This window comes from Paraburkholderia sp. RL17-347-BIC-D (genome assembly GCF_046027915.1).
Classification (GTDB): domain Bacteria; phylum Pseudomonadota; class Gammaproteobacteria; order Burkholderiales; family Burkholderiaceae; genus Paraburkholderia.
Genome location: NZ_JARESS010000028.1, coordinates 1 through 113696 on the forward strand (window position 1 = coordinate 1; position 113696 = coordinate 113696).

Annotated in this window: 101 protein-coding genes, 4 tRNA genes, 1 other RNA gene and 1 pseudogene (1 of these 107 running past the window's edge); 63 read left to right on the forward strand and 44 right to left on the reverse strand. The window is 63.4% G+C overall.

Features of this window, described 5'->3' with window-relative positions; genetic code table 11:
• Positions 1-254: 254 nt before the first annotated feature.
• Together P0D96_RS30175 and P0D96_RS30180 are read left to right on the forward strand one after the other, a co-directional pair.
• The gene (locus P0D96_RS30175) at positions 255-1058 is read left to right on the forward strand and encodes a lipid II flippase Amj family protein (protein WP_408317092.1); all 804 of its coding nucleotides are present in this window, start codon (positions 255-257) and stop codon (positions 1056-1058) included.
• Positions 1059-1330: 272 nt separating this feature from the next.
• Entirely contained in the window at positions 1331-2953 is a 1623-nt protein-coding gene (locus tag P0D96_RS30180) for a tetratricopeptide repeat protein (RefSeq protein WP_408317094.1), read from the forward strand.
• Between the two features lie 172 nt (positions 2954-3125).
• Here the strand turns inward: P0D96_RS30180 and P0D96_RS30185 are convergent, their stop codons facing one another.
• From P0D96_RS30185 to rph, 5 genes are all read right to left on the reverse strand, one after another.
• Entirely contained in the window at positions 3126-3887 is a 762-nt protein-coding gene (locus P0D96_RS30185; protein ID WP_408317178.1) for a tyrosine-type recombinase/integrase, read from the reverse strand.
• Between the two features lie 157 nt (positions 3888-4044).
• Positions 4045-4134: transfer RNA gene (locus P0D96_RS30190), tRNA-Ser, on the reverse strand.
• A gap of 55 nt (positions 4135-4189) precedes the next feature.
• Positions 4190-5419: a radical SAM family heme chaperone HemW gene (hemW, locus tag P0D96_RS30195; RefSeq protein WP_132373442.1), complete on the reverse strand. Its 1230-nt coding sequence runs from the start codon at positions 5417-5419 to the stop codon at positions 4190-4192.
• Positions 5416-6063: an RdgB/HAM1 family non-canonical purine NTP pyrophosphatase gene (gene rdgB, locus P0D96_RS30200; protein WP_408182432.1), complete on the reverse strand. Its 648-nt coding sequence runs from the start codon at positions 6061-6063 to the stop codon at positions 5416-5418. Before rdgB ends, hemW begins: the two co-directional genes overlap by 4 nt.
• Entirely contained in the window at positions 6060-6797 is a 738-nt protein-coding gene (gene rph / locus P0D96_RS30205) for a ribonuclease PH (RefSeq protein ID WP_408182431.1), read from the reverse strand. Before rph ends, rdgB begins: the two co-directional genes overlap by 4 nt.
• A gap of 226 nt (positions 6798-7023) precedes the next feature.
• On the opposite strand from rph, the gene P0D96_RS30210 reads away from it, so the two are divergent.
• The 5 genes from P0D96_RS30210 (at position 7024) to P0D96_RS30230 (ending at position 12017) form a co-directional block, all read left to right on the forward strand.
• Complete coding sequence (locus P0D96_RS30210; protein WP_132373445.1) at positions 7024-7947, forward strand: YicC/YloC family endoribonuclease; 924 nt, start codon at positions 7024-7026, stop codon at positions 7945-7947.
• Between the two features lie 18 nt (positions 7948-7965).
• Positions 7966-8646: a guanylate kinase gene (gene gmk, locus P0D96_RS30215; RefSeq protein WP_408317096.1), complete on the forward strand. Its 681-nt coding sequence runs from the start codon at positions 7966-7968 to the stop codon at positions 8644-8646.
• Between the two features lie 60 nt (positions 8647-8706).
• Positions 8707-8910, forward strand: coding sequence for a DNA-directed RNA polymerase subunit omega (gene rpoZ, locus P0D96_RS30220; RefSeq protein WP_006025620.1), 204 nt, complete (start codon positions 8707-8709; stop codon positions 8908-8910).
• Between the two features lie 134 nt (positions 8911-9044).
• A complete protein-coding gene (locus tag P0D96_RS30225; RefSeq protein ID WP_132373447.1) occupies positions 9045-11402 on the forward strand; it encodes a RelA/SpoT family protein in 2358 nt (785 codons plus the stop codon).
• A 108-nt stretch (positions 11403-11510) separates the two neighbouring features.
• Positions 11511-12017, forward strand: coding sequence for a phage protein NinX family protein (locus tag P0D96_RS30230; protein WP_408317098.1), 507 nt, complete (start codon positions 11511-11513; stop codon positions 12015-12017).
• Positions 12018-12126: 109 nt separating this feature from the next.
• Here P0D96_RS30230 and P0D96_RS30235 read toward each other — a convergent pair.
• Together P0D96_RS30235 and P0D96_RS30240 are read right to left on the reverse strand one after the other, a co-directional pair.
• Positions 12127-12203 (reverse strand) — tRNA-Arg (locus tag P0D96_RS30235).
• 78 nt (positions 12204-12281) lie between these two features.
• A tRNA-Arg gene (locus P0D96_RS30240) sits at positions 12282-12358 on the reverse strand.
• A 120-nt stretch (positions 12359-12478) separates the two neighbouring features.
• Here P0D96_RS30240 and greB point away from each other — a divergent pair.
• Positions 12479-13048: a transcription elongation factor GreB gene (greB, locus tag P0D96_RS30245; protein WP_408317100.1), complete on the forward strand. Its 570-nt coding sequence runs from the start codon at positions 12479-12481 to the stop codon at positions 13046-13048.
• 118 nt (positions 13049-13166) lie between these two features.
• Here the strand turns inward: greB and P0D96_RS30250 are convergent, their stop codons facing one another.
• Together P0D96_RS30250 and P0D96_RS30255 are read right to left on the reverse strand one after the other, a co-directional pair.
• The gene (locus P0D96_RS30250) at positions 13167-14312 is read right to left on the reverse strand and encodes a porin (RefSeq protein ID WP_408182428.1); all 1146 of its coding nucleotides are present in this window, start codon (positions 14310-14312) and stop codon (positions 13167-13169) included.
• Between the two features lie 530 nt (positions 14313-14842).
• Positions 14843-15091, reverse strand: coding sequence for a hypothetical protein (locus P0D96_RS30255; protein ID WP_408286875.1), 249 nt, complete (start codon positions 15089-15091; stop codon positions 14843-14845).
• A 415-nt stretch (positions 15092-15506) separates the two neighbouring features.
• On the opposite strand from P0D96_RS30255, the gene P0D96_RS30260 reads away from it, so the two are divergent.
• The gene (locus tag P0D96_RS30260) at positions 15507-15710 is read left to right on the forward strand and encodes a cold-shock protein (protein ID WP_064268598.1); all 204 of its coding nucleotides are present in this window, start codon (positions 15507-15509) and stop codon (positions 15708-15710) included.
• Positions 15711-16059: 349 nt separating this feature from the next.
• Complete coding sequence (locus P0D96_RS30265) at positions 16060-17211, forward strand: exonuclease domain-containing protein (protein ID WP_408317102.1); 1152 nt, start codon at positions 16060-16062, stop codon at positions 17209-17211.
• A gap of 150 nt (positions 17212-17361) precedes the next feature.
• Here P0D96_RS30265 and P0D96_RS30270 read toward each other — a convergent pair whose 3' ends face one another.
• From P0D96_RS30270 to P0D96_RS30280, 3 genes are all read right to left on the reverse strand, one after another.
• A complete protein-coding gene (locus P0D96_RS30270; protein WP_408317104.1) occupies positions 17362-17958 on the reverse strand; it encodes a chorismate mutase in 597 nt (198 codons plus the stop codon).
• Positions 17959-18229: 271 nt separating this feature from the next.
• Complete coding sequence (locus tag P0D96_RS30275) at positions 18230-18379, reverse strand: hypothetical protein (protein WP_007180815.1); 150 nt, start codon at positions 18377-18379, stop codon at positions 18230-18232.
• A 515-nt stretch (positions 18380-18894) separates the two neighbouring features.
• Positions 18895-20010, reverse strand: coding sequence for an aldo/keto reductase (locus P0D96_RS30280; RefSeq protein ID WP_408317106.1), 1116 nt, complete (start codon positions 20008-20010; stop codon positions 18895-18897).
• A gap of 127 nt (positions 20011-20137) precedes the next feature.
• On the opposite strand from P0D96_RS30280, the gene P0D96_RS30285 reads away from it, so the two are divergent.
• Positions 20138-21049 (forward strand): LysR family transcriptional regulator, encoded by a 912-nt coding sequence (locus tag P0D96_RS30285; protein WP_408317108.1) that lies wholly within the window; start codon positions 20138-20140, stop codon positions 21047-21049.
• Between the two features lie 20 nt (positions 21050-21069).
• Here the strand turns inward: P0D96_RS30285 and P0D96_RS30290 are convergent, their stop codons facing one another.
• Positions 21070-23757 (reverse strand): excinuclease ABC subunit UvrA, encoded by a 2688-nt coding sequence (locus P0D96_RS30290; protein WP_408317180.1) that lies wholly within the window; start codon positions 23755-23757, stop codon positions 21070-21072.
• A gap of 237 nt (positions 23758-23994) precedes the next feature.
• On the opposite strand from P0D96_RS30290, the gene P0D96_RS30295 reads away from it, so the two are divergent.
• Positions 23995-24195, forward strand: coding sequence for a hypothetical protein (locus tag P0D96_RS30295; RefSeq protein ID WP_132373455.1), 201 nt, complete (start codon positions 23995-23997; stop codon positions 24193-24195).
• An 85-nt stretch (positions 24196-24280) separates the two neighbouring features.
• Here the strand turns inward: P0D96_RS30295 and P0D96_RS30300 are convergent.
• The 5 genes and pseudogenes from P0D96_RS30300 to pepN all read right to left on the reverse strand — a co-directional run bounded on the left by P0D96_RS30300 (position 24281) and on the right by pepN (position 29194).
• A tRNA-Thr gene (locus P0D96_RS30300) sits at positions 24281-24356 on the reverse strand.
• Between the two features lie 55 nt (positions 24357-24411).
• Positions 24412-25428, reverse strand: coding sequence for a class 1 fructose-bisphosphatase (locus P0D96_RS30305; protein ID WP_132373456.1), 1017 nt, complete (start codon positions 25426-25428; stop codon positions 24412-24414).
• Between the two features lie 120 nt (positions 25429-25548).
• On the reverse strand, positions 25549-26004 hold the full coding sequence (locus P0D96_RS30310; RefSeq protein WP_408286901.1) for a HigA family addiction module antitoxin: 456 nt from the start codon (positions 26002-26004) through the stop codon (positions 25549-25551).
• Between the two features lie 16 nt (positions 26005-26020).
• Positions 26021-26301 (reverse strand): annotated as a pseudogene (locus tag P0D96_RS30315) (type II toxin-antitoxin system RelE/ParE family toxin).
• A 196-nt stretch (positions 26302-26497) separates the two neighbouring features.
• The gene (gene pepN / locus P0D96_RS30320; RefSeq protein ID WP_132373459.1) at positions 26498-29194 is read right to left on the reverse strand and encodes an aminopeptidase N; all 2697 of its coding nucleotides are present in this window, start codon (positions 29192-29194) and stop codon (positions 26498-26500) included.
• Positions 29195-29421: 227 nt separating this feature from the next.
• Between pepN and P0D96_RS30325 the strand changes: the two genes are divergently transcribed.
• Positions 29422-30126: a DUF4136 domain-containing protein gene (locus tag P0D96_RS30325; RefSeq protein WP_408317110.1), complete on the forward strand. Its 705-nt coding sequence runs from the start codon at positions 29422-29424 to the stop codon at positions 30124-30126.
• A gap of 89 nt (positions 30127-30215) precedes the next feature.
• On the opposite strand, the gene P0D96_RS30330 is transcribed toward P0D96_RS30325, so the two are convergent.
• The gene (locus P0D96_RS30330; protein WP_408180560.1) at positions 30216-30506 is read right to left on the reverse strand and encodes a hypothetical protein; all 291 of its coding nucleotides are present in this window, start codon (positions 30504-30506) and stop codon (positions 30216-30218) included.
• 312 nt (positions 30507-30818) lie between these two features.
• On the opposite strand from P0D96_RS30330, the gene P0D96_RS30335 reads away from it, so the two are divergent.
• From P0D96_RS30335 to P0D96_RS30420, 18 genes are read left to right on the forward strand one after another with little or no spacing between them, the layout of a single operon-like run.
• Positions 30819-31544, forward strand: coding sequence for a beta-ketoacyl synthase chain length factor (locus tag P0D96_RS30335; RefSeq protein WP_408317113.1), 726 nt, complete (start codon positions 30819-30821; stop codon positions 31542-31544).
• Positions 31528-32322: a lysophospholipid acyltransferase family protein gene (locus P0D96_RS30340; RefSeq protein ID WP_342960349.1), complete on the forward strand. Its 795-nt coding sequence runs from the start codon at positions 31528-31530 to the stop codon at positions 32320-32322. Before P0D96_RS30335 ends, P0D96_RS30340 begins: the two co-directional genes overlap by 17 nt.
• A complete protein-coding gene (locus P0D96_RS30345; RefSeq protein ID WP_106283313.1) occupies positions 32297-32596 on the forward strand; it encodes a phosphopantetheine-binding protein in 300 nt (99 codons plus the stop codon). Before P0D96_RS30340 ends, P0D96_RS30345 begins: the two co-directional genes overlap by 26 nt.
• A 3-nt stretch (positions 32597-32599) precedes the next feature.
• Positions 32600-32851 (forward strand): acyl carrier protein, encoded by a 252-nt coding sequence (locus P0D96_RS30350; protein ID WP_408317115.1) that lies wholly within the window; start codon positions 32600-32602, stop codon positions 32849-32851.
• Entirely contained in the window at positions 32851-33513 is a 663-nt protein-coding gene (locus P0D96_RS30355) for a COG4648 family protein (RefSeq protein ID WP_408216193.1), read from the forward strand. Before P0D96_RS30350 ends, P0D96_RS30355 begins: the two co-directional genes overlap by 1 nt.
• Entirely contained in the window at positions 33510-35228 is a 1719-nt protein-coding gene (locus P0D96_RS30360; RefSeq protein WP_408317117.1) for an ApeI family dehydratase, read from the forward strand. The genes P0D96_RS30355 and P0D96_RS30360 overlap by 4 nt, the downstream gene beginning before the upstream one ends.
• A complete protein-coding gene (locus P0D96_RS30365; RefSeq protein WP_408317119.1) occupies positions 35228-36952 on the forward strand; it encodes a glycosyltransferase family 2 protein in 1725 nt (574 codons plus the stop codon). The genes P0D96_RS30360 and P0D96_RS30365 overlap by 1 nt, the downstream gene beginning before the upstream one ends.
• Complete coding sequence (locus P0D96_RS30370; RefSeq protein ID WP_408317120.1) at positions 36939-38534, forward strand: HAL/PAL/TAL family ammonia-lyase; 1596 nt, start codon at positions 36939-36941, stop codon at positions 38532-38534. The genes P0D96_RS30365 and P0D96_RS30370 overlap by 14 nt, the downstream gene beginning before the upstream one ends.
• Complete coding sequence (locus P0D96_RS30375; RefSeq protein ID WP_408317122.1) at positions 38531-38962, forward strand: acyl-CoA thioesterase; 432 nt, start codon at positions 38531-38533, stop codon at positions 38960-38962. The genes P0D96_RS30370 and P0D96_RS30375 overlap by 4 nt, the downstream gene beginning before the upstream one ends.
• Positions 38950-39639, forward strand: coding sequence for an outer membrane lipoprotein carrier protein LolA (locus tag P0D96_RS30380; protein WP_408317124.1), 690 nt, complete (start codon positions 38950-38952; stop codon positions 39637-39639). The genes P0D96_RS30375 and P0D96_RS30380 overlap by 13 nt, the downstream gene beginning before the upstream one ends.
• Positions 39639-42047, forward strand: coding sequence for an MMPL family transporter (locus P0D96_RS30385; RefSeq protein WP_408317126.1), 2409 nt, complete (start codon positions 39639-39641; stop codon positions 42045-42047). Before P0D96_RS30380 ends, P0D96_RS30385 begins: the two co-directional genes overlap by 1 nt.
• Entirely contained in the window at positions 42044-43225 is a 1182-nt protein-coding gene (locus P0D96_RS30390; protein WP_408317128.1) for a beta-ketoacyl-[acyl-carrier-protein] synthase family protein, read from the forward strand. The genes P0D96_RS30385 and P0D96_RS30390 overlap by 4 nt, the downstream gene beginning before the upstream one ends.
• A gap of 32 nt (positions 43226-43257) precedes the next feature.
• Complete coding sequence (locus tag P0D96_RS30395) at positions 43258-43743, forward strand: hotdog family protein (RefSeq protein ID WP_132376818.1); 486 nt, start codon at positions 43258-43260, stop codon at positions 43741-43743.
• Positions 43740-44465, forward strand: coding sequence for a 3-ketoacyl-ACP reductase FabG2 (locus P0D96_RS30400; protein WP_408317130.1), 726 nt, complete (start codon positions 43740-43742; stop codon positions 44463-44465). Before P0D96_RS30395 ends, P0D96_RS30400 begins: the two co-directional genes overlap by 4 nt.
• The gene (locus tag P0D96_RS30405; RefSeq protein WP_408317132.1) at positions 44465-45691 is read left to right on the forward strand and encodes a beta-ketoacyl-ACP synthase; all 1227 of its coding nucleotides are present in this window, start codon (positions 44465-44467) and stop codon (positions 45689-45691) included. The genes P0D96_RS30400 and P0D96_RS30405 overlap by 1 nt, the downstream gene beginning before the upstream one ends.
• Positions 45688-46929, forward strand: coding sequence for a beta-ketoacyl-[acyl-carrier-protein] synthase family protein (locus P0D96_RS30410; RefSeq protein WP_408317134.1), 1242 nt, complete (start codon positions 45688-45690; stop codon positions 46927-46929). Before P0D96_RS30405 ends, P0D96_RS30410 begins: the two co-directional genes overlap by 4 nt.
• A gap of 39 nt (positions 46930-46968) precedes the next feature.
• The gene (locus tag P0D96_RS30415; RefSeq protein ID WP_408180570.1) at positions 46969-47391 is read left to right on the forward strand and encodes a signal peptidase; all 423 of its coding nucleotides are present in this window, start codon (positions 46969-46971) and stop codon (positions 47389-47391) included.
• 60 nt (positions 47392-47451) lie between these two features.
• Positions 47452-47895, forward strand: a complete 444-nt coding sequence (locus P0D96_RS30420) for an excinuclease ABC subunit A (RefSeq protein WP_408180571.1) — start codon at positions 47452-47454, stop codon at positions 47893-47895.
• A gap of 118 nt (positions 47896-48013) precedes the next feature.
• Here the strand turns inward: P0D96_RS30420 and P0D96_RS30425 are convergent, their stop codons facing one another.
• Positions 48014-48742, reverse strand: a complete 729-nt coding sequence (locus P0D96_RS30425; RefSeq protein WP_408317136.1) for a class I SAM-dependent methyltransferase — start codon at positions 48740-48742, stop codon at positions 48014-48016.
• Positions 48743-48877: 135 nt separating this feature from the next.
• Between P0D96_RS30425 and P0D96_RS30430 the strand changes: the two genes are divergently transcribed.
• Entirely contained in the window at positions 48878-50122 is a 1245-nt protein-coding gene (locus P0D96_RS30430; RefSeq protein ID WP_408290222.1) for an NAD(P)/FAD-dependent oxidoreductase, read from the forward strand.
• Positions 50123-50204: 82 nt separating this feature from the next.
• Here P0D96_RS30430 and guaD read toward each other — a convergent pair whose 3' ends face one another.
• From guaD to P0D96_RS30480, 10 genes are all read right to left on the reverse strand, one after another.
• Positions 50205-51569 (reverse strand): guanine deaminase, encoded by a 1365-nt coding sequence (gene guaD, locus P0D96_RS30435; RefSeq protein ID WP_408317138.1) that lies wholly within the window; start codon positions 51567-51569, stop codon positions 50205-50207.
• Positions 51570-51673: 104 nt separating this feature from the next.
• Positions 51674-52726 carry an adenosine deaminase gene (locus P0D96_RS30440; protein ID WP_408290219.1) on the reverse strand — a complete coding sequence of 351 codons (1053 nt, stop codon included), beginning with the start codon at positions 52724-52726 and terminating at the stop codon, positions 51674-51676.
• A 68-nt stretch (positions 52727-52794) separates the two neighbouring features.
• Positions 52795-53811, reverse strand: coding sequence for a xanthine dehydrogenase accessory protein XdhC (gene xdhC, locus P0D96_RS30445; RefSeq protein WP_408317139.1), 1017 nt, complete (start codon positions 53809-53811; stop codon positions 52795-52797).
• 95 nt (positions 53812-53906) lie between these two features.
• Positions 53907-56312 (reverse strand): xanthine dehydrogenase molybdopterin binding subunit, encoded by a 2406-nt coding sequence (gene xdhB / locus P0D96_RS30450; protein ID WP_408317141.1) that lies wholly within the window; start codon positions 56310-56312, stop codon positions 53907-53909.
• Entirely contained in the window at positions 56312-57859 is a 1548-nt protein-coding gene (gene xdhA, locus P0D96_RS30455; protein ID WP_408317143.1) for a xanthine dehydrogenase small subunit, read from the reverse strand. The genes xdhB and xdhA overlap by 1 nt, the downstream gene beginning before the upstream one ends.
• A 376-nt stretch (positions 57860-58235) precedes the next feature.
• Positions 58236-58745 carry a disulfide bond formation protein B gene (locus P0D96_RS30460; protein WP_132373482.1) on the reverse strand — a complete coding sequence of 170 codons (510 nt, stop codon included), beginning with the start codon at positions 58743-58745 and terminating at the stop codon, positions 58236-58238.
• Between the two features lie 100 nt (positions 58746-58845).
• A complete protein-coding gene (locus tag P0D96_RS30465) occupies positions 58846-60225 on the reverse strand; it encodes an amidase (RefSeq protein WP_408317182.1) in 1380 nt (459 codons plus the stop codon).
• Between the two features lie 88 nt (positions 60226-60313).
• Positions 60314-60994 (reverse strand): GntR family transcriptional regulator, encoded by a 681-nt coding sequence (locus tag P0D96_RS30470; RefSeq protein WP_132373483.1) that lies wholly within the window; start codon positions 60992-60994, stop codon positions 60314-60316.
• 67 nt (positions 60995-61061) lie between these two features.
• Complete coding sequence (locus P0D96_RS30475) at positions 61062-62411, reverse strand: MFS transporter (RefSeq protein ID WP_408317145.1); 1350 nt, start codon at positions 62409-62411, stop codon at positions 61062-61064.
• A gap of 7 nt (positions 62412-62418) precedes the next feature.
• Positions 62419-63105, reverse strand: a complete 687-nt coding sequence (locus P0D96_RS30480; protein WP_408317147.1) for a DUF2848 domain-containing protein — start codon at positions 63103-63105, stop codon at positions 62419-62421.
• A gap of 205 nt (positions 63106-63310) precedes the next feature.
• Here P0D96_RS30480 and P0D96_RS30485 point away from each other — a divergent pair, with 205 nt between their 5' ends.
• From P0D96_RS30485 to P0D96_RS30495, 3 genes are all read left to right on the forward strand, one after another.
• A complete protein-coding gene (locus tag P0D96_RS30485; RefSeq protein WP_132373486.1) occupies positions 63311-65068 on the forward strand; it encodes a cation:proton antiporter in 1758 nt (585 codons plus the stop codon).
• A 148-nt stretch (positions 65069-65216) separates the two neighbouring features.
• Complete coding sequence (locus P0D96_RS30490; RefSeq protein ID WP_408317149.1) at positions 65217-66716, forward strand: gamma-glutamyl-gamma-aminobutyrate hydrolase family protein; 1500 nt, start codon at positions 65217-65219, stop codon at positions 66714-66716.
• A 529-nt stretch (positions 66717-67245) separates the two neighbouring features.
• On the forward strand, positions 67246-67971 hold the full coding sequence (locus P0D96_RS30495; protein WP_408317150.1) for a DUF2968 domain-containing protein: 726 nt from the start codon (positions 67246-67248) through the stop codon (positions 67969-67971).
• Between the two features lie 104 nt (positions 67972-68075).
• Here P0D96_RS30495 and P0D96_RS30500 read toward each other — a convergent pair whose 3' ends face one another.
• Both P0D96_RS30500 and P0D96_RS30505 read right to left on the reverse strand, forming a co-directional pair.
• Positions 68076-69188, reverse strand: a complete 1113-nt coding sequence (locus P0D96_RS30500) for a hypothetical protein (RefSeq protein ID WP_408317152.1) — start codon at positions 69186-69188, stop codon at positions 68076-68078.
• Between the two features lie 304 nt (positions 69189-69492).
• Positions 69493-70017 (reverse strand): GNAT family N-acetyltransferase, encoded by a 525-nt coding sequence (locus P0D96_RS30505; RefSeq protein ID WP_408290201.1) that lies wholly within the window; start codon positions 70015-70017, stop codon positions 69493-69495.
• A gap of 303 nt (positions 70018-70320) precedes the next feature.
• Here P0D96_RS30505 and P0D96_RS30510 point away from each other — a divergent pair, with 303 nt between their 5' ends.
• Positions 70321-71622: an MFS transporter gene (locus tag P0D96_RS30510; RefSeq protein ID WP_132373491.1), complete on the forward strand. Its 1302-nt coding sequence runs from the start codon at positions 70321-70323 to the stop codon at positions 71620-71622.
• 119 nt (positions 71623-71741) lie between these two features.
• Here the strand turns inward: P0D96_RS30510 and P0D96_RS30515 are convergent, their stop codons facing one another.
• A complete protein-coding gene (locus P0D96_RS30515) occupies positions 71742-73589 on the reverse strand; it encodes a tetratricopeptide repeat protein (RefSeq protein ID WP_408317154.1) in 1848 nt (615 codons plus the stop codon).
• Positions 73590-73693: 104 nt separating this feature from the next.
• On the opposite strand from P0D96_RS30515, the gene P0D96_RS30520 reads away from it, so the two are divergent.
• The 3 genes from P0D96_RS30520 to P0D96_RS30530 all read left to right on the forward strand — a co-directional run bounded on the left by P0D96_RS30520 (position 73694) and on the right by P0D96_RS30530 (position 76962).
• Complete coding sequence (locus P0D96_RS30520; RefSeq protein WP_408317156.1) at positions 73694-74095, forward strand: ArsR/SmtB family transcription factor; 402 nt, start codon at positions 73694-73696, stop codon at positions 74093-74095.
• Positions 74092-75090 carry a cation diffusion facilitator family transporter gene (locus P0D96_RS30525; RefSeq protein ID WP_408317158.1) on the forward strand — a complete coding sequence of 333 codons (999 nt, stop codon included), beginning with the start codon at positions 74092-74094 and terminating at the stop codon, positions 75088-75090. Before P0D96_RS30520 ends, P0D96_RS30525 begins: the two co-directional genes overlap by 4 nt.
• 147 nt (positions 75091-75237) lie before the next feature.
• Positions 75238-76962, forward strand: coding sequence for an FAD-dependent monooxygenase (locus P0D96_RS30530; RefSeq protein ID WP_408180587.1), 1725 nt, complete (start codon positions 75238-75240; stop codon positions 76960-76962).
• A 50-nt stretch (positions 76963-77012) separates the two neighbouring features.
• On the opposite strand, the gene P0D96_RS30535 is transcribed toward P0D96_RS30530, so the two are convergent.
• Genes P0D96_RS30535 through P0D96_RS30550 form a run of 4 tightly spaced genes read right to left on the reverse strand, consistent with a single transcriptional unit; the run spans position 77013 to position 82278 of the window.
• The gene (locus P0D96_RS30535) at positions 77013-77264 is read right to left on the reverse strand and encodes a formate dehydrogenase subunit delta (protein ID WP_408180588.1); all 252 of its coding nucleotides are present in this window, start codon (positions 77262-77264) and stop codon (positions 77013-77015) included.
• A gap of 8 nt (positions 77265-77272) precedes the next feature.
• Positions 77273-80218, reverse strand: coding sequence for a formate dehydrogenase subunit alpha (gene fdhF / locus P0D96_RS30540; RefSeq protein WP_408180589.1), 2946 nt, complete (start codon positions 80216-80218; stop codon positions 77273-77275).
• Between the two features lie 15 nt (positions 80219-80233).
• The gene (locus P0D96_RS30545) at positions 80234-81796 is read right to left on the reverse strand and encodes a formate dehydrogenase beta subunit (RefSeq protein WP_408317161.1); all 1563 of its coding nucleotides are present in this window, start codon (positions 81794-81796) and stop codon (positions 80234-80236) included.
• A complete protein-coding gene (locus P0D96_RS30550) occupies positions 81793-82278 on the reverse strand; it encodes an NAD(P)H-dependent oxidoreductase subunit E (RefSeq protein WP_132373497.1) in 486 nt (161 codons plus the stop codon). Before P0D96_RS30550 ends, P0D96_RS30545 begins: the two co-directional genes overlap by 4 nt.
• Before the next feature lie 134 nt (positions 82279-82412).
• Here P0D96_RS30550 and P0D96_RS30555 point away from each other — a divergent pair, with 134 nt between their 5' ends.
• The gene (locus P0D96_RS30555; RefSeq protein WP_408180592.1) at positions 82413-83492 is read left to right on the forward strand and encodes a substrate-binding domain-containing protein; all 1080 of its coding nucleotides are present in this window, start codon (positions 82413-82415) and stop codon (positions 83490-83492) included.
• A gap of 108 nt (positions 83493-83600) precedes the next feature.
• Positions 83601-83867, forward strand: coding sequence for a hypothetical protein (locus P0D96_RS30560; RefSeq protein WP_132373499.1), 267 nt, complete (start codon positions 83601-83603; stop codon positions 83865-83867).
• 101 nt (positions 83868-83968) lie between these two features.
• Here the strand turns inward: P0D96_RS30560 and P0D96_RS30565 are convergent, their stop codons facing one another.
• The 5 genes from P0D96_RS30565 to ompA all read right to left on the reverse strand — a co-directional run bounded on the left by P0D96_RS30565 (position 83969) and on the right by ompA (position 87372).
• On the reverse strand, positions 83969-84328 hold the full coding sequence (locus tag P0D96_RS30565; RefSeq protein ID WP_132373500.1) for a COG4315 family predicted lipoprotein: 360 nt from the start codon (positions 84326-84328) through the stop codon (positions 83969-83971).
• A 275-nt stretch (positions 84329-84603) separates the two neighbouring features.
• Positions 84604-84973, reverse strand: a transfer-messenger RNA (tmRNA) gene (ssrA, locus tag P0D96_RS30570).
• Positions 84974-85089: 116 nt separating this feature from the next.
• Complete coding sequence (gene gph, locus P0D96_RS30575) at positions 85090-85803, reverse strand: phosphoglycolate phosphatase (RefSeq protein ID WP_132373501.1); 714 nt, start codon at positions 85801-85803, stop codon at positions 85090-85092.
• 31 nt (positions 85804-85834) lie between these two features.
• Positions 85835-86533, reverse strand: a complete 699-nt coding sequence (gene ubiG / locus P0D96_RS30580) for a bifunctional 2-polyprenyl-6-hydroxyphenol methylase/3-demethylubiquinol 3-O-methyltransferase UbiG (RefSeq protein ID WP_132373502.1) — start codon at positions 86531-86533, stop codon at positions 85835-85837.
• 191 nt (positions 86534-86724) lie between these two features.
• Positions 86725-87372, reverse strand: coding sequence for an outer membrane protein OmpA (gene ompA / locus P0D96_RS30585; protein ID WP_028200089.1), 648 nt, complete (start codon positions 87370-87372; stop codon positions 86725-86727).
• 486 nt (positions 87373-87858) lie between these two features.
• Here ompA and gyrA point away from each other — a divergent pair, with 486 nt between their 5' ends.
• The 17 genes from gyrA to cysM all read left to right on the forward strand — a co-directional run bounded on the left by gyrA (position 87859) and on the right by cysM (position 107446).
• Positions 87859-90495, forward strand: coding sequence for a DNA gyrase subunit A (gene gyrA, locus P0D96_RS30590; protein ID WP_408248358.1), 2637 nt, complete (start codon positions 87859-87861; stop codon positions 90493-90495).
• 123 nt (positions 90496-90618) lie between these two features.
• Entirely contained in the window at positions 90619-91221 is a 603-nt protein-coding gene (locus P0D96_RS30595) for a DUF2059 domain-containing protein (protein ID WP_011489486.1), read from the forward strand.
• A gap of 295 nt (positions 91222-91516) precedes the next feature.
• Complete coding sequence (serC, locus tag P0D96_RS30600; protein WP_408317163.1) at positions 91517-92599, forward strand: 3-phosphoserine/phosphohydroxythreonine transaminase; 1083 nt, start codon at positions 91517-91519, stop codon at positions 92597-92599.
• Between the two features lie 78 nt (positions 92600-92677).
• Complete coding sequence (gene pheA / locus P0D96_RS30605) at positions 92678-93760, forward strand: prephenate dehydratase (RefSeq protein WP_012433979.1); 1083 nt, start codon at positions 92678-92680, stop codon at positions 93758-93760.
• 78 nt (positions 93761-93838) lie between these two features.
• Positions 93839-94951, forward strand: a complete 1113-nt coding sequence (gene hisC, locus P0D96_RS30610; protein WP_408317165.1) for a histidinol-phosphate transaminase — start codon at positions 93839-93841, stop codon at positions 94949-94951.
• Between the two features lie 52 nt (positions 94952-95003).
• Entirely contained in the window at positions 95004-95945 is a 942-nt protein-coding gene (locus P0D96_RS30615) for a prephenate dehydrogenase (RefSeq protein WP_408317167.1), read from the forward strand.
• A gap of 19 nt (positions 95946-95964) precedes the next feature.
• Positions 95965-97269: a 3-phosphoshikimate 1-carboxyvinyltransferase gene (gene aroA / locus P0D96_RS30620; RefSeq protein WP_408180597.1), complete on the forward strand. Its 1305-nt coding sequence runs from the start codon at positions 95965-95967 to the stop codon at positions 97267-97269.
• 35 nt (positions 97270-97304) lie between these two features.
• The gene (gene cmk / locus P0D96_RS30625) at positions 97305-97991 is read left to right on the forward strand and encodes a (d)CMP kinase (protein ID WP_408290173.1); all 687 of its coding nucleotides are present in this window, start codon (positions 97305-97307) and stop codon (positions 97989-97991) included.
• A gap of 164 nt (positions 97992-98155) precedes the next feature.
• The gene (gene rpsA / locus P0D96_RS30630; protein WP_091800091.1) at positions 98156-99889 is read left to right on the forward strand and encodes a 30S ribosomal protein S1; all 1734 of its coding nucleotides are present in this window, start codon (positions 98156-98158) and stop codon (positions 99887-99889) included.
• A gap of 21 nt (positions 99890-99910) precedes the next feature.
• Positions 99911-100234 carry an integration host factor subunit beta gene (locus tag P0D96_RS30635; protein ID WP_012433973.1) on the forward strand — a complete coding sequence of 108 codons (324 nt, stop codon included), beginning with the start codon at positions 99911-99913 and terminating at the stop codon, positions 100232-100234.
• Between the two features lie 396 nt (positions 100235-100630).
• On the forward strand, positions 100631-100924 hold the full coding sequence (locus P0D96_RS30640) for a LapA family protein (protein ID WP_095418546.1): 294 nt from the start codon (positions 100631-100633) through the stop codon (positions 100922-100924).
• 68 nt (positions 100925-100992) lie between these two features.
• Complete coding sequence (gene lapB / locus P0D96_RS30645) at positions 100993-102168, forward strand: lipopolysaccharide assembly protein LapB (RefSeq protein ID WP_106313802.1); 1176 nt, start codon at positions 100993-100995, stop codon at positions 102166-102168.
• A 147-nt stretch (positions 102169-102315) separates the two neighbouring features.
• Positions 102316-103719: a UDP-glucose dehydrogenase family protein gene (locus P0D96_RS30650; protein ID WP_408180599.1), complete on the forward strand. Its 1404-nt coding sequence runs from the start codon at positions 102316-102318 to the stop codon at positions 103717-103719.
• Positions 103685-104692: a D-glycero-beta-D-manno-heptose-7-phosphate kinase gene (rfaE1, locus tag P0D96_RS30655; protein ID WP_408317169.1), complete on the forward strand. Its 1008-nt coding sequence runs from the start codon at positions 103685-103687 to the stop codon at positions 104690-104692. The genes P0D96_RS30650 and rfaE1 overlap by 35 nt, the downstream gene beginning before the upstream one ends.
• 141 nt (positions 104693-104833) lie before the next feature.
• Positions 104834-105826, forward strand: coding sequence for an ADP-glyceromanno-heptose 6-epimerase (gene rfaD, locus P0D96_RS30660; RefSeq protein ID WP_106283259.1), 993 nt, complete (start codon positions 104834-104836; stop codon positions 105824-105826).
• Between the two features lie 77 nt (positions 105827-105903).
• Complete coding sequence (locus P0D96_RS30665; RefSeq protein ID WP_408290164.1) at positions 105904-106269, forward strand: ComEA family DNA-binding protein; 366 nt, start codon at positions 105904-105906, stop codon at positions 106267-106269.
• Between the two features lie 274 nt (positions 106270-106543).
• Complete coding sequence (cysM, locus tag P0D96_RS30670; protein ID WP_408317171.1) at positions 106544-107446, forward strand: cysteine synthase CysM; 903 nt, start codon at positions 106544-106546, stop codon at positions 107444-107446.
• 107 nt (positions 107447-107553) lie between these two features.
• On the opposite strand, the gene mltB is transcribed toward cysM, so the two are convergent.
• Positions 107554-108705, reverse strand: coding sequence for a lytic murein transglycosylase B (mltB, locus tag P0D96_RS30675; protein WP_408317173.1), 1152 nt, complete (start codon positions 108703-108705; stop codon positions 107554-107556).
• 295 nt (positions 108706-109000) lie between these two features.
• Here mltB and P0D96_RS30680 point away from each other — a divergent pair, with 295 nt between their 5' ends.
• Both P0D96_RS30680 and P0D96_RS30685 read left to right on the forward strand, forming a co-directional pair.
• Positions 109001-109924, forward strand: a complete 924-nt coding sequence (locus P0D96_RS30680) for a histone deacetylase family protein (protein ID WP_408290162.1) — start codon at positions 109001-109003, stop codon at positions 109922-109924.
• Positions 109925-109990: 66 nt separating this feature from the next.
• Complete coding sequence (locus tag P0D96_RS30685) at positions 109991-110803, forward strand: enoyl-CoA hydratase (protein WP_408180603.1); 813 nt, start codon at positions 109991-109993, stop codon at positions 110801-110803.
• An 11-nt stretch (positions 110804-110814) separates the two neighbouring features.
• Here the strand turns inward: P0D96_RS30685 and P0D96_RS30690 are convergent, their stop codons facing one another.
• Positions 110815-111720: an alpha/beta hydrolase gene (locus P0D96_RS30690; RefSeq protein WP_408317175.1), complete on the reverse strand. Its 906-nt coding sequence runs from the start codon at positions 111718-111720 to the stop codon at positions 110815-110817.
• Positions 111721-111961: 241 nt separating this feature from the next.
• On the opposite strand from P0D96_RS30690, the gene P0D96_RS30695 reads away from it, so the two are divergent.
• The 3 genes in view from P0D96_RS30695 to P0D96_RS30705 are tightly spaced (at most 34 nt apart) and all read left to right on the forward strand, a layout consistent with a single transcriptional unit that may run on beyond the window.
• Positions 111962-112996, forward strand: a complete 1035-nt coding sequence (locus P0D96_RS30695; protein WP_132373516.1) for a methionine ABC transporter ATP-binding protein — start codon at positions 111962-111964, stop codon at positions 112994-112996.
• Entirely contained in the window at positions 112986-113639 is a 654-nt protein-coding gene (locus tag P0D96_RS30700) for a methionine ABC transporter permease (protein WP_132373517.1), read from the forward strand. The genes P0D96_RS30695 and P0D96_RS30700 overlap by 11 nt, the downstream gene beginning before the upstream one ends.
• Before the next feature lie 34 nt (positions 113640-113673).
• Positions 113674-113696, forward strand: partial view of a MetQ/NlpA family ABC transporter substrate-binding protein gene (locus P0D96_RS30705; protein ID WP_132373518.1) — the 5' end (the start) only. Its footprint extends 775 nt past the window's final position; the window shows 23 of its 798 coding nt (coding positions 1-23); it begins with the start codon at positions 113674-113676; its stop codon lies beyond the right edge, outside the window.

Here is a 113696-nt window from a genome sequence, read left to right on the forward strand (position 1 = left end):
CTGGGAGCGGCTCCTAACCATCCTGTCTGGGGCTGGCAGCGCCGAACGGAGAATGTGCCAGTGCGACCCGGCTACGGAGGTTCGACGAAGCGGTGCGATCGGCGGTCGCTTGCAGTGGCCGGACTTCCGGATTCGGCCAGAACCGGTCGTCCGCCAATACTGGCTGGATCATCGACAATCCCTGCCTTTTAGGTGGCTCGGGGCGAGCAGGTCCTCCGGTAGACTACGTTCGTGCCAAAACTCGCCGTCACAACATGGACACTCAGCTTTGGATCATTTGCACCCTGACATTCGTCATTCATGTCATCGCGACACTGGCTTACGCCGTGCGAATCGCAGGTGTACGCACACGACGTATCGCCGTGTCGTTTTCTCTTTTTGGGATCATCGCCCTCGTTTCACGCACGGCAAATTCGTTTCAGGGGCCATTCATAGCGAAGCGGGTCGAGCTTGATATTGCGCGGCACACCGAGAGTGGTTTGCTCGGTGACTTTCGCCTTTTCCTGCTAACCGCCACTGTGGCGAGCATCGTCGGGGCGTTTCTGATCCCGACGTTCCAACGTTACTTCAGCCAAGCGGTCGATCACTTTCAGGCCAACCGCTCCGTTCCTCGTCTGCTGCTGCATATCTTCAGTCGCGGCGGCGTCAACTACATCCGCGATGGAGCGCGGTTTCCGTCGCGCCAGAACGTCACCCAACTGACGACTGGCGCCGGCGTTTCCTGGAAAGTTATAGGGCTGAACGTTTTTGCGATGGCGATATGGACGGTCGGCGTTTTTGCGTCGCTTTACGCTGGTTACCTAAAGCCGGATTCGCGCGTTACATGTGCGAATCTGTCGTCGGTTATCAACGGCTTCGCGACGGTGGTATTGGCGGTCGTCATCGACCCGCAGGTGTCGGTGATGACCGACGACGTTATCGAAGGTCGAGTTTCGGAAAACAACTTCAGGCGGGCTATTACAACTCTCGCGGGCGCGCGTGTCTTAGGAACGTTGTGCGCACAGGTGGCGCTCGTGCCAGCAGCCTTTATTATCGTTCGCATCGCCGAGCTAATCTAGTGCGCCAGCGGCGTTGCCCACCTCAGATCGGCCGCTAGTGCTCGAGGCCATGAGACACAGATCGGCCAGAACCAGCCACCGAAACTTAATCTACGACCGTCCGTTTCCGATTCAGCTTAAGACGGCCGCTGAGGCTTACCTATCTTGCGTAGCAATCGAAACCGCTGATTAAACAGCTCGACGCTGGCGGGAACACTTTGGTGTTTGCATATGCAGGTAACCGACGCTGCCATCGCTTCGCTCTGGAGACTCGCTATACGCGGTCCCGTACAATGAGTCGTTTCGAATCCCGCGACAGATCGCACTTTGCTCCAGCCTCCAGCGCCATGAATCACGATATTGAACACGCTCTCGCCGCCGCGCAGGAGAACCTCATGGCCGGTCGGCTCGACGATGCCGCAGGTCTGCTGCTCGGCATTCTGGCGAGCGTCCCCGACCACGGCGAAGCTCTTGCAGGTCTCGGTTATATCGCCGCCAACCAGGGCGATCATGCATGCGCAGCGGAGTACCTGATGCAGGCATCGGCGCACATGTCAATGTCTATGGATCAACTGAACTTCGCCGCGCAGGTGTGTCAGTTGGCGCAGCGTCACGATGCTGCGATAGCGCTGTTCGAGCGCTGCCTGACCCAGTTTCCGAACCATGCCGCCTCGTTGTACGGTGTCGCAATGTCGCTGATACAGCTTGGCGAATCGCAGCGGGCGCTTGAGCTGTTGGTGCATCTGTGCAAGATCCAGCCACAATCAGCCGAAGCGCATTACAACCGTGGAACGCTGCTCGGTACGATGGCACGCTATGAGGACGAACTGGATGCCTACCGGCAGGCGATCACGCTCAAGCCGCGTTTCGTACGCGCATACGTTAATCTCGGGGTCGCGTTGCGAGATCTCCGGCGCTTTGATGAGGCATTGCTTCAATTCAAGAAGGCGCTTTCGATCGATCCGAACGACGCCGGCGCGCGCACCAATCGAGCTCAGACGAATTTGCTGCTCGGCGAATTCGAACACGGCTGGCGCGAATACGAATGGCGTTGGCGCGATGGCACCTGCAGCCACGGTTTTTCGCAGAACACCCTATGGACTGGCACCCAACCGATAGACGGCAGGACAGTGCTCGTTCATCATGAGCAGGGGTTCGGCGACACGCTGCAATTCGTGCGTTTTGTGGATCGGCTCAGTGCAGCTGGCGCTCACGTCGTGTTGCGTGTTCAGGATGCCCTGTTGCCGCTCCTCCAAAATTATCGGGGTGCGGCCGAAGTCATCGGTGAGACAGGGCAAGTGCCACATTTCGACTATCACATTCCAACCCTGAGTCTGCCGTTTGCGCTCAAGGTTCGTGCACCCGATCTCGCGCTATCCGGTGCATATGTGCAGGCAGACGGTGCGCTTGTCCCTCAATGGGACGATTTTTTTACAGGCTCCATTCGACGGCCGAGCATTGGGATCGTGTGGTCGGGAAGCCGTACGCATCTGAATGATCACAATCGGTCCATTTCGCTTGAGCAACTGAAGCCGGTGTTCGATGCGGACGCGGATTTCTTCGCGTTGCAACCGGATGTACGCGACAGTGATCGCGCGTGCCTCGCGGAACTTGAGCAGCGCGGGGTGCTGCGCGATGTTTCCGGGCGGCTCACCACGTTCGCTGAGACTGCTGCGCTGATCGCTCGCCTCGACCTCGTCGTCAGCGTCGACACAGCTGTGGCGCATTTGGCGGGGGCGCTTGGGAAACCCGTATGGATTGCTTTGCCGTTCATGCCGGACTGGAGATGGCAACTCGACCGAAGCGATAGTCCGTGGTACCCAAAGGCGCGGTTGTTTCGACAAACGACGCGAGGCGATTGGACTGGCGTAGTTGCAGCGCTTCGCGCAGAGATCGACGCATTGCGGGGCGCCTGAATGGCGAGCCGCCCGACAGAGAGCGCCCCATCCACTGCTCGCCGCAGGTTCGGGGCGCAAATTTGGTCGCGCCTGTTCCGTCGTGCCGCTTGCCCGCTTTGAGCGACTAAGGCGCGTCGGATTGCCGGGTCCAGACAACGGGGAATACTTGCCGTCGATCGAGTGTCCAATTTCAAGCCCTCTTACGGACATTCGTCACGGTGATTCGACAGGCGGTTGCGGGTCGGTAGACCCGCAGTTCGCGGAAGAATGGGCCGATCTCGGCGTAGGGAAGCGCGGCGTGGTGGCCGTCTTTCTGTACCTTCGACGGCGAGGCCAGCAACTGATCCAAGTGACCGTTCCAGCGAGCTGGATTCTCGCCGGTACGCAGGCCGCTCACCTTGGCCCAGTCCATGATGTTCTCAATCCGGCCGCGCAGGCGCGATGCGGTCTCATTCTTCGTGAGCCAGATCGGTTGCAGGACTCGCATGACCAGGTCAGTGTCAACGTCGGCCGGCCGAAGTGTGCCAATGAACGGATACGCATACGTCGCAAGCGTGTTCTCCCACTGCTGGGTGTGCTTTGGATTTGCCCACTCGGCTCGACGGGCTTTAATGTATGCCTCTGCGCATTGTTTGAATGTCAGGGATCGGGCCGCTTCGACCTTGCGACGAACCTTCTCCTGCTTTCGTAGCGTGGCAGGATCGTCGCCACGCGAAACAGCCGCGCGGTGTTCATTGCGAGCCCCACGCGCTTGCTCTAGTGTGACGCGCGGATACGGGCCGATCTGAACCAGTCCTTCCCGACCGTCAGGCTTCGTGTATCGAAACTGCCAGTACTTCAATCCGGTGGGCTTGACTTGCAAAGCAAGGCCGCCACCGTCGTTGAGACGATACGTGCTGGCACGTGGCTTAGCTGAGCGGCATTGCAAATCGCGTAGAAGGCTCTCAGGCATCGTCGTCAAACCCGCGTCAAAAAGTACCCGAAAAAGTACCCGGGAAATTGCGGAATTTTACGACTTTTCTTGGATGCTTGTGGAGGTATCGAATCGCCGCAAAGCCTTATACGTCTTGGCTTTGCGGGACTTTCTGGAAACTTCTGAATGTTAATCCTGGCGGAGGCGGTGAGATTCGAACTCACGGAAAGATTGCTCCTTCGCCGGTTTTCAAGACCGGTGCCTTAAACCACTCGGCCACACCTCCAAGCCCTAAATTGTAACCTGAAAAAACCTCGCTGCGGCACCCGGTCGATCCGCAATCACTGCGGATCTTTCAGAAACAGCTCTTGCAAATCGTTCAGGAACGCCTGGCCGAGCGGCGTCGGTGCAATCTTTTCGTGGTCGCGCGTGATCAGCTTGCGCCGTTCGGCTTCCTGCAAGGCCGGTTCGATCGACGTCATCGACATCCCCGTCCGCTCGATAAACCGATGCACCGGAAACCCTTCCACCAGCCGCAGCGCGTTCAGCATGAACTCGAACGGCAGATCGCGCGGCCCGACTTCGTGCTCTTCCTGCACCGCCGTGCCGGCCTTCGCCTGCTCGATGAAGGTGGTCGGATGCTTGTAGCGCGCCTGCCGCAGCACGCGATTCGGAAACGACAGCTTCGTATGCGCGCCCGCGCCGATGCCGAGATAGTCGCCGAAGCGCCAGTAGTTCAGATTGTGCTTGCTCTGCCGATGCGGCTGCGCATACGCCGACACCTCATAGCGCTCGTAACCGGCAGCGGAGGTGCGCTCGTGAATCCAGTCCTGCATGTCGGCGGATGCATCGTCGTCGGGCAGGGCGGGCGGAAACTTCGCGAACAGCGTGTTCGGTTCGAGCGTCAGGTGATACAGCGACAAATGAGGCGGCGCGAACGACAACGCTGTCTCGACATCGGCCTGGCATTCGGCGAGCGTCTGCCCCGGCAGCGCGAACATCAGGTCGAGATTGAAGTTATCAAACGTGGTCGAGGCCACTTCGACGGCATGGCGCGCTTGCGCCGAGTCGTGAATGCGGCCGAGCGCCTTCAGATGAGCCTCGTTAAAACTCTGGATGCCCACCGAGAGCCGGTTCACGCCGCTCGCGCGAAACTGCGCGAACTTGGCGGCTTCGAAGGTGCCGGGATTGGCTTCGAGCGTGATCTCCGCGTCGGCGTCGAGCGGTAGCAGCGCGCGCACATCGGACAGCATGCGGTCGAGCCCGGCCGCCGAAAGGAGGCTGGGCGTGCCGCCGCCGATGAACACCGTATGCACCTGGCGGCCCCAGACCAGCGGCAGCGCCATCTCGAGATCGGCGCGCAACGCGTCGAGATATTCGTTCTCGGGGAACGTGTCGCCTTTCCACTCGTGCGAGTTGAAATCGCAATACGGACACTTGCGCACGCACCACGGAAAATGCACGTACAACGCCAGCGGCGGTAGCGACGTCAGCCGGATGCTGCCCGGCGACGTGAAGGCCTTGATGACGCCGTTGCCGATGTCGGCGGGCGCCGGTTTGATCGGAATCACGCTTCCTCCGTCAGACGCGCGAGCAGTTGCCGCAACGCAATCGCGCGATGGCTGCTGGCGTTCTTCACCGCCGGTTCGAGTTCGGCGGCGCTCGCATTCAGCGACGGCAGGAAGAAGTACGGGTCGTAGCCGAATCCATGTGCGCCGCGCGGTGCGTCCAGCATTTCGCCATGCCAGCGGCCTTCGGCGATCAGCGGCTCGGGATCGTCCGCGTGACGCACCAAAGCCAGCACGCAGAAATAGTAGGCGCGGCGATCGGTCTCGCCTTGCAACGCCGAGACGAGGCGCGCGTTATTCGCCGCGTCGCTCTTTTCGCCGCCGGCAAGTTGCGCGTACCGCGCCGAATAGACGCCCGGCGCGCCGCGCAGCGCGCGCACACAAAGGCCCGAGTCGTCGGCGAGCGCGGGCAGGCCGGTCAGTTTCGACGCATGGCGCGCCTTGGTCAGCGCGTTCTCGACGAAGGTCGGATGCGGCTCTTCGGCTTCCGGCACGTTCAACTCGCCTTGCGGAATCAGTTCGATGCCGGCCGCGCCGAGCAACGCCGCGAACTCGCGCAGCTTGCCGGCGTTGTTCGACGCCAGCACGACTCTCGTCAACGGCGAAGCGGACACGGCCGCGCCATTGTTTTGACTCACTTCATTCACCCTTTTTGCTCCAGCGCTGCTTTCTGCTTCGCGATCAGCGTATTGATGCCGTCGCTGGCCAGATCCAGCAGCGCGTTCATTTCGTCGCGCGAGAAGGCCACACCTTCAGCGGTGCCCTGAATTTCAACGAACCCGCCCGCGCCCGTCATCACGACGTTCATATCGGTGTCGCATTGCGAGTCTTCGTCGTAGTCGAGATCCAGCACCGGCAGGCCGTCGTACACGCCCACCGAAATCGCCGCGACATAATCAGCAATCGGCGAGCTTTCGATGCGGCCCGTGGCCAGCAGTTTGGCCACCGCATCGTGTGCCGCCACGAACGCGCCGGTGATGCTGGCCGTGCGCGTGCCGCCGTCGGCCTGGATCACGTCGCAATCGATATGCAGCGTGCGCGCGCCGAGCTTCTCCAGATCGAACACCGAGCGCAGCGCGCGGCCGATCAGCCGCTGGATTTCCTGGGTGCGGCCGGTCTGTTTGCCGCGTGCGGCTTCGCGGTCGCTGCGCGTGTGCGTGGCGCGCGGCAACATGCCGTATTCGGCGGTGAGCCAGCCCTGGCCTCGGTCGCGCAGAAACGACGGCACGCTCTCGGCAATGCTCGCGGTGCAGATCACTTTCGTATCGCCGAATTCGACCAGCACCGAGCCCTCCGCGTGCTTCGTGTAGTGGCGCGTGATGCGCACGTCGCGCAGCTGATTGGCCTTGCGGCCGCTGGGGCGTTGGGTGTCGTTGGTCATGTTGGGATCGGTCAGGAAGAAAAGCAGGAGGGAAAGCGCGATTTTACAGCCGATCGGCCGGGGCGGCTGCCCGCATGTGCGTTGGCTCTTCAAGGGGCGCCATCGCGGGGCGGCCTTTCCGCCAAAAATGGGATAATGCCGTTTCCCCGCCCCGCGTCTCGTACACGCCGGGCGATTCGACTCTCAGGCCATCGTCGAGCGCATGGCCACAATCGCGAGAAATACGATGATCTACAGCATGACTGGCTATGCGAGCGCCACGCGCGAACTCGTCGCGGCCTCGGGCACAGGTGGCGTGAGCGTATCGGTCGAACTGCGCACCGTGAACTCGCGCTTTCTCGATCTGAACTTCCGCATGCCGGAAGACGTGCGCGTGTGCGAACCCACGTTGCGCGAGATGCTGATGAACAAGCTGTCGCGCGGCAAGGTCGATATCCGCATCAACCTGCAACGCAGCGAACAGTCCGCCAACGCGGGTTCGATCAACCACGACGCGCTCACGCAACTCGCGCTGCTCGAACGCACGGTGCTCTCGACGTTTCCGGAAGCAGAGCGGCTGCGCACGGGCGAGATTCTGCGCTGGCCGGGCATTCTGGCCGAAAGCGGCGTAGCGCCTGAAGTGCTACGCGACGCCGTGCTCGCCTGCGGCAAGCAGGCCATCACGGACCTGATCGACGTGCGCGCCCGCGAAGGCGCGCAACTGGCGACCATGCTGATCGCCAACGTCACCGAAATGGAAACGATCGTCACGAAGATCACGCCGCTCGTGCCGGAACTGATCGCCAAGCATCAACAGAAGATTGTCGAACGCTTGCAGGAAGCGCTCGGCATCGCCGCGCCGGATACCGCCGCGACGATCGTCTCGCGTGAAGAGATCAACGAGCGGATTCGCCAGGAAGTGACGATGTACGGCATTCGTATCGATATCGCCGAAGAATTGTCGCGTCTCACGGCTCACCTGAACGAAACGCGTCACGTGATCCAGAAGGGCGGCAAGGTCGGCAAGCGCCTCGACTTCATGATGCAGGAGCTCAACCGCGAAGCGAACACGCTCGGTTCGAAGGCCGCCGCGAAGGAACTGGCGGATTCGTCGATGACCCTGAAGCTGCTCATCGAACAGATGCGCGAGCAAGTACAGAATCTGGAATAAGGCTGGAGCGCCACCGACATGACCGATCATCACCACACACGCGAAACGCCGCGCAATCCGTACGCCGGTGCTTACCCCGGCAACCTGTTCATGGTCGTCGCGCCTTCGGGCGCGGGCAAGTCGACGCTCGTGAACGCGCTGCTCGCCGGCGACGACGCGATCCGCCTGTCGATCTCGTACACGACGCGTCCGCCGCGTCCGAAGGAGCAGGACGGCGAGCACTACCACTTCACCACCGTCGACGAATTCATGAAGCGTCACGATGCCGGCGAGTTTCTGGAAAGCGCGGAAGTGCACGGCAACTACTACGGCACCTCGCGCGTGTGGATCGAGGACCAGATGAAAAGCGGCCATGACGTGCTGCTCGAAATCGACTGGCAGGGTGCGCAGCAGGTGAAAAAGCAGTTTCACAACGCGGTCGAAATTTTCATTTTGCCGCCGTCGCTCGAAGCGCTCGAAGAGCGTCTGAAGAAGCGCGGCCAGGACGAGCCGAACGTGATCACACGCCGGCTGCTCGCGGCCGGCAGCGAGATGGCGCACGCGGCCGAAGCGGAGTATGTGGTGATCAACGAGAAATTCGAACGCGCGCTCAGCGAACTGCAATGCCTCGTGGCCGCGACGCGTTCGCGCTTCGCCTCTCAATACGCACGCCACACGCAGCTTTTCGTGCAGCTCGGCATTCACCTGCCACACGCGTAAGCGCGGCGGTGTACCGAGCACATAAGGTAGAATAAGCAACATACTGAGAAGGAACCCAACATGGCCCGCATTACCGTCGAAGACTGCCTCAAACAGATCCCGAACCGTTTCGAACTCGCGCTTGCCGCAACCTATCGCGCGCGTCAGCTCGCTCAAGGCCACACGCCGAAGATCGAAAGCCGCGACAAGCCCACCGTCGTCGCACTGCGCGAAATCGCAGCCGGCCAGGTTGGCGTCGAAATGCTGAAGAAGGTGCCTGTTTAAGTAAGGCGCACTGCTCCGGTTTCGACTACGCGTTTGCCATACCTGTTTGCGACACGCTTTTGCAACACCTTTGCCGCACGTAAGTGCATCAACGTGCAGACCGGCGTCCAACCCTAACCGCTACGGAGGCGAACATGAGTGCTACCCCGCCCACCGCCACGGAAGTGGAACACGACGCTGACTCGCCCTCGTCTGCACGGAAGTACATCGACGCGGTCCTCGAACAGTCGTTTCGCCATCTGTTCGGGCCGACCGCCACGCCGGAGCAACCGCGCCGGCATGACGTCGTCTCCATCGCCAAACTGACGTCCGCCTTGTCCGGCTATCTGCAGCCGGAAGAGATCAAGGACATCAAGTCGGCCTTCCATTTCAGCGACGAAGCCCACCTCGGCCAGTACCGCCAGAGCGGCGAGCCGTACATCACGCATCCTGTCGCCGTCGCGGAAATCTGCGCCGGCTGGAACCTCGACGCCCAGGCGCTCATGGCGGCGCTGCTGCACGACGTGATGGAAGACCAGGGCGTGACCAAGGCCGAACTCGCCGAGCGTTTCGGCGCGAAGGTCGCGGAACTGGTCGACGGCTTGTCGAAGTTGGACAAGATGGAGTTTCGCAACCGCGAGGAAGCGCAGGCGGAAAACTTCCGCAAGATGCTGCTCGCGATGGCGCGCGACGTCCGCGTGATTCTGGTCAAGCTCGCCGACCGGCTGCACAACATGCGCACGCTGGGCGCGGTGCCGCCGGAAAAGCGCCGCCGCGTGGCGCGCGAGACGCTGGATATCTACGCGCCGATCGCTCACCGGCTCGGCCTGAACAATACTTATCGCGAGCTGCAGGACCTGAGCTTCGCGAACTTCAACCCGCATCGGTACGCCACGCTCGAAAAAGCCGTCAAGGCGGCGCGCGGCAATCGGCGCGAAGTGGTCGGCAAGATTCTCGAATCGGTGCAGCGCGCAATTGCCGACGCGAAGCTCGACGCCGAAGTCACCGGCCGCGAGAAAACCATCTTCAGTATCTACAAGAAGATGCGCGACAAGCAGTTGTCGTTCTCGCAAGTGCTCGATGTGTACGGGTTCCGCGTCGTGGTGGACAGCGCGTTGGAGTGCTATACCTGCATCGGCGCGCTGCATGCGCTGTACAAGCCCGTGCCGGGCAAGTTCAAGGATTACATCGCGATCCCGAAGGTGAACGGCTATCAGTCGCTGCACACCACGCTGGTCGGCCCGTTCGGCGCGCCGATCGAGTTTCAGGTGCGCACGCGCAAGATGCACGAGATCGCCGAGGCGGGCGTGGCCGCGCACTGGCTGTACAAGAACGGCGGCGCGGACCTGAACGACGTGCAGAAGCGCGCGCATCAGTGGCTCAAGTCGCTGCTCGATATTCAGAGCGAAGCGGGCGACTCGAGCGAATTCCTCGAACACGTCAAGATCGACCTGTTCCCGGACGCGGTCTACGTGTTTACGCCCAAGTCGAAGATCATGGCGCTGCCGCGCGGCGCCACGGCGCTCGACTTCGCGTATTCGATCCACAGCGACCTGGGCAACCAGTGCGTCGCGGTGAAGATCAACAACGAACTGTTGCCGCTGCGCACCGAGTTGAAGAGCGGCGACATCGTCGAAGTCATCACTGCGCCGTATTCGAAGCCGAATCCGGCGTGGCTCGGCTTCGTGCGTACCGGCAAGGCGCGCTCGGCGATCCGCCATTATCTGAAGACGATGCGGCTGAACGAGTCCGTTCAACTCGGCGAGCGTCTGGTCGACCAGGCGTTGAAGGGTTATGGGCTGGCGCTCTCGGATGTGACGCCGGAAGCGTGGGAAAAGCTCGTGCAATGGACGGGCAACAAGAACCGTCAGGAAATTTTCGCGGACATCGGTCTCGGCCGGCGTGTCGCAGCGGTCATGGCCAAGCGCATCGAAGTGCTGATGAGCGGCCGCGACGCCGACGACGACGGCTCGCGCTCCCACTCCGATTTGCCGCATGCGCCGCCGGTCGTCATTACCGGCACCGAGGGCATGTCGGTGCAACTGTCCGCGTGCTGCCGTCCGATTCCGGGCGACGACATCATGGGCTATATCGGCATCGGCCTCGGCATGGCGATCCACACCACGGATTGCCGCGTCGCGCAACGAATCCACCGGCGCGATCCGGGCCGCTGGATCGACGTCGCCTGGGCACCGCAACCGGGGCGTCTGTTCGACGTCGCCGTGAAGGTGCTGGTCAAGAACACCAAGGGCGTGTTCGCCCGCGTGGCCGCGGATATCACCTCGGCGGATGCCAACATCGTCCACATTGCAATGGACGAAGACCTGTCGCAGGAATCCACGGTGTTGCGCTTCGTGATCCAGGTCAGCGATCGTGTCCATCTGGCCAACGTCATGCGCCGGGTGCGCACGAACCCGGACGTCATGCGCATCGCGCGCGAACGACCGAGCGAGGAAGGCCATCACCGTCACGACGGCGGAATGCGCATCGACCGCGAGCGAGCGGATTACTGACCTTTCGTTTGACGCCTTGGGGTGGCCTCAGGGCGCTTCATTTCCCTCTTCAAATCTGAACGCACCGGCTACGCGCGTAGTCTCATCTGAAACTCAGGGAGAATGTTCGTGAACGTATCCGACCTCAACGGCCTGACACTCGACTACTGGGTCGCCCGCAGCCTGCACGACTTCGTGCGCGAAATCTACTTTACCGACAGCGGCGAAACCGTGGCGGTTCGCGGCAACGACCGCGGACGTCCCTGGGATGGCCGTTTTACGCCTTCTACGTCATGGGAGGCTGCGGCGGCCGTGCTGGAGCGCGCGCAGCGGCTCGAAGTGCGTGAGCGCAGCCACCAGGGCGCGGCTCACTGCATCGCGGAATTCGAAGGCGGCCACCGAACCGTGGAAGGGCGGGGCGACTCGCTGCGGATCGCGCTGCTGCGGGCATTCGTCGAGAGCCGTTATGGCGAAACCGTGGAGAATGTGCTGCATGAAGCACAGGCTCTGGCCGGCGATCAGGCGCAACCAATCGGTGAGCGGGAAATTAGCGGCGAGCAGGCGATGGCGGCTTCGTTCGGCGATGTGCCGAACCCGGATGGGCAAATTGGAGATATTCAGTCGGCGCCGCGATAAAGGGGCGTGTTTGGTTGCCGCCAAGGCCTTCGGGTGCAGCGGAACCCAAGCGAGGCCGGAACCGACGGACAAAAACAAAGGGCCTTCCGATCGGAAGGCCCTTTATAGGTGGTGCGGCTGGCAGGATTCGAACCCACGACCCCTTGGTTCGTAGCCAAGTACTCTATCCAACTGAGCTACAGCCGCACGCTAAACGGTGATGCTTACTGCACTGAAACTGGGGCAAAACGTAAGGGCCTCCCCAGAGGGAGGCCCTCGAATAAGTGGTGCGGCTGGCAGGATTCGAACCCACGACCCCTTGGTTCGTAGCCAAGTACTCTATCCAACTGAGCTACAGCCGCACGCAGAAACGAGATTATAGCAAAGGTTTCGAAAAAGGGAAGCATGTAACTGCAATTTGTCTCATAGTCGTGATCGTGTACCCTTGATAGGCAGTCGTTTGCTGCAGTTACCGGACCATCATGAACAAGGCCTTTGTCAAAGAGTCGAGCGAAGAGAATGACGACGATCTCGACGTCGCCCAGCCGGACGTTCCCGCTGGAACGAAAAACTACATCACGCCCGCCGGCTACCGGCGCATGCGCGATGAACTACTGCATCTGATCGACGTCGATCGGCCGGAAGTGGTCAAACTGGTGTCGTGGGCGGCCTCGAACGGCGATCGCTCCGAAAATGGCGATTACATCTATGGCAAGCGCCGGTTGCGCGAAATCGATCGGCGCATCCGTTTTCTGACCAAACGGCTGGATCTCGCTGAAGTCGTCGACAGCAGCAAGCAGGAGAACGTCGACCAGGTTTTCTTCGGCGCGGCTGTCGAGTATGCGACGGAGGACGGCGAGGAGCATATCGTGACGATCGTCGGCATCGACGAGGTCGATCTGGATATCGGCCACGTGAGCTGGATCTCGCCGATTGCGCGCGCGCTGCTCAAGGCGAAAGTCGGCGATACGGTCACGTTGTACACACCGGCCGGCCAGCAGCCGATCGACATACTCGACGTCAAATATCCGCCGCCTGATACGGGTGGTTAAGTCACGGCGGACAGGCTTCGTCTCGTTCTCGCCGATCATCTCCCGCCTTAGGCATAAAAAGGCACAAAAAAAGGCGCCGCGAACGGCGCCTTCGAGACCACGGGTGTAACCCGCAGCTTTAGAAGCGGTGACGCAGACCTGCGGTCACAGCGACTTGCTTGTTGTTGCCCGAAGCGGCCAGACCGTTGATATCGGCATCCACGACTGCGTTTTCGTTGACTTGCTGATACTCGCCTTGCAGGTACACGTCGGTACGCTTGGACAGCGCGTACGCGGTTTGCAGGTTGAACTGGTTCCAGTGCGGACGCGTGCCAGCCAGGCTCGCGCGGGTGTACGTGTACGAACCGGCAATGCTGACCGCCGGCGTCAGCGCATAGCGAGCGTTCGCTTCAAAGTTCTGGAAGTGAGCGCTGTTGTTGCCGAAGGCGATGCCGTTGGTTTGACCCGATGCGCCAGCGCCGATACCGGCCAGGCTCGACAGGTTCGTTTGCGAATACACAAGGCCGACTGTTGCCGGGCCGAACGCGTAGTTAGCACCCGCGCCCCACGTTTGCTGGCGGCCCGCGAAGAACGTGTTGTCGCTCGACACCGCGCCACCCGAATTGAATGCAGCAGCCGCGCCGGTCGCGCCGTTGCTGTTCAGTTGCAGGTAAGCGGCGGCGACGTTCAGGCCACCCCAGTTGTACGACGCACCCGCGCTATAAGCGCGGTTGTTCGCGAAGCCGTCGGCCTGGTTCGAGAAGCCATACAACGCGCCGAACTTGAAGCCGCCGTAGTTGGCGCTCTGGTACTTGACCGAGTTGTTGACGCGGAACGAGTTGTTCAGGTTGTCGTTGTCGAACGGATGCGCGAACTGCGTGCCGCCGTATTGCGTGCCGGTCAATGCCAGCGGGGCGACGTAGTCGACCATGCTGTCGTATTGACGGCCCAAGGTGACGGCGCCGAACTGATCGCTCGTCAAACCCACGAAGGCTTGACGGCCGAATTCGCGGCCGCCTTGCTTGAGCGTGCCGTCATTGATGCCGAAGCCGTTTTCCAACGTGAATATGGCCTTGAGACCACCGCCCAGATCTTCAGATCCACGCAGGCCCCAGCGGCTGCCGTTCACCGAACCGCTCGTTTCCTGCCAGTTGCTGTGACCGTGCTGGTTATTGGTATAGGTGATGCCGGCGTCGATCAAGCCGTACAACGTCACGCTGCTTTGCGCATGCGCGGCCGTTGCGAAGACGCCCGTGAGGGCGGCGACCATGAGTGTCTTTTTCATCTTGTAACTCCGAGAGCGAGAGTGGGCGTTGAACCCAGGCTTAGGGAGACCTTTCACGCGGGCGCTGCGAGAGGCGTAATCCGAGTGAGTTGCGCGCTCAACAAAATCGCGCTGGTTTCCGGTTAGGCAGAGTGTAGAGAGACACTTCGCGCAATGGACGTTCCGATTTCCGCAATAAAGTATTACGCGTTCGGAAACGATATGTGAATGCCGGTTAAGCCTTATAAATAAAGGCTTCCAGCGATTTTCAAGAGAGGGGAGCGATGCGAGGAGGGAGTTGCGTTGCTGATTCGCGACACTAATCGATGCAAAAAAACAACGTAATAAAACGTAAAATGAGATTGTTGTTGTTACTGAAATAGATGATTGTTGTTTATGTGAATAATAGAAATGGAGTCGAGCCGGTATACTGAAATTTCTGCTTTCCGAAGCGGACTTTTTCGTTGACGAAAAAGATCTCCAAACCTTTGTCGGCGCGACTTCCCAGTCGCGCTTTTTTTTCGCCTGTGTTCCGCCGATTGACGACGCGGTCAGTGGGCAGGCGCTGCGCCGTCCACTTCGTTCCGGTCGTCCGCTACCGGGACGCTCCAGTCTTCCATCACGTAGCGCCGCGCATCCATGGGGGACGACAGCAGGTTCTGCCAATGATCTCCGTGCCACATGGGATCGATTTCGAAGATAGACGGCGTGTCCGCGACCGGTGCGGATTGTTCGGAAGCCGTGTTTGCGTGCGAGTGGGTCAGCCAGATAAAGAGGCGGCTGATTTGGTTGAACAGCATGGCAATCTCCCTAATGCGCGTTGCTACCACTACTAAATTCGATCATCCTGCCGTGAACGCGGTGCAGCAAGTCGGACAAACACTTACGGAAAACATCTTTTGTTACATATTTTCGGCAATGTGCTGAAAATATTCCCGCTCTTGCGCATTTCCGTAGTCAGGTGGGTAATATTGACTTGGTCTGATTATTCGGATCGCAGTGAATCTATGCGCTCGGGATTTTTAAACCAATAAGCGCAGGCTTATCGCATAGCGTGATAAGCGCATATCCAGAATTCGCTTGACGACAATTCTTCATTCCCCGTATAACGGCAATGCTGAATTTTGACCGCCAGATTTGATTGCGTGGCGCGGCCGTGATATTCGGCTTGAGGGCAATGCCCGATATTGATAAATCCTCGAGGGAAACTGGAAAATGGAAACTGGTATCGTCAAATGGTTCAACGATGCTAAGGGCTTTGGCTTCATCACGTCGGATTCGGGCGGCGAAGATCTCTTCGCGCACTTTTCGGAGATTCGCGCGGAAGGGTTCAAGTCGCTGAAGGAAAACCAGCGCGTCTCGTTCGACGTCAAGGCCGGCCCGAAGGGCAAGCAGGCGGCGAATATCCAGCCGCTGTAAGCCTGTCAACGTGACCCGCCGCTTGGCCGGGCGGTCGAACGAACGAAAGCCTTTGCAAAACGCGAGGGCTTTTTTATGTCGAATTGTTGTTGGCCGCGCAATCGCTTTTAACCATCTGGTTCGGAATGTTTTGAACGGCCGGCCAAAATCTCCCGAATGGCTTCTCTGTCATTTCCCGGTGTCCGCCGTGAAAACATAATGATTTCTGCTTTGCGGGAGGCTTGCCGCTCACGCCAAAACAGGAACATTGCGCCTGAAGTCAGTTGACGTAATGCGATGCTATCCGGGTACTCGGCCGCCAACTGGTGCATACTTGCCGCAAAGCCACGCGTCCAAAGTCTCCTTTTCCATGTCTGAACAGTTTTTGCCGGAACCGGCCCTGGATGGTCCGATCGTCTTCGTCGACCTTGAAACCACTGGCGGCTCGACTGCCGAGCATCGCATCACCGAAGTCGGTGTGGTCGAAATAGGGCCTGCCGGCGTGTCGCGCTGGAGCAGTCTGGTCGACCCTCAGCAGCCGATTCCCTCATTCATCCAGCAGCTCACCGGCATCACGAATGCAATGGTGCGGGGCGCGCCGACCTTCGACGCGATCGCGCCGGCTCTCTTCGAGCGTCTGAACGGCAAACTGTTCGTCGCGCATAACGCCAGTTTCGATCGCGGTTTTCTGCGCGGCGAGTTTCGCCGGGTGGGGCTGGCGTTCGATCCGGACGTACTGTGCACCGTGCGCCTGTCGCGCGCGCTGTTTCCGGCGGAAAAGCGTCACGGCCTCGATGCTTTGGTCGAGCGTCATGCGCTCGTGCCGTCCGATCGCCACCGCGCGCTCGCCGACGCCGATCTGATCTGGCAGTTCTGGCAGCGTCTGCACGGCCTCGTGCCGCTCGACGTATTGCGCACGCAGATCGAGCGCACTACGCGGCGCTACCGGCTCGCGGGCGACATCACGGAAGATCTGCTCGACACGGCGCCGGCGGGTTGCGGCATCTACGCGTTCTATGGAGAAGAGGATTTGCCGCTGTATGTCGGGCGAAGCGTGCGCGTGCGCCAGCGGCTGCGTTCACATTTGACCGGCGAGCGGCGCTCGTCCAAGGATATCCGGCTTGCGCAGCAGGTGCGGCGCGTCGAGTGGCGCGCAACCGGCGGCGAATTGGGCGCCATGCTCGCGGAGGCGCAGTGGATCGCGACGTTGCGGCCCGGCCATAACCGGCTACCGCGTGTCGCCAAGAGCGATCCGGCGGACGCGCCCTGGCCGTTCGAGGGGCCGATCGTGTTCGAGGAACGTGAGGAGGCGTCGCAGGCGCGTGCGTTTCATGTCGTCGACCGTTGGTGTTACGTGGGCCATGCGGCGTCGCTCGCGCAGGCGGCGGAGTTGCATGCGTCGAGCGCAGCGGGATCGTTCGAGCTGTCGACGTATCGCATCTTGCAGAGCCATCTTGCCCGCGGTTTGCGTGTGATGCCCTTGAGCGTGTCGAGCGGAACGGCGCTGGCGAGTCTTGCCTGACGGCGTTCGTCGGCTCGGCTTTCAGCGGCTTCGTTTTCAGCGGTTTGATGTTCAACCGATGGCTTTCCGTTCAAAGCGGATTCAAGCGCGCGCGCCAACACCGCGGCCAATAATCCCAGCCTGAAACCGTGCGCTTTACCCCACTCCGAACTAACCCGTCGCGCCCACACCGCCCGTTTCGCACACGTGCCCAAGCGCGCGAGTCAACGCAATTGAATGAGCCGAGTCGTAGCGAGTCAGCGATTTCCAGTTAGCCAGCGATTGCGCGACGCGCGACGGACAATCCTGCGCCGCACGCAACGGCTGCACGCGTGCAAGGCCGGCCACGAGCGATTGCGTCAGTCGGTCCAACTGCGGTCTCGTGCTGGTCGCCAGATCGGGAGCGGGTCCTTGCGGCGCCTGGCCGCCGCGCCATGTGGCGAACAGCGCGTTTTGCACCTCCTTGCTGGCGTCGATCTGATCCTGAAAGAAAGCACGGGCGAACGCCGGGTCGACGTTTGCGGCGACGGCGCGCTTTTCGACATCGGCGAGGAGGGCGTTCTCGCGCGGCGTGTCGGTAATGTCCTGGTGATTGACCCATTTCCAGCGCGCCACGGGTTCCGCGAGCGCGAGGCGTTGGGAGGCCAGCGCGATCAGATTGGTGAGCGCGGTATCGTCACCATCCGCGATGGCGGGAGCGGGCGCCAATGCAAGAGCAGCCAAAAGCGCGAGCGCGCATGACGCGCCGAAGCGGTACGAACGGTTCATGGAAGATGACAGTGGCCGAGCGGCCGCAGGGGAAAAACCAGAAGAATAGACGATGCGCCGAACGTGCGTCTGCGTTCCGGCGGAAATCTTCGGAAGGACGCTTGAATAGGCGAGCAAAAACACACGCCGGGCCGCACGGCCAGGCGTCGTCCGAATCAGACGGACTCACCCCGCGTCACGAATCGAGCCGAACACGAGCGGTCAGACGTGTGCATACAACCGCCGCGCGCCGGACGCGCGGACGTCGATGCTGCATCGCGCCACTGCCCCGTTACTTCGAGTCGCACGACTTGCGTTGTTCGTCGAAAAAGGCGCGAACGTGCTCCGGCAGTTCTGCACCCAAAAACTCGACGCCAGCGGGTTCCGGATCCGGGCAAAAAACTTTATCCGGGGTCGGAACTTTCGGTGGTTTGGCATCCATGATCTTTCTCCTTTACAAACCGATTATCGGCCTCGGTCCCCGTTTTGCACCAGCGCCTGATGCGGGCCACATGTTGTGTGTTGCTTTAACGGCACAGCCCGACAATGGAACGGAATGTTTGAATAGAATTTATCGGTTGACTGCTAATGCGCTGATTTCGCTTTCACCGGTCCCAGTCAGTCCGATACTTCCCGCTATTCCCTTCCTATCTTTGTCCCACGGGCTGTTCAGCAACCCGCCCTCGCTTTTGCGCACTCCACATTCATATTGGCCGATATGAATCCAATTGCCGTGGATTTTTGTGCACTGCCGCATCGGCAGGATTTTCTTCTTAAGTGGCCGAACGTTCGTTAATTACCGTTTCGTTCAGTACGCGCCATTCGGCCCCCTAATCTTTTGTAAACGAACCATTCTCGAATTTCGTTGACGGCTAAAAACATTTTTTAAGATTTTTTGCCTGAATAAGAAAACCTAACGTTCGGCAGCGAACGCTGGGCATTCGTCAGACGCTATTTCTACGCTGTCGGCACCGGGATTTTCACCGACGCGGAGTAAGCAGCCGGTTTATCAGTCACTTCGACCTGTCCGTGAATCCGCGCTTGATGACCGTCCGCAAACATGTAGTACGGGAATGGACGGGCCGGTTCCGACACGGCGTCGAGCCGCGCGATCAGTTCCGGCGCCAGCGTGAAGTCGAGCGAGCCGAGCGACTCCTGCAACTGCTCCGGCCGCGTCGCGCCGACGATGATGCTGGACACGCCGCGCTTCTGATGCAGCCAGTTCAGCGCGACTTGCGCCATCGGCCGGCCGGCGAGATTGGCGATGGACTCCAGTTCCGCCACGATGCGAAAGTTGCGTTCGGTCAGTTTGTCAAATCCCGGCGGCGGCGCGCTGGCCATGCTGGCGAGACGGCCGTCGCCGGAAAAACCGCCTGTCGCGCCGCTTTGCGAAGGCCGGTACTTGCCGGACAGCACGCCCATGCCGAGCGGACTCCACGGCACGAGCCCCATGCCGAGATTGGCGGCGAGATCGGCGAACTCATTTTCGGCATTGCGTTCGATCATCGAGTATTCGAGCTGCATGGCCGCGACCGGTTCGAAGCCGCGCCAGTCGGCGAGCGTTTGCGCGCGTCCGGCGAACCAGGCGGGCGTGTCCGACAAGCCGACATAACGGATCTTGCCGGCGCGCACGGCGTCGTCCATTGCGCGCATGACTTCGTCCACCGGCGTGATGCGATCCCACGTGTGGAGGTAGTACAAGTCGATGTAGTCCGTGCCGAGCCGCTTGAGCGAGCCGTCCAGCGCGCGCAGCAGGTTCTTGCGATGGTTGCCGCCCGCGTTCGGGTTGCCGGTCTCGGCGTTGTAGCCGTACTTGGTCGCGATCACGAGCCGCTCGCGCAGGCCGCGCGCCGCGACGAACTTGCCCAGCCATTTCTCGCTCGTGCCTTCCGTGTAGAGGTCCGCGGTGTCGATGAAATTGCCGCCGGCATCCACGTACAGATCGAACAGCCGTTGCGCGGACTTTTCCTCGGCACCCCAGCCCCATTCGGTGCCGAAAGTCATCGTGCCGAGCGCGATCGGGCTGACGCGCAAGCCTGAGCGGCCGAGCAGGGTATAGCGATTCATCGTCATGTCAGTCTCCTTGAGCGGTGTCGTAGGAAAAATTGAATCCATGGCCTATCGTGCGCCGATTCTTTTCGTGGAAAAATGCCGCTTGTCTGCAAGGATTGTGAAGTTCGGCTTAACAATGGAGGCGACGATGGATCCTGCGCAATTGCCGGCGTTGATGGCGTTCGTGAGCGTGGCGCGTCACGGCAGCTTCACGCACGCGGCCGCCGAGACCGGCGTGACGGCGTCGGTGCTGTCGCAAAGCATCCGCTCGCTCGAAACGCAATTGAATGTGCGTCTGTTCAACCGGACGACCCGGCGCGTGGCGCTGACCGAAGCCGGCGCGCAGTTTCTTGGTCGCGTGCGACCGGCGCTGGGCGAACTCGAGGCCGCCTTCGAAGCGCTCGACGAAACCCGCGACCAGCCCGCCGGCAATTTGCGCATCAATTTGCCGCGGGTCGCGAGCGAACTGCTGGTGCTGCCGCATCTCGCGGAATTCACGCGCCGCTATCCGCAGATCCGTCTCGACATGACGCTGGACGACGGCATGGCCGATGTCGTCGGCGAAGGCTTCGATGCGGGCATCCGGCTTGGCGAACGGGTCGCGCAGGACATGGTGGCGGTGCCGTTGAGCGGCGAGATTCGCATTGCGGTGGCGGGCTCGCCGGCCTATTTCGAGCGCTATGCACCGCCCGCGACGCCAGCCGATCTCGCCGCGCATGACTGCCTGCGCTACCGTTTTGCGTCGAGCGGCGGCATCTATCGATGGGAGTTCGCGCCGCCCGATGATCCGGCGCGCGTGTTCGAAGTCGAGACGCGCGGCGCGCTCGTCACCAATGACCTGCGCACGATGGTGCAAGCGGCCGAGCAGGGCGTGGGTCTGCTGCACGTCATCGAGGACTACGTACGCGAGCAACTCGACGATGGCCGCCTAGTGCGCGTGCTCGACGCATGGTGTCCGAGCTTCCCCGGTTTCTATCTCTACACGGCGAGCCGCGCGCAGATGCCGCTCAAACTGCGCGCGCTGATCGATTTCCTGAAGGAGAAGCGCGGCGCTCGCTAGCGCGCACGCTTATTTCGCCTTCACGCTGCGAGTTGTTGCTGCAGATACTCTGCGGTGCGGCTTTCCTTCACGCGCACGATCTCGGCCGGTGTGCCGTTCGCCACGATCTTGCCGCCGGCGTCGCCGGCGCCCGGTCCGACGTCGATGACCCAGTCGCTTTGCGCCGCCACCCGCATGTCGTGTTCGACCACCACCACGGTATTGCCGGCATCCACGAGTCCCTGGAGTTGCACCATGAGGCGGTCGACGTCGGCGGGATGCAGACCGGTGGTCGGCTCGTCGAGGATATAGAGCGTGTCGCCGCGTTGCGCGCGTTGCAATTCGGTGGCGAGTTTGATGCGTTGGGCTTCGCCGCCGGACAATTCGGTGGCGGGCTGACCGAGCCGCAGATAGCCGAGGCCGATGTCGCGCAACACTTTCAGCGCGCGCATCACGCTGGGCTCGTCGGCGAAGAAATCGCAGGCGGCGTCGACGGTCAGGCCGAGCACCTCGGCGATGTTTTTATCGCGCCATGTGACTTCCAGTGTCTGCGTGTTGTAGCGCGTGCCGTGACAGGTCGAGCAGGGCGCATAGACGCTTGGTAGAAACAACAGTTCGACGCTGACGAAGCCTTCGCCTTCGCAAGTCGGGCAACGGCCTTGCGCCACGTTGAACGAGAAGCGGCCTGCGCTGTAGCGGCGCTTGCGGGCGAGCGGCGTGTCGGCGAACAGCTTGCGCACGTGGTCGAAGAGGCCCGTGTAGGTAGCGAGGTTGGAACGCGGGGTGCGGCCGATCGGTTTCTGATCGACGCGTACGAGTCGCCGCAGCGCGCCCATGCCCTCGACGATGTGGCCGCCGGTCGGCGCGGTTGCGGCGGCGAGCAACGGGTCTTGTTCGTCGTCGTCCGGATTGTCGAAGACGCGGCCAAGATGGCTTGCGACCAGTTCCGGCAACGCCTGGCTCACGAGGCTCGACTTGCCCGAGCCCGACACGCCCGTGACCGCAGTCAGGCAGCCGAGCGGAAACTCGGCGTCCAGTCCGCGCAGATTATTGCGGGTGATGCCCGCGAGCCGCAGCCAGCCAGCAGGTTCACGCGACGCGCGCTCGACACGCTCTGGCGGCGCGAACAGATGCCGGCGCGTTTGCGACGCTTCGACCTTCGCGAGTCCGGCGGGCGGCCCGCTATAGACCACATGGCCGCCTGCTTCGCCGGCCGCGGGACCGACGTCGACGAGCCAGTCGGCGCGCCGCATCATCTGCAAATCGTGTTCGACGACGAACAGCGAATTGCCCGCCGCCTTCAACCCCTGCAGCGCGCTGAAGAGCGCTTCGCCGTCGGCGGGATGCAGGCCGGCCGATGGCTCGTCGAGCACATACACGACGCCGAACAACTGCGACGACAACTGCGTGGCGAGCCGCAAGCGCTGCAATTCGCCGGATGACAGCGTGGGCGTGCTGCGCTCGAGTGCGAGATAACCCAGTCCCAGATCGACCAACGTCCTCAGGCGTTCGAGCAGTTCGGCTGATATGCGTTGCGCGGCGACGCGTTTCTCCTCGGAGAGGTTGGGCGTGCGCCGCACATCGGGCGACGCTTTGTGCGCCGAGCCGCCTGCGGCGATCCGTTTGTCGACGGCATCGCGCATGGCGCTTTTGCTGAGCACACTGCTTTTGGCGGCGGTTTGGCCCGGGTGTGTTGCATCGGCTTGAGGCCATTCGCCGCGCGCGATCGGTTCGAGCATCTCGGCAAGCCTGGCGAGCGGCAACTGGGCAAACTCGCCGATATCGAGTCCGGCGAATTTCACCGACAGCGCTTCTTTCTTGAGCCGCTTGCCATGACACGTCGGACAGACGCTACCGACCATGAATTGCGACACGCGTTTTTTCATCAACGCGCTTTGAGTGTTCGCGAACGTGTGCAACACGTAGCGGCGCGCGCCGGTGAAGGTGCCCTGATAGCTCGGCTCGTCGCGGCGCTTGAGCGCGGCGCGGGTTTCCTTAGGCGTGAGGCCGGCGTAGACGGGCGCGGTCGGCTGTTCGTCGGTGAAGAGAATCCAGTCGCGGTCTTTCTTCGGCAAGTCGCGCCACGGCTTATCGACGTCGTAGCCGAGCGTCACCAGAATGTCGCGCAGATTCTGTCCGTGCCAGGCGGGCGGCCATGCGGCGATCGCGCGCTCGCGAATGGTCAGCGAGTCGTCGGGCACCATCGATTTTTCGTTGACCTCGTACACGCGGCCGAGTCCGTGGCAAGTCGGGCAGGCGCCTTGCACGGTGTTCGGCGAGAAATCTTCGGCGAACAGCATGGGTTGCTTCGGCGGATAGTCGCCGGTGCGCGAATACAGCATGCGCACGAGGCTCGACAGCGTGGTCACGCTGCCCACCGACGAGCGCGCGCTCGGCGTGCCGCGCTGCTGCTGCAAGGCGACCGCGGGCGGCAGGCCTTCGATGGCGTCGACCTCGGGCACGCCGACCTGCTCGATCAGGCGTCGGGCATACGGCGCGACCGATTCGAAATAGCGCCGCTGTGCCTCGGCGTACAAGGTGCCGAATGCCAGCGACGATTTGCCCGAGCCGGACACGCCGGTGAAGACGACCAGAGCATCACGCGGAATCTGCACGTCGACGTTTTTCAGATTGTGTTCGCGAGCACCGCGCACGCGCACGAAGCCGGTGAATGCGGGGGCGTCGGGAGAGGGCGGTGTCGAGCGAGGCTTGCTGCGGATGGCGTCCATATCGATGAATAATGGATAAGCGCGGCCCGGCGGATCGGGCGAACGCTGGTGAGGTTGCACGGAACATGCCCGACGATGAAGTTGCGATGATGCCATTGACGGTGGCGCGCGCACTGAGTCAATCCAGCAATCGCCGCCTATCATTGAAGCGACTATCCGCGCCCAGAGTGCGGTGGATAACGGACGCGCCACGGCCGGCGCGGAAGATGGCAGTCTTCGCCCTTCAGAGAGTTCGCCATGGAAAACGCTGTGTACTGGAAAGGTCGTCAGGTCGGAATCGAGTGTGACGGCCGGATTTTGTGGTTCTCTTCGGCGCCGCAGGAAGCGGTCGCGGCCTACGGCACTCAGCAGGCAGAGCCGGCGCGAGCGGAAGATTCCGTTGTGGCACGCAACCTCGGCGTGACAGCGCAATTCGATCGGCTGGATTTTCGTGGGTGATCCGCGACACGAGCAGAATCGGAAAAGCACACGCAGAAAAACAAAAAGCCCAGTCGCGAGGACTGGGCTTTTTGCTTGAATCTTGTGGTGCCGGAAAGAGGAATCGAACCCCCGACCTTCGCATTACGAATGCGCTGCTCTACCGTCTGAGCTATTCCGGCATCAGGAGAAACGAGATTATAGGGACTTCTTTATCGGCTTGGCAAGCCCCTGAACTCACTTTTTTGTTTCGAGATGGTAGCGGGTCACGCGGTCCACCTCGTTCTTCGAGCCGAGGAACACCGCCACGCGCTCGTGCAGGCTTTTCGGCTGGATGTCCAGAATGCGCTTCTCGCCGTTGGTCGCGGCGCCGCCCGCCTGCTCGACGATGAACGCCATCGGATTCGCTTCGTACATCAGGCGCAGCTTGCCCGGCTTGTCCGGCGTGCGCTTGTCGGCCGGATACATGAAGATGCCGCCGCGATTCAGGATACGGTGCACGTCCGCCACCATCGACGCGATCCAGCGCATGTTGAAGTCGGCCTGGCGTGAACCGTCCGTGCCAGCCTTCAACTCGCCGATGTACTGCTGGACCGGCGGATACCAGTGACGCTCGTTCGAAGCGTTGATCGCGTATTCACGCGTTTCGACCGGAATGCGCATGTCGCTTTGCGTGAGCACCCACGAGCCGAGTTCGCGGTCGAGCGTGAAGCAGTTCACGCCGTTGCCGGTAGTCAGCACCAGCACCGTTTGCGGACCGTACACCGCGTAGCCCGCGGCGACCTGCTGCGTACCCGGTTGCAGGAACGACTGTTCGGTGGGCTGCTGGCCGTCCGGGCAGCGCAGCACTGAGAAGATCGTGCCGATCGACACATTGACGTCGATGTTCGACGAGCCGTCGAGCGGATCGAACACGAGCAGGTATTCGCCCTTCGGATAGTTCGCCGGGATCGGGAAGAACTGTTCCATTTCCTCGGACGCCATGCCGGCGAGGTTGCCGCCCCATTCATTCGCTTCGAGCAGGATTTCGTTCGACAGGATGTCGAGCTTCTTCTGCACTTCGCCTTGAACGTTCTCGCTGCCCGCCGTGCCGAGCGCATCGCCCAGCGCGCCCTTGCTGACGTGGTAGCTGATCGCTTTGCACGCACGCGCAACGACTTCGATCAAAAGGCGCAGATCGGCCGGCAGGTTGTTGGTTTCGCGCTGCTGCTCGATCAGGTACTTCGTGAGAGTGGTACGACGTTGCAAAGCCATGCTGTACTCCGGGAAGGCTTGAGGAATATTCCGATTTTAACCGTTCGTTGTGTCGCTTCCGTGCTTTTGCGCGAGAACCGTGTAGGGCGACGCCGCCGGGCACACCGGTGCGGCTGAAATTCAGGCTTTGCGGCGCGCCTTGCCGGCCGTGAGCTTGCCGCTCACGCTCGCCGCGAGCGCTGCGGCACGGGCGTGTTCGGTCGAAACCTTCGGCATTTTCGGGCGGTCCGCCTTCGGCATGGGTTCGATCTCGCGTTCGATCTGTTCTCCGGCGGCCACGGTGGCGACGCGCAGGTCGTAGGCGATTTGCAGGTTGAGCCAGAACTGCGCGCTCGCGCCGAAGTAGCGCTCGAGCCGCAGCGCGGTGTCGGCCGAGACGGCGCGCTTGCCGCGCACCACGTCGTTGATGCGCGGAGCCGGTACGCGCAGCGCAAGCGCGAGCGCGTTGACGGACATGCCGAGCGGTTGGAGAAACTCGCTGCGCAGAATCTCGCCCGGATGGATTTCCGGGATGCTGTCGCCCGTGTCGATGTCCGAGAAATCGATGCTGCCCAGATCGGAGCGTTTGATGACCATGCCGGTCTCCCAATAGTCAGTGACAGTCGACAATTTCGACATTCAGCGCCTCCCCGTCGACGAAATGAAAACAGATGCGCCATTGCGCATTGATCCGAATACTCCATTGCCCGCTGCGCTGGCCTTGCAGCGCTTCCAGCCGGTTGCCGGGCGGCGCATGCAGGTCGCGGATGGACTCCGCGGCGTCGATCACAAACAGCTTGCGGCGCGCGAGCGCCTGCATGTGAAGCGGCAATGAGTACACGAACTTGCCCTGAAAGATCTCGCCGTAGCTTTGTCGCCGAATGTCGTGATCATGGGATCACATAACGCATCGCGTTAAACGTAAACCGTTAAGTGAATGCGTTTGCTTTCACCCCGCCGACGCGAGTCGAACAGTTGTCCAGATGGCTAACGTGATTGCCGCGCGCGGTCGCGCCGGCGAACGCGGGGGCGAAAAAAAGCCGGCAACACGCGCCGGCTTTTCGATGCGACAAAGGCGCTCAGGCGAGCATCACGCCAACGCTTTCTCTACGATCTCGCGCACGTCGCGCGATTTCACCTGGGACGCCACTTTCTCCAGCGCCGCGCGCATGCCGTCGCGCAGTGTCGGCGTAAAGCGGCGCCACAATTCCAGCGAGCGGGCGAGGCGAGCGGCCACTTGCGGATTGATGGCGTCGAGCGCGATCACCTGATCGGCCCAGAACGCGTAGCCCGAGCCGTCTTCGGCATGGAACTGCGCCGGATTCGCCGCGCAGAAGCTGAAAATCAGCGAGCGCGCGCGGTTCGGGTTCTTCAGGTTGAAAGCCGGATGCGCCATCAGCTTGCGCACGATGTCGATCACCGGACGTTGCGCGCTGCCACGCTGCGTGGCCTGCAAGGCGAACCACTTGTCGATGACGAGCGGCTCCTTTTCGAAGCGCCGGTAGAAATCGTCCAGCGCCTGCTGCGCTTCGGCGCTGCCGCCATTGGCCGCCGACGCATTAAGCAGCGCGGAGAGCGCCGCCGAGCGGTCGGTCATGTTGTTCGCCGCATCGTATTGCGCGGACGCGAGACGCACGGCCTCGGCCGGATCGTCCAGTTCCGCGAGGTACGACAGCGCGAGGTTCTTCAGCGCGCGATGACCGGACGCTTCCGGCGTGGCCTCGTACGCGCCCGGCGTGCGGTGCTGCTCGTACACCTTGAGCCAGTCGCCCTTGAGCGCATTGGCGAGACGCTTGCGCACGAACTGCCGCGCGGCATGCACGGCCGCCGGATTCGATTCGGCCATCTGCTCGGCCAGATACGCTTCCGAAGGCAGCATCAACGCGAGTTCGCGGAACGAAGGCGAGAGGGTTTCGTCGGTCAGCACGCGTGCGAACGCGGCGACCACGGAGTCGTCGAGTTGCAGCGGCACGCCGGTGGCGGCGCGTCCGGCGAGCGTGAGCAGCTCGCGCGTGGCGAGCCGTTGGCCGGCTTCCCAGCGGTTGAACGGATCGCTGTCGTGGGCGAGCAGGAACGCCAGCTGTTCCGCCGAGTAGTCGTATTCGACAATCACCGGCGCCGAGAAATTGCGCAGCAGCGAAGGCAGCGGCTCCTGCGCCACGTTGACGAACGTAAAGGTCTGGTCCGTGTGCGTGAATTCGAGCACGCGCGTGGTGAAGGCCGAGGCCGTGTTCTCGCCCTGCAATTGCAGCGGCAGATCCTTGCCGTCCTTGCCGATCAGACCGATCGCGAACGGAATCAGCAGCGGACCTTTTTGCGTTTCGCGCGCGGCCGGCGCGCCTTCGCCGTAGCCTTGCGTGAGCGTCACGCTGTAGCGTTGCTGCGCGGCGTCGTAGTGGGTGCGCACGGACACGCGCGGCGTGCCGGCCTGGCTATACCAGCGCTCGAACTGCGTGAGATCGCGGCCGTTCGCGTCGGCGAGCGCGTGCCGGAAATCGTCGCAGGTCACGGCCTGGCCGTCATGACGCTTGAAGTACAGGTCCATGCCCTTGCGGAAACCGTCGCGGCCGAACAGCGTCTGATACATCCGCACGACTTCCGAGCCTTTCTCGTAGACGGTCATCGTGTAGAAGTTGTTGATCTCGACGTAGCTTTCCGGGCGCACCGGATGCGCCATCGGACCCGCGTCTTCGGCGAACTGCATCTGGCGCAGCACGCGCACGTCCTCGATGCGCTTGGTGGCGCGCGCGGCTTCGTCCGTTGCGCCGCCCGCCATGTCGGCCGAGAACTCCTGATCGCGGAACACCGTCAGGCCTTCTTTCAGGCTCAGCTGGAACCAGTCGCGGCAGGTCACGCGGTTGCCGGTCCAGTTGTGGAAATACTCGTGGCCGACCACGGCCTCGATGTTCGCGAAGTCGGTGTCGGTGGCCGTTTCGGGGTTCGCCAGCACGTACTTCGTGTTGAAGATGTTGAGCCCCTTGTTCTCCATCGCGCCCATGTTGAAGTCGCTCACCGCGACGATCATGAAGCGGTCCAGATCGAGTTCGAGCCCGAAGCGTTCCTCGTCCCAGCGAATCGAATGGATCAGCGAATCCATCGCATGACGGGTCTTGTCGAGGTCGTGCGGTTCGACCCACACCTGCAGCAGCTTTTCCTTGCCCGAGCCGCTCTTCACGCGCTCTTCCAGGGCGACCAGCTTGCCGGCGACCAGCGCGAACAGATAGCTCGGCTTTCTGAACGGATCCTCCCAGCGCGCGAAGTGGCGGCCGTCCGGCAAATCGCCTTCTTCGAGCAGGTTGCCGTTCGACAGCAACACCGGGTAGTCGGCCTTGCTGGCGCGCAACGTGACCGTGAAGGTCGCCATCACGTCTGGACGATCGAGGAAATAAGTAATGCGGCGAAAGCCCTCGGCCTCGCACTGCGTGAAGAAGTTGCCGCCCGATACATAAAGGCCCGACAGCGTGGTGTTCTCAGCCGGATTGCAGAGGCTCGTGAGCGTGAGTTCGAACTGGTCCGGCACGTTGTCGAGCAGCAGGCCGTGTTCGTGCGCGTGGGCGTTGGCGAACGGCTGGCCGTCGATCTCGGCGCTGACGAACTCCAGTTGTTCGCCCATCAATTCCAGATGCAAGGCGCGCGATGCCTCCGGATTGCGGCGCACGCGCATCGTGTTCCGGACAACCGTGCGTTCGGGGACGAGATCGAACTCCAGTGCGACGGTGTCGATCAGGAAGGCGGGCGGCGCGTAGTCGGCGCGGCGGATCACATTGGGCGTTGCGGTATCGGCCATGGCGTTCTGTAGTGTTGGAACTCGAGTCGGCGAGCGCGCTTCTGGCGTGCGGGCCGGGCATGTCGAGCCATTGTACAAAGCCTCGGAGAATTGTGCGGAGCGAACTTTTTACCGAGTCGCCTGGTCAGCGTATTATCGGGCGCCCGCGTGCGGGAAAGCCTGTGCGTCGACGAGGCCGGGTTTGGCGGAGAATACAGAGGCAATTCAAAAGCTTCACGAGGTAGACCATGAAAATCGATCGATGGACCCGCCGCGCCACGCTGCTGATAGCCGCGCTGACGATGCTGCTTTCCGGCTGCACGACCTACGTGACCACCCAGGTCACGGCCTTCTCCGACTGGAGCGGTAACGACGCCACCCGAACCTATGCGTTCACGCGAGCGGCGGACCAGCAGAATAATCTCGAACTCAGCACCTACGAGCGCTTTGTCGCGAACGAACTCGCCACGCATTCGTTCCGCCAGGTCGACGCCGCGCAGGCGCGCTATCTGGTCGGGCTCTCGTATGGAATTCGTTCGGACATGGTGACGGTCTCGGAGCCGGTGTATTACAACCCGTGGCCGGCGCCGTACTGGGGTTGGGGCCGGCCGTTCGATCCGTGGGGCCCATGGGGCGGGTATTCGACCACCTACGTGAACCAGAGCTATCCGATCTTCACGCACCTGCTGGGCGTGCGGATTACCGAGCGGGCGAGCGGCAAGGAGGTCTACAACGTGACGGCGCGCAATACGGGCGGCGAGTCGTCGCTGGTTCGGGCCATGCCGTATCTGGCGCGTAGCGCGCTGGCTGATTTCCCGCTTGGCAACGGCGTGGTTCATACGGTGAAGATTCCGGTCGGCCAGAGCGGCGGGGCATCGAACGAAATGGTGGCGACCGGTACAGCGCCCGCCGCGGCACCGGTGCCGGCGTCCGATACGAAAGTCGTTCAGTAAATAGTACCTGGCTGGCGGTGCGCGTCCAAATCGTGGCATCGGTAGCAAACAAACGGCTCGACAGTTCACCCTGCCGGGCCGTTCGGTTTTCAGCGCCGGAGAAAACGCGAAGCTCCGCGCCCGATACCGGATTTCGGCATCCGTGCCACGGCAATTTGCATCTCAGAAACGGCGCACTCGAACCGGCCATGCGATGCGCATTTCAGGACGAGGCCGGCTAACGACGCAAGCTGCTTCCAATCTGAAACACTTTTTAAGAAAGTAAATTGAAAGTATTGACGCATTTCGGCGAAATATTTCTTTGGCAGATCGGCGGCAAGCCGCGCTGCTGATGGGCAGAGGCTCCGTTCGCAATGCGGAAAATGGTGCCGGAGGTCCATGCCATCGCTATTCAGCCGGGCGTCGCATGTGAGATACGGATACAGATGGATACGTCTTTTGTGGCTGATTTATCCCAGAATATTCAGTATGATTCCGCCGACCATAGGGAGCCGGAGACAATCCTTCAGACTAATTGACAAAGGCGCCTAAATAATCGGGGCCAAGTGCCGTTAATTCGCTGAACCCTATATAAGAAGATTGGATTGACCCCGGCTGGAGATTGCCGGTCCGCGCGGCGCGTGCACGCTGTGACGGTGCCGTATTCCGTCAGGCGCTTCAGCCTCTCCTCGCTTCTACGCGCGAACACCGATATGCCCGATCTGCACTGGACCATTCCGGTCGCTCGCTGGTCTAGCTGGCCTGCTGCCGCATCTGCCGCACCCGATATCGGCTTCATCGAGCCGATCGTGCGGCGTCGTCTGAGCACTCTGTCGAGAGTGGCGCTGAAAGTTGCGCACGATTGTGTCGCCAAGGACGCGGCGCGGGTCGTGTTCGCCTCGCGCCACGGGGAATTGCGGCGCACGACGGACATTCTGCGCGCCATCAGCGCGGGCGAGCCGGTGTCGCCGACCGCGTTCAGCCTGTCGGTGCTCAACGCCATGACCGGCATATTCGGCATTGCCCGCAGCGACCGCTCCGCGGCGAGCGCGATCTCGGCCGGCGCGGAAACGCTCGGTTACGCGCTGCTGGAAGCGCACGCGCAATACGCCACGCAGCCGGATTCGCCGCTGCTGCTGGTGTACGCCGATGAACCGGCCGACCCGGCGTACGGCACGATCGAAGACGAAGTACAGGGCGGCGCGATCGCGATCCTGCTCGATAGCGAAACGGCGACGGGCGAGCTGGTGTGCACGGTATCGCGCACGGACCAGCCGGAATCCGAGCCGACGCACGAAGCGAGCGCAAGCGCCACCTCGGAAACCCTCTTCGCGACCCAGAGCCAGGCGCTGCAGCACTGCCTGGAAACCGGCCTGCCCACCGCCTGGCAAAACACCGGCGCCACCTGGCATTGGAGTTGGCATGACCGCGCGGCTTGATTATTTCTGGCGATTCTGCGCGACCGGCATGGCCTTCGTGGTCTTCGGCGTGTGCGGCGTGCTGTTCTCGGTGGTGGTTTTTCCGCTCGCATGGGTGTGGCCGCACCGCGCGTCGCGCCAATTTGCCGTGACGAGCGTGATCCACTGGTTTTTCCGCGCGCTGGTCGCGGTATTGCAACGCATCGGCGTGATGGAACTGGAAGTCTCGGGCGTGCAGGCGTTGCGCGCGGGCGGCCCGGCGATCGTAGTCGCGAATCACCCGACCTATCTCGACGTGATGGTGCTACTGTCGCTCACGCCGCATGCCTGCTGCGTGGTGAAAAACGCGCACTGGGGCAACCCGTGTTTCTGGGGCATCGTGCGCTCGGCCGAGTACGTCAGCAATGCCGATCCCGCGGAACTCGTCGAGGCCGGCGCGAAGCAACTGGCGGCAGGCTATACCATGATTATTTTTCCGGAAGGCACGCGCAGCCCGGCGCCGAACCGGCTGCATGCGTTTTCGCGCGGTTTCGCGCACATGGCGCTGAAGGTCGGCGCGCCGATCGTCCCAGTGCTGATGGATTGCGATCCGCCCGCATTCACCAAGCAGATGCGCTGGTACGACGTGCCGGCGCGCGCGTTCAGAATGCGCGTGAACGTGCTCGAACCGCTCGGCGTCGACCAGCTCGCGGCCCATGACACTCCACCGGCTCTCGCGGCGCGCAGCGTGACGAGCGCCGTCGAAGCACACATTACTCAGCACCTGTTCGATTATGGATTCTTTAAAACTGGAAATTAAACAGCTCCTGATCGAAGCTCTCGATCTGGAAGACCTGAGCCCGGCCGATATCGACGACGATGCACCGTTGTTCGATACCGACGGTATCGGTCTCGATTCGATCGATGCGCTCGAAATCGGCATCGTGCTGCGCAAACAATACCAACTGACCATCGCAGCGAACGACGAGCGCACGCGCGAACACTTCCGCTCGATCAGCACGCTGGCCGCGCTGGTGGCAAGCCAGCGCGAAGCGGTGCACGCTGTGAACGAAACAACCAGAAAGGGGGAGTAAATCGTGTCCGAGGTAGAGATTCTGGAGCGCATCCGCGCCATCTTCAAAGAGAACTTCGCAATCGAGCCCGAGCGCGTCACGCCGCAGGCGCATCTGTTCGAAGACCTCGATCTCGACAGCATCGACGCCGTCGACCTCGCGATCAAACTGCAGGAGATGACCGGACGCCGCATCAAGCCGGAAGAGTTCAAGTCGGTGCGCACCGTCGGCGACGTGATCGGTGCGGTCGAATCGCTGCTGGCGGCACAAGGCTGATGCCATCCGTGCGCTCGCGAACGCAAGCGGCGGCGGATCGGGCCGCCGATGCCTCGCCCGGCACTGAGCGCCACCTGGGCAAAACCGTCGTGCAGGTGCTGTTAAAGCTCGCGTACCCCGCGTTGATTCTGTGCGCGTGGAAATGGGACACGCCGCGCTACGTCGGCTGCATGCTGTTTGCGATCCTGTGGCTGCAGCGCTGGGCCGGCAGCGGCCCGGTCGCGACCTCGTTGCGGCGGCTTTCCACAATCGACTGGACCGTGGTCGGTTTGCTGAGCTGCGCGTCGGCGGCGATCGTGTTGACCAATAGCGAGCTGCTGCTGCGTCTTTACCCGTCGCTCGTCAATCTGGGCCTGTTGATCGCGTTCGGGGCGACGCTCGTGCGCGGGCCGTCGATGATCGAAAAGTTCGCGCGCCTCGGCAATCCGAACCTGCCGCCGGGCGCGGTGCGCCATACGCTGCGCGTGACCCAGGTGTGGTGTGCGTTCTTCGCACTGAACGGCGTGTTTTCCGCTTATACCGCGCTGTATTGGAGCCGCGCAAGCTGGTCGCTCTATAACGGCGCGATCGCCTATGTGCTGATCGGCGTGCTGCTGGTGGCCGAGGTCATCTGGCGTTATCTGGTCGTGCTGCCGCGCGCCGCGCGTTCGGAGGCGGCATGATCGCGTTGCATGATCTGTTGTCGGTAGCTGGTGGGACTGCCGTGGTGCATGCGCCCGTATGCCGTGACGGCGCCGCGCTGCTCGATCGCGCGGCGTTTCGCGCGCGCGTCGCCGGGCTGATCGCGCTCGTGCAAACGCAAGCTGCGCAACGCTACGCGATGTGCATCGACGATCCGTTCGATTTTGCCTGCGCGCTCTTTGCGCTGTTCGCGTGCGGCAAGGAGCCGGTGATTCCGGCCAACTCGACGCCGGGCTATCTCGCCGATCTCGCCGACGCGTATGAAGTCGTGCTGGCCGACGCGGATTTGCCGCCATTTGCAGCCGCTGTCGAAGGCAAGGCCGACGCTGCTGCAGCGCATACGTCCCGCGCGACTTACGCAATCGACCCACAAGCTCCGCTCACGCTCTACACCTCAGGCAGCAGCGGCCGCCCCAAGCCGATCCGCAAGACGCTCGCGCAATTCAACGCCGAAGTGCACACGCTTGAAAAGCAGTGGGGCGCGCTAGTCGGCGACGCGACGATGCTCGCGAGCGTGCCGCATCACCACATCTACGGTTTGCTGTTTCGCGTGCTCTGGCCGCTCGCAGCCGGCCGTGCCTTCGACCGCGCGGTCAGCATCGAGCCGTTGCATCTGCAAGCGCAGATCGACCGATGCGGCGCAGCAGTGATCGTCTCGACGCCCGCACAACTGTCGCGCTGGCCTGCGTTGCCCGGCTTCGCCGACCTGACGCCGGCGCCGCGCGCGTTCTTTTCATCGGGTGGTCCGCTCGCGCTCGAAGCCGCGCAGGAATACGCCGCAGCCTACGGCGCGGCGCCGCTCGAGATTTACGGCAGCACGGAAACCGGCGGCATCGCGTGGCGGCGCCAGGATCAGACCGATGCCTGGCAACCGGTGTCCGGCATCGAAGTGCGCCGCGACGAAGACGGCGCGCTGAATGTCCGCTCGCCGCATCTCGATCACGCCGGCTGGCATCGCACCGACGACAAGATCGCCTTCGACGCCGAGGGCCGCTTCCGCCTGCAAGGCCGGCTTGACCGCGTGCTCAAGCTCGACGGCAAGCGCGTCTCGCTGCCGGAACTGGAAGCGCGCCTCGCGCTGCATCCGTATGTGGCGCAAGCGGCGCTCGTGCCGCTGGAAGGCGCCTCGCGCGAGCGCGTCGGCGCCGTCGTGGCGCTGACCGAAGCGGGCGGCGCGGCCTTGCGCGACGAAGGCCGCGTGGCGCTCGCGAAAGTCCTGCGCCGGCATCTCGCCGAATATTTCGACGTCGTGGTGCTGCCGCGCCACTGGCGTTTTCGCGTCACGCTGCCATTCGACGCGCGCGGCAAATTGCCGGTAGCCGCCGTGGCGGCCGCGTTCGAACCGCGCGTCGAAGGCATGGAAGTGCTGGCCGAAGCGCGCAGCGGCGACACGCTGCACTACGAGTTGCGCGTGCCGCCCTCGCTCGTGCATTTCGCCGGCCACTTTCCCGGCCTGCCGATTCTGCCTGGCGTCGTCCAGGTCGACTGGGCGATGCGTCTGGCGGCCGAGCATGTGCCTGCCGTGCGCGCGGTGGCGTCGATCGATCGACTGAAATTCATGGCGCCGGTGTCGCCGGGTGCGGTGCTCAAGCTCACGCTCGCGCACGACGCGGCGCGCCGGCGCGTGCAGTTCGCGTACCGCGTGAGCGGCCGCGACTGCGCGTCCGGCGTGATCGTCTACGGGGAGGGCGCGTGATGACCTTCTCTCCATGCATCGTCATTCCGATCTACAACCATAAGGACGCGATCGGCGCGACCGTCGCGCATCTGGCGGTTCACGGCCTGCCGTTGTTTGTCGTCGATGATGGCAGCGACGAGGCCACCCAGCAGGTGCTCGCCGCGCTCGCGCAGCAGTACGCGGGACAGCTCACGCTGCTGCGCCTGCCGGTCAACGGCGGCAAGGGCGCGGCGGTGATGGCGGGGCTGCGCGCCGCGCGCAAGGCGGGCTACACGCACGCGTTGCAGATCGACGCCGACGGCCAGCACGACGCCACCGACGTGCCGCGTTTCATCGAAGCGGCGCGCGCCGAACCGGGCGCGGTGATTCTCGGCCGCCCGGTCTACGACGAGAGCGTGCCGAAAGCGCGTCTCTACGGCCGTTACCTGACGCATGTGTGGGTGTGGATCGAAACGCTTTCGCTGACGATCCGCGACTCGATGTGCGGCTTTCGCCTGTATCCGCTGGCGCTCGCCTGCAATCTGATCGACAGCGTGCAACTGCCCACGCGCATGGACTTCGACATAGAGATTCTCGTGCGCCTGTATTGGCGGCGCGCCGCGTTCTGCTCGATTCCCACACGCGTCACCTATGCAAGCGACGGCGTCTCGCATTTCGACGTGCTGTGGGACAACGTTCGCATCAGCCGCAGTCATACGCGGCTCGTGTTCGGCATGCTGTGGCGTCTGCCGATGCTGCTCGCGCACAAGGTGATGCCGCGTCGCTCCGCACTCGCGGACGGGCAGGGCAACGAGAACCAACAGGACTGGTGGCGTATCGCCGAACGCGGCAGCCATCTCGGCATGTCGCTGCTCGCGCTCAGTTGCAAGCTGTTCGGCCGGCGCTTCACCGCGCTGTGGCTGCATCCGATCGTCGCGTATTTTCTGCTGACGGGGCGCGCCGCGCGCGAGGCCTCCAGCAACTACTTCAAGCATCTCGGCGAGGCCGCGCCGCATGGCGATACGCCACGTCCGGGCTGGCTGTCCGCGTACCGCCATATGCTGGCGTTCGCGCAATCGGGCTTCGACAAGCTCGCGGCATGGTCGGGCCGCGTGAACAACGCCGACGTCAAATTCGAAGATCCTTCGGCATTCGAAGCGTTGGTGGCGAGCGGCAAGGGCGCGCTCGTGATCGGTGCGCATCTCGGCAATCTGGAAATGACCCGCGCGCTCGCCGCGCAGGGCGCTTATGCCAAGGTCACGGCGGTCGTCTACACGGAGCACGCGCGTCGCTTCAATAGCGTGCTGGCTTCGGCCAATAGCGGGTTCGCGAAGCATCTGCTCGAAGTCAGCGACTTCGGACCCGAGACCGCGATGATGATGCAGGAGCGCGTCGATGCCGGCGAGCTGCTGGTGATCGTCGGCGACCGCGTGCCCGCCCACGAAGCGGGGCGCACGACCGAAGCGCAATTTCTCGGCTCGACCGCGCCGTTCGCGCAAGGTCCGTATGTGCTCGCGCATGCGCTGGGCTGTCCGGTCTACCTGTTCTTCTGTCTGAAAGAGCACGACGGCTACCGTCTCTATTTCGAACCGTTCGCCGAGCGCATCGACCTGCCGCGCCGCGAACGCGCGCAGCATCTCGCCGCGTGGGCGCAGCGCTATGCCGTGCGTCTCGAACACTATTGCCGCAAGGCACCTTACCAATGGTTCAACTTCTTCGATTTCTGGGCCAGCCCCAAGCGAGGCGCGAATGGCCGAACATGATCTGATCGATGTGCCGAACACAGGCGCGAACGTGAACAACGCGGCAGTCGTAATAGGCGGGCGCAAGCTGACGATCGAAGAGGTCGTCGCGATTGCGCAGCATCGCGCGCCGGTCGCCTTGAGCGACGATCCGGCGTGGCGCGCGCGTATTCAGCGCGGCGCGGATTTTCTGCGCCGCCATCTGGCCGCGGGCGCGACCGTGTACGGCGTCAACACCGGTTACGGCGACGCCTGCGTAGTCGACGTGCCGATGGAACTGGTCGAAGCCTTGCCGCTGCAACTCACGCGCTATCACGGCTGCGGCATGGGCCAATATCTCGACGACGCGCAAACGCTCGCGGTGATCGCCGCGCGGCTCAACTCGCTCGCTTATGGTTTTTCCGGCGTGCGTCCGGTGTTGCTCGAACGTCTGGCCGATCTGGTCAATCATCGTGTGCTGCCGCGCATTCCGTCGGAAGGTTCGGTGGGCGCGAGCGGCGATCTCACGCCGCTCTCGTATGTGGCCGCCGCGCTTGCAGGTGAACGTGACGTGATGTTCGAAGGACATCTGCGTGACGTGCGCGAAGTGTGGACCGAACTCGGTCACACGCCGCTCACGCTCGCGCCGAAAGAAGGGCTCGCGCTGATGAACGGCACCGCCGTGATGACGGGCCTCGCCTGTCTCGCGTTTGCGCGCGCCGATCATCTGACGCGGCTCACGGCGCGCCTGACGGCGTTGTGCACCGTCGCGCTCGACGGCCGCGCCGCGCACTTCGACGCGATGCTCTTCGAAGTGAAGCCGCACGCCGGCCAGGCCGAAGCCGCGGCTTGGATTCGCGACGACCTGTCCGGCCGCGACGACACGCCGGGCCACCGTCTGCAGGACCGTTATTCGATTCGCTGCGCGCCGCATGTGATCGGCGTGGCGCGCGATGCGCTCTCGTGGGTGCGCCGCGATGTCGAGAACGAACTGAACAGCGCGAACGACAACCCGCTGATCGATCCGGACAACGAACGCGTGCTGCACGGCGGCAACTTCTACGGCGGCCATATCGCCTTTGCGATGGACTCGCTGAAGGTCGCGGTCGCCAATCTCGCCGATCTGATGGACCGGCAACTCGCGCTGCTGGTCGACGTGAATTTCAACAATGGCTTGCCGCGCAATCTGTCGGGCGCGGCGCCCGCGCGTGCCGCGATCAATCACGGTTTCAAGGCGGTGCAGATTTCGTCGTCCGCATGGACCGCTGAAGCCTTGAAGAACACGATGCCCGCGAGCGTCTTTTCGCGCTCCACCGAGGCGCACAATCAGGACAAGGTCAGCATGGGCACGATCGCCGCGCGCGACTGCTTGCGCGTGCTGGAACTGACCGAGCAGGTCGCCGCCGCGCATACGCTCGCGACGGTGCAAGCCGCGCGTCTGCGCTTGAAGATCGACAGCGCGACGCCGGTGCCGGCGCCGCTGCAAGCGTTCATCGACAGCGTCGGCGCGCAGTCGCCGTTCGTCGACGAAGACCGCGCGCTCGAACACGAGTTGCGCGCGCTGACCGCGCGCATTGCCGCGTGCGATCTGGCGAGCGACTCTCGCGGAGGATCGAGCGCATGACCGGTTCCCGCAAAGTGCTGAGCGCGAGCGCGACGGTGGAAGTGCCGTTCCACGATGTCGACGCGATGAACGTGTGCTGGCACGGCCACTATCTGAAGTACTTCGAGATCGGCCGCGCGGCGCTGTTGCGCGCTTTCGACTACGACTATCGCGAGATGCAGGCTTCGGGTTATCTGTGGCCGATCGTGGAAGCGCATCTCAAGTACGTGAAGCCGGCCACCTACGGTCAGCAGATCGAAGTGCGCACGCAACTGCTCGAACACGAAAACCGCCTGAAAATAGGCTATGAAATCGTCGATTGCGCGACTGGCACGCGGCTGACCAAGGGTTATACGATCCAGGTCGCGGTCGAAGCCGCCACTCAGGAGTTGCAGTTCGTCTCGCCGCCGGTCGTGTTCGACAAGCTGGAGCGCGTATGGGGACGATGAATTTGCGCGCTGCGATCGTCGGCATATTGAGTGCGCTGAGCGTGCTTGTCGCGACAGTCGTATGGATGGAGCCCGCATCGGCTGCGTCCGCCGCATCGACGAAAGAAGCCGCGCCTGGCAACCCCGCGCTCGTCTCGCAGATCGCCGCGCACCTCGCGCAGGCCAAGGGCGTGCGCGCGCAATTCACGCAGACGCAAACGCTCGCCGCGATGAAGCAGCCGCTCGTCAGCACCGGCTCGCTGCTGTTCTTCCGCGAACGCGGCGTGATCTGGCAGATCGACACGCCGTACAAAGCCACCTACGTGATCACCGATGCCGGAGTGACCGAAGTCAACGCCAACGGCCAGCGCGTCACGGCTCACAGCGCGCAGGGCACGCGCGGTGTCGCGCAAGTCTCGAAGATGATGCGCGCGATGCTCGGCGGCGATCTGTCGGCACTCTACTCGCAATTCGACGTGCAGGCCGAAGGCAGCGCCGCGCAGTGGCGCATGCAACTCACGCCGAACCAGCCGCAGATCGCGCAGTCGATCAAAGGTCTGGAGATGAACGGTGGCGACTATCTGCAGCGTTTGCGCATCACGCTCGCGAACGGCGACGTCACCCAACTCGACTTCACGAAGAGCGCGGCCGTGACCGAACTCACCGCGGCTGAACGCGGTCTGCTCGGGGCGCCGTAATGGAAATGCTGCAACAGCGATCCGCGAAACAGGCGTGGGGCATGCGCGCCGCGTGGCTGCTGCTCGCGCTCGTTGCGGCGCTGTATTGCGGCTGGCGGTTCGCGGGATCGTCGCCGCTGCAAACCAATCTGCTCGCGCTATTGCCGGCGACCGAGGCCGATCCGGTCGCCGAAAAGGCAGTCGATACGCTGGCGAGCGCGCTGGGCGACCGCACCGTTTTCCTCGTCACCAGCAACGACGACGCGCACGCGAAAGCCGCGGCGAAACAACTCGGCGCGTCGTTGCAGAAGAGCGGCGCGTTCGGTTCGGTGACGGCGGAATTGCCGCCGTTCGATCTGTCGCAGATCGCTGCGCTGTATATGCCGTATCGCTTCGGCTTGCTGGCGCCGGCGGACCGCGCATCGCTCTCAAACGGCGCGGCGAATACCACATTGCACGACACGCTCGCCCAGCGCATCTACAGCCCGCTGCGCGGCGGGCTCAGCACGCCGCTCGCCGACGATCCGTTCGGCTGGCTCGAACACTGGCTCGGCGGCCTGCCGCTCGCTACATCGAATCTCGAACTCGAAGACAACATGCTGGTTGCGCATCGCGGCGCCGCCACCAGCGTGCTGATCGTCGCGACATTGCCGGGCTCCGCGTACGAAACCAAGACGCAGCGCGCGGTACTCGCAGCGCTCGCACGAGGCGAAAGCGCATTGAAGCAAGCGTTCCCCGATGTCTCCGTGGCGCGAACCGGCGCCGTGTTTTACGCGGAATCGGCGCGCAGCGCATCGGAACATGAAGTGCATCTGATCGGCGTCGCGTCGCTGTGCGGCATCGCGCTTCTGATGATGTGGGTGTTCCGCTCACCGCGTCTGTTGCTGCTCGGTTTCGTATCGACCGCGCTCGGCATTGTCTGCGCGCTTGCGGTGACGATGCTGGTATTCGGCAAGCTGCATCTGTTGACGCTCGTGTTCGGCGCCAGCCTGATCGGCGAGGCCGTCGACTATTCGATTCAATACTTCGTGGTGTATCTCGGCGCGCAGCGCGGCTGGGACGCGGCTCGCGGCGCGCGCGCCGTGCGTCCCGCGTTGAGCGTGGCGCTCGCGACGAGCCTGCTCGGCTACGCGATTCTCACGTGGGTGCCGTTTCCCGCACTCAAGCAGATCGCCTGCTTCGCGATTGCCGGCATTACGACGGCGTTCGCCTCCGTGCTGTGGCTGCTGCCCGCGCTGCTCACGTGCGCGCCCAAACGCAGCCCGAAACGCGTGTTTGCAGGCGCGGCGCGCTTGCTGACAGTGTGGCATCGCACGATCGGCGGCAAGCGCGCGTGGTTGGTGGCTGCGCTGTTGCTGCTGCTGGCGATTCCCGGCTGGCTGCGTCTGACCAGCGACGACGACATCCACCTGCTGATCCAGCGCGATCCCGCGCTCGTCGCGCAGGAAGACAAGGTGCGCGAGGCCGTCGGCGTGGATAACAGCGCGCAGTTTTTCGTCGTGCGCGGCGAGACGCCGGAACTCGTGCTGCAACGCGCGGAAGCATTGGGCACGAAACTGGACGCGTTGAACGGCACTGCGAACAAGGTCGGCAGCTATCAGTCGGTCGCGCAGTTCGTGCCGTCCGCGAAACAGCAGAATGAAGACCGCGCGTTGCTCGCACAACACGTGTTCAACGACCGCGCCGCGTTGCGCGCCACGCTCCTGCAGGCCGGCTTCAAGGACGAAGTCGCCGACGCCTGGATCGCCTCATACGCCAAACCACAAGCGCCGCTCACGATCGACAGGTGGCTCGCGGCGCCGTGGTCGCAACCGTACAAACATCTCTGGCTCGGCGAAGTCGATGCATCGACGAAAGCCTATGCCGCGGTCGTCATTCCGCAGGGCGTGACGCCGCAGAATGAACCCGCGCTGATCGCGACCGCGCAGGGGTTGCCCGGCGTCGTGTTCGTCGACAAGGCCGCCAGCGTGTCGAAGCTGTTCGGCGCGTATCGCGTGGATAGCGGCTGGTGGCTCGGCGGCGCGCTGGCCCTCGTGCTCGTTTTGCTGATGCTGCGCTACCGTGTGCGCGGCGGCATCGCCGTGACCTTGCCGGTGCTGCTCGCCGTTGGCGTCACGCTTGCCGTATTCGGCTACGCGCAGGTGCCGCTCAATCTGTTCAATTGGCTGGCGCTGATGCTCGTGCTCGGCGTGGGCGCAAACTATGCCGTGTTCCTGCGCGAAGGCTGCCTGCGCGCGGACGCGGATCTCGGCGCGGTGTGGACGGGCGTGCTGCTGTCGGCGGCCACCACGCTGTTGTCGTTCGGCATGCTCGGCATGAGCGCGATGCCCGCGCTGAAGAGTTTCGGCGCGACACTCGCGCTCGGCATCGCGGTATCGGTATTGCTCGCGCCGATCGGCATGCCATCGGAATCAAGGAGGGCCGCATGAAAGCCCCATCAGTTTATTTGCACGCGCTCGGCATGATCAACGCGCTCGGCGGCGACCTCGACAGCATTGTCCCGGCGCTTGCCGCCGGCCGTTCGCCCGGCATGGCGAACGCGCATACGGGGATCGGCGAGGCGTTCGTCGGCAGCGTGCTCGCGCCGCTCGACCTTGCGCCGCCCGCTGAACTCGCCCGTTACGACTGCCGCAACAACCGCTTGCTGCTCGCCGCGCTGGCGCAGATTGCCGCCGCTGTCGAAGCGGCGCGCGAGCGCTACGGCGCGCATCGCATCGGCGTGGTGCTCGGCACCAGCACGTCGGGCATCGAGGCCGCCGAAGCCGCGTTCGTCTATCAGGCGCAAGCGGGGGATCTACCCGCGAACTTCAACTACCGGCAAATGGAAATCGGCACGGCGGCGCCGTTCGCCGCCGCCGTGCTCGGCGTGCATGGTCCGGCGTTCACGATCTCGACCGCATGCACATCGAGCGCGAAAGCCTTCGCGTCGGCGCGCCGGCTGCTGCAGTTGCAACTGTGCGACGCCGTCGTGGTGGGTGGCGTCGATTCGCTGTGCGAGCTGACGGTGCAGGGTTTCGCCTCGCTTGAATCGACCAGCAACGTGCGCAGCAATCCGATGAGCCACAATCGTTGCGGGATCAATGTCGGCGAAGGCGCGGCGGTGTTCCTCATGGGCCGTGACGAAGCGGCGGTGCGGCTCGCGGGCGTCGGCGAATCGAGCGACGCGCATCACATCTCGTCGCCGGACCCGCGCGGCGTGGGCGGCGAACTCGCGCTGCGCGCGGCGCTCGCCGATGCGGGCATCGAGCCGTCGGCGATCGGCTATGTGAATCTGCACGCTACCGCCACGCGCAAGAACGACGAGATGGAAGCGGGTTTGATGTCGCGAGTGTTTGCACAAGGCGTAGCGACGAGCGGTACCAAGCCGTTGACCGGCCACCAGCTCGGCGCGGCGGGCGCGACTGAACTCGGCTTCACGTGGCTCTCGCTCGCGCATGACAACGTGCCGTTGCCGCGTCATCTGTGGGACGGCGAGGCCGATCCCGCGCTGCCTGCACTGGACCTGGTCGTTAGCGAACGCTTCATGCCGCAAGGCGGCGTGCAATACGCGATGAGCAATTCGTTTGCTTTCGGCGGCAGCAATGTCAGCCTCGTCCTTGCCCGATGAGTTGCCCGATGAGTTGCCCGATGAACCAAGCGATGAACCCGACGCCCACCGTTGACGAACTGGTCCAGCAGCCGATCGAAGCGATCATCCCGCATCGCGGCACCATGTTGCTGATCGACGCCGTGGACACGTTCAGCGAAGAAACGCTGAGCGCGCGCGCCACGGTGCGCGCGGACGCATGGTATGCCGACGCCGACGGCGCCATGCCCGCGTGGATCGGCATCGAACTGATGGCGCAGGCGATCGCCGCGCACGTCGCGTTGCTGGCCATGCGCGGCGGCGGCCGCGCGCGGCCCGGCGTGCTGCTCGGCTCGCGCAGCTACAAGGCATTGCAGCCGTCGTTCGCGGGCGGCGCGCAGTTGTCGATCCACGTCGCGGAACTGCTGCGCAGCGAAGAGGGCCACGGCGCCTACGAATGCACGATCCGGCACGGCGACGCGAGTTGCGCCGAAGCCGTCATCAAGGTTTTTCAACCGCGCGATTTTCAGTCATTCATAGAAGGGAGTTTCAGTTCATGAGCCCGCGTGTTCTCGTTACCGGCGCAAGCCGCGGCATCGGCCGCGCGATTGCGTACAAGTTGGCTGCCGACGGCTTCGCGGTGTCCGTGCACTGCCGCACGGGACGCAGTGAAGCGGACGCGGTTGCGACGGGCATCGCCGCGCAGGGCGGCACGGCGCGCGTGCTGCAGTTCGACGTGCGCGAGCGCGCCGTGTGCCGCGAAGTACTCGAAGCGGACGTCGCGGCGCACGGCCCGTACTACGGCATCGTATGCAGCGCGGGCGTGACGCGCGACGCCGCGTTCCCCGCGCTCACCGAGGAAGATTGGGACATCGTGATCGAAACCGGTCTCGACTCGTTCTATAACGTCGTCCATCCCTTGACCATGCCGATGGTGCGCGCCCGCAAGGGCGGCCGCATCGTCACCATCGCTTCGGTGTCCGGCGTGATGGGCAACCGCGGCCAGGTCAACTACAGCGCGGCGAAGGCCGGCCTGATTGGCGCGAGCAAGGCGCTCGCCGTCGAACTGGCGTCGCGCAACATCACCGTCAATTGCGTGGCGCCGGGTCTGATCGAGACCGGCATGCTCGACGAAATGCCGCTCGAGCAGGCGCTGAAAACGGTGCCGATGAACCGCGTCGGCCAGCCTGCCGAGGTGGCGTCCGTGGTCAGCTTCCTGATGTCGGATGCGGCCTCGTATGTCACGCGTCAGGTGATCGGCGTCAACGGCGGGATGATCTGATGAAGCGCGTCGTCATTACCGGCATGGGCGGCGTCACGGCGTTGGGCGATAGCTGGGACGTGATCGAAACGCGTTTGAAGAGCGGCGTGAACGCCGTGCGCCGCATGCCCGAGTGGGATTACTTCGAATCGCTGCATACGCGGCTCGCGTGTCCGTTGCCGGGTTTCACGGCGCCCGCGCATTATCCGCGCAAGAAGACCCGCTCGATGGGGCCGGTGTCGATGTATTCGGTGCGCGCCAGCGAATTGGCGCTCGCCGACGCGGGCCTCGCCGACGATGCCACCATCAAGGACGGCCGCATGGGCGTCGCGTATGGTTCGTCGTCCGGTTCGGTGCAGCCGATCCGCGCGTTCGGCACGATGCTAGAAACCGGCTCGATGAGCGACGTCACGTCGAACAGCTACGTGCAGATGATGCCGCACACCACCGCGGTCAACGTCAGCCTGTTCTGGGATCTGAAAGGGCGGATCATTCCGACCTCGTGTGCGTGCGCGTCGGGCAGCCAGGCGATCGGCTATGCGTACGAAGCGATCCAGAGCGGCAAGCAGACGCTGATGCTGGCCGGCGGCGCGGAGGAACTGTCAGGGCCGGCTGTCGCCGTGTTCGACACGCTTTACGCCACCAGCACGCGCAACGACGAACCGCATCTGACGCCGCGTCCGTTCGACGCCGCGCGTGACGGCCTCGTGGTCGGCGAAGGCGCGGCCACGCTGGTGCTCGAGGAATACGAGCATGCAATGGCGCGCGGTGCGCGGATTCACGCGGAGATCGTCGGTTTCGGCTGCAACTCGGACGGCGCGCATATGACCCAGCCGACCGCCGAAACCATGGCGCTAGCGATGCAACTCGCGCTCAACGACGCCCAACTGCCGCCTGAAGCGATCGAGTATGTGAACGCGCACGGCACCTCGACGGATCGCGGCGACATTGCCGAAAGCCATGCGACCGCACAGACCTTCGGCGCGCGCATGCCGATCAGCTCGCTCAAGAGCTATGTCGGCCACACGCTCGGCGCGTGCGGCGCGCTCGAAGCGTGGTGGACCATCGAGATGATGAAGCGCAACTGGTATGCGCCGACCTTGAACCTGGAGAACGTCGATCCGGCCTGCGCGTCGCTCGATTACATCGTCGGCACGGGGCGTGAGATGGACGCCGGATACGTGATGAGCAACAACTTCGCGTTCGGCGGCATCAACACGTCGCTGATTTTCAGGCGCGTTCGATGAGCGTGGCTTTGCAACGCGTGGTCGTGACCGGCATGGGCATCGTGTCGTGTCTCGGCAATACGCTCGATGAAGTCTCCGCTGCCTTGCGCGAGGGCCGCTCGCGGATCGAGCGGATCGACGCGTGGCGCGAGCGTGGCTTCGCCTCGCAGGTCGCAGGCGTCGCCTCGGTCGCGCACGAGCCGCCGTTCGAGCGCAAGCTCGAACGCTTCATGGGCGACACTGCGCGCTTCGCGTGTCATGCCGCGCGCAAGGCGATCGACGATGCGGGGCTCGACGCTGCGCAGTTGCGCTCGCCGCGCGTGGGCACGGTGATCGGTTCGGGCGTCGGCAACATGTCCACTTACGACGCGGCCATGGCGATCGCGCATGCCCGTGGCGTCGACAAAGTGCCGCCGTATACGGTGCCACATGCGATGAGCAGCACCGCGTCGGCCAATGTCGCGCAGGTATTCGGGCTCGAAGGCGTCAGCTATTCACCGTCGTCGGCGTGCACGACTTCGGCGCTCGCGATCGGGCAGGCGATGCAATTGATCCAGACCGGCCGACAGCAGATCGTGCTGGCCGGCGGCAGCGAGTCGCTGCACGACAACATGACGCTGATGTTCGACGCGATGGGCGCGTTGTCGCGCCGCTTCAACGACACGCCGCAGAAGGCATCGCGTCCCTACGACACGGAGCGTGACGGTTTCGTGATCGCGTCGGGCGGCGGCGTGCTGGTGCTCGAATCGCTCGATCACGCGCTTGCACGCGGCGCGCGGATCTACGCGGAGCTCACCGGTTTCGGCGACTGCACGGACAGCGGCGGCATGGTCACGCCGCGTGCAGCGGGGATCGCGCGGGCCATGCGCGGCGCGCTGAACGAAGCGGGCAAACGGCCTGACTACGTCAACACGCACGCACCGTCGACACCGCTCGGCGACCTGGAAGAACTGCATGCGTTGAACGAGGTGTTCGGCGCGGCGTTCGATCATCGCGTGCCGGCGTTTTCGTCGACCAAGGGTATGACGGGGCATCCGCTCGGCGCGTGCGGCGCGCACGAGGCGATCTACACGCTGCTGATGATGCGCGACGGTTTCATCGCGGGCACGGCGGATATCGACACGCCGGAGCCGGCTCTCGACGGCATGCCGCTCGTGCGCACCACGCGCGAGGCGCGCATAGGCACGGCGATGTCGGTGTCGTACGGGTTCGGCGGCAGTTGCGCGAGCCTGATGTTCGAAGCATGGCAGGGCGGCTGAAAACGGCCGCGACTTTATAAAAAAACGAGGGCGATAAGAATGAAAAGAGCAGGTGCATTGGGCGCGCTGGCAGTCATGGCGTTGACGCTGGCGGGTTGCGCCACGCAGGTGAAGTCGCTGCCGCTCGCGGCGGCGGGCGGCCAATCGCGCGGCAACGTGCCGGTGTATTTCGGTCAGCAGGACCACCCGGCGGTCAAGAGCCGGTTGGGCGACGTGTCGTACTCCGTGCGGATCGCGCGCAAGGTCGCCGGTCCCGACGACGCTTGCCACGAAGCGCTCGCCGACGCCGTGCAGAAGCTGCGCGCCGCGGCCAGCGAACGCCACGCCAATGCCGTGATCGATGTGTCGACGCGTTTTCATAGCACCGAGAGCAACTCGTCGACCGAATTCACTTGCGGCGTCAGTCCGAGCGCCGCCGCGATCGCCGTAAGCGGCCAGCTCGTCGTGCTGGAATCGAACTGAGCCGAATCGGGTCGATTGAAATAGAACTCACAGAGCAACAACAACCACCAAGGAGTCTCAATGAAACGCCATCTGCTGTTTGCCGCATTGTTTGCATCGTTTGCCACGCTGAGCGCCACGCCGGCTTTTGCCCGCGATACGGTCAACAACTATCCGGTCGATCAGGCCTTGCAAAGCGAACCCGGCAAAGTGAGCGAAGACATCGCACTGTACTTCGCGGGCCAACGCCATCCGTCTGTCGTGAAGACGATAGGCGAATTCGCGACCAACAAGAAGACCAACGCGTTCGGCAAGAGCGATTTGCAAGCCTGCCAACACGTGTTCCTCTCGGCGGTGATCGAGTTGCAGGAACGCGCGCGCAAGGAAGGCGGCAACGCGGTGATCAATATCAAGAGCAACTACAAGAACGAATTGCGTGAGAGCGCGACTGAGTACACCTGTGGCGCGGGCGCGGTGATCGCCGGTGTCGCGTTGACGGGCGAAGTGGTGACGTTGCGAAAGTAACACCTGGTCGGCGCAAGTCCGTACGGGGGTACGTATGCGCGCGAGGAAAGCTGGAAGGCGGCATGCGCGCCGCCGCCTCGCGCTGTTTTACCGCACCTGGCCCGCGCCTTGCTGCGCATTAACCGGCTTTGACCGCCGCCACATTGACCAGCGTTTCACGACGCTTGCCGGGTTGCGGATGGGTCAGGCCGAGCCGTTCGAGAAGGCCGAAGTCTTTCGCGCGGCTCCACCAGAGGTAGGGCAGTGAGATGTTGCGCTCGCTGAAGCTGAAGCCGCCGCGGCGGATCATGTCGAGGTAGCCGTCGGCGCTTTTTTGCACGTGCATCGGATGACGGAACAGCAGCCGGATCACCCACGATTTGATGTACGCGTCGGTGGATTCGGCGAACAGCAGCACGCCGCCCGGTTTGAGCACGCGGCGGAACTCGGCGAGCGCGCGGTCCTGTTCGACGAGGTGATGGAAGGTTTGATGGCAGAACACGATATCGGCGCTCGCGTCGGGCAGCGGCAGTTTCGCGCAGTCGCCGTGCAGCAACTCGATCTCTGCTAGCTTGTCGCCGCAGGCGCTCGCTGCCTGAGCGGCGAGCGTCAACGACGGCTCGTGGAAGTCGATGCCGACCAGGCGGCGCGGCTTGAACGCCTCGGCGAGCAGACGGAAGGAAATGCCCTGGCCGCAGCCGACGTCGACGATCACCGGCGCCTCGGGCAAGGGCGTGTCGATCAGGCGTTTGAGGTCGTTGATCGCGACCCGCAGCACATGATGTTCCCAGGTGTAGGTACGCAGGAACCAGATCCCGAAAGCGGTTTCCGGCACAAATGGCACACTGGATGTTTCGGATGGCGACACGCTGGGCTCCCCGGCGAAATAGCGTTCTTGCTGTGCCCCACGAAGACTCCCTTCGGGGCGTTGAAGTGCAATTGTAACGAGACGTAAGGATGCAGCGAAACGCTGCTCCGGGCAAGCCAAACGATTGAGGCAAATTTGAGTACACATTCGTCAAAGCGCACGACCGTCGATGTCGTGATCATCGGTGCCGGACCGGCAGGCGCGGTCGCGGCTGCATTGCTGCGCAAGGCCGGGCGTTCCGTGCTGGTGCTGGAGCGCCAGCACTTTCCGCGCTTTTCCATCGGCGAGAGCCTGCTGCCGCAGAGCATGGCCTATCTCGAAGAGGCCGGCATGCTGCGGGCCGTGGTCGAAGCGGGCTTCCAGTACAAGAACGGCGCGCATTTCGTGTATCGCGATCAGTCGTCGGCGTTCGACTTCCGCGACAAGCATTCGCCGGGTTGGGGCACCACCTACCAGGTCGAGCGCGCGGTATTCGACGATATTCTGATTCGCTGCGCGGCGGAGCAGGGCGCCGACGTGCGCTTCGGCCATACCGTGCGCGCGGTTCATCCCGGCGTCACGCCATTGGTCGATGTGGTCGACGAAGCGGATCACGCCTATCAGATCGAAGCGCGTTTCGTGTTCGACGCAAGCGGCTTCGGTCGCGTTTTGCCGCGTCTGCTGAATCTCGAAGCGCCGACGCGGATGCCGACGCGCGCCGCGATCTTCACGCATGTGCAGGACGGCATTCCGGCCGGCATGACCGACCGCAACAAGATTTGCGTGGCGACGCATCCCGAACACCGCGATGTGTGGTTCTGGATGATTCCGCTGGCGGGCGGACGTTCGTCGGTGGGTTGTGTCGCCGAGGCGAGTTTTCTCGACGTGCCGGAGGCGGAGCGCGATACGAAATTGCGCGCGCTGATCCAGCAGGAGCCGACGCTCAACCGCCTGATCGGCAACGCGCCGTTCCTGATGCCGGTGCGCCACATCGGTGGTTATGCGGCGAACGTGGAGCGTCTGCATGGGCCCGGTTACGCGCTGCTCGGCAATGCGGGCGAGTTTCTCGATCCGGTATTTTCGTCCGGTGTGACGATCGCGCTGCGCTCGGCGCAACTCGCGGTGCAGACCTTGAACCGGCAACTGGACGGCGCACAGGTCGACTGGTCGGCCGCTTACGACGTGCCGTTGCGCAAGGGGATCGATACGTTCCGCGCTTTCGTCGAGCGTTGGTATTCCGGTGCGTTGCAGGACATCATTTTTTATCCGGACCAGACGCCTTCGATTCGCCGTATGATCAGCGCGGTGCTGGCGGGTTATGCGTGGGATGAGTCGAATCCGTATGTCGCGGATCCGGTGCGTCGGTTGAATGCGTTGCATGAGGTTTGCATGCAGCGGTGAGCTAGCTGCGAAGGCTGGGCAAAAAAACGGCGCTTCGAAATTGAAGCGCCGTTTCTTCATTCAGCCGCGTAAATCACTCAGCTCAAGCCGCGATCCTGGCCGCGCTCGACGCATGCCGCCGCATATCGTCGCGACGATGCACGCGCTTGCCGGCGGCATACGTCTCATAGATCGCACGATCGTCGCCGAGCAGCGCGAACGCGAACAACAGTTCCTCCAGCGTTTCGGTGCGCGCGGTGCGGCGCGCGAGCAGCGGCGTCGCGCGCGGATCGAGCACGACGAAGTCCGCTTCCGACTTCGGCTTCAACGTGCCTACCTTGTCCGCCAGATCGAGCGCTTCGGCCGCGCCGGCCGTTGCCAGATAGAACATGCGCGTGGCCGTCAGATGATGGCCGCCCAGACGCGCGACCTTGTGCGCTTCGTTCATGGTTTGCAGCATCGAGAACGACGTGCCACCGCCGACGTCCGTCGCCAGTGCGATCGGCATGCCGGCTTCATCGGCCTTGTCGAAGTCGAACAGGCCGCTGCCGAGGAACAGGTTCGAGGTCGGGCAGTGCGAGGCGACCGTGCCGGTTTGCGCCATGCGTTTGCGGTCTTCCTCGTCGAGGTGAATGCAGTGGCCGTACACCGCGCGGCGGCGCAGCAGACCGTAGTGATCGTAGATGTCCAGATAGCTGCGGTGACCGGGGAACAGATCGGCGACCCATTTCACTTCATCGTGATTTTCCGCGACGTGGCTCTGGATGAAGATGTCCGGGTGCTTGCCCGCCAGCACGCCGCACGCTTCGAGTTGCGCTTCGGTCGAGGTCGGCGCGAAACGCGGCGTGAGCGCGTACATCTGGCGGCCGCGATTGTGCCAGCGGCCGATCAGCTCGGCGCTGTCGTCGTAGCCCGATTGCGCGGTGTCGCGCAGGAACTCGGGGCAGTTGCGGTCCATCAGCACCTTGCCGGCCACCATGCGCAGATTACGCGCTTCGCTCTCGGTGAAAAGCGCGTCGGCCGATTCCTTATGGACCGTGCAATACACGAGCGCCGTGGTCGTGCCGCACGCCAGCAGTTCGTCGACGAAAAAGCTCGCGGTGTCGCGTGCATAGACCGCATCGGTGAAGCGGCGCTCGGTCGGGAACGTGTACGTCTCGAGCCACGGCAACAAACCCGGCGCCGGCGACGCGATCATGTCCGTCTGCGGATAGTGAATGTGCGTATCGATGAAACCCGGCACGATCAGCTTGTCGCGCATCTCCTGCACCTGGGTGCCGGGCGCGAGTTGCGGCGCGAGCGCGGCATAGGCGCCCGCCGCCACGACATGGCCGTCTTCGACGATCAGCAGGCCGTCCTCATTGAAGACCGCCGCGTTGGGCGATTGCGCGGGATCGCCGTTGAAGGTCAGCAGTTGCGCGCGGAATGCCGATTGGGCTGCTTTGGCCGGGTTGGCAGATTGAGTCATGGAAAAACCGTCTCCGATTGTGGAAAGCTGCACAGTCCGGGCGACGGTTCGATCATGGCTCTCACATGAGCTCATGCCGCCGCCGGCTGCGATACATCGGCCCGTCAGTGCGGACCGCTTGGGTGCCAGTGCGCGTCGAGCTTCGCGATCAGTTCGCTGCGTTGCTCGGGCGTGACGAACGACGCTTCGAAGCTGTTGCGGATGATCGTGTAGACCTCGGCATCGTTGAGCTTCAACGCGTCGATGGTGGCGAAATAGTTGGCGTTCACGTAGCCGCCGAAGTAAGCCGGATCGTCGGAATTGACCGTCACGGCCACGCCGCGATCGAGCAGGTCTTTCAGCGTGTGCTTGGTCAGGTCGTCGAACACGCACAGTTTCAGGTTCGACAGCGGACACACGGTCAACGCGACGCGCGAATCAGCGAGACGCGCGACGAGCGCCGGATCTTCGATGCTGCGCACGCCGTGATCGACGCGGTCCACTTTCAGCAGATCGAGCGCTTCATAGATATACGAGGGCGGGCCTTCTTCGCCCGCATGGGCGACGAGTTTCAGGCCGAGCGCGCGCGCCTTGGCGAACACGCGCTCGAACTTCGAAGGCGGATGGCCGCGTTCCGACGAATCGAGACCCACGCCGATCAGGCGATGCTTGTATTGATCGAACAAAGGCAGCGCTTCTTCGAAAGTGGCGAGTGCGTCTTCTTCGGACAGGTGGCGCAGGAAGCACAGAATCAGCTTGCTTGTCATGCCGCGCTTTTCCGCGTCGGCGAGCGCGCGTTCAATGCCGGCCACGACCGTCGCGATCGGCACGCCGCGCTCGGTGTGCGTCTGCGGGTCGAAGAAGATTTCGCTGTGAATTACGTTGTCGGCGAGGCAGCGCTCGACGTAGGCCATCGTCATGTCGTAGAAGTCCTGCTCGTGCAGCAGCACGCTCGCGCCCGCATAGTAGATGTCGAGGAACGATTGCAGGTCGGTGAACGCATAGGCGGCGCGCAAAGCTTCGATCGAGTCGTAGGTGAGCTTCACGCCGTTGCGCTCGGCGAGCGCGAAGATCAGTTCGGGTTCGAGCGAGCCCTCGATATGAATATGCAGTTCGGCCTTCGGTGCCAGGGCGGTTTTTTCGGCCAGCGGCGTGGGGGTAGCGGTCGTTGTAGTCATGGTCGGTCAGGTTTTCGTTGGAGTCGGTTCGGGCCGGATGCGTAAGCGTTGTGTCGACGTGCCGCGCTTCAAACCGTCTGCGTGGCGTGATGCATGCCCGCGTTCGCCTCGACGGCCTGAAGCACCTGTGCCGCCGCCGAGATCGCGATGATCTCCGGCGACTTGTCGACGATGCCGTCCACGCCGAGCGGGCACTTCATGCGCGCGATCAGCGACGGATCGAGACCGCGCGCGGCCAGCCGGTGTTCGAACTGCTTGCGCTTGCTGTGCGAGCCGATCATGCCGAAGAACGCGAAGTCCCCGCGCCGCAGAATGCGCTCGGCCAACTCGAGATCGAGCGCATGGTTGTGCGTCATCACGATGAAGTACGTGTTCGGCGCGGCCTGGTCGATGGCTTCGTCGGGGGCGTCGTTTGGATCGATCTTCACGTTCGGCGCATGCAGCGATTCCGCGGGCGGAAACTGCGCGTCGCGTTCGTCCACCCAGCGGACCACGCAAGGCAGCGTGGCCATCACGCGAACCAGCGCGGCGCCCACGTGACCGGCGCCGAACAGCACGACCGAGAAGTCGCCGGGCGCGATGGTTTCGGTGAGCAGCGCGCCGCTGTCGTCGAAACCCGCGCCGTCCCACAGCAGGCAGTCAGCGGCGTCGACGCCCGGCTCGGGGTCGGACAGCATCACCGCATCCGGTGCGGGGCCGAATGATACGCTACGCACCGTCGAAAGGCCGGCGGCCACGCGTTTCGCCAGCGACGTGATCCAGCCGAGGTCGCCCACGTCGAGCCGCTCGAACGCGACAATCACCGCGCCGCCGCAGCATTGCCCGAGGCTCGGGCCGAGCGCGAAGCGCTCCAGGCGGCGCATGTGCGGCGAGCGCATGCCGTCGCGCAGCACCTGGCGCGCGGTCTCGATGGCTTTCCATTCGAGGTGTCCGCCGCCGATGGTGTGCTTCGCCGAATCGCGCGTAACGATCATCTTGGTGCCGGCTTCGCGGGGCGCCGAACCTTCGACGCGCGCGACCGTCACCAGCACGGCGGCATCGCCGTGCGCGAGCAGTTGTTGCAGGTCAGGTAGCCAGGGCTGCATCCGGCGTTCTCCATACGTGGCCGCGCGGGGTGTCCGTGCGGACGGTTGAGTGTGGCCTCTCTCGTTCGTGTCGCGTCAGGCCGCGGGTTATTTTCTCAAGCTGTCGTGTCGGTCGCCGCCGGTTCCGTTGCCGGTTCCGGCGCGGCCGGCGGCTGCAAGGCGTCCAGTGCGTCGAGAATCGCTTCGGGCGTGGCCGGTGCGCGCAATGCCGGCGCCTGTTGCGCGTCCGGCACGGCGGCCGCGATCGCGTCGCGAATCGCGAGGAACACCGAGAACGGCAACAGCAACGGCGGCTCGCCGATGGCCTTCGAGCGGAACACGGTCGGCTCGGCGTTGTGGTTCTGATAAAGCTGCACGTGGAACGCGGCGGGCGTGTCGCTCACCGCGGGAATCTTGTAGGTCGACGGCGCGTGCGTCATCAGACGGCCATCGCGGTTCCACCAGAGTTCCTCGGTGGTGAGCCAGCCCATGCCCTGAATGAAGCCGCCTTCCACCTGGCCGATGTCGATGGCCGGGTTGATCGACTGGCCGGCGTCGTGCAGCACGTCCGCGCGCACGAGTTTCCATTCGCCGGTCAGCGTGTCGATCACGACTTCCGAGACCGCCGCGCCATATGCGAAGTAATAAAACGGATGACCGGTCAGCGTTTTCGCGTCCCAATGCACTTTTGGCGTCGTGTAGAAACCGTCCGACCACAACTGCACGCGCGCCAGATAGGCGGCGCCGACCAGTTGTTCGAAGGGCATTGCTCCACCGTTCACCGACACCTCGCCGCTGGTGAATTGCACGTCGTTCGCCGCACCGCCGAGTTGTTTGGCCGCGAGTTCCGCGAGCCTGGCGCGAATCGTTTTCGCCGCGGCTTCGGCGGCTTTGCCGTTCAGGTCGCTGCCGGTGGAAGCCGCGGTCGCCGACGTGTTCGCGACCTTGGATGTATCGGTTGCCGTGACCCGCACGCGGGAGAGCGGCAAGCCGAACTCGTTGGCGACCACTTGCGCGACCTTGGTGTTGAGCCCCTGGCCCATCTCCGTGCCGCCGTGATTGACGAGCACCGAGCCGTCTTTGTACACATGCACCAGCGCGCCGGCCTGATTCAGAAACGGCACGTTGAACGAGATGCCGAACTTCACCGGCGAGAACGCGATGCCACGCTTGAGCACCGGACTGCTTGCGTTGAAGGCCGCGACCGCTTTGCGGCGCGCGCGATAGTCGCTGGTGCCGAGCAGTTCATCGGTCAACGGCGCGATGATGTTGTCTTCGACACGCTGTCCGTACGGCGTCGTGTCGCGCTCGCCAATGCCGTAGTAGTTGGCGAGGCGCACGTCGAGCGGATCGCAGTTCAACTGACGCGCGATGCTGTCGAGCATCACTTCCATCACGAGCGCGCCTTGCGGACCGCCGAAGCCGCGAAACGCGGTGTTCGACTGCGTGTTGGTCTTGCAGCACAGCGCGACGATGTCGACATCGGACAGGTAGTACGCGTTGTCGAAGTGGCAGACGGCGCGCGTGGCGACGGCGCCGGAGAGATCAGCGGAATAGCCCGCTCGCAACGCGATTTCGACGCGCGCGCCGAGAATGCGGCCGCTGTCGTCGAAGCCCGCTTCGTACGCGTAGACCGCGTCGTGGCGCTTGCCGGTGACCATGAAATCGTCGTCGCGGTCGGCGCGCAGTTTGACCGGACGGCGCAGCCGTTTCGCCGCTAGCGCTGCCACGCAGGCGAACAGCGCCGATTGCGATTCCTTGCCGCCGAAGCCGCCGCCCATGCGCCGGCATTCGCACACCACGTTATGTGCCGGCCAGTCGAGCATATGCGCGACCACCTGCTGCATTTCGCTCGGGTGCTGCGTCGAACTGTAGACGAGCATGCCGTCCATTTCCTTCGGCACGGCGTACGCGATCTGGCCTTCCAGATAGAACTGTTCCTGGCCGCCCACTTCAAACGTGGCGCTGATGCGATGCGGTGCGGCGGCGATCTTCGCATCCGGCTCGCCGCGTCTGAGATGCAGCGGCGGCAGCACGAATTGCTTCGCAGCCTTTGCATCAGCGGGCGTGAGGATGGCTTCGAGCGGTTCGTAGCGGACCACGTCGTCGCTTTTTGCCAGCGCGGCGGCACGGCGGGCGAGTTCATGGCTTTCGGCGATCACGGCGAACACCGGCTGGCCGAGATACAGCACTTCATCGACGGCGAGAATCGGGTCGTCGTGCAGCACCGGGCCGCAATTGTTCTCGCCGGGAATGTCTTCGGCGGTCAGCACGGCGATCACGCCCGGCGCTTTCCTGACCGCGTCGAGATCCATCGACACGATCCGCGCATGGGCATGGCGCGACAGGCCGAGCGCAGCATGCAGCGTGCCTTGCAACTCGGGTACATCGTCCGTGTAAGTGGCTTCGCCGCTCACATGCAGCGCGGCCGATTCATGCGGCAACGATACGCCGATCGATGCGTCGCTTTCGTGAGCGACGTGCCTCGCAGCGTGTTCGACGAAAGCATCGGTCCGGTTCATCACGACGGCTCCTTCGCAACGGCGGCGTCCGGCGCGCCGGCTTCGAACGCGAACGCATTCACGTCGAGGAGGGCGAGCGGCGCGTCATCGCGCGTTTCGAGGTGGAAACGCCACAGCAGGTTGCGCGCCACCTTCAGTCGATAGGCGCTCGAAGCTCGCATGTCGGTGAGCGGCTGGTAATCGGCGACGAGCGCATTCATGGCTTGCCGCGCGGTGCTTTCGTCCCATGTTGCGCCATTCAGGACGGCTTCGGTTTGCGCGGCGCGCTTCGGCGTGGCCGCCATGCCGCCGAACGCGATGCGCGCCTGCTGAATGGTCCCGTTTTCGCCGAGGTGCAGCGCGAATGCCGCGCACACGGCCGAGATGTCCTGATCGTAGCGCTTCGACACTTTGTAGGTGCGAAAGCGCAGATTGCCCGCCGGGCGCGGCACGCGCAGCGCTGCGACGAATTCCCCGGCGGCGAGTGCGGTCTTCTGATAGCCGAGGTAGAACGCGTCGAGCGGCAGCGTGCGCGTTTTCGGACCGTGGCGCAGCACGACTTCGGCGCCGAGCGCAAGCAGCGCCGGCATCGAGTCGCCGATCGGCGAGCCGTTCGCGACGTTGCCGCCGAGCGTGCCGGCATTGCGGATCGGCAGCGACGCGAAACGCGTCCACAGTTCGGCGAGTTCGGGGTAGTCGACGGCGAGCGCCGCGTACGCGTCTTCGAGCGTGACGGCCGCGCCGATCGTCAGCGTCTGCGCATCACGCTCGATCGTCTTCAATTCGGCGACGTTGCCGACATACAGAATGTCGCCGAGATCGCGGAATTGCTTGGTGACCCACAGGCCGACGTCGGTGCTGCCGGCGAGCAGCCGTGCGTGCGGATGTTCGGCGCGCAGCTTCGCGAAAGTATCGAGCGAAATCGGCGCATAAAAGGCGGGCGAGCCGAACGTGGCGCCGCGCGTGTCGGGCGCACGGTATTCGAAGGTGTCGCGCCGTTGCAGCTCGCGCAATTGATCCACCACGGCCCGACGGTCGAGCGTCACGCGCGGGTATTGCGGATAGTCGAACATCTTCTGCGAGGCGTCGACGATCGGCCGGTAGCCGGTGCAACGGCACAGATTGCCGGAGAGCGCGGCGTTGATTTCATCACGGGTGGGCAGACCGGCGGCGGCCGGCTGGTTTTCGTACAGCGCCCACATCGACATCACGAAGCCGGGCGTGCAGAAGCCGCATTGCGAACCGTGGCAGTCGACCATGGCCTGTTGCACGGGATGCAGCGCGCCGTCGGCGGCGCGCAGGTCTTCGACCGTGAAGAGCGCCTTGCCGTCCAGCGTCGGCAGGAACTGGATGCAGGCGTTGACCGCTTTCAGCGCGAGGTCGCCGTGCGCATCCAGTTCGCCGATGACGACCGTGCAGGCGCCGCAGTCGCCTTCCGCGCAGCCTTCCTTGGTGCCGGTGCAATGCAGATCCTCGCGCAGGTGCTGCAGCACGGTGCGCGACGCAGGGACGCCCGCGACCTCACGGACGGACCCCTGGTGATAAAAGCGGATGGTTTGCGTTGTCATGGCGAATCCGAAAGACAGTGCGGACCGGGCGCGCGTTACGCATGGGGTCGCGCCAAAGCCGGCCTCGCGCACGTAGATCGCCATCCAATTCCGAAGATAGCATTACCTTGTCCCAAAAATATTTCCCATGTCGCATGAAGCTTATTCGGAAGCGGTCATGAGATAAGTACGATTCGCGCTAAGGCGGGAAGTTGCGTGAGACGGGACGGAAGGCGGAAAGCCAGGCGGGGTGGGGTGTTGCGGGGGAAACGGGCGGTCATTGCACCGCTAAACACGGTTGTTGCGGGCAAAAAAACGCCGAATTTCGGGCCGCCTTGTTTGGCGGCACGCAATCCGGCGTTATCTCTTGCGGCAAAGCAGGGCAAAAAACCGCTAATCAGGCGATCCGGCGACGATTGCGGACCAGCGTCAGCGCCAACGGGATGAAAGCGATCACGAATGCGACCAGCGACCATTGCGGCAGCGTCAGACCCAGGATCGGCGGATAGGCCGTTTCGCACAGCCCGGCGACCTTGAACACGCCCGGCAGCCAATGCGCGGGCGGCAAGCTGTCGACCAGCGGCTGCAGCGCGTCGAAGCCGCAGCTAAAGCCCGGATTCGCCTGAACATACACATGGCGCGCGGCCGTCACGATACCGGCCAGCGCCGACAAGGCCGCCATCACTTCCAGCAGACGCACGCCGCGCCAGCTGTTAAAACGCGCGCCGAGGAACGCGAAGATCGCAATCAGCAGGAAGAAATACCGCTGGATGATGCACAACGGGCACGGGTCTTCGTGCAGAAAATACTGCAGATACAGCGCGCCGCCCACGAGGGCAACGCAGATCAGGCCAAGCAGAACCAGCAGGGAGCGCTCGCGGCGCAGCATTGCAGTGTCGTTATTCATGGATCGTGTGGCTGTCTCGAAACGGAAAGGGCGGGTGCCCGCGATTCTAGCGCGAACCCCCGCCCCCCAGCTTATCCTGCTTTTACGACGTATTTCCTGATCAGCGAATCGACTTGAGCACCGCTTCGGCGCCGCGGCCGATGGCCAGCAAGGCGTCGTCGGCGTGCGGCGCGCCGGCCAGCATCAGGCCGACCGGTGCGTCGCCGCGCAGATGGCACGGCAGCGACAGCGCGCAGGTGTCGAGGAAGTTGAACACGCTCGGATTGCGCAGGATCAGCGCGTTGGTGCGGCCAAAGGCGTCATCGTCGTCGACCAGTTCGGCGACGCGCGGCGGCACCACCGGCACCGTCGGCGCCACGACCGCGTCGAAACGCTGCCACAGCGTGCGGGCGGCCTCGGCGAGCATCGTCTCGCGTTCGGCGAGCAGGTCCAGATAGTCGGCGGCGCTGGCCGGCTGGCCCTTCAGAATGCGCACTAGCACGCGCGGATCGTATAAGTCGCGATGCTTTTCCAGCAACGGACGATGCCACGCATACGCTTCGATCGGCGAGAACCCGAAGCGGTTGATCTCGGGCAAACGGTCGAGCGGCGCGAAACGAACTTCGCTGACGATCGCGCCGGCCGCTTCCAGATGCTTGAGCGCCGTGTCGATCGCCGCAGCGACCGCCGGCTCGACGCCGTCCGTGACGAAATTGGTCAGCACGCCGAGGCGCACGCCTTCGAGCGGACGGGCGGTCGGAATGCGCGGTTCGAGCCCGGCCAGCATGCGGTCGACCAGTGCGCAGCACGCCACGGAAACGCCGATCGGCCCGAACGAATCGAGGGTCGACGAAAGCGGCACGCCGCCCTGTTTGGGAATCCGGTCGGCGGTCGGCTTGAAGCCGGTCAGGCCGCACAGGGCAGCCGGAATGCGGATCGACCCGCCGGTGTCGGTGCCGAGCGCGACGGCCGCCATGCCGTCCGCGACGGAAGCCGCCGCGCCCGACGACGAACCGCCCGAAATCCGCTCGTCGCCCTTCACGCCGCGCTGGTACGGCGACAGCGGGTTGCCGTAGTGCGGGTTCAGGCCAAGTCCGGAAAACGCGAACTCGCTCATATTGGTCCGGCCGACGATCACGGCGCCCGCGCGCTTCAAACGCGCGACCGCGACGGCGTCCGTCTTGGCGGCGGGGGCGTCGGCGAGCACCGCGGAACCGGCGCGGGTCGGTTGGCCTTCGATATCGAACAGGTCTTTGACCGACACCGGAATTCCGGCGAGCGGCGAAAGCACGGTGCCGGCGGCGCGCAGACGGTCGTGCGCGTCGGCGGCGGCGCGGGCGCTGTCGGCATCGACGTGCATGAAGACGGCGGCGCCCTGGCCGGCCGGATCGGCGATCCGTTCGAGCGCAGTCTCGACGAGCGCGCGGCTCGTCGTGCGTCCGGTGGCGAGGTCGGCGGCAAGTTGGGCTAGCGGCGGAAAGGGTGTGAATTCAGTGGCCATGATGTCGGTAGAAATCCGGTTGAACCGGGCAAAGCCGGTCATTGGGCTAAATGCGTGAGCTTGGATGCGGTGGTTTGAATGCGGTCGATCACATGCGATTGAAGAGTGTCGCGCGAAACGCTTCGATATGCTTTTGCACCGATTGCCGCGCGCCTTCGGCATCGCGTTCGCGCAGCAGACCAAACAGTTCGAGATGTTCCTCGTGCACGTCTTCCAGATGATGCGGCTCGGACAGCGAAATGAACCAGAAGCGCAGCGAGCGCTCGTGCAGCCCGCGCAGGATGTCGGCCAGCACCGGGTTGCGCGAGGCGGCCGAGATCGCCAGATGAAACTCGCGGTCGATATCCATCATGCCTTCGATATCGTGCGCGGCGACGCACACGGCCGAGCGGTCCAGCAGCGCCTGCATCGCGTCGTAGTCGTGCTGTTGCGCGTGGCGCGCGGCCAGCTCGACGCAGTAGCTTTCGTTCACGAGGCGCACGTCGATGATCGCCAGCACGTCGTCGAGCGAGACCGGACGGACCATGATGCCCTTGCGCGGCATGATGGTCAGCATGCCTTCGTGCACCAGCCGATGCAGCGCTTGATGCACCGGCGTTCTGCCGATGCCGGTCAGCGCCATCAGTTCCGCTTCGTTGAGCACCTCGCTCGGCCGCAGGCGCATGGTGATGATCTCGCGTTTGACGAACGCATAGGCCTGCTCGGCGAGACTCGCGGCAGCGGTCGCGCGGGCGGGCGTGGAAGGGCGGGCAGTCTGCAAAAGCGTCATGTGAAGTGGAAGCGGGCGATGTCGTCCGCATTGTAGAGCAAGGTTTTGCGTGTACGACGCGGGTAGATCAGGCGCGGCTCGGCGAAACCGTCGCCGCATGCTGCACCTTCACACGCGGCATCATCAGCGTGACCAGCCCGCCGACGATCAGCGCCCCCGCGATCAGCACGAGCCCGAACGTCACGCTATGCGTCGCGTCCTTGACGATGCCGAGCACATACGGGCTCACATAGCCCGCAAGGTTCGCGATCGAATTGATCACGGCAATCCCGGCGACCGCGGCCGAGCCTTGCAGGAAGGTCGTCGACATCGACCAGAAGATGCCGAAGCCCGCCAGAATGCCGATATACGCGATCGACAAGCCCGTGACCGCGAGCGGAATCGAATTGGTCACCGAGGCGCTGCCGAGCAGGCCCGCCGCGCCGATGAAGCAGCACACGGCGTAGTGCCAGCGCCGCTCGCCGGTGATGTCCGACGAGCGTCCGATCAGGATCATGCCGATGCCCGCCGCCAGATACGGAATCGCGGTGACGAAGCCATTGGTGACGAGGTTCGTCACGCCCAGATCCTTGACGATCTGCGGCAGCCAGAACGAAAAGCCCGCATTGCCCGTGACGAGACAGAAATAGATCAGCGTGAGCAGCCAGAAGCGGCCCGAACGCAACGCCACCGAGAGGCTATGCTCCGCGCCGGCCGCCGCGGCAGCGGTGTTTTCCCGCGCGAGACGGCCGAGAAGCACGCGCTTTTCGTCGTCGCTGAGCCAGGCGGCTTCGGCGGGCGTGTTGCGCAGCACGGCGAGCGCCCAGAAGCCGGCGAGAATGGACGGAATGCCTTCGATCAGGAACATCCACTGCCAGCCACGCAAGCCGTGCGCTTCATGCAGCGCCGACATCAGAAAGCCCGACAACGGCGCGCCGATGATGCCCGCCACCGGAATCGCCGCCATGAACACGGCGACCATGCGCGCGCGTCGGTCCGACGGAAACCAGAAGGTCAGATAGAGCACCACGCCCGGCACCAGACCGGCTTCGGCGACGCCGAGGAAAAAGCGCAGCACGTAGAACATCGTTTCCGAGCGCACGAACATCATCAGACACGACAGCAGGCCCCACAGCATCGTGATGCGGGCGATCGTGGCGCGCGCGCCGAACTTCTTCAGCAGCAGATTGCTCGGCACTTCGAACACGAAGTAGCCGAAGAAAAAGATCCCCGCGCCGAGTCCGTACGCCGCGTTCGACAGGCCGAGGTCGCCGGTGAACTGCAGCTTCGCGTAACCGATGTTGACGCGGTCCAGATACGACAGCACGTAGACGAGAAACAGGAACGGCATGATGCGCCACGTGATCTTGCGCAGGGCGGCAGCTTCGAGCCACGCGTCGGAAGACGCGTCGGCGGCGGATAGCGAAGGGGAATTCATGGGTGCCTCATTCGACGATAGGTAGCGCGCGCACGCGATAGGCGTGGCGCAGCGTGCGGTTCAGGACGGGATCGTGCAATTCGAGTTCGAGCGCGTCGCCGTCGGCCATGCCGACGATGCCACCCTGTACCGCCAGCGTGCCGCAGAACATCGCCGCGCCTTGCGCGAGCGGCGCGCGCGTGAGCAGATCGGCGGCCGGCAGCAACGATGCCACGCTGCCTTGCTGATAGACGCGCCGCTCGCCGTTTGTCACTGCGTAAGCGCGCAATTCCAGCTGGTCCCAGTGACCGGACACATCGTCGAAACGCCAGGCGTCGCGCGCCACCGGCTTCGGACAGATCTGTTTGGAGACAGTGACGCCATAGGCCTCGACTTCGCGGTCGGTGTGATCCGAGCCGACGCTGACGAGCAGGCCCGCTTTCGAATGCACCAGCACGCATTCGGCTTCGCCGCTCGACTTCACGCCGACCACGTCGATCTGCTCGGCCTGCGTCAGCAATTCCGCGCCGAGGCGATAGAAGCACGGCGTGGCGGACGGCCGCTTCACGCCGAGTTCAGCCAGTTCGGCGATGTGATGCTCGATCGCGGCCTGATCGCGGCCGGCCCAACCGGCAATAGTCAGACGATTCACCTCGGCGATCTCGGCGCGACTGCCGCCGGAGCGGTCTACAACATTGAAGGACACCAGCTGCATTGTTCGACTCCAAAGAAAATATGCTGCAAATATTATTGTGATATTTCACAGGAGTCCAGCGTGTCAAAAACATTCTTCTGCGTGGCGGATGACATGTGCGGCTCGGCGGCAGTCCGATGCCGTACGGACGTTGGCGCGCGGCGGCTTGTCGCGTTGGTTTGTTAAACTGCGTTTTCCAACATTACTTTTTGTAAGGAACGCATCCATGCACCATGGCATCGGCTTCATTCAGGACCTGGCGGTCGTGATGGCGCTCGCCGGCGTCGTCACCGTGCTGTTCCATCGCCTGAAACAGCCGGTGGTGCTCGGCTACATCGCCGCCGGCGTGATCATCGGGCCGTACACGCCGCCGTTCCAGCTGATCCACGACGAGCAGACCATTCAGACGCTCGGCGAACTCGGCGTGGTGTTCCTGATGTTTTCGCTCGGCCTCGAATTCAGCCTGCGCAAACTCTTCAAGGTCGGCGCGACGGCGATCGTCGCGGCACTCTCCGAGATCGTGCTGATGCTGTGGATCGGTTATGAGATCGGCAGCGCGTTCGGCTGGAGTTCGATGGATTCGCTGTTCCTCGGCGCGATCCTCGCCATCTCGTCGACCACCATCATCGTCAAGGCGCTCTCCGAACTGGGCCTGAAACGCGAGAGCTTCGCGCAACTGGTGTTCGGTATTCTGATAGTCGAGGACATTCTTGCCATCGCGATGCTGGTGCTGCTGTCAGGCATCGCGCAGACGGGGCAGTTGAGCGCGGGCGTCGCCATGGTCACGCTCGGCAAGCTGCTGCTGTTCATGACAGTGTCGCTGGTGGTCGGCATTCTGGTCGTGCCGCGCGCCTTGAACTACGTCGCGCGCGCGAAGAGCGACGAGATGCTGCTCGTCTCGGTGCTCGGGTTCTGCTTCGGCTTCTGTCTGCTGGTCGTGAAGCTCGACTACAGCATCGCGCTCGGCGCGTTCCTGATCGGCGCGATCATGGCCGAATCACGCCATCTGCATCGGATCGAGCATCTGATCGCGCCGCTGCGCGACGCGTTTTCCGCGATCTTCTTCGTGACGATCGGCTTGATGCTGAATCCGGCCGTGCTGGTCGATTACGCGTGGCCGATCGCGGTGATCACGGTCGCGGTGATCGTCGGCAAGATTGTGTCGTGCGGGCTCGGCACTTTTCTCGCCGGCAAGGACGGACGCACGGCGATGCGCGTCGGCATGACCGTCTCGCAGATCGGCGAGTTCTCGTTCATCATCGCGTCGCTCGGTTTGACGCTGAAGGTGACAAGCGCGTTTCTGTATCCGATCGCGGTGGCGGTGTCCGCGTTGACCACGCTGTTCACGCCGTATCTGATCCGCGCGGCCGACCCGCTGACCCAGCGCCTCGGTCACGCCATGCCGCGCACGCTCGCTAACGTGTTCGGCATGTATGGACAATGGCTGCGTAGCTTGAGCACTGGAAGCGGTGAACCCACTTTGTTCAGCATGACGCGGCGGATCATTCTGCAGATCGCCGTCAATCTGGCGCTCGTCGCCGCGATTTTTCTGACCGTGTCGTATAGCGCGCCTTATACCAGCGCGTGGCTCGCGCACTGGTTGAGTTCCGAGCCGATGCAGCGCGTGGTGTTATGGAGCGTCGCGCTGGTCGTGTCGATGCCGTTTCTGGTGGCGGTGTACCGCAAGACCAAGTCGCTCGCCTTGCTGCTCGCCGAAGTCAGCGTGCAACCGGCAACGGCGGGACGCTTCACGAGCGCGATCCGCTACGCGATCTCCGATCTGGTGCCGGTGGTCTCGATGGTCGGCGTGTTTCTGCTGGTCGCGGCGCTTTCCGGCGGCATTCTGCCGCCGACCGGCCTGCTTGCCGCGGTGCTGGTCTGCGCTGCGTTGCTGCTGGCGCTGGTCTGGCGCTGGTGCGTGAAAATCCACGCGGCGATGCAGATCGCCTTGCGCGAGACATTCGAAGAGCAGCCGGATCCTTAAGTCAGACTTGCCGCGCGGTTCTCCAGGTTGGGTTCCTCATGGCCCCGCAACAATGTGAGCAATTGTGTGCGGGTTTGCGGCGCTTGCCTCGCTAGCGGATAATCAGGGCATATTCATTCGTTCGCGTGAAGGCGCCTGTCTGACTGTCATGAGCGAAAACAAACCTGAAAATGCCGGCAAGCCCGGCAATCCAACGCCGCCTTCGCCGTCGCCCGCGCCGTCCGGAACGCCCGGCGTGTCGACACCCGGCTCCACGCCGGCCGATCCGGCAGCCCCGCTACCCCTCTCGCACGAAGATGCCATCCAGTCTCCAATCAAAGACAAGGTAACGCCGCCGGGTGCTCCAGCCGCTCCTACGCCCGCTGCGTCCACCGCGACGCCGGCCGCCGAGGCGGCTGCCGTGCGATCGTCGACGGACGATCCCGACAGCGCGTCGGCCGTCACGCCCACCGATCCGCAAACGGCGCGGCAACGCGATGCGGCCGAAGCACGCAGCGCGGCTGCGGCATCCACCGCGAAGCAGGAGGCGGCGGTTCATGAACATGAAGCGCGGCGTGCCGGTGTCCATGCGATGAGACCGCCGCCGACGGTCGGAAGCAGCGAACCTGTCGACGGCGAACTGGTCAGTTCCGTTGAAGACGCTACCGTGGTCGAAGAGGTCTCGGCCTCGTCCGAACGTCGGGCTGGCTCGCCGCCGCCGGGGTTCGGCGCGGCGCCAGACTTCACCGCGTCCAACCCGCCGCCGCCCAATGCATTGCCGCCGTCGCCGCCACGCTATCTGAAGCACAATGATTCGGCGTGGACCGTGTTCGGCCGGATCGTCGCGGCGCGCGCGCGTCAGTTGTTCGATCGTGCCGGCCAGCGGATTACGCAGCGTACGCTGCGCATCGGCGTGTCGGCGCGCATCTTCCATCCGGAGCCGGGCGCGAAGGGTCTGCGCGGCAAGACGTTGCAGTATCTCGAGGAATCGATCGCGCACTGGGTGATGTCGCGCGACGTGCTGGTGTTCATGATCCCGACGGTCGGTCATCAGGGCATGCTGCATCCGAGCAATATCCGTTTGCGAGATTATGCGAAGCATCTCGACGGGCTGCTGCTGCAAGGCGGCGCCGACGTCTCGCCGCAGTCTTACGCGGAACAGGCAACCAGCCACGAGTGGCCCGGCGACCGCGTGCGCGACATGTACGAACTCGAACTGCTGCATGAGTTCGTCGAATCGGGCAAGCCGGTGCTCGGCGTGTGCCGTGGCTGTCAACTGATCAACGTGGCGTTCGGCGGGACCTTGTATCAGGACATCGCCACCGATGTGCCGACCGCGGGTACGCACGTCAATGAGAACTACGATCAGCATCGGCACGGGATCCACTTTCCGGACGGTTCGACGCTCGCCAACATGTTCCCGGGCCGGCGCGATGCGATCGTCAACTCGATCCACCATCAGGCGGTCAAAACGCTCGGCCGCGATCTCAATATCGAAGCGGTGTCGGCGTCAGATGGCATCATCGAAGCCGTGCGCTACCGGCGCGCACCGTTCGTGATGGGCGTGCAATGGCATCCGGAGTTTCATCGCGCGGGTGGTCCGGAGTTGCTCGACTGCACGCCGTTGCTCGATACGTTCCTGCGCGTGGCGCGCGAGACTCGGTTTTGAGGTTGCAGGGCTGGTGAGTTGGGGTTGGATGGCCGAATGCGTGGTTTGTTAGAGGCGCGCCGCTGCGGTTTGCAGCGGTGCGCCTTTTGTGTTTTTCTCTTGCTGTTTTTGATGGCTGGCTTCTCGCTCGCCGTTTGTATCAGTCTACTGATTCGCGCGGCATTTCTAGTTTTCGGAGTCGCGGACATCTCGCCGATATCGGGATAGATAGTCAGGAATGCGAGGTTTTTATTGACCCGAGTGCGCTCATCTCAGTATCAGTCACTCTATCTCCATATTGCGAATTCACTTACGGCTGAATTCGTACAACCTTAGCGTAAATTCCGATTCGTCCGCACGAGACGGAACGTCGCATTTTCGTCTTATCCGAACTCGTTTATTTCGCGATGGATGGGCCGACTTGATCAAATCATTCGCTGGCGATTTATCTCGATTTAAAGTCCGTCTGTGTGGCATTTGAATGCTTCGCTTAAAGGGGAATCCGCGCGATAATCTGCGGCTGTTTTGGATTCGCATGGAGCATGCACGTATGAAGTATCCCTTATTAGTACGGCGCGCCATGCTGCTCGCGACCTCGTGTGCGCTGTTGCAGCAGGGCGGTTTCGTGCTGGCCGCGCAAGGCGACGAGGCCGCGCCGATGGTCGGCACACGGCCGGCCATCAACACCCTGACGCCGCAGCCCGTCGCAGATGCGCTGCGCAACGCGGCATCAGCCACGTCGGCCGCGCCGGCCACGGCCGGCGATGCGCAAGGTAACGTCGCCGAACTGATGCAGATGATTCACGACGCGAAGCTGAGCGAACTACGCACCACGTATAACGGCAGCTACGGCGCCAGTCTGTTTTTCTATCCGCGGGAAATGACGTATTACGTAGCGTTATTTCAGGACAAGCATTTCTGGCGGGTGATCAAGTCGGAGGACGCGGCGCGCGCGGAAGCGATCTATGCGGGCTTTGCCCAGCAGACCGCGCAACTCGCAGATGTCGAGATTCGCCGCACGCAGTTGCAGGCGCAGAAGGCATACATCGAAGACGTCATTGCGATGTCCGAAGATCGCGCGAAACGCTTGCAAGCCGATCTCGACGTGGCGCGCACCCAGCAGGCCAAGGTCAACGACTATCAGCGTCAAACGCAAGGTGAAGCGGCCGCGCTGCACGCGGACAAGGAAAGGGCGCAGGCGCAGTTGCGCCAGGTGCAGGGCGAAGTGATGCAATTGCAGCGGCAAACCGAAATGGGATTGCCGATTCAGAAGTAAATGCATCAACGCAAAAAAGCCCGGCCATTCGTGAATTCGTGAATTCGTGAATTCGTGAATGTCCGGTTTTTTTGTACTACGCCACCTGTGCGACCGTGTCGTGCCTACTTTACGAATTGATCCGGAACGTCGGTCACGCGTCGCTGTGAAAGATGGTTCATCCATTCGGTCCCGCTGGTGCCGGACGCATGGATTGACGAGCCGGTGCGCGGCATCGGCGCCGTATCGCGGACGTGTGTCGCAGCGGACATCGTTACCCCCGCGTATTCGTCGACACCGAGCCGAGCCGGAGCGAGAGGTGAATAGGCTCCGGCAGCCGACGGCTTCGGCGACACGTTTGCCGCGACTTTCGGGAGCGCGCCGCGTGCGATGTCATCAGCAATTGCCGCTGCGTGCGACGTTTGGTCTGCGGCGGCGAACCGCGCGGTGCGCGGGGGGATTGCGCCGTGTTGCCTGCCGCCCTTCTCGCGAACGAGCTTACGGCGATGTGAGACGGCTTTGTCAGCGAAGCCATGCGCCGAAGCCAAGCGCAATGCGGGCGCTGAAGTCGACGTAGGTATCGGCACCGTCGCCGCCGCAGGATTGGACGCGGCCGCGAACCGAGGAGCCGCGCTCGGGAGTGCCGGCATTGATGCAGCGACTGCCGCAGACGTGCCTGCCGCAGCGCTATCGACCGCGCGAGCGGTAACTGCCGCCGGTGGCTGAAATTTCGCCGGCTGCGAGTCGCGTTTGTCCTGCACCTTGCCCGCGAAATCCACAAGAGTGGCCGTGTCACGATGCATCAGATGATCGAACCCGATCCATCCCAGCATCGCAGCGCCGCCGAGCACGCATGCGCCACCCGCCAACGCACTCCAATGATGGCCGGGTCCGCGCGCCGCCGTCGCATACGCATGCAGCGGAAACGGCGGGACGGCCGCAGCGCACGCAGCCATTTGCGCGGCGGCGTCGAATGGCTTTTCAAGCACCGGAGCCGGCGCCGCAGTTGCGCGCCGCTCGTCCGACGGCGACCATCGGCAAAGCGAGCGAATGGCCTGATCGCTCATGCAGAACGTGCGCAGCATGGCGGCGTAGAGTGCCTTGAGTTCCGCCCGCAAACTGTAGCCAGGCGGAAGCAGTGCCCAGTCCCGGCCGAACGACGCCGGCACATGACCGAGCGGACGCGAGCGCGGCATGGCCAGGTAGCCTTGGATCGGGGTGAAAGGAATGGTGGACATCGGTCTTTTCCAGCGCCTCTTAAAGGGGCCGCCGATCGGCGGTCCCGGGATCTGCGGGGGACTCGGGCCTCGGTGCGATGCGCGTTGGAATACCAGACATGCACGCCGTACGTCGACGCCGAACCGCAGCATTGCGCTCTGGACGAGCACACGGGCGCATGGGCGTGTCACTGTGAAGCCGTAGGGGTGCGAAGGATGATACTTCGATGCGCCCGACTTACTGACTGGAAATCTCCGAAGAGATCCGCCGATTCGTCCGGGTTTAAGTTAAACCCGGACGACGCTCAACCGGGCCACGCTTGTCCTATCGATCGAGCCTGTACACGTAGCGCAACGCTGTAATATCCACGCCGCCCATATGATCCGGTTCGGCGCCGACGAACTGCCAGCCTTGCCGTTCATAGAAGCCGATCGCCGGCGTATTCCCTTCGAGCACATACAGATAGAGTTGCGTCTCGCCCTGCGCGCGAGCCCAGTCCTCGGCGGCATGCATCAGCAGCTTGCCGACGCCGATGCCCTGATAGTCCGGCAGCGTGTGCAGGTTATCGAGCAGCACGCCCCACGCAGATTCCGGTTGACGTTCGACACAAACAAAACCCGTCGGCTCGCCCGCGAGTTCGGCGATCAGGACCATGCGGCGTTCGCCGCCGGGCGCGCTCAGGCGCGCTTCCCAATAGGCTGCGCGCTCGCGCGTGACCTGGCCGTCGAGAAATGCGTCGGGCAACAGGCTGCGATAGGTGGCCTGCCAACTGGTGCTGTGGATCGAAGCAATGAGCGCGGCATCCGCGAGAGTTGCGGGGCGCAGCGAAAGAGCGGGGGTGGTTCGCATCGGGGTAGTGATCTGCGGAAATGCCTGACTGCAAATGTTAGCGCGACGGCCGGCGACACGTGTAAGGAAACTGTATGCATTACGCGACAGCGGCTTCAACGGTAACATTACGTGGAGCGGGCGCCGCATGATTCACAACGTTTACCCTGATACCGTGAGAATGCGTTCAGCATGAAAATGCAGCGCCCCCCGGGCGCGTTGTTCTATCCGCCCGAGGCATCCGCTTTGCCGAACCCAGTGGATCGTTTCAACTGCCTGCCCGCCACCGGTTCTTTCGTGGCGACAGGCCCATCAGAGAATGTCATGTCTACTGCGTCACACGCCACTTCCTCATCCCAAGAATCCAAGGTCAAGACAGTATTCCGCGTTGTCAGCGGTAACTTTCTTGAGATGTACGACTTCATGGTCTACGGCTATTACGCTTCGGCGATCGCCAAGACCTACTTTCCGAGCGGCAACGAATTCGCCTCGCTGATGCTGTCGCTGTCGGTGTTCGGCGCGGGCTTCCTGATGCGGCCGCTCGGTGCGATCGTGCTCGGCGCATACATCGATCATCACGGCCGGCGCAAAGGCCTGATCCTCACCCTCGGTTTGATGGCGCTCGGCACGCTCACGGTCGCGTCGATTCCAGGTTACGCGACGATCGGCTTGCTCGCGCCAGTGCTCGTTCTGGGCGGCCGGCTGTTGCAAGGTTTCTCCGCCGGGGTCGAACTGGGCGGCGTGTCGGTGTATCTGTCGGAGATCGCCACCAAGGGCAACAAGGGCTTCTACTGCGCGTGGCAGTCGGGCAGCCAGCAGGTTGCCGTGGTGTTCGCCGCGCTGATCGGTGTGTTCCTGAACAAGCTGTTGCCGGCTGACCAGATGACCGCGTGGGGCTGGCGCGTGCCCTTCCTGATCGGCTGCCTGATCGTGCCGTTCCTGTTCCTGATCCGCCGTTCGCTGCAGGAAACCGAGGAATTCAAGGCGCGCAAGCATCATCCGAAGATGGGCGAGATCATGAAGACGATGGCCGCCAACTGGGGCATCGTGCTGGGCGGCATGGGCATGGTGATCATGACCACCGTGTCGTTCTACATGATCACGGCGTACACGCCGACCTTCGGCAAGGAAGTGCTGAAGCTGTCGTCGATCGACACGCTCGTCGTCACGGTCTGTATCGGCCTGTCGAATCTGATCTGGCTGCCGCTCGCGGGCGCGCTGTCCGACCGTATCGGACGGCGTCCGGTGCTGCTGGCGTTCACGATTCTGACCATCATCACCGCGTATCCGGCGCTGCAGTGGCTGGTGGCGGACCCGTCGTTCGCGCGTCTGCTGGAGGTCGAACTGTGGCTGTCGTTCCTGTACGGCAGCTATAACGGCGGGATGGTCGTGGCGCTGACTGAAGTCATGCCGGTCGAAGTGCGGACCGCCGGTTTCTCGCTCGCCTACAGCCTCGCCACGACGATAGGCGGTTTCACGCCGGCCATCTCGACGCTGTTGATTCACACTACCGGCAACAAGGCGGCGCCGGGTCTGTTCCTGGGCGTGGCGGCGATTTGCGGGTTGATCGCGACGTTGGTGCTGTATCGCACGCCGGAATCGCGCAATCAATATCGGACGGCCTGAGCTTCACCGTTCACGATTCGGCCGGGCAAGTAAAAAACCCCGCGTTCTCACGAACGCGGGGTTTTTGTTTTTTGGCACGGCGGCGGGGTGACGGCTGATTTCGCCGGGCGGCGTTTGCGCTAACCGTTGCGCAATTCGTTCGCCACGGCCTCGACGACGTCGCCCCACGCGCCGGGTTGCGGTTGACGCACCAGCGACGCGCCCGGATACCACGGGCTGCGTGTCTCGCCGGCAAACCAGCGCCAGTCCGCGGCGAACGGCAGCATCAGCCAGAGCGGCTTGCGCAGCGCGCCGGCCAGGTGCGCGATGGACGTATCGATCGACACCACCGCATCGAGCCGTTCGATGATCGCCGCCGTGTCCGCGAAGTCGCCGATCCGCTTGTCGAAGCGATGAATCGACGCCGCGCGCGGATGCGCGTCGAGCGCCGCGCGTTCGTCGGCGCTCAAGGCGGGCTGCAGCACGATCCAGTCGATGCCTTCGAGTGCGAACAGCGGATCGAGCGCGGCGAGCGGCATCGAACGCGTTTCGTTTTGCTGGATGCGTCCCGACCACGCAATGCCGATCTTGCGCTTCGCCTGGCCGCCGAGCGAGCCGCGCCATTTGCGGCCATAGGCGCTCGGCACGCTGAGGTAGGGCGTGCGCTCCGGAATGGTGTCGAAGGTCGTGCCGAGTGCGAGCGGCAGGCTCAGCAGCGGGCATTGCAGATCGGCGGCGGGGCGCGGCGCGCCCTGGGCGATCAGCGTCACGCGCCAGGCTTGCGCGGCAGGGGTCAGCAAGGGCAGCAGCTGCGGCTGCACTTCGAGCACGACGCGCGCCGCGCGCTGCGCGACGAGGGGGACGAAGCGCACGAATTGCAGCGTGTCGCCGAAACCTTGCTCGGCATGGACCAGCAGCGTACGTTGCGCGATCGGCTCGCCGTGCCAGCGCGGCAGCGTCTGGATCACCGGCTGTGCCATGGTTTGCAGACGCCATTCGTACTCCGGCAGCCCGCGTGGGAAGTCGCGCAACGCGAGCCACGCGAGCGCGCGGTTCATGTGCGCGGAGGCGAGCTCGGGGCGCAGACGCAGCGCCTGATCGAAAGCGCGCACGGCCGGGCTATGCGCACCCAGGGCCTGGTGCGCGGTGCCCAGACTCAGCCACGCGAGCGCGAATTGCGGATCGAGACCGACGGCGCGTTCGAGATACGGCAGCGCCTCGGCGTGGCGTCCCATTGCCGCGAGCGCGTTACCCATGCCGAAGATGGCTGGCGGCAGGTTCGGCTGCAAGGTCAGCGCCGCCCTGAACGATGCGACCGCGTCGGCATGGCGGCCGGTGGCGTCGAACGTGTTGGCCAGATTGAAGTGCGCGGCGACGAAGCGCGGCTCCGCCGCCAACGCCGTCTCGAAACACGGCACCGCCTCTTCCGCGCGACCGAGCGCGTTCAGCGACATGCCCATGTTATTGAGCGCGCCGGCATGACCGGGACGCAATTCGAGCGTGCGCCGGAACGCGGCGATGGCTTCCGTGTGGCGTCCGAGCGCGTGCAGCGCGTTGCCGAGGTTGTTATGCGACGAAGCGTCGTTCGGTTGCAGGCGCAACGACTTTTCGAACGCGTCGGCGGCGTCTTCATGACGGCCCGCGGCGGCGTATGCATTGCCCAGGTTGTAGTGCGCCATCGGAAACGATGGCGCGAGCGTCAGCGCATTGCGGAACTGTTCGATGGCGCCGTCGATCTGGCCCAGCGCCTTCAGCGCGTTGCCCAGGTTCAGTTGCAGCGCGGCGTCTTCCGGGCGCAGGTTCACCGCGCGCCGCACGAGCTCGGCGGCTTCGGCGTGCTGGCCCTGCTGGTGGCGCAGGACGCCCAGCAGGTGCAACGCATCGACGTGCGCGGGATTGCCGTCGAGCGTCGCGCGGTAGCCGCGTTCGGCGTCGTCGAGGCGGCCGTCACGATGCGCCGCGAAAGCGCGGTCAAATACAGGTTGCATGACGGGGGATGGCATTCGGGTGAGGCAGAGGCCGCATTTTCCCACACTCGCCGGACCGCACTCCGATTTGACCGGTTGTCTCAATATCTATAACATATGAATACATGTTCATATGTACTGCCGCAACGCCACCTGTCATGGCTTCTTCACTCGCGTCCGCCACTTCCACCACTTCGTTTGCCAGCTTTGACGATCGCTCGGTCGACACGATCGTGCCGCTGGCCGACCTGTTTCGCCTGCTCGGCGACCCGACGCGCCTACGCATCGTGCTGGCGTGCCTGGACGAGCGGCGCGCTGTCGGGGCGATTGCCCAGGCGCTGGGTTTGTCGCCGTCGCTGGTGAGCCATCACTTGCGGCTGCTTCGCGCGGCGCGGATCGTGCGCGCGGAGCGGCAGGGCAAGCAGGTCTTCTACGTCGCCGCCGACCGCCATATCAGCGCGATGCTGGCGGGCATGCTCGAACACGTGGCCGAACCGGCCGGCGATGAATCTCTGGACGCGTCATGAAGAAAAACGAGCACGACCACGAAGGGCATGGCCACGTCGGCCATGCACATGCCCACGGTCACACCCACAGTCATAGTCACGGCCACGCCGGCCACCACCACGCCCACGCCCCCGTCGCGGGCCACGGCCGCGCGTTCGCGCTCGCCGTCGTGTTGAACATCGCCATCGTGGTGGCCCAAGCCGTCTACGGCGTGCTCGCCCATTCCACCGCGCTGCTCGCCGACGCCGGCCACAACCTCTCCGACGTCCTCGGCCTGCTGCTCGCCTGGGGCGCCGCCTGGCTCGCCACGCGTCGTCCGTCGGCGCGCTACACGTTCGGTTATGGCAGCTCGTCGATCCTCGCCTCGCTCGTCAATGCGGGGCTGTTGCTGTTCGCGTGCGGCGTGATCGTCGCCGAAGCCATCGGGCGGCTGATGAATCCGGCGCCGGTGGCAGGGCTCGCGGTGTTCGTCGTCGCGACGGTCGGCGTGGTGGTCAACGGGATTTCCGCGTGGCTCTTCATGCGCGGGCAGAAAGAAGACCTGAACATTCGCGGTGCCTTCCTGCATATGGCGGCGGATGCCGGCATCTCGGCGGCGGTTGCGGTGAGCGGCCTCGTGATTCTCTACACCAACTGGACGTGGCTCGACCCGGTGATGAGCCTGCTGGTGGTGGCGGTCGTGGTGGTCGGCACGTGGGGGCTGTTACGCGATTCGGTGCGCCTCGCGCTCGACGCCGTGCCGCCCGGCGTCGATCTGCAAAGCATCCGCGACTATCTGGCGGGGCAGCCCGGCGTCGTCGATGTGCATGATCTGCACGTGTGGGCCCTGTCGACCACCGGCAATGCGCTCAGCGCGCATCTGGTGATGCCGGCCGGCCACCCCGGCGACGAGTCGCTAGACGGCATCGTCGTCATGCTGCGCGAACGCTTTTCGATGCAGCACGCGACGCTGCAAGTCGACCTTGGCACCACGCAGCACCGGTGCGCAATGGATCATGCGCCGCACGCGCGTTGAGGCAAACTGGCACGCGCAGCAAGTTCACAGCGAGCCCAGGCCAATCGCGTGATTGATGCAGCGCACCGTCAGCCCATTGCTGGCGGCGTTCCAAGGCGACTTCCTCCGGGCGTACACTAGAACGCATTGTTGTTTCCGGAGTTCCGCATGGACGCTGCCGCAAACGATGTGCCGCCGGTGCTGATCGTCGGGGCGGGGCCCACGGGGCTCGCCGCGGCGATGAGTCTGGCGCGTGCCCACATCCCCGTGCGTCTGATCGACAAAGCCATGCAACCGAACCCGTATTCGCGGGCCATCGGCATCCAGGCGCGCACGCTCGAGTTGCTCGAGCAGCATCGGCTGGTCGAACCGTTTCTCGAACTCGGCCATCGCGCGCGCATTGCCAATCTGTTTTCGAACGGCATGCGTCTCGCGCAACTCGATTTCGATCCGCTTCACACGCGCTATCCGTATCTGCTGTTTCTCGACCAGTCCGTGACGGAGCGGTTGCTGACGGAACATCTCGCGACGCTCGGCGTAACGGTCGAGCGCGGTGTCGAGCTGACGATGTTCGCGCAAGGCTCCGCCAGCATTCAGGCGACGTTGCGCCGCGCGGACGGCCACACGGAGACGATGCGTCCGTCGTACGTGATCGCCGCGGACGGTGCGCACAGCACGATCCGTCACCGGCTGGGTCTGAGCTTCGAAGGCAAGACCTTCGAGCAGACTTTCCTGCTCGCCGATCTGCACGCCGAAACCGATTGGCCCGAAGACGAGTTTCACATCTTCGCGTCAGGCGAAGGACTGGTGGCGCTGTTTCCGATGGGCCACGGCCGGCATCGTCTGATCGCGGATCATGCCGTCGAGCCTGCCGCCGTCGCGCCGTCCGCGACGCCCGCCGTGCTGGGCGAACCGCCGCTGAACAAGGTGCCGGCGCCGTCGCTCGAGGAGTGCAAGGCGCTGATCGCGAGGCGCGTGCGCGAGCGGGTCGACGTGTCGGATCTGGCGTGGTCCTCGTATTTCCATGTGAATAACCGCATGGTGGACCGGTTGCGTGTCGGCCGAATTTTTCTTGCAGGCGACGCCGCGCATGTGCACAGCCCGGCCGGCGCACAAGGTATGAACACCGGCATTCAGGAAGCGTTCAACCTCGGCTGGAAGCTGGCGCGGGTCTTGAAGAGCGCGGCGCCCGATCGCCTGCTCGATACCTATTACCTTGAACGTCATCCGATCGAACGTGACGTGCTGCGGCAGACCGGCTTCATCACGCATATGGCCGAGGCCGATCACGGACCGCTCAAGCTGCTGCGCGAACGCGTGATGCCGGTCCTCGCCGCGCTGGGTCCACTGCGCGACGCCGCACGCGCCACTATCAGCGAACTGTCGATCCAGTACCGGCGCAGTCCGCTGACGCTCGAACGTGTGCTCGACGGCGGACCGCGTGCCGGCGAACGTGCGCCCGACGCGCTGGTGCATGTGGTGGACGGACCGCTTGGCCGCGCGCCCGGCGTCGGCTGCATTTTCGATCTGCACGATCCGGCGTTCTTCTCGCTATTCCTGCTCGTGCCGCCGCTGCCCGTCGACGAAAAGCCGCTCGATCCCGCGGCGAAGCATGCGCCGCCGCCGGACGCGGAAATGGAACGCGTGGCGGCGGAAGTCGAGCGATTGCTGCCGGGTGCGGTGCGCATCTGGCGCATCACGGATACCACCGGCGATGGCGGCCCGGCGCTCTCCGAATCGTATGGCCGCACGCGGCCGTCGTTCTATCTGGTGCGGCCCGACGGCTATATCAGCGCGCGCGGACGCACCGGCTCCGATCTGCACGGCCTGTTGCGGCATTGCGAAGCCTGGTTCACGGTAAGTGGCGAGATACCGGAGCAGGCGGCCCTGTGACGCGGGCCGCCCGAGTATCGATTGCGCAAGCGCGTGAGCGCTGCCCCCGCTCACACCGTCGTAGGCGCGGCCGGTGTCAGCTGCTCGCGATGTTTGATGAGCGCTTCCTCGACGATGCCCGACATCTCAATACCGCTCGCATCCGGCTCATCGAGCGCCGCCAGCAACGCGCGCCGCATGCGTGGCTCCCAGAAACGGCGGATATGGTCGGCAATGCCGGCGAGCGCTTCCTCGCGGTCGGGCATCGAATCGAAAAAATCGCCGATCCGATTGGCCATGTCGATCAGGTTCTGATTGTCCATGCCTGACCTCACTTGCCCGATGTCGCGTTGGCCAGCTCGCGCTGCTTCAGCAGATCGAGCTGTTCGGTGTTGAAACGCGAATAGTCTTTCTGCCATTGCGACGGCTGTTCGACCGGCATCACCTGCACCGCGGTCACTTTGTACTCCGGACAGTTGGTCGCCCAATCCGAGCTATCGGTGGTGATCACGTTCGCGCCCGATTCGGGGAAGTGGAACGTCGTATAGACGACGCCCGGCTGCATGCGCTCGGTCACCTTCGCGCGCAACACGGTTTGCCCCGCGCGCGATTCGATGCCGACCCAGTCGTCGGTCTTGATGCCGCGCTCTTCGGCATCGTGCGGATGAATTTCCAGCCGGTCTTCGTCGTGCCAGCGCGAATTCTCCGTGCGGCGCGTTTGCGCGCCCACGTTGTATTGCGACAGGATGCGGCCCGTGGTGAGCAGCATCGGGAATTTGCGCGTGACTTTCTCGGGCGTCGCGATGAACTTCGTAATCACGAACTTGCCCTTGCCGCGCACGAACGTGTCGATGTGCATGGTCGGCGTGCCGTCCGGCGCCTCTTCGTTGCACGGCCACTGGATGCTGCCCAGCTCGTCGAGCTTCTTGTACGAGACGCCGTGGAAGGTCGGCGTGAGACGCGCGATCTCGTCCATGATCTGCGACGGATGCGTGTAGTCCATTTCATAGCCGAGCGCGCGCGCGAGCAGCACCGTGACTTCCCAGTCGGCGTAACCCGGCACCGGCGGCATGACCTTGCGCACGCGCGAGATGCGGCGCTCCGCGTTGGTGAACGTGCCGTCCTTTTCGAGGAACGACGAACCGGGCAGCAGCACGTGCGCATACTTGGCGGTCTCGTTCAGGAAAATGTCCTGCACGACGATGCATTCCATCGACGACAGCGCGGCCGACACGTGATGCGTATTCGGATCCGACTGCACGATGTCTTCGCCCTGGCAGTACAGACCCTTGAAGGTGCCATGCACGGCGGCGTCGAACATGTTCGGAATGCGCAGGCCCGGCTCCGGTTGCAGCGTGACATTCCAGGCTTCTTCGAACAGCGTGCGCGTGACCGTGTCGCTGATGTGGCGATAGCCCGGCAGTTCGTGCGGGAACGAGCCCATGTCGCACGAACCCTGCACGTTGTTCTGGCCGCGCAGCGGATTCACGCCCACGCCTTCGCGGCCGATGTTGCCCGTCGCCATCGCGAGGTTGGCGATGCCCATCACCATCGTCGAGCCTTGCGCGTGTTCGGTGACGCCGAGACCGTAGTAGATTGCGGCGTTGCCGCCGGTCGCATAGATGCGGGCGGCTTCGCGCACGAATTGAGCCGGCACGCCTGTCACTGCTTCGGTCGCCTCCGGCGCGTTCTCGGGCAGCGCGACGAAATCGCGCCATTGCTCGAACGCGCGGGTTTCGCAGCGCTCGGCGACGAACGCTTCGTTGACGAGGCCTTCCGTGACGATCACATGCGCCAGCGCGTTCACGACGGCCACGTTGGTACCCGGCAGCAATTGCAGATGATGCGAGGCCTTCACGTGCGGCGTATCGACGATATCGATGCGGCGCGGATCCACGACGATCAGCTTCGCGCCTTCACGCACGCGGCGCTTCAGACGCGAGCCGAACACCGGGTGGCCGTCGGTCGGATTCGCGCCGATCACCATGATCACGTCGGCTTTATCGACGGAGGCGAACGTCTGCGTGCCCGCCGATTCGCCGAGCGTGGTCTTCAATCCATAGCCGGTCGGCGAGTGGCAAACACGCGCGCAGGTGTCGACGTTGTTGTTGCCGAACGCGGCGCGCACGAGCTTTTGCACCAGATACGTTTCTTCATTCGTGCAACGCGACGACGTGATGCCGCCGATCGAATCGCGGCCGTGTTTCGCCTGAATGCGGCGGAATTCCGACGCCGCATACGTGAGCGCTTCTTCCCAGCTGACTTCGCGCCACGGATCGGTGATCTTCGCGCGGATCATCGGCTTGGTGATGCGGTCCTTGTGCGTCGCGTAGCCCCAGGCGAAGCGGCCCTTCACGCAGGCGTGGCCTTCATTGGCTTGGCCATTCTTGTGCGGCACCATGCGCACGACCTCGTTGCCCTTCATCTCAGCCTTGAACGAGCAGCCGACGCCGCAATACGCGCACGTTGTGACGACCGAATGCTCGGCCTGGCCGAGCATGATGACGGTCTTTTCCTGCAAGGTCGCGGTCGGGCACGCGGCCACACACGCGCCGCACGACACGCATTCCGATTCCATGAACGGCACGTTTTCGCTGGCCGCCACGCGCGATTCGAAACCGCGCCCGGTGATGGTCAGCGCGAAGGTGCCTTGCGTTTCTTCGCACGCGCGCACGCAGCGATTGCAGACGATGCACTTCGACGGGTCGTAGGTGAAGTACGGGTTCGACTCGTCTTTCTTGTCCTTCAGGTGATTCGCGCCGTCAAAGCCGTAGCGCACTTCGCGCAAGCCCGTGACGCCCGCCATGTCCTGCAGTTCGCAGTCGCCATTGGCGGGGCAGGTGAGACAGTCGAGCGGGTGATCGGAGATGTACAACTCCATCACATTGCGGCGCAGCGACTGCAGACGATCCGTTTGCGTGCGGACCTTCATGCCGGCTTCGACCGGCGTCGTGCACGAGGCGGGATAGCCGCGCTTGCCTTCGATTTCCACGAGACACAAACGGCACGAGCCGAACGGTTCCAGCGAATCGGTCGCGCAAAGCTTCGGCACGTTGACGCCCGCTTCGACGGCGGCGCGCATCACCGAGGTGCCGGCCGGAACAGTGACGGATTGGCCGTCGATTTCCAGCGTGACGTCGACATCGGCATGCCGCGCGGGCGTGCCGAAATCGGTGTCGTCGAAAAACGATCGGGTGGCGCGCTGCTGCGCCTGCGACTTGCATGCGCAGTTGCCTGAGCCGCAGCCGCCGGCAGGGGAGTTGAGCAGGTCGGACATGGTTTGGCTCCTGGGTCAGGCCGCTTTCGGCGCGTGATGAGACACGTTGGCGAGACCGAAGTCTTCGGGGAAATGATCGAGCGCGGACAGCACCGGGAACGGCGTCATGCCGCCCATCGCGCAGAGCGAACCGGACACCATCGTGTCGCACAGATCGCGCAGCAACTGCACCTGGCGTGTGGACGTATCGCCGTTGCGAATCCGGCCGATCACTTCGACGCCGCGCGTCGAGCCGATCCGGCACGGCGTGCATTTGCCGCACGATTCGAGCGCGCAAAAGTGCATGGCGTACTGCGCGAGTTCGGCGAGATTCGAGGTGTCGTCATGCACGACGAGGCCGCCGTGACCTACCACCGCGCCGACTGCCGCATACGCCTCGTAGTCCATCGGAATGTCCCACTGGCTTTCCGGCAGATACGTGCCGAGCGGGCCGCCCACTTGCACCGCGCGCGCCGGCCGGCCGCTCGCCGTGCCGCCGCCATAGTCGTAGAGCAATTCGCGCAGCGTGACGCCGAACGCGAGTTCGACCAGGCCGCCTTGCTTCACATTGCCCGCGAGCTGGAACGGCAGCGTGCCGCGCGAGCGGCCCATGCCGAAGTCTTTGTAGAACGCCGCGCCGCGCGCGAAGATGATCGGCACCGTGGCGAGCGTGATGACGTTATTGATCACGGTCGGCTGGCCGTACAGGCCGACGAGCGCCGGCACTGGCGGCTTGGCGCGCACGATGCCGCGCTTGCCTTCGAGCGATTCGAGCAGCGCCGTTTCCTCGCCGCACACATAGGCGCCGGCGCCTTTGGCGACGAACAGTTCGAAGCGATGCGTTGTCGAGAGCACGCTGTCGCCGAGCCAGCCGGCGGCGCGTGCCTTCGCGATCGCCGCTTCGAGCGTTGCGATCGAATGCGGATACTCGCTGCGCACATAGATATGGCCGACCGTCGCGCCCGTCACGACACCCGCGATGATCATCCCTTCGATCAGCACGTACGGATCGCTTTCCATCACGAGGCGATCGGAGAAAGTGCCGGAATCGCCTTCGTCCGCGTTGCAGACGATGTATTTCTGCGCCGCCTTGGCGCCGCGCACCGTGCGCCATTTGATGCCGGCCGGAAAGGCCGCGCCGCCACGTCCGCGCAGGCCGGATTCGATCAAGGCTTCACAGGCGGCGTCGCCGTCGGTTTGCAAAGCCTTGCGCAAGCCTTCGAGGCCGCCGTGGGCGACGTAATCGTCGATGGAAAGCGGATCCGTGATGCCGATGCGCGCGAAGGTCAGGCGCTGCTGCTTCTTCAGATACGGAATGTCGTCGACCACGCCGACGCGCCGTGCATGCGCGCCGCCTTCGACGAAGCCGGCGTCGAACAACGCGGCGACGTCGCCGGCTTCGATGTTCGCGTAGCCGATGCGGCCTTCAGGCGTTTGCACTTCGACGAGCGGTTCGAGCCACAGCAGGCCGCGCGAACCGTTGCGAACCAGTTCGACTTCGAGGCCGCGGCGTGCGGCTTCGGCTTCGATCGCCTGAGCGAGCGCGTCAGCGCCGAGCGCCAAAGCCGACGAATCACGGGGAACGTAGATGCGCGTCATGCCGTCACCTCCACGCACTTGCTGGCGGCCGCGAAGATCGCGTCGAATTTTTGCGGCGTGACTCGGGCGTGCAAGGTGCCGTTGAGCATCAGCGCCGGCGACAGCGCACATTGGCCGAGGCAATACACCGATTCTAGTTCGACTGTCGCGCCGTGCTGGTGTTCGCCGTCGAAGCGGCAGCCGGTGTGCGCCTCGATATGCTGCGCGAGTGCTTCGGTGCCCATGCTGCGGCAGGCTTCCGCGCGGCACAGTTGCACCGTGACGGGCGCGGCCGGTTGCGTGCGGAAGTGGTGGTAGTAGGTGATGACGCCGTGCACTTCCGCGCGCGACAGGTTCATGGCACGCGCTAGCGGTGCGACCGCGGCGGGCGGCACGTAACCGACTTCGTCCTGAATCGCGTGCAAGACCGCTAGCAACGACACGCCCGGCTGCGCGTGACGCTGTACGAGTTGATCCGGCGCGATGGCGATGGAATCGTCCAAGTGGGGGCTCCTCCAAAGTCATATATGCACTTGTTATTCATAATGCGTGCACTTATGCTTCGTTTATTCAGTATGGGATAGCCGAACAATAGGCGGGCGATTCAGCCGATGCAATAGGAAAGAGTTCAACATATATGATCAGAATCGAGTGTCAGGCACAGCTGGTGGTGAAGGGTCCGGACGGCCGCGAGGCAAGCCTGTCGGACGTGGTGCCGCTGCTCGCGCTGGTGGATGAATCCGGCAGCATCGCGCAGGCGGCGACGCTTAAGGGTTTGTCCTACCGTCACGCATGGGGTTTACTGCGCAGCATCGAAGAGCGTTTGGGCGGTCCGCTGATCGCGAAGGAGCGTGGCCGCGGCTCGGTGCTCTCCGAACTCGGGCAAGCGGTATTGCGTGCGCAGCGTCTGTGCGGTGAGCGGCTCGACGGCAACATGCAGGCACTCGCCAGCGAAGTGGCGAGCGATCTGAACCGCTGGCTGGCACCGCCCGCCGACGACGTGCGCATCTTCGCGTCGCACGGTTATGCGGTGGCCGCGCTCGTGACGGCGTTGGTCGCCAACGATCTGCCGGTCGACATCAAGTATCGCGACAGCGCGGACGCCGTCAGCGCGCTCGCGCGCGGCGAATGCGATCTGGCCGGCTTCCATTTGCCGCTCGGCGAGTTTCGCGCGGCGTGCGCGGATGCGTATCGGCGCTGGCTCGATCCGCAGCGTCACGTGCTCGTGCATCTCACGCGACGCAAGCAAGGACTCTTTCTCGGCAAGGGCAATCCGAAGGGAATCGCCGGCCTCGGCGATCTCGCACGCGACGATATCCGCTTCGTGAATCGACAGCCGGGCTCCGGCACGCGCATGTTGCTCGATCTCGCGCTACGGAAAGTCGGAGTCGATCCAGATCGCGTCAATGGATATGCGTCGGCCGAACTCACGCATTCGGCGATTGCGGCGTTCGTCGCGAGCGGCATGGCGGATGTGGGTTTCGGCGTGGAGCCCGCGGCGCATCACTTCGGTCTGGACTTCATTCCGGTCGTCGACGAAGACTATTACTTTGCCTGCGACCGCGCGCGCCTCGAACGTGCGCCGCTCGCGACGGTGCTCGAATTGCTACGCGGCAGCGCGTTTCGCCATAACGTCGATCAGCTCGAAGGCTATGACCCGCAGGACTGCGGCAAGGTGGTCGATCTGGAAGAGGGCTTGGGCGAAGCGGTGGCGTAAGCCGCGGTAAACATCAGGCTGTGTTTGGCGCTGCGTATGGCGTCCGTTTGGGATACTCTCTAAGCTTCCGCTTCCGCCTTAACCGCGCGTTACGTCGCGCCGATCGATATGAAAGTCATTCTTCACGCATGTGCTGCCGTTGCGACCGCTGGTGTGCTCCTCGCCACCGCGTCAGTTGCTTTCGCACAGAATTCGCCGGGTGTTCCGGGCGGCATTCTGCAAGATCAGTTCCGTCTTGCCGAGCATCCGCAAATGCCGTTTGCGGCGTCGGCGCCCACGGACAAATACCAGACCGGCAAAAAATCGGCCATGCGCAAGCGAGGCGATATGGGCGATCCGAATGGCTGCAATCTGCAGTGCCCTAAAGACGAATAAGCGGACGCACGGGTCCGTTGTGGGTGCGACGCCGGCGTTCTGCCGGCGTCTTCCTTTTGGCTCTCAGGTTCAGCTTGGCATTGTTGCCTTGCGCGTGGCGCTTAAGGCTTGGCCGTATGCCACATGTCCTTGAAGCCTTCTCCCTTCATGTCTCCCGCCTGTTTGTCCGCTGCGTAGCGATACAGCGGGTGGCCCTTGTACGCCCATTGCTGCTTGCCGTCGGCGCCATTGATCAAGGTCCAGTCGCCGGACGGTTTGTCCGACGCACTAGCCGTGGCCGCGGGCCAATAGTTCATGCAGCCGCCGGTGCAGGCGCTCACGCCGGGTGTGGTGTCCTTGTCGAAGGTATAGAGCGTCATGCCGTCTGCAGTGACGAAGCGCCCGTCGACGATTTTCGGTGCTTCGGCGAAAGCGCTTTGTTGCAGTGCGAGGAGGGCGAGGCAGAAGAGAGTCTTGCGCATGATGTCGGCTCCTGATTTTAGTGTTGGTCTCACGCGAGGCACAGCGTGCGTGCGCGTGAGGATCAAACGACTGAGCGGATGCCTTTATTCCAATCACTGCTTCGCGAGAGGATCGGGTTAGGGTCCGTCAGGGAACAGCCCGGGGATGAGATAAGAAAAGGATAGTGCGGGAAAGAGCGCAGCGGGAAGGACGCGGGGAATAAGAAAAAACCCGCAAGCAGCAGGCCGCTTACGGGTTTCCGGTGAGACTTGATGCTGCAGCGTGAAACGTGTTCTGGTGGAGGCGGCGGGAATCGAACCCGCGTCCAGAAGCACTCTACGACCAGTTCTACATGTTTAGTTCTGTCATTTGATTTAACCGTAGCGACGCGGACGAACACGCTGCACTACGGCGATTCACTAGGTTTTCGACCCGGACGTCGTGACACCGCCAAGGCTTAACTGACGTATATGACCTCTGTCGGTATTGCTACCGGTCTTGCGACACTAGCCCGTCAGTGAACTAGGCAGAGGACGGCGGCCCTTAGGCTGCCAGTGCGAACGTATCGTCGTTTGCAGTTACGTTTTTCCCATTGATTAACGAGGTGACGGGTCCTCGACATGCCCTAGCCGCTTCGCAACCCCTGTCGAAACCAGGTCGCCCCCGCGGTTCGTTGCTCAAGTTTCTGAGCCAAGCGTTGATTTTACAATAGATTGACGGTCACGTCCTGACTGATCGGCGCTGCCGGCGCAGCGGCTCTGCTTTGCCCGCCGCCTGCGTTTCAGCCGAGGTCGCGCAGCAGCCTGTGCAATTCAGCCGGCGATTGGACGACGTGTTGCGCGTGCCATTGGGTCGGCGGAATATCGTTGCCGCAGTAGCCGTACGCCGCCGCGACCGTCTTCATGCCGGCGGCGAAACCCGCCTGCACATCGCGCAGATCGTCGCCGACGTAGACGATGCGCTCCGGCACCACGTCCAGCTCGCGCGCGGCGTGCAGCAACGGCGCCGGATGCGGTTTCGAATGCGGCGTCGTGTCGCCGCTCACGACACAACCGGCGCGCTCCTCGAGGCCGAGTTGCGCGACCAGCGGCTCGGTGAGCCGCGCGACCTTGTTCGTGACGATGCCCCAGCGCACGCCGCGTGCGTCGAGTTCGTCGAGTATTTCCTGAATGCCGGGAAACAGCGTGGTCTCGATGCACAGGTCCGCTTCATAGTTGGCGAGGAACTCCTCGCGCATCGACGCGAACTCGTGACTATCGGGGCCGATCCCGAACGCACCGCCGATCAGCCCGCGCGCGCCCGCGGACGCAAGCGGGCGCAGATCTTCGAGCGGCACCATCTCCAGCCCGCGATCGTGGCGCATCTTGTTGACGGCGGCCGCGAGATCGGGCGCCGTGTCGGCTAGCGTGCCGTCGAGGTCGAACAGGACGGCTTGGCAAAGACCGAGTGCGTCTTCGTTGTCTTCGCGTTGGGGCAGGGGCGTGGGATCGCTCATTGATTCGATAGGTCCGGCAGGTCGGGGCGGATCAGACGTCGCGTCGGCAGGCGAGCATGTAGTTCACGCTCGTGTCGGCGGACAGCGTGAAATGCTTGCTGAGCGGGTTATAGACGATGCCTTTGATATCGGCCGTGCGCAGTTCGGCGGCGCGCACGAAGCTCGCCAATTCCGACGGGCGAATGAAGCGCGCGTAGTCGTGCGTGCCCTTGGGCAGCATTCGCGCGATGTATTCGGCGCCGATCACGGCGAACAGGTACGACTTCACGTTGCGGTTCAGCGTGGAAAAGAACACCCAGCCGCCGGGTTTCACCAGCGTCTTGCACGCCTCGACTATGGCAGCGGGCCGCGGCACGTGCTCCAGCATTTCCATGCAGGTCACGACGTCGTACGTGCCCGGCTCGCGGGCAGCGAGCGCCTCGGCGGCGATTTCTTCGTAATCGACTGTTACACCACTTTCAAGGCTGTGAAGATCGGCCACGCCCAAAGCCTGGGTCGACAAGTCAATGCCCTTCACGTGCGCACCCAGGCTAGCCATCGACTCGGACAGAATGCCGCCACCGCAGCCGATATCCAGCACGGTCTTGCCCGCGAGATGCGCGTGCGTGTCGATCCAGTTCAGGCGAATCGGATTGAGCTCGTGTAACGGCTTGAATTCGGCGTTCGGGTCCCACCAACGATGCGCAAGGTCGCTAAATTTCTGCAGTTCGTGGGGATCGGCGTTGGTCATGGCGGAAGCTGCCTCGAAGAGAGCGGTGAGCGGGCGCTCGAGGATAAACCCTGAGTATATAGGTCGAGGGACGGAGCGGCAAAATGCCCCCGCTCGAGGTCCGGCTGGTGGAGGCGCGCGGCATCACGCCGTGGTCGGACATAAAAAAAGCCCCGCCGAAGCGGGGCTTTGATACTGCGGTAATTTGTTGCTTACTGCTTCGAAGTACCGACAACTTCGACTTCCACGCGACGATCCGGTGCGAGGCAGGCGATGAGTTGCTTGTGGTTCTTCTGGTTGCAACCGGTCGTGACCGGGTTGCGCTTGCCCTTGCCTTCCGTATAGATACGGTTGGATTCGATGCCCTTGCTGACGAGGTATGCCTTCACAGCTTGAGCACGGCGCAGCGACAGACGGTCGTTGTACTTGTCCGAACCGATACGGTCCGTGTAACCCGTTGCGACGACGACTTCCAGGTTCAGCGCGCCGATCTTCGATGCCAGATCGTCCAGCTTTTCCTTGCCAGCCGGCTTCAGGATTGCCTTGTCAAAGTCGAACAGTGCGTCAGCTTGATACGTAATCTTCTGGCTCGTAATAGCCGGTGCAGGTGCGACCGGAGCCGGCGGAGTCGGAGCTTGAGCAACCAGAGCGCCATCGCACTTTGCGTTGGCCGTTGCCGGCGTCCAGAATGCATCGCGCCAGCACAGCTCGTTCGTGCCGTTCATCCACACGTATTCGCCGGTACCATTCACCCAGTTGTCGTTCGTAGCTTGTCGCGACGCCGGCACCGACTGTGCCATGGCGGATGCAGCCATAACCGCGGTAGCTGCAATGAACGCGAGCTTTGAAAGTTTATTCATATTTCTCCTCTCGAAATTGAGATTACCGCAGGTTTACTGCGAGCCTGTTGACGAAGACAAGTCATACATTGCTCGAAGTATAACATCGGTGTAGAACAAAAAACGTGCTGTGTAGACTTCGAGCAGTGTCTAACTCTTTGTGCGTTGGCATTTTGCCATATCGTTCCCTTCCAACGATAAAAAAATCTGCCCCCGATCGAATCGCCCTCCAATTGTGGTGCATGCGCAACAAAAGCAATTCCCTGGAGGCTCCGCCAGTCATGGCTGAGCGGCGAATTGCCCCACGCACGAATCGAGCCTGACCCGGCTCAAAAATGGGCGCCCAGGAACGCTTCGCGTGCGTTCCACTAATAGGTATACGTAGGTTCGTCGGGAGCGGATTCGCGGCATGTTAGAATCGCGTGATGCGTTGCGCCTGCAATGCTTACGCGAAGGCGCGGCGAAGTGAAGTTAAGCCGTCGTCTTGGCACGTAAAAGATACGGATAATGGATCAATTCGCCAAAGAGACTCTGCCAATCTCCCTAGAGGAGGAAATGCGCCGTTCGTATCTCGATTACGCGATGAGCGTGATCGTAGGGCGTGCGCTTCCCGATGTTCGCGATGGCCTGAAGCCGGTGCACCGGCGCGTGCTGTACGCGATGCACGAACTGAACAACGACTGGAACCGGGCGTACAAGAAGTCGGCGCGTATTGTCGGCGACGTCATCGGTAAGTACCACCCGCACGGCGACACGGCTGTTTACGACACCATCGTCCGGATGGCGCAAGACTTTTCGCTGCGCTACATGCTGGTGGACGGTCAGGGCAACTTCGGCTCGGTCGACGGCGACAATGCCGCGGCAATGCGGTACACCGAAATCCGCATGGCGAAGATCGGCCACGAACTGCTGGCCGACATCGACAAGGAAACGGTCGACTTCACGCCGAACTACGACGGCAGTGAAAACGAACCGGCCATCCTGCCGGCGCGCATTCCCAATCTGCTGATCAATGGCTCGTCCGGCATCGCGGTCGGCATGGCGACCAACATTCCGCCGCACAACCTCAACGAGGTTGTCGACGCCTGCCAGCATCTGCTCAAGAACCCGGAAGCCACGATCGACGAACTGATCGAGATCATTCCGGCGCCCGACTTCCCGACCGCCGGCATCATCTACGGCGTGGCCGGCGTGCGCGACGGCTACCGCACCGGCCGTGGCCGCGTGGTGATGCGCGCGCTCACGCACTTCGAGGAAATCGACCGCGGCCAGCGCATGGCGATCATCGTCGACGAATTGCCGTACCAGGTGAACAAGCGCTCACTTCTGGAGCGCATCGCCGAACTGGTCAACGAGAAGAAGCTCGAAGGCATTTCCGATATCCGCGATGAGTCCGACAAGAGCGGCATGCGCGTCGTGATCGAGCTCAAGCGCGGCGAAGTGCCGGAAGTCGTTCTCAACAATCTGTATAAGGCGACCCAGCTTCAGGACACCTTCGGCATGAACATGGTCGCGCTGGTCGACGGCCAGCCGAAGCTGCTGAACCTGAAGGAAATGCTGTCGTGCTTCCTGTCGCATCGCCGGGAAGTGCTGACGCGGCGCACTGTATACGAACTGCGCAAGGCGCGCGAACGCGGCCACGTGCTCGAAGGTTTGGCGGTCGCGCTCGCCAACATCGACGAGTTCATCGCGATCATCAAAGCCGCGCCGACTCCGCCGATCGCCAAGCAGGAATTGATGGCGCGTCCGTGGGATTCGTCGCTGGTGCGCGAAATGTTGGCGCGCGCCGAGACGGAAAATGCCTCGGCGGGTGGCCGCGAAGCCTACCGTCCTGACGGGCTGAATCCATCGTTCGGTATGCAGACTGACGGCCTCTACCGTCTGTCCGACACCCAGGCTCAGGAAATTCTGCAGATGCGTCTGCAGCGACTGACTGGCCTGGAGCAGGACAAGATCATCGGCGAGTACCGCGAAGTCATGGCGCAAATCGCCGACCTGCTGGACATTTTGGCTCGGCCGGAACGCATTACGGCGATCATCGTCGGCGAACTGACCTCGATCAAAGCCGAATTCGGCGACGCGCGCCGCTCGAAGATCGAGCTGAACGCCACCGAACTGAACACCGAAGATCTGATCACGCCGCAAGAGATGGTCGTGACCATGTCGCACGCCGGCTACGTGAAATCGCAGCCGCTGTCCGAATATAGTGCGCAGAAGCGGGGTGGCCGCGGCAAGCAGGCCACGGCAATGAAGGAAGACGACTGGATCGACACGCTGTTCATCGCGAACACGCACGATCACATTCTGTGCTTCTCGAATCGCGGCCGCGTCTACAGCGTGAAGGTTTACGAAGTGCCGCAAGGTTCGCGGAACTCGCGCGGCCGTCCGATCGTGAATATCTTCCCGCTTCAGGACGGCGAGAAGATTACGGTTGTCTTGCCGGTGAAGGAATTTTCGGCTGACAAATTCGTCTTTATGGGCACCGCGTTAGGAACCGTAAAAAAGACGCCGCTGGAAGCCTTTGGCCGTGTGTTGCGCAAGGGTATTATTGCGGTCGGTCTGGATGAGGGCGACTACCTGATCGGCGCCGCCATCACGGATGGCCAGCACGACGTCATGCTGTTCTCGGATTCGGGCAAGGCGGTTCGCTTCGACGAGAACGACGTGCGTCCGATGGGCCGTGAAGCGCGCGGTGTGCGCGGCATGCAGCTCGAAGACGGGCAAAACGTGATCGCGCTCCTAGTGGCCGGCGACGAGCAGGAGTCGGTGCTCACCGCAACCGAGAACGGTTTTGGCAAGCGCACGCCGATCACCGAGTACACCCGTCACGGTCGCGGTACGAAGGGCATGATCGCGATCCAGACGTCGGAGCGTAACGGCAAGGTCGTCGCCGCCACGCTGGTGGATCAGGAAGCGCAGATCATGCTGATCACCAATACTGGCGTGCTGATCCGTACGCGGGTGTCGGAAATCCGTGAAATGGGACGCGCAACCCAAGGTGTTACACTCATCAGCCTTGACGAAGGGACCAAGCTTTCAGGTCTGCAACAGGTTGCTGAGGCGGAAGCAGAAGCTGATGCTGAAGGCGACGCCGAAGGTCCCGCAGAAGGTGACAACGGGGGCGAAGAGGGCGGTGCGGCCTGATTTGCGTCAGCGTCTTACAGTCTCAGTGATTAGTTGAAAGCTGCGCCGGGAATAATGGCGTGTCGGGCCGATACGTGTCCCGCGCGGCTTGCTGCTCAAGTTCATTTCTATTAGGGAGTAATGATGCAAAAACGATTCAAACAACTGATGTTGCTGGCTGCCCTCGTGCCGACCTTTGCCATGGCTCAAGCGCTTCAAAGCCAGGCTCCGGCGGCTCCGGCTGCTGCCGCGGCACCGGTTGATCCGGCCAAGCAGGCTGCAATCAAGGACCTGTTGGACGCAATCGACGCGCAGAAGCTCGTCGGCGCGATCGGCAACAGCGCCCAGATGCAAGCCAAGCAGCTGGTTCCGGCAATCCTGTCGGACGCGCTGAGCGAAAACAAGACGATGACGGACAAGCAGAAGCAGGCTTCCGTCCCGACGCTGCAAAAGAACGCAGTGCCGAAGCTGGTTGACGGCGCAGGCCAGGTGTTCGCAACGGACAGTTTCCGTCAGGACGCCATGCAAGCTCAGTACGACGCTTACGCGAAGTACTACAGCACGTCGGAAATCAAGGATCTGACGACGTTCTACAAGAGCCCGACCGGCCGCAAGTTCATCCAGGTGCAAGACCAGGTTGGCCGCGACGTCGTGAACGGCTTGATGCAAAAGTACATGCCGCAATCGATCAAGGCAACGCGTGACCAGGCTGACAAGGAAGTCGCCTCGGTCAAGCCGGCTAAGTAAAAGCCAAGGTCGACAGGCTGCGCTGACATCGCGCCAGCTACCGTCCGGCAGGCCCGCCTCGTAGGCTGATGGCGCGCCGGGTTTGGCGGCTTGGCGGTGACAATGCGATAATGGCCGTTTGCGCACACGCGCAAACGGCCATTTTCTTTTTCGGCGCGAAATGGTCCGAAACCCGCGTCAGAACATCGCGTCGGCAAAATCGGGTTGTCAGCGTCACGGTGGTTGTTCGCCCGGCCGCCAACTTCGCGATCTTTGCGCGATTTTCCTTTTTTGCGCCTGCTTCCAGGATCTCACGATGCGCGTCTTTAATTTCTCCGCCGGCCCCGCGGCCATGCCCGAAGAAGTGCTGCGTCAAGCCGCCGACGAAATGCTCGACTGGCAGGGCAGCGGCATGAGCGTGATGGAAATGAGCCATCGCGGGAAAGAGTTCATGTCGATCCACGAGGAAGCGCTCGTCGATCTGCGCGACTTGCTCGAGGCGCCCGCCAGCCATCGCATCCTGTTCCTGCAGGGCGGTGGTCTCGGCGAGAACGCGATCGTGCCGATGAATCTGATGGGCGCGAAGCCTCGCGCGGATTTCGTGGTGACGGGTTCCTGGTCGCAGAAGTCGTTCAACGAAGCGCAGAAGTACGGCACCGTGCATCTGGCGGCGAGCGGCCAGACGGCCGACGGCTTCACCCGCGCGCCGGCGCGCTCCGAATGGCAACTGTCTGACGACCCGGCTTACGTGCATCTGTGCACGAACGAGACGATCCACGGCGTCGAGACGTTCGAGATTCCCGATCTCGGCGATATTCCGCTGGTGGCCGACGCCTCGTCGCACATCCTGTCGCGTCCCATGGACATCGCCAAATACGGCGTGCTGTTTGGTGGCGCGCAGAAGAATATCGGCATGGCCGGCGTGACGGTGGTGGTCGTGCGCGAAGACATGCTGGATCGCGCGCAGTCGATTTGCCCGTCGGCGTTCGAATGGAAGACCGTCGCCGAGAACAATTCGATGTACAACACGCCGCCCACTTATGCGATCTACATCGCCGGGTTGGTGTTCAAGTGGTTGAAGAAGCAGGGCGGCCTTGCCGCGATGGAAGCGCGTAATCTCGAGAAGTCGAAGTTGCTGTACGACGCGATCGACTCGAGCAGCTTCTATCTGAACAAGGTCGAACGTGGCTCGCGCTCGCGGATGAACGTACCGTTCTTCCTCGCCGACGAGTCGCGCAACGAAGATTTCCTGGCCGGCGCGAAAGCGCGGGGAATGGTGCAGCTAAAGGGCCACAAGTCCGTCGGCGGCATGCGGGCGTCGATTTATAACGCCGTCCCGCTCGAGGGCGTCAAAGCGCTTGTCGAATACATGAAGGAATTCGAACAGCGCAGTGCCTGAGCCACATTGGCTTGCGGGCGCGCGCATCCTTTCCAGCACGCATTTTTGCAGCAGCTACCGGCAGGACCGTTTTCACGCATGGACGACGAACTCAATACCCGACTCAAACCCCTTCGCGAACGCATCGACGCACTCGACGCGCAGTTGATCGCGCTTCTCAACCAGCGCGCCGCGGTGGCGCTCGAAGTGGGCGAGGTCAAGAAGCATTTCAACGCGCCGGTGTTCCGGCCCGAGCGCGAGCAGCAGGTGATCGCGCGTCTGCAGGACATGAGCGAAGGGCCGCTCGCGAGCGAGCATATCAGCGCGATCTGGCGCGAGATCATGGCCGCGAGCCGCGCGCTCGAGAAGACCATCAAGGCCGCGTATCTCGGCCCGGTCGGCACCTACAGCGAACAGGCGATGCATGAGTACTTCGGTCAGTCGATCGAAGGCCTGCCGTGTCCGTCGATCGACGAAGTGTTCCGTTCGGTCGAGGCCGGCGCCGCCGAATTCGGCGTCGTGCCGGTCGAGAATTCGACCGAAGGCGCGGTGTCGCGCACGCTCGATCTGCTGCTGCAAACGCAACTCACGATTGGCGGGGAACTGGCTTTGCCGATCCACCACAATCTGTTGACGCTGAACGGTGGCCTCACGGGCGTGACGCGCGTGTGCGCGCACGCGCAGGCGCTCGCCCAGTGCCAGCGCTGGCTGTCGACCAACGCGCCGCATCTCGAGCGCCAGGCGGTGTCGAGCAATGCCGAAGCGGCGCGCATGGCCGCTGAAGATCCGACCGTGGCGGCGATCGCTGGCGATCGCGCGGCGACCCATTACGGCTTGCAAGTGGCGTACGCGCTGATCCAGGACGATCCGCACAACCGCACGCGCTTCGTGATGATCGGCAAGCAGCCGGCCGGCCCGAGCGGTTATGACCAGACGTCGCTGATCGTGTCGGTGGTGAACGAACCGGGCGCGATGGTCAAGCTGCTGGAGCCGCTGGCGCGGCACAGCGTGTCCATGACCCGCTTCGAATCGCGTCCGGCGCGCGTCGGCACGTGGGAGTACTACTTCTACATCGACGTCGAAGGCCATCGCGACGATCCGGCGGTCGCCGCCGCGCTCACCGAACTCGGCGAGAAGGCAGCGTTTCTGAAGATTCTGGGCTCGTATCCGCGCGCCCGTTGATGACATTCAAGCGGCGACTCGCGGCATCGCGCTGCGGCCGCCGCGCATTCAATTATTAATAGTCGTTCGGAGATTCTCATGACAGCGTCTTTCGGTCCTTCCTACGTGCGCGCCATTGCGCCTTACATCGCAGGCAAACCGATTTCGGAAGTGGCCCGCGAATTCGGTCTGGACGAAGCGACCATCGTGAAACTCGCATCGAACGAGAATCCCCTCGGCATGCCGGCGTCGGCGCAGCGCGCCATGGCGCAGGCCGCGAGCGAACTGGGCCGCTACCCGGACGCGAATGCGTTCGAGTTGAAGGCGGCGCTGAGCGAGCGCTACGGCGTGCCGGCCGACTGGGTCACGCTCGGCAACGGCAGCAACGACATCCTCGAAATCGCCGCGCATGCGTTTGTGGAAAAGGGCCAGTCGATCGTCTATGCACAGTACTCGTTCGCGGTTTACGCGTTGGCCACGCAGGGCCTAGGCGCGCGCGCGATCGTCGTGCCGGCTGTCAAATACGGTCACGACCTCGACGCGATGCTCGCGGCCATCACCGACGATACGCGCCTGATTTTCGTCGCCAATCCGAATAACCCGACCGGCACGTTCATCGAAGGCCCGAAGCTCGAGGCGTTTCTCGACAAGGTGCCGCGCAACGTGGCCGTCGTGCTCGACGAGGCGTATACGGAATATCTGCCGGAAGAGAAGCGCTACGACTCGATCGCGTGGGTGCGCCGCTACCCGAACCTGCTGGTGTCGCGCACGTTCTCGAAGGCCTTCGGCCTCGCCGGATTGCGCGTGGGTTTCGCGATCGCGCAACCTGAGCTGACCGATTTGCTGAATCGCTTGCGTCAGCCGTTCAATGTGAACACGCTCGCGCAAGCCGCGGCGATCGCTGCGCTGAACGACAAGGCGTTTCTGGAAAAGAGCGCGGCGTTGAACGCGCAAGGCTATCGCCGTTTGACTGAAGCGTTCGACAAGCTCGGTCTGGAGTATGTGCCGTCGGATGGCAATTTCGTGCTGGTGCGTGTCGGCAACGACGACGCGGCCGGCAACCGCGTCAACCTCGAATTGCTGAAGCAGGGCGTGATCGTGCGTCCCGTCGGCAACTACGGTTTGCCGCAGTGGCTGCGCATCACGATCGGCCTGCCCGAAGAAAACGAAGCATTCATCGCGGCGCTCGAAAAGACGCTTGCCACCGCGTAAGCGGTAATCCTTGACCCGCGCGCCTCGTCGGCATGAAAGGCGCGCTTTTTCTGTGACCGACGTGGCCGCGTTTTCTTTTAACAAGCTGGTAATTTTCGGTGTCGGCCTGATCGGCGGATCGCTCGCGCGCGCGTTGCGCGAGCGGGGCGAGACCGAGGGCGCGCGCAAAGTGATCGGTGTGGGGCGTTCGTCCGCGTCGACTGAGCGCGCTCTGGAACTGGGTGTGATCGACGGCTCGGCGGCGCTGAACGACGACGCCTCGCTACGTGAAGCGCTATCCGGCGCCGACTTCGTGCTGCTGGCCGCGCCCGTCGCGCAGACGCAGCCGCTGCTCGAGCGCATCGCGCCGTTTCTCGAAGACGCCACGATCGTCACCGACGCCGGCAGCACCAAGTCAGACGTGGTCGCCGCCGCCCGCGCGGCGCTTGGCGCGCGCATCGGCCAGTTCGTGCCTGGCCATCCGATTGCCGGTCGCGAGGCGAGCGGCGTGGAAGCAGCCTTGCCCGACCTGTATGTCGGCCGCAATGTCGTGCTGTGTCCGCTGCCTGAAAATGCGCCGGCAAATGTGGAGCGTGTCGCGGCGATGTGGCGCGCCACCGGCGCGCTCGTGCGCAACATGGCGCCCGAGCAGCACGACCGCGTGTTCGCCTCGGTCAGCCATTTGCCGCACGTGCTCTCGTTCGCGCTGGTCGAGCAGATTCTCAATTCGCCCGACGCCGCGCTGAAATTCTCCTTCGCGGCGGGCGGTTTCCGCGACTTCACGCGAATTGCCGCGTCGAGCCCGGAAATGTGGCGCGACGTGTGCGTCGCCAATCGCGTCGCGCTGCTCGACGAACTCGACGCCTACACGGCAGTGCTCGCGCGCTTGCGCGCGGCCATCGAAGCCGCTGATGGCGCCGCCCTCGAAGCCGTATTCGCGCGCTCGCGCGTGGCGCGCACGGAATGGCAGGAACAGCGCGCGGCCGGCGTCGCCAATAGTGACGCGTCGAAATAACCGGAAACTGGACTCAATCATGGAATTCCTCGATCTCGGACCGTTTTCCCGCGCGTCCGGCACGGTTCGTCTGCCTGGCTCGAAGAGCATTTCGAACCGGGTGTTGCTGCTCGCGGCGCTCGCCGAAGGCGAAACGACGATCACGAACCTGCTCGACTCCGACGACACCCGCGTGATGCTCGACGCGCTCGAAAAGCTCGGTGTGCGTCTGAAGCGCGACGGCGACACCTGCGTCGTGACCGGCACGCGCGGCGCGTTCACGGCGCGCACGGCCGATCTGTTTCTCGGCAACGCCGGCACGGCGGTGCGTCCGCTGACGGCGGCGCTGGCGGTCAATGGCGGCGACTACCGCATTCACGGCGTGCCGCGCATGCACGAGCGGCCGATCGGCGACCTGGTCGACGGGCTGCGCCAGCTCGGCGCCAAGGTCGACTATGAAGAGAACGAAGGCTATCCGCCGCTGCGGATTCGTCCGGGGCAGATCAACGCCGACGCGCCGATTACCGTGCGCGGCGATGTGTCGAGCCAGTTCCTCACGTCGCTGCTCATGACGCTGCCACTGTTGCGCACCGAGAGCGGTGTGAGCACCGTGCAGGTGGACGGCGAATTGATCTCGAAGCCGTACATCGAGATCACCATCAAGTTGATGGAGCGTTTCGGCATCAAGGTTGAACGCAACGGCTGGCATCAGTTCGTCGTGCCGGCTGGGCAGCGCTATCAGTCGCCGGGCGCGATCATGGTGGAGGGCGACGCGTCGTCCGCTTCGTATTTCCTCGCGGCCGGCGCGCTCGGCGGCGGGCCGCTGAAGGTGGAGGGTGTCGGCCGGGCCAGCATCCAGGGCGACGTCGGCTTTGCCGATGCGCTCATCAAGATGGGCGCGAACCTGCAGATGGGCGACGACTGGATCGAAGTGCGCGGCGTCGGCCACGACAGCGGCAAGCTCGAGCCGATCGACATGGACTGCAACCTGATTCCCGATGCCGCGATGACGATCGCCGTCGCGGCGTTGTTCGCGGACGGCGCGACCACGCTGCGCAATATCGCCAGCTGGCGCGTGAAGGAAACCGACCGGCTCGCCGCGATGGCGACGGAGCTGCGCAAGGTCGGCGCCAAGGTGCAGGAAGGCGAGGATTTCCTCGTCATCGAACCGCCTGAAAAGTTGATTCCGAACGCCGCCATCGACACCTACGACGATCACCGCATGGCCATGTGCTTTTCGTTGGTGAGTCTCGGCGGCGTGCCGGTGCGCATCAACGACCCGAAGTGCGTCGGCAAGACGTTTCCCGATTATTTCGAGCGTTTCACCGCGCTCGCCCAACCCTGATTCGACCCCGAATCGACTGACGTGCGACTTTTTCGATGAAACCGACCCGTCCCTTTCACCAGACGCCCGTCATTACGATCGACGGCCCGAGTGCCTCCGGCAAAGGCACCGTGGCCGCGCTGGTTGCCGCGAGCCTCGGCTTCCACTTGCTGGATAGCGGCGCGCTGTACCGTCTCGCCGCGCTTGCCAGCCTGCGCTACAACATCGAGGCGGCCGACGCCGACGCCCTTGCAAAACTGATCGACGATCTGCACATCACGTTTCGCGAGGGGCTGGCGCAGCTCGACGGCGTCGACGTCTCGGCCGAGATCCGCGCGGAGGAAGTCGGCGGCCGTGCCTCGGCGATCGCCGTGCATGCGCCGGTGCGCACCGCGCTGGTGGCGCGTCAGCGGGCTTTTCGTAAGGAACCGGGACTGGTTGCGGACGGCCGCGATATGGGCACCGTAATCTTCCAGGACGCCGTGCTGAAGGTGTTCATGACCGCCAGCGTCGAGGCCCGCGCGGCGCGCCGGCATAAGCAATTGATCCAAAAAGGATTTTCTGCTAATATAGATGACTTGCTCCGGGATTTGCGTGAGCGCGATGAGCGTGACAGTCAGCGCGCAGCCGCGCCACTCAAGCCCGCAGCGGATGCAAAGCTGCTTGATACCTCCGCCTTGTCGGTCGACCAGGCGGTCGCGCAAGTGGTGCAGTGGTATGAAGCTTTAGTCCCGCATGCCTGATGAAAGTACGAGTTGTGCTTCAGGTGTGGGCGCAGTAGAAGTCCGTTGTCAGTAGGTGCTTCGCGATTGTCGCGCAGCGTTGTGTTAACCCTTTAACCCCGTGTGGCATTCGCATTCTTGGCCGTTGTTGCTGACCGTCCGGCCAGCCGGGCACCGCGAGAACCATGCAAATTTTGATTTTTATGTCCGACCTGCAAACCTCTACCCCGAATACCGAATCTTTTGCGGCTCTGTTCGAAGAGTCGCTGACCAAGCAAGACATGCGCGCCGGCGAAGTGATCTCCGCCGAAGTCGTGCGTGTTGACCACAACTTCGTGGTCGTCAACGCTGGTCTCAAGTCCGAAGCCTACATCCCGCTCGAAGAGTTCCTGAACGACGCGGGCGAGGTAGAAGTGCAGGCGGGCGACTTCGTTTCCGTCGCGATCGACGCGTTGGAAAACGGCTATGGCGACACGATCCTGTCGCGCGACAAGGCGAAGCGCTTGGCTTCGTGGCTGTCGCTGGAAAAGGCTCTCGACAACAACGAACTCGTTACCGGCACGATCACGGGCAAGGTCAAGGGCGGCATGACCGTTATGGTCAACGGCATCCGCGCATTCCTGCCGGGTTCGCTGGTCGACACGCGTCCGGTCAAGGACACGACCCCGTACGAAGGCAAGACGCTGGAATTCCGCGTCATCAAGCTCGACCGCAAGCGTAACAACGTCGTGCTGTCGCGTCGTGCCGTGATCGAAGCGACCCAAGGCGAAGAGCGCGCAAAGCTGCTCGAAACGCTGAAGGAAGGCGCGATCGTGGAAGGCGTGGTGAAGAACATCACGGATTACGGCGCGTTCGTGGACCTCGGCGGTATCGACGGCCTGCTGCACATCACCGACATCGCATGGCGTCGTGTGCGTCACCCGAGCGAAGTGCTGTCGGTTGGCCAAGAAGTCACCGCGAAGATCCTCAAGTTCGATCAAGAGAAGAACCGCGTTTCGCTGGGCATCAAGCAACTGGGCGACGATCCGTGGGAAGGCATTTCGCGCCGTTACCCGTCGGGTACGCGCCTGTTCGGTAAGGTCACCAACATCACCGACTACGGCGCATTCGTCGAAGTCGAATCGGGTATCGAAGGCCTGGTTCACGTGTCGGAAATGGACTGGACGAACAAGAACGTTGCACCGTCGAAGGTTGTGCAACTGGGTGACGAAGTCGAAGTCATGGTTCTCGAAATCGACGAAGACCGCCGCCGTATCAGCCTCGGCATGAAGCAATGCAAGCCGAACCCGTGGGACGACTTCAGCCGCAACTTCAAGAAGGGCGACAAGCTGCAAGGCGCAATCAAGTCGATCACCGACTTCGGCGTCTTCATCGGTCTGCCGGGCGGCATCGACGGTCTGGTTCACCTGTCGGACCTGTCGTGGAGCGAAACGGGCGAAGAAGCAGTTCGCAAGTACAAGAAGGGCGACGAAGTGGAAGCGATCGTTCTCGGCATCGACGTCGAGAAGGAACGCATTTCGCTGGGCATCAAGCAGCTCGAAGGCGACCCGTTCAGCAACTTCGTTGCCATGAACGACAAGGGTTCGATCGTCGACGGCGTGGTCAAGTCGGTGGACGCGAAGGGTGCTGTGGTTCAGCTGTCGGCAGAAGTCGAAGGCTACCTGCGCGCTTCGGAAATCGCACAAGACCGCGTGGAAGATGCTCGCAACGTGCTGAAGGACGGCGACAAGGTCAACGCGATGATCATCAACATCGATCGCAAGTCGCGTGGTATCAACCTGTCGATCAAGGCCAAGGATTCGGCTGAGCAACAGGAAGCGATTCGCGGCCTGGCTTCGTCGGACTCGAGCTCGGCTGCCACCGGCACGACGAACCTCGGCGCGCTGTTGAAGGCCAAGCTCGACGGCCAGAACCAGTAAGCCTGAGAGGTCTGCTGCAGTATGACCAAATCGGAATTGGTCGCCCAGCTGGCTGCGCGATTTCCGCAACTTGTCCTTAAAGATGCGGATTTCGCGGTGAAGACGATGCTTGATGCGATGTCGGAGGCACTTGCCAACGGTCATCGCATCGAAATTCGCGGCTTCGGCAGCTTCGGCCTTAACCGCCGTCCCTCCCGCGTCGGGCGTAATCCCAAGTCGGGCGAGAAGGTGCTGGTACCTGAGAAGTACGTACCGCACTTCAAGCCGGGCAAGGAATTGCGCGAGCGGGTAGATCGTCGCGCGGGTGAGCCGTTGAAGGCCGAAGAGCCGGATGACGACCTGTAAATGCTTCGCTGCGCTATTTGCAGCGTGGCATTGGTAGCGTCAGCGGCCAAAGCCAGTCGGCAAAAGACCAGAAAAAGCGCCTTCGGGCGCTTTTTTTTCGTCTGTACGTCTGGCGTTTTTGCGCCGCGACGTTCGTCTGGCCTGACGCGTGGCCCACAAGCACGGCCCGCAGGCGCGATCGCCGAATCCAGACAAACTGACCCACGCACCCGCCTACCCGCCTACCCGCCTACCCGCCTGCGGCAAGATAAAACCGCCTAAGCCCGCAATCCGCCAGTTCCTGCCCAGCCGCGAGGGCTTCAATTACAATACGGGTCACTTCGGCGCGGGCAACACCGTGGCGCGACGCGTCATCAAGCCGGCGTCACCCCGCAACTGCCGTCAAGAGACCTATTCATGAAATTTATCGTCTGGCTGATCCGTGTGCTGGTGTTCGTGCTGCTGCTGGTGCTGGCGCTCTCCAATACACAACCTGCTACGCTGAATTTCCTCGCCGGCTACGCATGGTCGGCGCCGTTGATCCTGATCGGCCTCGCGTTCTTCGTGGTGGGGCTGCTGGCCGGGTTGGTTTCGTCGATGCCGGCCATGCTGCGCTTGCGCATGGAAAATGGCCGGCTCAAGCGCGAGTTGCGGGTGGCGCGCGAAACCCCGGTCGTGGTCGAACAACCGCCCATGCCGCCGTTGATCTGAATTTCTTCGGCCGCGCATCGTGAGCGCGGCTTTCCGTCTTCGCTTTCCCGCACATTTGCATTAATCGCATGGATCTAGACTTCTGGTGGCTGCTTGTCATACCCGTCGCTTTCGCGTTCGGCTGGATGGCTGCGCGCTACGACCTCAAGACGTTGCTGTCCGAAAGCGCCAACTTGCCGCGTTCGTATTTTCGCGGCCTGAACTTCCTGCTCAACGAGCAGCCGGACCAGGCGATCGATGCCTTCATCGAAGTGGTCAAGCTCGATCCGGAAACGGTCGAGTTGCACTTCGCGCTGGGCAATCTGTTCCGTCGCCGCGGTGAAACGGATCGCGCGATTCGCGTGCATCAGAATCTGTTGAGCCGCGCCGACCTGCCGGTCAGCGAGCGCGATCACGCGCTTTACGAGTTGGGGCAAGACTTCCTGAAGGCGGGTCTGCTCGATCGCGCGGAAGAAACGTTCCGCTCGCTCGAAACCGGCGACTACGCGTTGGGCGCGCAACGCGCGCTCCTCACCATCTACGAAATCGAGAAGGACTGGGTCAAGTCCATCGATACCGCGCGTCATCTGGAAACGATGGGCGCGGAGTCGCTCGACAAGGAAATTGCGCAGTTCCACTGCGAACTCGCGCAGGAAGCGCTACAACAGAAGAAGCCGGACGAAGCCCGCCGCCAGCTCGGCTTCGCGCTGAAGGCGAACCCAACCAACGTGCGCGCCACGATCCTGTTCGGCGACGTCGACGCGGCCGGCGGCGCGCAGGAAGCGGCCATCGCCCAATGGCGGCGCGTGGAGGAGCAGAATCCGGCCTACCTGCCGCTGGTCGCGGAAAAGCTGATGAAGGCCTACGAGGCGCTCGGCCGCCCGCAGGATGGCGCCGATTTGCTCACCACGTGGGTGGACCGCTATCCGACCAACGATCTGCTCGATGTTGCCTATCAGCACGTCGCATCGCTGCGCGGACCTGACGCCGCCCATGCGCTGGCGCGCTCGCAAATGCAGAAGTCGCCGAATCTGGCGGGCATGACACGGTTGCTCGAGGCGCAGGAAGCCGTGGCGGAAGAGCCACGGCGCAGCGAACTCGAACTGATGCGCACGCTGATCCGTCAGCGCACCAAAAATTTGCCACGGTATACGTGCCAGAATTGCGGTTTCAGGGCGCGGCTTTTCTACTGGCAGTGCCCGGGTTGCAGCGGTTGGGAAACCTATGCGCCGCGTCGCGTCGAGCCGATCACCGCGTCGAACTGACGCTTTGATGGCCGCGGCGGCATCGGCTGCGCGGTCGCGCCGCCGCCCGGCGTGTGGCAACCGCCCCAGCGCGGGCGGATTTCGCAACGTGTTTCTGACCGGCCTTATCGCCGGGAATCATCACCGGAACCCTCTACCGGAAAGCGTATGAAAATCACCATTATCGGCACGGGCTATGTGGGTCTTGTCACTGGCGCGTGTCTCGCCGAGATCGGTCACGACGTTTTCTGTCTCGACGTCGATCCGCGCAAGATCGAAATCCTCAACAACGGCGGCGTGCCCATTCACGAGCCCGGTTTGCAGGAGATGATCGCCCGCACGCGTGCGGCGCGCCGCATCACGTTTTCCACGGATGTCGAAGCCAGCGTCGCGCACGGCGACGTGCAGTTCATCGCTGTCGGCACGCCGCCTGACGAAGACGGCTCGGCGGATCTGCAATACGTGCTCGAAGCGGCGCGCAACATCGGCCGCACGATGAACGGCTTCAAGGTGATCGTCGACAAGTCGACAGTGCCGGTCGGCACCGCGCAGCGCGTACGCACGGTGGTCGAAGAAGAGCTGGCTAAACGCGGGCTCGCCGCCAGCGCGCAGCATCGCTTCTCGGTGGTGTCCAATCCCGAGTTCCTGAAGGAAGGCGCGGCGGTCGACGACTTCATGCGTCCCGACCGCATCGTGATCGGCATTGACGAAGACGAACCCGGCATGCGCGCGCGCGAATTGATGAAGCGTCTGTACGCGCCGTTCAACCGCAATCACGAACGCACTTTGTACATGGACGTGCGCTCGGCCGAATTCACGAAATACGCGGCCAATGCCATGCTCGCCACGCGCATCTCGTTCATGAACGAGATGTCGAATCTGGCGGACCGCGTCGGCGCGGATATCGAAGCCGTGCGCCGCGGCATCGGCTCGGATCCGCGGATCGGCTATCACTTCCTGTACGCCGGCTGCGGCTACGGCGGCTCGTGCTTCCCGAAGGACGTGCAGGCGCTGATCCGCACGGCCAGCGAGAGCGGTCACAATCTGCGCATCCTCGAAGCGGTCGAGGAAGTGAACCACAAGCAGAAAGACGTGCTGGTGCACAAGATCACGGACAAGCTCGGCGACGATCTGAGCGGCCGCACGTTCGCCGTGTGGGGCCTCGCATTCAAGCCCAACACCGACGACATGCGCGAGGCGCCGAGCCGTCGCCTGATCGCGGAACTGCTGGCGCGGGGCGCCCAGGTGCGCGCGTACGATCCGGTCGCGGTGACCGAAGCGCGCCGCGTGTTCGCCATCGACCTGCATGACGCACCGGACCAGTTCGCGCGTCTGAGCTTCACGAGCACGCAGGACGAAACGCTCACCGGCGCCGACGCCCTCGTGATCGTGACCGAATGGAAAGAATTCAAGAGCCCGGATTTCGTTCATCTGAAATCGGTGCTGAAGTCGCCGTTGATTTTCGACGGCCGCAACCTGTATGAACCGGACGCGATGACCGAACTCGGCATCGACTACCACTCGATTGGACGCCCCTATGCCCAACCCTCTGAACTTCCGGCCGTTGCCTGAGACCGTGCCCGGCGCCACGCCGTCCACGCCCGCGGCGCCGCTCACCGTCGTGCCGCGCGAACAGCTCGGCGCGGCGCGCGTGCTGGTGGTGGGCGACGTCATGCTCGATCGCTACTGGTTCGGCGACGTGAACCGCATTTCGCCGGAAGCGCCGGTGCCGGTGGTGCACGTGCAGCGTCAGGAAGACCGTCTCGGCGGCGCGGCGAACGTCGCGCGCAACGCGGTCGCGCTCGGCGCGCAAGCCGGCTTGCTTTGCGTGGTCGGCCATGACGAACCGGGCGAGCGCATCGTGCAGCTGCTCGGCGAAAGCGGCGTGAAGCCGCATCTCGAGCGCGATCCGGCGCTGCTCACCACAATCAAGCTGCGCGTGCTGTCGCGCCAGCAACAGTTGCTGCGCGTCGACTTCGAAAACTCGCCGGCGCACGAAGTGCTGCTCGCGGGTCTCGCCCGATTCGACGAACTGCTGCCGTCGCACGACGTGATTCTGATGTCCGACTACGCGAAGGGCGGCCTGACCCACGTCACGCAAATGATCTCGAAGGCGAATGCCGCGGGCAAGCCGGTGCTGGTCGATCCGAAGGGCGACGACTGGGAACGCTATCAGGGCGCCACGCTGATCACGCCGAACCGCGCCGAGTTGCGCGAGGTGGTCGGTCAGTGGAAATCGGAAGAAGATCTGCTCGCGCGCGTGACGAAACTGCGCACCGATCTGCAGTTCAAGGCGCTGCTGCTGACGCGTTCGGAAGAGGGCATGACGCTCTTCACGGACGACGGCGTCCTGCACGCTTCGGCTGTCGCGCGCGAAGTGTATGATGTCTCGGGCGCGGGCGACACCGTGATCGCCACGCTCGCCGCCATGCTCGGCGCGGGTCTCACGCTGATCGAGGCGGTCGGGCTCGCGAATCGCGCGGCCGGCATCGTGGTCGGCAAACTCGGCACCGCCACTGTCGACTACGACGAACTTTTTCATTGATGCGGCCCGCCGGGTCCCTCGCAGTGCGGCCATGAGTGGCGCGTAAAAGGGATTCGCGGGGCGTCAACTGGACCTGTCGATTGGAGCTAGTGCAGAGCACTCGCTCCGATCCCATGCAAAGCTCTTTACCGCAGGCTCATCATGACCCTCATCGTCACCGGCGCGGCCGGTTTTATCGGCAGCAATCTCGTGAAGGCGCTCAACGAGCGCGGTGAACAACGCATCATTGCCGTGGACAACCTCACGCGTGCCGACAAGTTCAAGAATCTCGTCGACTGCGAGATCGACGACTACCTCGACAAGACCGAGTTCGTCGAACGCTTCAAGCGCGGTGACTTCGGCAAGGTGCGCGCGATTTTCCACGAAGGCGCCTGTTCGGACACGATGGAAACCGACGGCCGCTACATGATGGACAACAATTTCCGCTACAGCCGCGATGTGCTCGATGTGTGCCTCGCGCAGAACATCCAGTTCCTGTACGCGTCGTCGGCGGCAACGTATGGCGGCTCGAGCCGTTTCGTCGAAGAGCGCGAGGTCGAGCAGCCGCTCAACGTGTACGGCTACTCGAAGTTCCTGTTCGATCAGGTGATTCGCCGCGTGCTGCCCACTGCGAAGAGCCAGATTGCCGGCTTCCGTTATTTCAATGTCTACGGGCCGCGCGAAACGCATAAGGCGCGCATGGCGTCGGTGGCGTTTCACAACTTCAACCAGTTCCGCGCCGAGGGCAAGGTCAAGCTGTTCGGCGAATACAACGGCTACGCCGCGGGCGAGCAGACGCGCGACTTCGTCTCCGTGGAAGACGTGGTGAAGGTCAACCTGTTCTTCTTCGACAATCCGGACAAGTCGGGCATCTTCAATCTGGGCAGCGGCCGCGCGCAACCGTTCAACGACATCGCCAGCACGGTGGTCAACACGCTGCGCTCGCTGAACAACGAACCGGCGCTGTCGCTCGCGGATCAGGTGCAGCGCGGGTTGATCGAATACATTCCGTTTCCCGATGCGTTGCGCGGCAAGTACCAGTGCTTCACGCAAGCGGATCAGTCGAAGCTGCGCGCGGCCGGCTACGACGCGCCGTTCCTGAGCGTTCAGGAAGGTGTCGATCGTTACGTGCGTTGGCTATTCGGCCAGGTGTAAATCTTTCGGATCCCTCTTTAAACTGGAATCTCCCGGTTGGTGATGGTCGCCAACCGGTTGTACGAGGGAGATTCCATATGTTTCGAAAAATTCTGGTTACCGCGGCCATGCTGGCCGCTTTCGGCCACGCTTATGCGGCGGTCGACGTCAACACGGCCAATGAGGATGCGCTGCGCGGCATCAAGGGCATCGGTCCTGCCAAAGCGAAAGCCATTCTCGACGAGCGTGCAGCGCATGGTCCGTTCAAGGACCCGGCCGACCTCGGCAAGCGCGTCAAAGGCATGGGCGGGCATACCGTCGAGCGCCTGCAGGCGGAGGGTCTCGCTGTCGGTCCGGCTGGCGCGGCTGCTAACCCGCAGGCTGCGGCGTCTGCACAGACCAAAGGCGCGGCCGTTCCGGCCGCCACGCCGAAGAACAGCGCCACGGTGGCAGTGAAGAAATAGCCTTAGGCGGACTTTGCGTGCGGGCCTCGTGACCCGCGCGCGGAGTCCATCCCCGTCGTTCCCCTTCATGGTCGGAGTTGGCAGTAACACTCCTTCAGCTGTCATGCAGATGACTGGCTCCCGCGGTTCTCAGCCGCGGGCTTTTTGCGTTGCGGGCGCTCGCTGACGGGGCGCCTGCATCCATGCGGGCAGAAGGGCCGCACGGCAGCCGCGGGCACGGTGGTTTAGAATCGATGGATTGAAGACTCCGCGCATCGACAGCACCAGAACCGATATGGCTTACAAAACGATTGAAGACACGATCGGCAATACGCCGCTCGTACAACTCGTCCGGCTCCCCGACGACGAGATCCGCAGCCGCAATAACGTGATCCTTGCGAAGCTCGAGGGCAATAATCCGGCGGGCTCGGTGAAGGATCGCCCGGCGTTGTCGATGATCAAGAAAGCGGAAGCGCGTGGCCGCATCAAACCCGGCGACACGCTGATCGAATCGACCAGCGGCAACACGGGTATTGCGCTCGCCATGGCGGCAGCGGTCCGTGGCTACAAAATGGTCCTGATCATGCCGGAAGATCTGTCGGTGGAACGCCGTCAGAGCATGGCCGCGTATGGCGCGCAGATCGTGCTCACGCCGGTCACGGGCGGCATGGAGTACGCACGCGATCTCGCCGAGCAGATGCAGCGCGAAGGCAAGGGCATCATCCTCGATCAGTTTGCCAATCCCGACAATCCGGCCTCGCACGTCGAGGGCACGGGCCCGGAAATCTGGCGCGACACCGAAGGGCGCATTACCCACTTCGTGTCGTCGATGGGCACGACCGGCACGATCATGGGCGTGTCCACTTATCTGAAAGAACAGAATCAGGCTATCGAGATCATCGGCGCGCAACCTGAAGATGGGTCGCGTATTCCGGGCATCCGCAAATGGCCGGAAGCCTATCTGCCGAAGATTTTCGATCGCAGTCGCGTCGACCGTGTCGAGAACGTGAGCCAGGCCGCCGCGGAAGCGATGGCGCGCCGCATGGCGTCGGTGGAAGGGATTTTTGCCGGCATCTCGTCGGGCGGCGCCTGCGAAGTGGCGCTGCGCGTCGCGCGGCAGGTCGAGAATGCGACGATCGTGTTCATCGTCTGCGATCGCGGCGACCGTTATCTGTCGACCGGTGTGTTTCCCGCATAAACGCGTCGTCGCTCAGAGTGTCGCTCGCCAACGAAAAAGCGCCGGTTCAAACCGGCGCTTTTTCATTTTGTCGGCTCGTGAGGCGCACCCGGCGCCCGCATTGCCGACTATTGCGAAGCCGCAACCGGCGGCGCCGCGTTGTTGACAGCGTTGTTCGTGGCGTCGCCGGCTTCCATCTGCGCCTTGACCCGCTGGCCCAACTGATACACCGCGAGCGCGTAGAAGAAACTGCGGTTATAGCGCGTCAGCACGTAGAAGTTCTTCAGGCCCAGCATGAACTCGGTGCCACGTCCCGGTGAGGGCAGATCCACCACCGTCACCGGCGTGCCGGCCTCCGACGCGATATCGACGTCCGGTTCGTTCAGCAGCAACCCGGCGCGCAGCAACTGACTGAGCGGCCAGTGCGGCTCCGGCTGGCCGTCGGCGGCTGCTTGCGCGACGCCCAGGCTGCCGGCGTCCGAGCCGATCTTCCACACCACCGGCCGGCCGTTTTCCCAACCGTTCTGACGCAGATAATTCGCCACGCTGCCGATCGCGTCCGCCTGGCTCGTGCGCAGGTCGATCTGTTTGTTGCCGTCGTAGCTCACCGCGTATTGGACGATGCTGCTCGGCAGAAACTGCGGAATGCCGATCGCGCCGGTGTATGAGCCGAGCACCGTGGTCGGATCGATCTGCGAGTCGCGCGTCCACACCAAATAGTCTTCGAGATTCTTGCGGAAGGTTGCCTGGCGATCCGCGCGATTGGCGGTGTTCGGATAGTCGAAGCTGAGCGTGGTCAGCGCGTCGAGCACGCGGAAGTTGCCCATGAAGCGGCCATAAATCGTCTCCACGCCGATGATGCCGACGATCACTTCCGGCGGCACGCCGAACTCTTCATAGGCGCGTTGCAGCGTGGCCTGGTTCGCGCGCCAGAAGCGCACGCCGGCATTGATGCGGACCTGGTCGAGGAAACGCGACTGATACACGCGCCAGTTCTTGACCGACGGCGAAGGCGACGGCGTCGCGAGCTTGACCGCGGTCGCCGAATAGCTCACGCCGGCAAAGAGTGAGTGCAGCGCGGATTCGTCAAAGTCGTAGCGCGCGACCATGTCATTGATGAACGCATTGACATCGGCATTGTTCGCGTAGCGCTGCGGGATGATCTCTTCTTCAAACGTTTGCCCTTGTGGCACCGCGGGTTGCGGTTGGCCCTGCGCGAGCAGCACCGGCGGTTTCTTGCCGGCGCTTTGCGCGATCGCCGGACTGGTTGCCATGAACATGCACGATGCGACGGATAGTGCGGCGGCCATGGTTCTGGTACGTAGCCGGTTTCGTGCAGACAGAGCAAGCTTGACGGTCATAGTGAGCTAAAGGCGCGTGGCGCAGGAGACAAGGGAAAGACGGGGAAAAACCGATCGGGGCAGTATACCCGACGCCTCTGCGCAAAACTGTGCCTGACGCGTGACAGCCGCATCGTGTGGTAACTTGATGCATGTTGGCGCGCCGAGGGCGCGCGTCCCTGGATGGAGACATGCCGCGCGCGCTTCGAAGGCGTGACGCCGCAGAAAGAGAATCATGGCAACAGGCTTCTATTCCCACGCCGACTGTCTGCTGCACGATATGGGGCAATGGCATCCCGAATGCCCCGCGCGTCTGCAGGCAATCGAAGATCAGTTGATCGCGAGCCGCATCGACTCGCTGATCGAGCGCGAGTCGCCGCCACTCGCCGACGATGCCGCGCTGCTGCGCGTGCATACGCAAGCTCACGTCGATTACATCCGCAGCCGCTCGCCGGCTGAAGGCATGGCCGAAATCGATCCCGATACGACGATGAACCCGCACACCTTGCAGGCCGCATTGCGCGCGGCGGGCGCCGCGGTCGCCGCGACCGATGCGGTGATCGAAGGCCGCTACGACAACGCCTTCTGCAGCGTGCGCCCGCCTGGCCACCATGCGGAGCCGGCGCGCGCCATGGGTTTCTGCTTCTTCAACAACGTCGCGATCGCCGCGCGTCATGCGCTCGAAGTGCACGGCTTGCAGCGCGTCGCGATCATCGACTTCGACGTGCATCACGGCAACGGCACCGAAGCGGCTTTCTCGGGCGACTCGCGCGTGCTGATGTGCAGCATCTTCCAGCATCCGTTCTATCCGTTCACCGGCGCCGACAACCAGGCGCCCAACATGTGCAACGTGCCGATGCCGGCGCGCTCGAAAGGCATGGCGGTGCGCGAGGCGGTAGACCTGCTGTGGCTGCCGCGCCTGCATGATTTCAAGCCGGAGATGCTGTTCATCTCGGCCGGTTTCGACGCGCATCGCGAAGACGACCTCGGCAACATGGGCCTCGTCGAAGACGATTACGCCTGGATCACCGATCAGATGCGCGATATCGCGAAGCGTTATGCGCATGGACGGATAGTCAGTTGCCTCGAAGGCGGCTACAACCTGTCCGCGTTGGGGCGCAGCGTGGTCGCCCACGTGCGTTCGCTGGCCGGGATCTGAGCCGCTAAACCGCTGCGCCGGTGCCGCGCGCGGCGCCATCCACTCAAAACGCATTAGGAGCGAGCCATGAACGCCGATGCGCGCAACAACGCTTCACTGGTCGAAATCGAGCACGGCGCGTACGGGGTGCCGGGCGTCGTGCGTTTGACGATGAATCGGCCCGACGCCTTCAACGCGCTCTCCGAAGCCTTGCTCGACGACCTGCAGACCGCATTGAGCGAAATCGGGCGGTCGGACGCGCGCGTGGTGGTGATCGCCGGCGCGGGCAGGGCGTTCTGCGCGGGACACGATCTGAAGGAAATGCGCGCGGCACCTTCGTTGGCGTATTACCAGGCGCTGTTCGCCCGCTGCACGAAACTCATGATGACGATCCAGCGCTTGCCGCAACCCGTGATCGCGCGCGTGCAGGGCATCGCGACGGCGGCCGGCTGTCAACTCGTCGCGATGTGCGATCTGGCTGTCGCCGCCGACACGGCGCGGTTTGCCGTCTCGGGTGTGAACCTTGGGCTCTTCTGCGCGACGCCCTCTGTGCCGCTGTCGCGCAACCTGTCGCGCAAAGCGGCGCTTGAAATGCTGCTGACGGGCGATTTCATCGATGCCGCCGAGGCGAAGCAGCAAGGTCTAGTGAACCGTGTGGTCCCAGCAGATGCGCTCGACCCGGAAATCGCGCGGCTCGCCACCAGCATCTGCGCGAAGCCCGTCGAAGCCGTGAGCGCCGGCAAAGGCCTCTTCTATCGTCAGTTGGAGATGGGTATCGAAGCGGCCTACCAACTCGCCGGCCAGACCATGGCCTGCAATATGATGGACGAATCAGCGCTCGAAGGCGTGCAGGCGTTCATCGACAAACGGGCGCCCGACTGGAAGCATGACGCGAGCTAGTCGCGCGTCGCTCAGGCTTTAAGCACCACCCGTTTTTCAATCCACTCGATCAACGCGCCGATCACCCGATCGCGGTCGATGTCGTTCATCGTCTCGTGATAGCTGCCTTCGTGCAGCGTAAGCGTCTTATCCGGCGAGCCTGCGTGCTCACCGAATTCGCGGCTGCCTTCGGGTTCGGTGAGCTTATCGGCGGTGCCGTGATAAACCAGTAGCGGTACCCGCAAGTCCGCACGGCCGCGTTCGATGCGCGCCATCGCCAGCAACAGTTCCGCGCCGGTGCGCGCGGGAATCGCGCCGTGATGCACGAGCGGATCGTTGCGATTGGCGTTCACCACGGGCTGAAGGCGCGAGAGCAAAGCGGCGTCGATTTTCATCGCCGGGAAGCTCGGGTAGAGACGGCTGATCACCTGGCTCAGCTTCAGCATCCAGCGCGGCACGTCGCGGCCGGGCGCAAGCGCCGGGCTCGACAGGATCAGACCGTTCAGGCGCCGGCCGCTCGCGTCGAGGCGCTCGACCGCGTACAACGCGGCCACGGCGCCGCCCATGCTGTGGCCCATCAGGAAGAGCGGGGCGCAACTTTGCGCCGCGGCGTCGAGCAAGGCTTGTGCGTCCAGCAGATAGTCGTCGAAGCGCTTCACGTACGACCGCTTGCCGGGCGCCTGGCCGTGGCCGCGCAGATCGATCGCCACCAGTTCGATGCCGGCCGCGTTCAGCCGCGCGGCCAGCGCCGCATAGCGGCCGGCGTGCTCAGCGAGCCCGTGGAGCAACGCGACCGTGGCGCGCAGCGGTGCGGCGGCCGGCCAGCGGTACAGCGGCAGGTCCACGCCATCGCTGGTCGTGACCGACGAGCGCCGCGGCTCGCCAGCGTTGCGGTTGCCCGCGACTGGCCGCGGATTGCTGCGTTGAGATGTCTCCATGGCTGCGCGCTTATCCTGATTTTGTTCCGCCCGATCATAGTCGCAGCGATAGTGCGCGCGCGAGCATCTCGCGCGGAGCGAGCCTCTAATGCCCACAGGTTATGAAAAGATCGTAATTGATTATTAAAGGGAATGACGACGCTGCGGTAGAATTGCGGGCTCAAATCCCAATAAAAGTAACGGCGGCCGCTTGTCGGGAGCACACAACGCTCGCTGACAGACTCCGCCGTTTCGTTTTTCCATGATCGAAATACGCAATATCTCCCAGCGGTTCGCCGGGCCCCGGGGCTGGGTTGAGGCGCTGCACAACGTCAATCTGTCGATTCCGGCGGGCGAGGTGTTCGGCATCATCGGCCGCAGCGGTGCGGGCAAGAGTACGCTCGTGCGCACCCTGAACCTGCTGACGCGCCCGAGCGAAGGCAATATCGTCGTCAACGGCCGCGATCTGACGACGCTGCCCGCCGCGCAATTGCGCGAGGCGCGCCGCGAGATCGGCATGATTTTCCAGCACTTCAATTTGCTGTCGTCGCGCACGGTCTACGAGAACGTCGCGCTGCCGCTCGAACTCGCCGGCATGAAGCGCGATGAGATCGAAGCGAACGTGCTGCCGCTGCTCGAACTGGTCGGCCTGTCGGCGCAGAAGGACCGGTATCCGGCGCAGATCAGCGGCGGCCAGAAACAGCGCGTCGGCATTGCACGCGCGTTGGCGAGCAAGCCCAAAGTGCTGCTTTCCGACGAAGCGACCTCCGCGCTCGATCCCGAAACCACGCGCGCGATTCTCGACCTGCTCAAGCGCATCAATCGCGAACTGAACCTCACCATCGTGCTGATCACGCACCAGATGGACGTGATCAAGCAGGTCTGCGACCGCGTCGCCGTGCTGGACGCGGGCCGTGTGGTCGAAGAAGGCAAGGTGATCGACGTGTTCCTGCAACCGCATCACGAAGTCACGCGCGCCTTGATCGGCGACGTGATCGCGCAGGAACTGCCGCCCGCCATGAAGGCGCGCGTCGCGGAGCGCCTGAAGACCGGCAGCGGTCACTTGCTGCGCCTCGCGTTCACCGGCTCGGGCGTCGATCAGCCGATCCTGTCGGAAACGATTCGCCGCTACGAACTCGACTTCAACATCCTGCACGGCCAGATCGATGAGATCCAGGGGCAGGCGTTCGGCTCGCTCGCGGTGCTCGCGGGCGGCGAACCGACGAAGGTAGCGCAGGCGCTGACGTATCTGCGTGAACAGGGCGTGGTGGTGGAGGAGTTGTCGTATGTTGAGTGAAATGTTCGATATGTTCGTCCAGTCATTCTGGGAAACGCTCGTGATGGTGGGCATTTCCGGACTGGTCGGCGCCTTGGTGGGTTTGCCGCTCGGCGTGCTGCTGTATCTGACGGACCGCCAGGGCGTATTGCAGAACATCGCCGTGAATCGCGTGATGGGCGTCATTGTGAATGCGGTGCGTTCCACGCCGTTCATCATCCTGCTGGTCGCCGTGATTCCGTTCACGCGTCTCGTGGTGGGTTCGTCGATCGGAACCGCCGCCGCTGTCGTGCCGCTGACGATCGCTGCCGCGCCGTTCATCGCGCGCCTGGTCGAGACCGCGCTGCGCGAAGTGGATCGCGGCCTGATCGAAGCAGCGCAAGCGATGGGTGCGACCACCAGCCAGATCGTCTTCAAGGTGTTGCTGCCGGAATCGCTGCCGGGCGTGGTCGCCGGCCTGACGATCACGTTCGTCTCGCTGGTGGGCTATTCGGCGATGGCCGGCGCGATTGGGGGCGGCGGGCTTGGCGATCTCGGGATTCGCTATGGGTATCAGCGGTTCCTGCCGGAAGTGATGTTGACGGTCGTGGTGATCCTGATCGTCTTCGTGCAGTTGGTGCAGTCGTTCGGGGATTGGCTCGTGCGTCGTTTGAGCCATAAGTAAAACAACAAAGTCGATAGTTTCGGAAAGGTCCATCATGCAACGTCGTTTCATTCTCAA

Bases quoted from the DNA above. Each gene is read 5' to 3' on its own strand.
- P0D96_RS30500 (WP_408317152.1), bottom strand. From the start codon at position 69,188: ATGTCCACCATTCCTTTCACCCCGATCCAAGGCTACCTGGCCATGCCG.
- greB (WP_408317100.1), top strand. From the start codon at position 12,479: ATGAACAAGGCCTTTGTCAAAGAGTCGAGCGAAGAGAATGACGACGAT.
- P0D96_RS30225 (WP_132373447.1), top strand. From the start codon at position 9,045: ATGAGTGCTACCCCGCCCACCGCCACGGAAGTGGAACACGACGCTGAC.
- lapB (WP_106313802.1), top strand. From the start codon at position 100,993: ATGGATCTAGACTTCTGGTGGCTGCTTGTCATACCCGTCGCTTTCGCG.
- P0D96_RS30545 (WP_408317161.1), bottom strand. From the start codon at position 81,796: ATGACGCGCATCTACGTTCCCCGTGATTCGTCGGCTTTGGCGCTCGGC.
- P0D96_RS30440 (WP_408290219.1), bottom strand. From the start codon at position 52,726: ATGACTACAACGACCGCTACCCCCACGCCGCTGGCCGAAAAAACCGCC.
- gmk (WP_408317096.1), top strand. From the start codon at position 7,966: ATGACCGATCATCACCACACACGCGAAACGCCGCGCAATCCGTACGCC.
- rfaE1 (WP_408317169.1), top strand. From the start codon at position 103,685: ATGCCCAACCCTCTGAACTTCCGGCCGTTGCCTGAGACCGTGCCCGGC.
- ubiG (WP_132373502.1), bottom strand. From the start codon at position 86,533: ATGACCAACGCCGATCCCCACGAACTGCAGAAATTTAGCGACCTTGCG.
- P0D96_RS30515 (WP_408317154.1), bottom strand. From the start codon at position 73,589: ATGCAACCTGTATTTGACCGCGCTTTCGCGGCGCATCGTGACGGCCGC.
- P0D96_RS30690 (WP_408317175.1), bottom strand. From the start codon at position 111,720: ATGGAGACATCTCAACGCAGCAATCCGCGGCCAGTCGCGGGCAACCGC.
- P0D96_RS30375 (WP_408317122.1), top strand. From the start codon at position 38,531: ATGACCGGTTCCCGCAAAGTGCTGAGCGCGAGCGCGACGGTGGAAGTG.
- cysM (WP_408317171.1), top strand. From the start codon at position 106,544: ATGGCTTACAAAACGATTGAAGACACGATCGGCAATACGCCGCTCGTA.
- P0D96_RS30665 (WP_408290164.1), top strand. From the start codon at position 105,904: ATGTTTCGAAAAATTCTGGTTACCGCGGCCATGCTGGCCGCTTTCGGC.
- P0D96_RS30485 (WP_132373486.1), top strand. From the start codon at position 63,311: ATGCACCATGGCATCGGCTTCATTCAGGACCTGGCGGTCGTGATGGCG.
- gyrA (WP_408248358.1), top strand. From the start codon at position 87,859: ATGGATCAATTCGCCAAAGAGACTCTGCCAATCTCCCTAGAGGAGGAA.
- P0D96_RS30290 (WP_408317180.1), bottom strand. From the start codon at position 23,757: ATGGACGCCATCCGCAGCAAGCCTCGCTCGACACCGCCCTCTCCCGAC.
- P0D96_RS30415 (WP_408180570.1), top strand. From the start codon at position 46,969: ATGAAAAGAGCAGGTGCATTGGGCGCGCTGGCAGTCATGGCGTTGACG.
- P0D96_RS30530 (WP_408180587.1), top strand. From the start codon at position 75,238: ATGGACGCTGCCGCAAACGATGTGCCGCCGGTGCTGATCGTCGGGGCG.
- P0D96_RS30695 (WP_132373516.1), top strand. From the start codon at position 111,962: ATGATCGAAATACGCAATATCTCCCAGCGGTTCGCCGGGCCCCGGGGC.
- P0D96_RS30180 (WP_408317094.1), top strand. From the start codon at position 1,331: ATGAGTCGTTTCGAATCCCGCGACAGATCGCACTTTGCTCCAGCCTCC.
- aroA (WP_408180597.1), top strand. From the start codon at position 95,965: ATGGAATTCCTCGATCTCGGACCGTTTTCCCGCGCGTCCGGCACGGTT.
- pepN (WP_132373459.1), bottom strand. From the start codon at position 29,194: ATGGCCGATACCGCAACGCCCAATGTGATCCGCCGCGCCGACTACGCG.
- P0D96_RS30635 (WP_012433973.1), top strand. From the start codon at position 99,911: ATGACCAAATCGGAATTGGTCGCCCAGCTGGCTGCGCGATTTCCGCAA.
- serC (WP_408317163.1), top strand. From the start codon at position 91,517: ATGCGCGTCTTTAATTTCTCCGCCGGCCCCGCGGCCATGCCCGAAGAA.
- P0D96_RS30285 (WP_408317108.1), top strand. From the start codon at position 20,138: ATGGATCCTGCGCAATTGCCGGCGTTGATGGCGTTCGTGAGCGTGGCG.
- P0D96_RS30595 (WP_011489486.1), top strand. From the start codon at position 90,619: ATGCAAAAACGATTCAAACAACTGATGTTGCTGGCTGCCCTCGTGCCG.
- P0D96_RS30680 (WP_408290162.1), top strand. From the start codon at position 109,001: ATGGCAACAGGCTTCTATTCCCACGCCGACTGTCTGCTGCACGATATG.
- P0D96_RS30385 (WP_408317126.1), top strand. From the start codon at position 39,639: ATGGAAATGCTGCAACAGCGATCCGCGAAACAGGCGTGGGGCATGCGC.
- P0D96_RS30640 (WP_095418546.1), top strand. From the start codon at position 100,631: ATGAAATTTATCGTCTGGCTGATCCGTGTGCTGGTGTTCGTGCTGCTG.
- fdhF (WP_408180589.1), bottom strand. From the start codon at position 80,218: ATGTCCGACCTGCTCAACTCCCCTGCCGGCGGCTGCGGCTCAGGCAAC.
- P0D96_RS30460 (WP_132373482.1), bottom strand. From the start codon at position 58,745: ATGAATAACGACACTGCAATGCTGCGCCGCGAGCGCTCCCTGCTGGTT.
- P0D96_RS30370 (WP_408317120.1), top strand. From the start codon at position 36,939: ATGGCCGAACATGATCTGATCGATGTGCCGAACACAGGCGCGAACGTG.
- P0D96_RS30355 (WP_408216193.1), top strand. From the start codon at position 32,851: ATGCCATCCGTGCGCTCGCGAACGCAAGCGGCGGCGGATCGGGCCGCC.
- P0D96_RS30395 (WP_132376818.1), top strand. From the start codon at position 43,258: ATGAACCCGACGCCCACCGTTGACGAACTGGTCCAGCAGCCGATCGAA.
- P0D96_RS30325 (WP_408317110.1), top strand. From the start codon at position 29,422: ATGAAAATCGATCGATGGACCCGCCGCGCCACGCTGCTGATAGCCGCG.
- rpoZ (WP_006025620.1), top strand. From the start codon at position 8,707: ATGGCCCGCATTACCGTCGAAGACTGCCTCAAACAGATCCCGAACCGT.
- P0D96_RS30405 (WP_408317132.1), top strand. From the start codon at position 44,465: ATGAAGCGCGTCGTCATTACCGGCATGGGCGGCGTCACGGCGTTGGGC.
- xdhA (WP_408317143.1), bottom strand. From the start codon at position 57,859: ATGACAACGCAAACCATCCGCTTTTATCACCAGGGGTCCGTCCGTGAG.
- P0D96_RS30295 (WP_132373455.1), top strand. From the start codon at position 23,995: ATGGAAAACGCTGTGTACTGGAAAGGTCGTCAGGTCGGAATCGAGTGT.
- P0D96_RS30400 (WP_408317130.1), top strand. From the start codon at position 43,740: ATGAGCCCGCGTGTTCTCGTTACCGGCGCAAGCCGCGGCATCGGCCGC.
- cmk (WP_408290173.1), top strand. From the start codon at position 97,305: ATGAAACCGACCCGTCCCTTTCACCAGACGCCCGTCATTACGATCGAC.
- rpsA (WP_091800091.1), top strand. From the start codon at position 98,156: ATGCAAATTTTGATTTTTATGTCCGACCTGCAAACCTCTACCCCGAAT.
- P0D96_RS30495 (WP_408317150.1), top strand. From the start codon at position 67,246: ATGAAGTATCCCTTATTAGTACGGCGCGCCATGCTGCTCGCGACCTCG.
- P0D96_RS30345 (WP_106283313.1), top strand. From the start codon at position 32,297: ATGGATTCTTTAAAACTGGAAATTAAACAGCTCCTGATCGAAGCTCTC.
- P0D96_RS30510 (WP_132373491.1), top strand. From the start codon at position 70,321: ATGTCTACTGCGTCACACGCCACTTCCTCATCCCAAGAATCCAAGGTC.
- P0D96_RS30535 (WP_408180588.1), bottom strand. From the start codon at position 77,264: ATGGACAATCAGAACCTGATCGACATGGCCAATCGGATCGGCGATTTT.
- P0D96_RS30305 (WP_132373456.1), bottom strand. From the start codon at position 25,428: ATGGCTTTGCAACGTCGTACCACTCTCACGAAGTACCTGATCGAGCAG.
- P0D96_RS30520 (WP_408317156.1), top strand. From the start codon at position 73,694: ATGTTCATATGTACTGCCGCAACGCCACCTGTCATGGCTTCTTCACTC.
- P0D96_RS30270 (WP_408317104.1), bottom strand. From the start codon at position 17,958: ATGAACCGTTCGTACCGCTTCGGCGCGTCATGCGCGCTCGCGCTTTTG.
- P0D96_RS30365 (WP_408317119.1), top strand. From the start codon at position 35,228: ATGACCTTCTCTCCATGCATCGTCATTCCGATCTACAACCATAAGGAC.
- rfaD (WP_106283259.1), top strand. From the start codon at position 104,834: ATGACCCTCATCGTCACCGGCGCGGCCGGTTTTATCGGCAGCAATCTC.
- P0D96_RS30410 (WP_408317134.1), top strand. From the start codon at position 45,688: ATGAGCGTGGCTTTGCAACGCGTGGTCGTGACCGGCATGGGCATCGTG.
- P0D96_RS30250 (WP_408182428.1), bottom strand. From the start codon at position 14,312: ATGAAAAAGACACTCATGGTCGCCGCCCTCACGGGCGTCTTCGCAACG.
- P0D96_RS30310 (WP_408286901.1), bottom strand. From the start codon at position 26,004: ATGGTCATCAAACGCTCCGATCTGGGCAGCATCGATTTCTCGGACATC.
- P0D96_RS30330 (WP_408180560.1), bottom strand. From the start codon at position 30,506: ATGGACCTCCGGCACCATTTTCCGCATTGCGAACGGAGCCTCTGCCCA.
- P0D96_RS30465 (WP_408317182.1), bottom strand. From the start codon at position 60,225: ATGGCCACTGAATTCACACCCTTTCCGCCGCTAGCCCAACTTGCCGCC.
- P0D96_RS30390 (WP_408317128.1), top strand. From the start codon at position 42,044: ATGAAAGCCCCATCAGTTTATTTGCACGCGCTCGGCATGATCAACGCG.
- P0D96_RS30360 (WP_408317117.1), top strand. From the start codon at position 33,510: ATGATCGCGTTGCATGATCTGTTGTCGGTAGCTGGTGGGACTGCCGTG.
- P0D96_RS30490 (WP_408317149.1), top strand. From the start codon at position 65,217: ATGAGCGAAAACAAACCTGAAAATGCCGGCAAGCCCGGCAATCCAACG.
- gph (WP_132373501.1), bottom strand. From the start codon at position 85,803: ATGAGCGATCCCACGCCCCTGCCCCAACGCGAAGACAACGAAGACGCA.
- P0D96_RS30260 (WP_064268598.1), top strand. From the start codon at position 15,507: ATGGAAACTGGTATCGTCAAATGGTTCAACGATGCTAAGGGCTTTGGC.
- pheA (WP_012433979.1), top strand. From the start codon at position 92,678: ATGGACGACGAACTCAATACCCGACTCAAACCCCTTCGCGAACGCATC.
- P0D96_RS30380 (WP_408317124.1), top strand. From the start codon at position 38,950: ATGGGGACGATGAATTTGCGCGCTGCGATCGTCGGCATATTGAGTGCG.
- P0D96_RS30265 (WP_408317102.1), top strand. From the start codon at position 16,060: ATGTCTGAACAGTTTTTGCCGGAACCGGCCCTGGATGGTCCGATCGTC.
- P0D96_RS30560 (WP_132373499.1), top strand. From the start codon at position 83,601: ATGAAAGTCATTCTTCACGCATGTGCTGCCGTTGCGACCGCTGGTGTG.
- hisC (WP_408317165.1), top strand. From the start codon at position 93,839: ATGACAGCGTCTTTCGGTCCTTCCTACGTGCGCGCCATTGCGCCTTAC.
- P0D96_RS30685 (WP_408180603.1), top strand. From the start codon at position 109,991: ATGAACGCCGATGCGCGCAACAACGCTTCACTGGTCGAAATCGAGCAC.
- P0D96_RS30525 (WP_408317158.1), top strand. From the start codon at position 74,092: ATGAAGAAAAACGAGCACGACCACGAAGGGCATGGCCACGTCGGCCAT.
- P0D96_RS30555 (WP_408180592.1), top strand. From the start codon at position 82,413: ATGATCAGAATCGAGTGTCAGGCACAGCTGGTGGTGAAGGGTCCGGAC.
- xdhC (WP_408317139.1), bottom strand. From the start codon at position 53,811: ATGCAGCCCTGGCTACCTGACCTGCAACAACTGCTCGCGCACGGCGAT.
- ompA (WP_028200089.1), bottom strand. From the start codon at position 87,372: ATGAATAAACTTTCAAAGCTCGCGTTCATTGCAGCTACCGCGGTTATG.
- P0D96_RS30475 (WP_408317145.1), bottom strand. From the start codon at position 62,411: ATGAATTCCCCTTCGCTATCCGCCGCCGACGCGTCTTCCGACGCGTGG.
- P0D96_RS30255 (WP_408286875.1), bottom strand. From the start codon at position 15,091: ATGCTGTTCAACCAAATCAGCCGCCTCTTTATCTGGCTGACCCACTCG.
- P0D96_RS30650 (WP_408180599.1), top strand. From the start codon at position 102,316: ATGAAAATCACCATTATCGGCACGGGCTATGTGGGTCTTGTCACTGGC.
- P0D96_RS30335 (WP_408317113.1), top strand. From the start codon at position 30,819: ATGCCCGATCTGCACTGGACCATTCCGGTCGCTCGCTGGTCTAGCTGG.
- P0D96_RS30210 (WP_132373445.1), top strand. From the start codon at position 7,024: ATGATCTACAGCATGACTGGCTATGCGAGCGCCACGCGCGAACTCGTC.
- mltB (WP_408317173.1), bottom strand. From the start codon at position 108,705: ATGTTCATGGCAACCAGTCCGGCGATCGCGCAAAGCGCCGGCAAGAAA.
- P0D96_RS30275 (WP_007180815.1), bottom strand. From the start codon at position 18,379: ATGGATGCCAAACCACCGAAAGTTCCGACCCCGGATAAAGTTTTTTGC.
- P0D96_RS30505 (WP_408290201.1), bottom strand. From the start codon at position 70,017: ATGCGAACCACCCCCGCTCTTTCGCTGCGCCCCGCAACTCTCGCGGAT.
- P0D96_RS30565 (WP_132373500.1), bottom strand. From the start codon at position 84,328: ATGCGCAAGACTCTCTTCTGCCTCGCCCTCCTCGCACTGCAACAAAGC.
- P0D96_RS30175 (WP_408317092.1), top strand. From the start codon at position 255: ATGGACACTCAGCTTTGGATCATTTGCACCCTGACATTCGTCATTCAT.
- P0D96_RS30280 (WP_408317106.1), bottom strand. From the start codon at position 20,010: ATGACGATGAATCGCTATACCCTGCTCGGCCGCTCAGGCTTGCGCGTC.
- guaD (WP_408317138.1), bottom strand. From the start codon at position 51,569: ATGACTCAATCTGCCAACCCGGCCAAAGCAGCCCAATCGGCATTCCGC.
- P0D96_RS30185 (WP_408317178.1), bottom strand. From the start codon at position 3,887: ATGCCTGAGAGCCTTCTACGCGATTTGCAATGCCGCTCAGCTAAGCCA.
- rph (WP_408182431.1), bottom strand. From the start codon at position 6,797: ATGACCAACGACACCCAACGCCCCAGCGGCCGCAAGGCCAATCAGCTG.
- P0D96_RS30340 (WP_342960349.1), top strand. From the start codon at position 31,528: ATGACCGCGCGGCTTGATTATTTCTGGCGATTCTGCGCGACCGGCATG.
- P0D96_RS30420 (WP_408180571.1), top strand. From the start codon at position 47,452: ATGAAACGCCATCTGCTGTTTGCCGCATTGTTTGCATCGTTTGCCACG.
- xdhB (WP_408317141.1), bottom strand. From the start codon at position 56,312: ATGAACCGGACCGATGCTTTCGTCGAACACGCTGCGAGGCACGTCGCT.
- P0D96_RS30700 (WP_132373517.1), top strand. From the start codon at position 112,986: ATGTTGAGTGAAATGTTCGATATGTTCGTCCAGTCATTCTGGGAAACG.
- P0D96_RS30480 (WP_408317147.1), bottom strand. From the start codon at position 63,105: ATGCAGCTGGTGTCCTTCAATGTTGTAGACCGCTCCGGCGGCAGTCGC.
- P0D96_RS30470 (WP_132373483.1), bottom strand. From the start codon at position 60,994: ATGACGCTTTTGCAGACTGCCCGCCCTTCCACGCCCGCCCGCGCGACC.